This window comes from uncultured Shewanella sp. (assembly GCF_947497935.1).
GTDB lineage: Bacteria > Pseudomonadota > Gammaproteobacteria > Enterobacterales > Shewanellaceae > Shewanella.
Genome location: NZ_CANMIO010000005.1, coordinates 1 through 115,343, shown reverse-complemented (window position 1 = coordinate 115,343; position 115,343 = coordinate 1). Strand labels below are relative to the sequence as shown.

The 115,343-nt window shown below is 42.4% G+C and carries 102 protein-coding genes, 1 tRNA gene and 1 pseudogene (1 of these 104 running past the window's edge); 52 read left to right on the top strand and 52 right to left on the bottom strand.

Annotated features, from left to right (window positions below; genetic code table 11):
* The 6 genes from Q1A86_RS07550 to Q1A86_RS07525 all read left to right on the top strand — a co-directional run.
* Window positions 1-358: the end of a hypothetical protein gene (locus tag Q1A86_RS07550; protein WP_299804936.1), read on the top strand. It extends 485 nt beyond the left edge of the window; 358 of the gene's 843 nt are visible here — the last part of the coding sequence; its start codon lies off the left edge, out of view; the stop codon is at window positions 356-358.
* Between the two features lie 1,088 nt (window positions 359-1,446).
* A complete protein-coding gene (locus Q1A86_RS07545; protein WP_299804933.1) occupies window positions 1,447-1,734 on the top strand; it encodes a hypothetical protein in 288 nt (95 codons plus the stop codon).
* Window positions 1,735-1,855: 121 nt separating this feature from the next.
* Window positions 1,856-3,103, top strand: coding sequence for an AAA family ATPase (locus Q1A86_RS07540; RefSeq protein WP_299804931.1), 1,248 nt, complete (start codon window positions 1,856-1,858; stop codon window positions 3,101-3,103).
* Complete coding sequence (locus Q1A86_RS07535) at window positions 3,100-3,681, top strand: HNH endonuclease (protein ID WP_299804929.1); 582 nt, start codon at window positions 3,100-3,102, stop codon at window positions 3,679-3,681. The genes Q1A86_RS07540 and Q1A86_RS07535 overlap by 4 nt, the downstream gene beginning before the upstream one ends.
* 116 nt (window positions 3,682-3,797) lie before the next feature.
* Window positions 3,798-4,214, top strand: a complete 417-nt coding sequence (locus Q1A86_RS07530; RefSeq protein WP_299804926.1) for a hypothetical protein — start codon at window positions 3,798-3,800, stop codon at window positions 4,212-4,214.
* Window positions 4,215-4,320: 106 nt separating this feature from the next.
* Window positions 4,321-4,773: a hypothetical protein gene (locus Q1A86_RS07525; protein WP_299804923.1), complete on the top strand. Its 453-nt coding sequence runs from the start codon at window positions 4,321-4,323 to the stop codon at window positions 4,771-4,773.
* Window positions 4,774-7,118: 2,345 nt separating this feature from the next.
* Here the strand turns inward: Q1A86_RS07525 and Q1A86_RS07520 are convergent.
* From Q1A86_RS07520 to Q1A86_RS07495, 6 genes are all read right to left on the bottom strand, one after another.
* A complete protein-coding gene (locus tag Q1A86_RS07520; RefSeq protein ID WP_299804920.1) occupies window positions 7,119-7,343 on the bottom strand; it encodes a hypothetical protein in 225 nt (74 codons plus the stop codon).
* 59 nt (window positions 7,344-7,402) lie between these two features.
* On the bottom strand, window positions 7,403-7,951 hold the full coding sequence (locus Q1A86_RS07515; RefSeq protein ID WP_299804918.1) for a GNAT family N-acetyltransferase: 549 nt from the start codon (window positions 7,949-7,951) through the stop codon (window positions 7,403-7,405).
* Window positions 7,952-7,999: 48 nt separating this feature from the next.
* A complete protein-coding gene (locus Q1A86_RS07510) occupies window positions 8,000-8,281 on the bottom strand; it encodes an antibiotic biosynthesis monooxygenase (protein WP_299804915.1) in 282 nt (93 codons plus the stop codon).
* 482 nt (window positions 8,282-8,763) lie between these two features.
* The gene (locus Q1A86_RS07505) at window positions 8,764-10,056 is read right to left on the bottom strand and encodes a site-specific integrase (RefSeq protein WP_299804912.1); all 1,293 of its coding nucleotides are present in this window, start codon (window positions 10,054-10,056) and stop codon (window positions 8,764-8,766) included.
* A 126-nt stretch (window positions 10,057-10,182) separates the two neighbouring features.
* A complete protein-coding gene (locus tag Q1A86_RS07500) occupies window positions 10,183-10,440 on the bottom strand; it encodes a hypothetical protein (RefSeq protein ID WP_299804909.1) in 258 nt (85 codons plus the stop codon).
* Window positions 10,441-10,638: 198 nt separating this feature from the next.
* Complete coding sequence (locus tag Q1A86_RS07495; RefSeq protein ID WP_299804907.1) at window positions 10,639-11,136, bottom strand: hypothetical protein; 498 nt, start codon at window positions 11,134-11,136, stop codon at window positions 10,639-10,641.
* Between the two features lie 225 nt (window positions 11,137-11,361).
* Between Q1A86_RS07495 and ccoN the strand changes: the two genes are divergently transcribed.
* The 11 genes from ccoN (at window position 11,362) to ttcA (ending at window position 21,397) form a co-directional block, all read left to right on the top strand.
* Window positions 11,362-12,798, top strand: coding sequence for a cytochrome-c oxidase, cbb3-type subunit I (ccoN, locus tag Q1A86_RS07490; protein WP_220760600.1), 1,437 nt, complete (start codon window positions 11,362-11,364; stop codon window positions 12,796-12,798).
* Window positions 12,799-12,810: 12 nt separating this feature from the next.
* Entirely contained in the window at window positions 12,811-13,425 is a 615-nt protein-coding gene (gene ccoO / locus Q1A86_RS07485; RefSeq protein WP_299804899.1) for a cytochrome-c oxidase, cbb3-type subunit II, read from the top strand.
* An 11-nt stretch (window positions 13,426-13,436) separates the two neighbouring features.
* Entirely contained in the window at window positions 13,437-13,613 is a 177-nt protein-coding gene (locus Q1A86_RS07480) for a CcoQ/FixQ family Cbb3-type cytochrome c oxidase assembly chaperone (RefSeq protein WP_012155452.1), read from the top strand.
* Window positions 13,613-14,569, top strand: coding sequence for a cytochrome-c oxidase, cbb3-type subunit III (gene ccoP, locus Q1A86_RS07475; RefSeq protein ID WP_299804896.1), 957 nt, complete (start codon window positions 13,613-13,615; stop codon window positions 14,567-14,569). Before Q1A86_RS07480 ends, ccoP begins: the two co-directional genes overlap by 1 nt.
* Before the next feature lie 148 nt (window positions 14,570-14,717).
* Window positions 14,718-15,197, top strand: coding sequence for a FixH family protein (locus Q1A86_RS07470; protein ID WP_299804894.1), 480 nt, complete (start codon window positions 14,718-14,720; stop codon window positions 15,195-15,197).
* A 71-nt stretch (window positions 15,198-15,268) separates the two neighbouring features.
* Entirely contained in the window at window positions 15,269-17,653 is a 2,385-nt protein-coding gene (locus tag Q1A86_RS07465) for a heavy metal translocating P-type ATPase (protein WP_299804891.1), read from the top strand.
* Window positions 17,650-17,859, top strand: coding sequence for a cbb3-type cytochrome oxidase assembly protein CcoS (gene ccoS, locus Q1A86_RS07460; protein ID WP_299804888.1), 210 nt, complete (start codon window positions 17,650-17,652; stop codon window positions 17,857-17,859). The genes Q1A86_RS07465 and ccoS overlap by 4 nt, the downstream gene beginning before the upstream one ends.
* Window positions 17,856-18,548, top strand: a complete 693-nt coding sequence (locus tag Q1A86_RS07455) for a sulfite exporter TauE/SafE family protein (RefSeq protein WP_299804885.1) — start codon at window positions 17,856-17,858, stop codon at window positions 18,546-18,548. Before ccoS ends, Q1A86_RS07455 begins: the two co-directional genes overlap by 4 nt.
* Before the next feature lie 57 nt (window positions 18,549-18,605).
* Window positions 18,606-19,358 (top strand): electron transport transcriptional regulator EtrA, encoded by a 753-nt coding sequence (etrA, locus tag Q1A86_RS07450; protein ID WP_012155458.1) that lies wholly within the window; start codon window positions 18,606-18,608, stop codon window positions 19,356-19,358.
* Between the two features lie 91 nt (window positions 19,359-19,449).
* Window positions 19,450-20,382 carry a universal stress protein UspE gene (gene uspE, locus Q1A86_RS07445; protein WP_299804880.1) on the top strand — a complete coding sequence of 311 codons (933 nt, stop codon included), beginning with the start codon at window positions 19,450-19,452 and terminating at the stop codon, window positions 20,380-20,382.
* Window positions 20,383-20,461: 79 nt separating this feature from the next.
* Window positions 20,462-21,397, top strand: coding sequence for a tRNA 2-thiocytidine(32) synthetase TtcA (gene ttcA / locus Q1A86_RS07440; RefSeq protein WP_299804879.1), 936 nt, complete (start codon window positions 20,462-20,464; stop codon window positions 21,395-21,397).
* Window positions 21,398-21,513: 116 nt separating this feature from the next.
* Here the strand turns inward: ttcA and Q1A86_RS07435 are convergent, their stop codons facing one another.
* Window positions 21,514-22,137 carry a DUF2987 domain-containing protein gene (locus Q1A86_RS07435; protein WP_299804877.1) on the bottom strand — a complete coding sequence of 208 codons (624 nt, stop codon included), beginning with the start codon at window positions 22,135-22,137 and terminating at the stop codon, window positions 21,514-21,516.
* Window positions 22,115-22,942 carry a glucosaminidase domain-containing protein gene (locus Q1A86_RS07430; protein ID WP_299804875.1) on the bottom strand — a complete coding sequence of 276 codons (828 nt, stop codon included), beginning with the start codon at window positions 22,940-22,942 and terminating at the stop codon, window positions 22,115-22,117. The genes Q1A86_RS07435 and Q1A86_RS07430 overlap by 23 nt, the downstream gene beginning before the upstream one ends.
* Window positions 22,943-23,104: 162 nt before the next feature.
* On the opposite strand from Q1A86_RS07430, the gene yvcK reads away from it, so the two are divergent.
* Window positions 23,105-24,016 (top strand): uridine diphosphate-N-acetylglucosamine-binding protein YvcK, encoded by a 912-nt coding sequence (yvcK, locus tag Q1A86_RS07425; protein WP_299804872.1) that lies wholly within the window; start codon window positions 23,105-23,107, stop codon window positions 24,014-24,016.
* A gap of 117 nt (window positions 24,017-24,133) precedes the next feature.
* Here yvcK and Q1A86_RS07420 read toward each other — a convergent pair whose 3' ends face one another.
* From Q1A86_RS07420 to lrp, 7 genes are all read right to left on the bottom strand, one after another.
* Entirely contained in the window at window positions 24,134-25,327 is a 1,194-nt protein-coding gene (locus Q1A86_RS07420) for an amino acid aminotransferase (RefSeq protein WP_299804869.1), read from the bottom strand.
* Window positions 25,328-25,586: 259 nt separating this feature from the next.
* Window positions 25,587-26,873, bottom strand: a complete 1,287-nt coding sequence (gene serS / locus Q1A86_RS07415) for a serine--tRNA ligase (RefSeq protein WP_299804868.1) — start codon at window positions 26,871-26,873, stop codon at window positions 25,587-25,589.
* An 18-nt stretch (window positions 26,874-26,891) separates the two neighbouring features.
* The gene (gene crcB / locus Q1A86_RS07410; protein WP_299804865.1) at window positions 26,892-27,266 is read right to left on the bottom strand and encodes a fluoride efflux transporter CrcB; all 375 of its coding nucleotides are present in this window, start codon (window positions 27,264-27,266) and stop codon (window positions 26,892-26,894) included.
* Window positions 27,259-28,590, bottom strand: coding sequence for a replication-associated recombination protein A (locus Q1A86_RS07405; protein ID WP_299804862.1), 1,332 nt, complete (start codon window positions 28,588-28,590; stop codon window positions 27,259-27,261). The genes crcB and Q1A86_RS07405 overlap by 8 nt, the downstream gene beginning before the upstream one ends.
* Window positions 28,591-28,599: 9 nt before the next feature.
* Complete coding sequence (gene lolA, locus Q1A86_RS07400; protein WP_299804859.1) at window positions 28,600-29,226, bottom strand: outer membrane lipoprotein chaperone LolA; 627 nt, start codon at window positions 29,224-29,226, stop codon at window positions 28,600-28,602.
* Window positions 29,227-29,291: 65 nt separating this feature from the next.
* Entirely contained in the window at window positions 29,292-31,859 is a 2,568-nt protein-coding gene (locus tag Q1A86_RS21200) for a DNA translocase FtsK 4TM domain-containing protein (protein WP_367277893.1), read from the bottom strand.
* A 190-nt stretch (window positions 31,860-32,049) separates the two neighbouring features.
* Entirely contained in the window at window positions 32,050-32,553 is a 504-nt protein-coding gene (lrp, locus tag Q1A86_RS07385; protein WP_012155470.1) for a leucine-responsive transcriptional regulator Lrp, read from the bottom strand.
* 180 nt (window positions 32,554-32,733) lie between these two features.
* Between lrp and ald the strand changes: the two genes are divergently transcribed.
* The gene (gene ald, locus Q1A86_RS07380; protein WP_012155471.1) at window positions 32,734-33,849 is read left to right on the top strand and encodes an alanine dehydrogenase; all 1,116 of its coding nucleotides are present in this window, start codon (window positions 32,734-32,736) and stop codon (window positions 33,847-33,849) included.
* A 73-nt stretch (window positions 33,850-33,922) separates the two neighbouring features.
* Here the strand turns inward: ald and Q1A86_RS07375 are convergent, their stop codons facing one another.
* The 4 genes from Q1A86_RS07375 to Q1A86_RS07360 form a co-directional block, all read right to left on the bottom strand.
* On the bottom strand, window positions 33,923-34,606 hold the full coding sequence (locus Q1A86_RS07375; RefSeq protein ID WP_299804854.1) for a response regulator transcription factor: 684 nt from the start codon (window positions 34,604-34,606) through the stop codon (window positions 33,923-33,925).
* A gap of 164 nt (window positions 34,607-34,770) precedes the next feature.
* Window positions 34,771-36,543: a DUF885 domain-containing protein gene (locus Q1A86_RS07370; RefSeq protein ID WP_299804852.1), complete on the bottom strand. Its 1,773-nt coding sequence runs from the start codon at window positions 36,541-36,543 to the stop codon at window positions 34,771-34,773.
* A gap of 141 nt (window positions 36,544-36,684) precedes the next feature.
* Entirely contained in the window at window positions 36,685-38,613 is a 1,929-nt protein-coding gene (locus Q1A86_RS07365; protein WP_299804850.1) for an ATP-dependent DNA helicase RecQ, read from the bottom strand.
* Window positions 38,614-38,687: 74 nt separating this feature from the next.
* Window positions 38,688-39,551, bottom strand: coding sequence for an endonuclease/exonuclease/phosphatase family protein (locus Q1A86_RS07360; protein ID WP_299804847.1), 864 nt, complete (start codon window positions 39,549-39,551; stop codon window positions 38,688-38,690).
* Between the two features lie 160 nt (window positions 39,552-39,711).
* Here Q1A86_RS07360 and cls point away from each other — a divergent pair, with 160 nt between their 5' ends.
* Window positions 39,712-41,169: a cardiolipin synthase gene (gene cls, locus Q1A86_RS07355; protein WP_299804845.1), complete on the top strand. Its 1,458-nt coding sequence runs from the start codon at window positions 39,712-39,714 to the stop codon at window positions 41,167-41,169.
* A 186-nt stretch (window positions 41,170-41,355) separates the two neighbouring features.
* A complete protein-coding gene (locus Q1A86_RS07350; protein ID WP_299804843.1) occupies window positions 41,356-41,994 on the top strand; it encodes a sulfotransferase in 639 nt (212 codons plus the stop codon).
* Between the two features lie 840 nt (window positions 41,995-42,834).
* Here the strand turns inward: Q1A86_RS07350 and Q1A86_RS07345 are convergent.
* From Q1A86_RS07345 to astE, 7 genes are all read right to left on the bottom strand, one after another.
* A tRNA-Ser gene (locus tag Q1A86_RS07345) sits at window positions 42,835-42,924 on the bottom strand.
* 177 nt (window positions 42,925-43,101) lie between these two features.
* Window positions 43,102-45,096 carry a methyl-accepting chemotaxis protein gene (locus Q1A86_RS07340; protein ID WP_299804840.1) on the bottom strand — a complete coding sequence of 665 codons (1,995 nt, stop codon included), beginning with the start codon at window positions 45,094-45,096 and terminating at the stop codon, window positions 43,102-43,104.
* Between the two features lie 186 nt (window positions 45,097-45,282).
* Window positions 45,283-46,350 (bottom strand): quinolinate synthase NadA, encoded by a 1,068-nt coding sequence (gene nadA, locus Q1A86_RS07335; RefSeq protein ID WP_299804837.1) that lies wholly within the window; start codon window positions 46,348-46,350, stop codon window positions 45,283-45,285.
* A gap of 129 nt (window positions 46,351-46,479) precedes the next feature.
* Window positions 46,480-48,084: a dihydrolipoyllysine-residue acetyltransferase gene (locus tag Q1A86_RS07330; protein ID WP_299804834.1), complete on the bottom strand. Its 1,605-nt coding sequence runs from the start codon at window positions 48,082-48,084 to the stop codon at window positions 46,480-46,482.
* A 9-nt stretch (window positions 48,085-48,093) separates the two neighbouring features.
* Window positions 48,094-49,071 carry a transketolase C-terminal domain-containing protein gene (locus Q1A86_RS07325; RefSeq protein WP_299804831.1) on the bottom strand — a complete coding sequence of 326 codons (978 nt, stop codon included), beginning with the start codon at window positions 49,069-49,071 and terminating at the stop codon, window positions 48,094-48,096.
* 3 nt (window positions 49,072-49,074) lie between these two features.
* On the bottom strand, window positions 49,075-50,253 hold the full coding sequence (locus Q1A86_RS07320; protein ID WP_299804828.1) for a thiamine pyrophosphate-dependent dehydrogenase E1 component subunit alpha: 1,179 nt from the start codon (window positions 50,251-50,253) through the stop codon (window positions 49,075-49,077).
* A 180-nt stretch (window positions 50,254-50,433) separates the two neighbouring features.
* Window positions 50,434-51,471, bottom strand: a complete 1,038-nt coding sequence (gene astE / locus Q1A86_RS07315) for a succinylglutamate desuccinylase (RefSeq protein WP_299804826.1) — start codon at window positions 51,469-51,471, stop codon at window positions 50,434-50,436.
* Window positions 51,472-51,732: 261 nt separating this feature from the next.
* Between astE and msrA the strand changes: the two genes are divergently transcribed.
* Window positions 51,733-52,212 (top strand): peptide-methionine (S)-S-oxide reductase MsrA, encoded by a 480-nt coding sequence (msrA, locus tag Q1A86_RS07310; RefSeq protein ID WP_299804824.1) that lies wholly within the window; start codon window positions 51,733-51,735, stop codon window positions 52,210-52,212.
* A 92-nt stretch (window positions 52,213-52,304) separates the two neighbouring features.
* On the opposite strand, the gene pgm is transcribed toward msrA, so the two are convergent.
* Together pgm and seqA are read right to left on the bottom strand one after the other, a co-directional pair.
* A complete protein-coding gene (gene pgm, locus Q1A86_RS07305; protein WP_299804821.1) occupies window positions 52,305-53,951 on the bottom strand; it encodes a phosphoglucomutase (alpha-D-glucose-1,6-bisphosphate-dependent) in 1,647 nt (548 codons plus the stop codon).
* A gap of 74 nt (window positions 53,952-54,025) precedes the next feature.
* Complete coding sequence (gene seqA, locus Q1A86_RS07300) at window positions 54,026-54,574, bottom strand: replication initiation negative regulator SeqA (RefSeq protein ID WP_299804818.1); 549 nt, start codon at window positions 54,572-54,574, stop codon at window positions 54,026-54,028.
* Window positions 54,575-54,848: 274 nt separating this feature from the next.
* On the opposite strand from seqA, the gene Q1A86_RS07295 reads away from it, so the two are divergent.
* From Q1A86_RS07295 to Q1A86_RS07255, 9 genes are all read left to right on the top strand, one after another.
* Complete coding sequence (locus tag Q1A86_RS07295) at window positions 54,849-55,607, top strand: alpha/beta fold hydrolase (protein WP_299805319.1); 759 nt, start codon at window positions 54,849-54,851, stop codon at window positions 55,605-55,607.
* A gap of 96 nt (window positions 55,608-55,703) precedes the next feature.
* Window positions 55,704-55,925, top strand: coding sequence for a DUF2788 domain-containing protein (locus Q1A86_RS07290; protein WP_012155289.1), 222 nt, complete (start codon window positions 55,704-55,706; stop codon window positions 55,923-55,925).
* 11 nt (window positions 55,926-55,936) lie between these two features.
* Entirely contained in the window at window positions 55,937-56,209 is a 273-nt protein-coding gene (gene ybfE, locus Q1A86_RS07285; RefSeq protein WP_299804800.1) for a LexA regulated protein, read from the top strand.
* Between the two features lie 56 nt (window positions 56,210-56,265).
* Entirely contained in the window at window positions 56,266-56,793 is a 528-nt protein-coding gene (gene fldA, locus Q1A86_RS07280; RefSeq protein WP_299804797.1) for a flavodoxin FldA, read from the top strand.
* Between the two features lie 173 nt (window positions 56,794-56,966).
* Window positions 56,967-58,160 (top strand): elongation factor P maturation arginine rhamnosyltransferase EarP, encoded by a 1,194-nt coding sequence (gene earP / locus Q1A86_RS07275; RefSeq protein ID WP_299804794.1) that lies wholly within the window; start codon window positions 56,967-56,969, stop codon window positions 58,158-58,160.
* A gap of 45 nt (window positions 58,161-58,205) precedes the next feature.
* Window positions 58,206-58,766, top strand: coding sequence for an elongation factor P (efp, locus tag Q1A86_RS07270; RefSeq protein ID WP_299804791.1), 561 nt, complete (start codon window positions 58,206-58,208; stop codon window positions 58,764-58,766).
* A 601-nt stretch (window positions 58,767-59,367) separates the two neighbouring features.
* A complete protein-coding gene (locus Q1A86_RS07265) occupies window positions 59,368-60,582 on the top strand; it encodes a pyridoxal phosphate-dependent aminotransferase (RefSeq protein WP_299804788.1) in 1,215 nt (404 codons plus the stop codon).
* Window positions 60,583-60,705: 123 nt separating this feature from the next.
* Window positions 60,706-61,293, top strand: a complete 588-nt coding sequence (gene yfbR / locus Q1A86_RS07260; RefSeq protein ID WP_299804785.1) for a 5'-deoxynucleotidase — start codon at window positions 60,706-60,708, stop codon at window positions 61,291-61,293.
* A 17-nt stretch (window positions 61,294-61,310) separates the two neighbouring features.
* The gene (locus Q1A86_RS07255; protein ID WP_299804782.1) at window positions 61,311-62,645 is read left to right on the top strand and encodes an anti-phage deoxyguanosine triphosphatase; all 1,335 of its coding nucleotides are present in this window, start codon (window positions 61,311-61,313) and stop codon (window positions 62,643-62,645) included.
* A 79-nt stretch (window positions 62,646-62,724) separates the two neighbouring features.
* On the opposite strand, the gene Q1A86_RS07250 is transcribed toward Q1A86_RS07255, so the two are convergent.
* A complete protein-coding gene (locus tag Q1A86_RS07250; protein WP_299804779.1) occupies window positions 62,725-63,348 on the bottom strand; it encodes a YchE family NAAT transporter in 624 nt (207 codons plus the stop codon).
* Window positions 63,349-63,677: 329 nt separating this feature from the next.
* On the opposite strand from Q1A86_RS07250, the gene adhE reads away from it, so the two are divergent.
* The gene (adhE, locus tag Q1A86_RS07245; protein WP_299804777.1) at window positions 63,678-66,293 is read left to right on the top strand and encodes a bifunctional acetaldehyde-CoA/alcohol dehydrogenase; all 2,616 of its coding nucleotides are present in this window, start codon (window positions 63,678-63,680) and stop codon (window positions 66,291-66,293) included.
* 120 nt (window positions 66,294-66,413) lie between these two features.
* Here adhE and Q1A86_RS07240 read toward each other — a convergent pair whose 3' ends face one another.
* Both Q1A86_RS07240 and Q1A86_RS07235 read right to left on the bottom strand, forming a co-directional pair.
* The gene (locus Q1A86_RS07240; protein ID WP_299804774.1) at window positions 66,414-68,579 is read right to left on the bottom strand and encodes a malate synthase G; all 2,166 of its coding nucleotides are present in this window, start codon (window positions 68,577-68,579) and stop codon (window positions 66,414-66,416) included.
* Window positions 68,580-68,796: 217 nt separating this feature from the next.
* Window positions 68,797-69,741 (bottom strand): LysR family transcriptional regulator, encoded by a 945-nt coding sequence (locus tag Q1A86_RS07235; RefSeq protein ID WP_220760686.1) that lies wholly within the window; start codon window positions 69,739-69,741, stop codon window positions 68,797-68,799.
* Between the two features lie 110 nt (window positions 69,742-69,851).
* Between Q1A86_RS07235 and Q1A86_RS07230 the strand changes: the two genes are divergently transcribed.
* Both Q1A86_RS07230 and Q1A86_RS07225 read left to right on the top strand, forming a co-directional pair.
* On the top strand, window positions 69,852-71,435 hold the full coding sequence (locus Q1A86_RS07230; protein ID WP_299804768.1) for an isocitrate lyase: 1,584 nt from the start codon (window positions 69,852-69,854) through the stop codon (window positions 71,433-71,435).
* Between the two features lie 436 nt (window positions 71,436-71,871).
* Window positions 71,872-72,438 carry a prepilin-type N-terminal cleavage/methylation domain-containing protein gene (locus Q1A86_RS07225; RefSeq protein WP_299804766.1) on the top strand — a complete coding sequence of 189 codons (567 nt, stop codon included), beginning with the start codon at window positions 71,872-71,874 and terminating at the stop codon, window positions 72,436-72,438.
* 332 nt (window positions 72,439-72,770) lie between these two features.
* Here the strand turns inward: Q1A86_RS07225 and Q1A86_RS07220 are convergent, their stop codons facing one another.
* Both Q1A86_RS07220 and Q1A86_RS07215 read right to left on the bottom strand, forming a co-directional pair.
* Window positions 72,771-74,822 (bottom strand): S9 family peptidase, encoded by a 2,052-nt coding sequence (locus Q1A86_RS07220; RefSeq protein WP_299804764.1) that lies wholly within the window; start codon window positions 74,820-74,822, stop codon window positions 72,771-72,773.
* A gap of 265 nt (window positions 74,823-75,087) precedes the next feature.
* Window positions 75,088-76,608 (bottom strand): fumarate hydratase, encoded by a 1,521-nt coding sequence (locus Q1A86_RS07215; protein ID WP_299804762.1) that lies wholly within the window; start codon window positions 76,606-76,608, stop codon window positions 75,088-75,090.
* 192 nt (window positions 76,609-76,800) lie between these two features.
* Between Q1A86_RS07215 and pabB the strand changes: the two genes are divergently transcribed.
* Window positions 76,801-78,273 carry an aminodeoxychorismate synthase component I gene (gene pabB, locus Q1A86_RS07210; RefSeq protein ID WP_299804759.1) on the top strand — a complete coding sequence of 491 codons (1,473 nt, stop codon included), beginning with the start codon at window positions 76,801-76,803 and terminating at the stop codon, window positions 78,271-78,273.
* 44 nt (window positions 78,274-78,317) lie between these two features.
* Complete coding sequence (locus Q1A86_RS07205) at window positions 78,318-78,914, top strand: CoA pyrophosphatase (RefSeq protein ID WP_299804757.1); 597 nt, start codon at window positions 78,318-78,320, stop codon at window positions 78,912-78,914.
* A 68-nt stretch (window positions 78,915-78,982) separates the two neighbouring features.
* On the opposite strand, the gene Q1A86_RS07200 is transcribed toward Q1A86_RS07205, so the two are convergent.
* Window positions 78,983-79,318, bottom strand: coding sequence for a hypothetical protein (locus Q1A86_RS07200; RefSeq protein WP_299804755.1), 336 nt, complete (start codon window positions 79,316-79,318; stop codon window positions 78,983-78,985).
* 151 nt (window positions 79,319-79,469) lie between these two features.
* Here Q1A86_RS07200 and asnS point away from each other — a divergent pair, with 151 nt between their 5' ends.
* From asnS to Q1A86_RS07140, 12 genes are all read left to right on the top strand, one after another.
* On the top strand, window positions 79,470-80,870 hold the full coding sequence (gene asnS / locus Q1A86_RS07195; protein ID WP_299804753.1) for an asparagine--tRNA ligase: 1,401 nt from the start codon (window positions 79,470-79,472) through the stop codon (window positions 80,868-80,870).
* A gap of 669 nt (window positions 80,871-81,539) precedes the next feature.
* A complete protein-coding gene (gene hyaA / locus Q1A86_RS07190; protein ID WP_299804751.1) occupies window positions 81,540-82,676 on the top strand; it encodes a nickel-dependent hydrogenase small subunit in 1,137 nt (378 codons plus the stop codon).
* 2 nt (window positions 82,677-82,678) lie between these two features.
* Complete coding sequence (gene hyaB / locus Q1A86_RS07185) at window positions 82,679-84,382, top strand: nickel-dependent hydrogenase large subunit (protein WP_299804749.1); 1,704 nt, start codon at window positions 82,679-82,681, stop codon at window positions 84,380-84,382.
* Between the two features lie 14 nt (window positions 84,383-84,396).
* Complete coding sequence (gene cybH / locus Q1A86_RS07180) at window positions 84,397-85,065, top strand: Ni/Fe-hydrogenase, b-type cytochrome subunit (protein WP_299804747.1); 669 nt, start codon at window positions 84,397-84,399, stop codon at window positions 85,063-85,065.
* 12 nt (window positions 85,066-85,077) lie between these two features.
* Window positions 85,078-85,635, top strand: coding sequence for a HyaD/HybD family hydrogenase maturation endopeptidase (locus Q1A86_RS07175; protein ID WP_299804744.1), 558 nt, complete (start codon window positions 85,078-85,080; stop codon window positions 85,633-85,635).
* Window positions 85,622-87,385: a NiFe hydrogenase gene (locus tag Q1A86_RS07170; protein WP_299804742.1), complete on the top strand. Its 1,764-nt coding sequence runs from the start codon at window positions 85,622-85,624 to the stop codon at window positions 87,383-87,385. Before Q1A86_RS07175 ends, Q1A86_RS07170 begins: the two co-directional genes overlap by 14 nt.
* Window positions 87,386-87,403: 18 nt before the next feature.
* The gene (locus tag Q1A86_RS07165) at window positions 87,404-89,812 is read left to right on the top strand and encodes a carbamoyltransferase HypF (protein WP_299804739.1); all 2,409 of its coding nucleotides are present in this window, start codon (window positions 87,404-87,406) and stop codon (window positions 89,810-89,812) included.
* A gap of 98 nt (window positions 89,813-89,910) precedes the next feature.
* Window positions 89,911-90,672 (top strand): hydrogenase nickel incorporation protein HypB, encoded by a 762-nt coding sequence (gene hypB, locus Q1A86_RS07160; protein WP_299804737.1) that lies wholly within the window; start codon window positions 89,911-89,913, stop codon window positions 90,670-90,672.
* Window positions 90,672-90,920, top strand: a complete 249-nt coding sequence (locus tag Q1A86_RS07155; protein WP_299804735.1) for a HypC/HybG/HupF family hydrogenase formation chaperone — start codon at window positions 90,672-90,674, stop codon at window positions 90,918-90,920. Before hypB ends, Q1A86_RS07155 begins: the two co-directional genes overlap by 1 nt.
* On the top strand, window positions 90,920-92,035 hold the full coding sequence (gene hypD, locus Q1A86_RS07150) for a hydrogenase formation protein HypD (RefSeq protein ID WP_299804733.1): 1,116 nt from the start codon (window positions 90,920-90,922) through the stop codon (window positions 92,033-92,035). Before Q1A86_RS07155 ends, hypD begins: the two co-directional genes overlap by 1 nt.
* Window positions 92,036-92,037: 2 nt before the next feature.
* Window positions 92,038-93,054 carry a hydrogenase expression/formation protein HypE gene (gene hypE / locus Q1A86_RS07145; protein WP_299804731.1) on the top strand — a complete coding sequence of 339 codons (1,017 nt, stop codon included), beginning with the start codon at window positions 92,038-92,040 and terminating at the stop codon, window positions 93,052-93,054.
* Window positions 93,054-93,401, top strand: a complete 348-nt coding sequence (locus tag Q1A86_RS07140) for a hydrogenase maturation nickel metallochaperone HypA (protein ID WP_299804729.1) — start codon at window positions 93,054-93,056, stop codon at window positions 93,399-93,401. The genes hypE and Q1A86_RS07140 overlap by 1 nt, the downstream gene beginning before the upstream one ends.
* A 75-nt stretch (window positions 93,402-93,476) precedes the next feature.
* Here Q1A86_RS07140 and Q1A86_RS07135 read toward each other — a convergent pair whose 3' ends face one another.
* From Q1A86_RS07135 to Q1A86_RS07060, 16 genes are all read right to left on the bottom strand, one after another.
* Window positions 93,477-94,532, bottom strand: coding sequence for a tetratricopeptide repeat protein (locus Q1A86_RS07135; RefSeq protein WP_299804727.1), 1,056 nt, complete (start codon window positions 94,530-94,532; stop codon window positions 93,477-93,479).
* A 25-nt stretch (window positions 94,533-94,557) separates the two neighbouring features.
* A complete protein-coding gene (locus Q1A86_RS07130) occupies window positions 94,558-95,520 on the bottom strand; it encodes a type II secretion system F family protein (RefSeq protein WP_299804725.1) in 963 nt (320 codons plus the stop codon).
* 1 nt (window position 95,521) lies between these two features.
* Entirely contained in the window at window positions 95,522-96,499 is a 978-nt protein-coding gene (locus Q1A86_RS07125) for a type II secretion system F family protein (RefSeq protein WP_299804722.1), read from the bottom strand.
* An 11-nt stretch (window positions 96,500-96,510) separates the two neighbouring features.
* Window positions 96,511-97,839 carry a CpaF family protein gene (locus tag Q1A86_RS07120; RefSeq protein WP_367277890.1) on the bottom strand — a complete coding sequence of 443 codons (1,329 nt, stop codon included), beginning with the start codon at window positions 97,837-97,839 and terminating at the stop codon, window positions 96,511-96,513.
* 1 nt (window position 97,840) lies between these two features.
* On the bottom strand, window positions 97,841-99,067 hold the full coding sequence (locus tag Q1A86_RS07115; protein WP_299804716.1) for a pilus assembly protein CpaE: 1,227 nt from the start codon (window positions 99,065-99,067) through the stop codon (window positions 97,841-97,843).
* Between the two features lie 93 nt (window positions 99,068-99,160).
* Window positions 99,161-99,616, bottom strand: a complete 456-nt coding sequence (locus tag Q1A86_RS07110) for a TadE/TadG family type IV pilus assembly protein (RefSeq protein WP_299804714.1) — start codon at window positions 99,614-99,616, stop codon at window positions 99,161-99,163.
* Window positions 99,613-100,104, bottom strand: a complete 492-nt coding sequence (locus Q1A86_RS07105) for a TadE family protein (protein WP_299804711.1) — start codon at window positions 100,102-100,104, stop codon at window positions 99,613-99,615. Before Q1A86_RS07105 ends, Q1A86_RS07110 begins: the two co-directional genes overlap by 4 nt.
* Window positions 100,105-100,114: 10 nt before the next feature.
* Window positions 100,115-101,452, bottom strand: coding sequence for a Tad domain-containing protein (locus tag Q1A86_RS07100; protein WP_299804708.1), 1,338 nt, complete (start codon window positions 101,450-101,452; stop codon window positions 100,115-100,117).
* Between the two features lie 41 nt (window positions 101,453-101,493).
* Entirely contained in the window at window positions 101,494-101,811 is a 318-nt protein-coding gene (locus tag Q1A86_RS07095; RefSeq protein ID WP_299804705.1) for a hypothetical protein, read from the bottom strand.
* Window positions 101,812-101,828: 17 nt separating this feature from the next.
* On the bottom strand, window positions 101,829-103,265 hold the full coding sequence (locus tag Q1A86_RS07090) for a type II and III secretion system protein family protein (protein WP_299804702.1): 1,437 nt from the start codon (window positions 103,263-103,265) through the stop codon (window positions 101,829-101,831).
* Between the two features lie 48 nt (window positions 103,266-103,313).
* Window positions 103,314-104,129 carry a Flp pilus assembly protein CpaB gene (cpaB, locus tag Q1A86_RS07085; protein WP_299804699.1) on the bottom strand — a complete coding sequence of 272 codons (816 nt, stop codon included), beginning with the start codon at window positions 104,127-104,129 and terminating at the stop codon, window positions 103,314-103,316.
* A 26-nt stretch (window positions 104,130-104,155) separates the two neighbouring features.
* Window positions 104,156-105,478 carry an AAA family ATPase gene (locus Q1A86_RS07080; RefSeq protein ID WP_299804696.1) on the bottom strand — a complete coding sequence of 441 codons (1,323 nt, stop codon included), beginning with the start codon at window positions 105,476-105,478 and terminating at the stop codon, window positions 104,156-104,158.
* A 10-nt stretch (window positions 105,479-105,488) separates the two neighbouring features.
* On the bottom strand, window positions 105,489-106,055 hold the full coding sequence (locus tag Q1A86_RS07075) for a prepilin peptidase (protein WP_299804693.1): 567 nt from the start codon (window positions 106,053-106,055) through the stop codon (window positions 105,489-105,491).
* 76 nt (window positions 106,056-106,131) lie between these two features.
* On the bottom strand, window positions 106,132-106,338 hold the full coding sequence (locus Q1A86_RS07070; RefSeq protein ID WP_299805316.1) for a Flp family type IVb pilin: 207 nt from the start codon (window positions 106,336-106,338) through the stop codon (window positions 106,132-106,134).
* A 557-nt stretch (window positions 106,339-106,895) separates the two neighbouring features.
* The gene (locus Q1A86_RS07065; protein ID WP_299804691.1) at window positions 106,896-107,297 is read right to left on the bottom strand and encodes a helix-turn-helix domain-containing protein; all 402 of its coding nucleotides are present in this window, start codon (window positions 107,295-107,297) and stop codon (window positions 106,896-106,898) included.
* 9 nt (window positions 107,298-107,306) lie between these two features.
* A complete protein-coding gene (locus tag Q1A86_RS07060) occupies window positions 107,307-108,605 on the bottom strand; it encodes a L,D-transpeptidase family protein (RefSeq protein WP_299804688.1) in 1,299 nt (432 codons plus the stop codon).
* 306 nt (window positions 108,606-108,911) lie between these two features.
* On the opposite strand from Q1A86_RS07060, the gene Q1A86_RS07055 reads away from it, so the two are divergent.
* Window positions 108,912-109,181 carry a hypothetical protein gene (locus Q1A86_RS07055; protein WP_299804685.1) on the top strand — a complete coding sequence of 90 codons (270 nt, stop codon included), beginning with the start codon at window positions 108,912-108,914 and terminating at the stop codon, window positions 109,179-109,181.
* Window positions 109,178-111,253, top strand: a complete 2,076-nt coding sequence (locus tag Q1A86_RS07050; protein ID WP_299804682.1) for a sulfatase-like hydrolase/transferase — start codon at window positions 109,178-109,180, stop codon at window positions 111,251-111,253. The genes Q1A86_RS07055 and Q1A86_RS07050 overlap by 4 nt, the downstream gene beginning before the upstream one ends.
* 169 nt (window positions 111,254-111,422) lie before the next feature.
* On the opposite strand, the gene Q1A86_RS07045 is transcribed toward Q1A86_RS07050, so the two are convergent.
* Together Q1A86_RS07045 and Q1A86_RS07040 are read right to left on the bottom strand one after the other, a co-directional pair.
* Complete coding sequence (locus Q1A86_RS07045; RefSeq protein WP_299804679.1) at window positions 111,423-112,640, bottom strand: RsmB/NOP family class I SAM-dependent RNA methyltransferase; 1,218 nt, start codon at window positions 112,638-112,640, stop codon at window positions 111,423-111,425.
* A gap of 357 nt (window positions 112,641-112,997) precedes the next feature.
* Window positions 112,998-113,516: a malate synthase gene (locus tag Q1A86_RS07040; protein ID WP_299804676.1), complete on the bottom strand. Its 519-nt coding sequence runs from the start codon at window positions 113,514-113,516 to the stop codon at window positions 112,998-113,000.
* 149 nt (window positions 113,517-113,665) lie between these two features.
* On the opposite strand from Q1A86_RS07040, the gene Q1A86_RS07035 reads away from it, so the two are divergent.
* The gene (locus Q1A86_RS07035) at window positions 113,666-115,201 is read left to right on the top strand and encodes a DUF3612 domain-containing protein (protein WP_299804674.1); all 1,536 of its coding nucleotides are present in this window, start codon (window positions 113,666-113,668) and stop codon (window positions 115,199-115,201) included.
* Window positions 115,202-115,252: 51 nt separating this feature from the next.
* Window positions 115,253-115,343: pseudogene (locus Q1A86_RS21195) on the top strand (DUF3612 domain-containing protein); the annotation flags it as partial.

Here is a 115,343-nt window from a genome sequence, read left to right as displayed (position 1 = left end):
AATGTCAGCTTTTCGAATGGAATCAGGTATGCAAAAACTGACCGAAGAAGAGCACAAAGTTTTAAGGGGTAAGCATGCAAATGCTAATATAGTCCTTGAAGATGGCACGGAGTATATGAATCCTGGACTTGGAGTTACCGCTAATGGTTCACCGATCAATGCTGTTTTAAATTCAGATAAAGTCATAGCTATGCTTAATCATCAGTTTGAAACTATCAAAGTGAATATGCCCCAAATACTTGAGGCGGCGAAGTGTCGAGAAACTCTAAATAATGTAACAATAGGCTTGGAAGTCGATAATGAAACTAAACAATTAGTATTCAAAATCAAAGAGATTGAGTTCTACTTCACGATTTAAGCTAACAAGCATTTAAGGTTTCAAGATACTTTTTTTTAATATGGCACATGCCATTTAGAGCTATACATCTAACCAATTCCTGTCCACATTCGAGCTAGCTTCCATGGCTAGCTCAAATTTGACCCAAAGTGTGTTTGCTTTCGAATGAAGGTTCATTACATTTTTTGTTTGTATAGTTGCTATGGGGAGCCCGTTTGAGCTTGTAGCTGAGTCGCTATTAATCGCCTCCAGCGGGGTATGTGCAGACACTGCTGCGAGACGCTGTGAATATGTCCCTATACGCTCTGCGGTTTCATCCCTGAAACCGAAGCCCGCAGCCGTATCTACACGAGGTAATTGGTGCCTTCATTTAGGCGGAGTGGTTTCAGCTCTAACTTGGAAATGCCCCAAAGTTGGTTAGCCTTCGAATGAAGGCAGGTTACATTTTTTCTGAGCTGTGGCTACAGGGAAGTGTGTTCTGTGTTGTAGCTTCATTGTTATTAATCGCCTCCAGCGGGGTATGTGCAGATACTTCCGTAACACGCAGCGAGTCCATCCTTGGAGGCTCGGCCATGACGAATAGCATCCCTGCTAAAAAGCCAGTTCGGCATCCTGCCTCTCGTTCGATAGCTTGATAATTTTGTTATTTCACACCAGAATATGGACGGTCACGGCCGTATCTACACTAGGTTAGACAAGCATTATTCTGGCGATTCGGAGTAATAGCTATAAGGCTAGTTAATTATCTGTTTCTAATTCGCTCCTACCTTTTTATGTAAAAATACCTGTAATCCTGTACAGGTATAATGAGCTTGATGAATCAGACAGATTTATCGATGCTAAAAAGTAAAATAATTGCATCGATAAATTTTTAACATCTGAAATAGCACTTGCTTATCATGCAGTTAGATTTCGGCTTTAATCTTACAAGAGACCCGATAAATGTTCTGCATTACTTTGCGGAGAAGGTAAATTCAAATTTGTTAACACCAGCAAGATTAACTGCTTTACATCAATGAGTTACGTTGCTAACTTTGACGTAAATTAAAAAAGTGCAGGGATTTATCCGAGACGCTGGATAATAAGCTGTTATGTAACTAGGGATAGTGATGCAACCTGAGAGTCAATCATCAGAATTACGTCAGTTAATTAAAGATGCTCGGTGGGCTATTTGGCTTTTTGTTGCCATAAACTTTTTTGTGTTAGTTTTCTTTCTAGCAGACGGTATCTTCAACGAATTTGTATTCGTCCTTTTATTTATTCAAATTGCATTATTAATTTTTTGGTTGCTACCTGTCTTTTGCTATCAGGTGTTTGTCAAAAAGTTAAGAGTAAAATTAGCAGTTTATAAAGCTCTAGCATCATACAAAGAAGCAATAGGTCATGTTTCGTGGTAACGTTACATAACAAGCTAATAAATAAGGACAAAAAATAGTTTGCTGTTTTCGTTCCTCAACATTTTAGCAAACAAATTTTTGCCCATTATTAGGGCGTTATGCTGCATGAAGAGGGAATAGCATGTACTTCAAAAAAATATGCCTGAATGAATGGCAACAATTTCAAACTATAGACATTGACTTCCATGAACGTGTAACTATTTTAACGGGAGGAAATGGTAGTGGTAAAACAACTATTTTAAATATTCTAGCGAGACATAGTGGGTGGAATAGCGTCTCTTTAGCGACTCCTAAAGCTGAGTCTAGCACGGGAATAATCAAATATTTCTCTAGATTCTTCTCTGGTAAAGATAGAGGTAGTAATAACTCGATAGGAAGCCTAAATTATTCGAATAATATAAACTCACCTCTAGTTGCCAACAATGGTAATGGAAATGCTGCTCAATACCAAGTAACTATTCAAAAGCAACAAGGGATTCAATCATTCTACATCCCCTCACACCGTTCTATTTTTAAGTACCAGCAAGTGGGAAGTATTCCTACCGCTAAAAAGAATAAACAAAGTGCTTTTCAAGAGGTATCTCAAAGCAATATTCAAAGGTATAACGGTAACGGTGGTCAATCTAGTAGCTTCTTTATGAAAAACACTTTGATTGGATGGGTGATCCAAGGGTATGGTGTTCATAATGCTGATAAAGCGATTATGCCTTCAGATCAGGAGCAAATTCAAAATTTTGAGGGCTTTCAGCAAGTTTTACGTAAAATTCTTCCTCAAAACATAGGGTTTGAGCAAATAGAAATTAGGAATATGGAGGTCGTTTTTGTCTGTAACGACGGGGATGACGAGTTTGTTCTTGAAACTGCCTCAGGTGGAATAAGTGCATTAATAGATATCGCTTGGCAAATCTATATGTTTTCAACAAATGAAAAATCAGATTTTACAGTCTTGATTGATGAAGTTGAAAATCACTTACATCCAATTATGCAAAGAAGAATATTACCCGACCTTGTAAATGCATTTCCAAAAGCTAGGTTTGTTGTTTCAACTCACAGTCCTTTGGTTGTAGGCTCTGTACAGGAATCTTCTGTTTATGCTCTTAAGAATAATTCAAATGGCAAAGTAGAGTCACATAGACTTGACCTTAAGAATCAAGCTAAGAATGCGATAGAGGTATTAGATGAAATATTAGGTGTCTCATTTACGATGCCTATCTGGGTTGAAGAAAAGCTTAATTTCATTAATGAAAAATATTCTTCAGGTGCAGAAGATCCAAGAGTTTTTTCTCAAATGAGAGAAGATTTAGCAGAGCTTGGTCTTGAAAAATTACTGCCTAAAGCGATTGAAAAGTTGTTGGAGAGCAAACAATGATTAGACTAATAAGACCTGCATGCCCACACCCTGCTGCACTGGCATCCAACAATTATAAACATCCTCTGAATAAGGAAGCGCTTAAAATTGCAAGTCATGATAAGTGTATGTACTGTGAATGTAAGATATCACATATCGACTTTGCACACGTAGAGCATATAAAACCTAAAGCAGAAGGAAAGTACCCTGAGCTGGCGTTTACTTGGAGTAACTTAGGTTATGCCTGCCCAAAGTGTAATAATGCTAAATCTGATAACTATCATGTGGATACGCCATATATCAATCCATATGACGAAGATCCTGAAAATAGTTTGGTTGCATATGGTACATTTTTATTCTCTAAAAATGGGTGCGAAAGAGGTGATTTAACCATTTCTGACTTAAAGCTTAATAGACCTGATTTACTTGAAAAAAGGCAATTGCGAATTCAGGAGTTTAAAAGTTCAATTGACGCTTGCTTCAGAACATCTTCTCGGGTTTTAAGAGAAGCTGCTTTAGCTGAACTGCAAAAAGAAACGGAGACAGATAAAGAGCTGTCATTATTTGTTAAATCTTTTATGGCGTTAAATGCAGCATAACAAGGCACTTAAACGGAAAAATTACAGTTGGCTGCGCTCGTGCCTCACACATTTTAGCCAACTGCATTTTTCCGCTTAGCTTAGCGTTAGGTACTAAATAAACTTAGGGTGAAACTATGACTAGAAATACATGGCCTCGTAATCAAAGTACTGCTTCTGGTGGTGGGTTATCAACGGCCTCTGGCGGCGGTATGTCGACTGCTTCAGGTGGCGGAGCTTCAACAGCTTCTGGTGGTGGCATGTCTACGGCATCCGGCGGTGGAATGTCTACAGCATCAGGTGGTGGATTATCTACAGCTTCTGGTGGAGGGTTATCAACTGCCTCAGGTGGAGGCTTGTCTACTGCCTCAGGTGGCGGACTTTCTACAGCTAGTGGAGGAGGCCTTTCAACAGCTGCTGGTGGTGGTATGTCTACAGTATCTTGTGCAAACCCATACCGTAGTAATATCCCACCATGGCCAGTGTTTATCAAAGAGCTTGAAAAACGTGGTATGACTCAATACGCAGATATGATTCGTCAATATTTAAGATAGGTGTTAACCGTACCTAACAAGCTAATAAATAAGGACAAAAAACAGTTGGCTGTTTTCGTTCCTCAACATTTTAGCCAACAATTTTTTGCCCATTATTAGGGCGTTAATGCGACAAGGAAGTAATGTGGTACTTAAATTTAGGAAGTTTTTATTTAGCTTTGGCGGATATGCATTTTGGTCGCTGTTGGTGTTGTGGTTGGCGTTTGCGCTACTTGCAAAGGGCTGCTCGGCTATGTGTTCTGATGAGGTAGTCGAGGAAATCCCGTCCCCTGATGGTCGATATGTGGTTGAGGTTTCGATAGGGGACTGTGGTGGCGCGACTACTGACTTCTACGGCAAAGTTATCGTTAAGCATATAGAGAAAGGTTTTGATTCTCGCAGAGTATTCGGCTTCGAAGGAAGACCAAGTGCGAGTGGATTAGCTATTGAATGGCAATCTGACGATAAACTGGTACTGAGCTTCGATAACTTACAGAAAGTCAGAAGCATAGATCCGAATGGAAGGAAGACGAGTGATTTTCAGATTGTGTATAAATATCGAGGTCATTCGTTGCATTAACAAGAGTAATCAGAAGGCTCGTTTCACTCGCCGGACCGGGCTGCTGTTACTGGCGTTACTGTAAATCAACTTGCCATACATTCCCTAATGAGACTCATCACTTTAAGAGCTTTGACTCTAACCAATTTCTGTCCAAAAATGGGCTAGGGCGGTACAAAGGTTACCTCCTTAAGCCTATCAATTAAGAGAAAGGAACTTTCAGGGTTGTTGACTAAGGTACACATCACTTGGTTCTAAAGTGCTTTATGACTTTCTTAAGAAGTCTTTAGTGAAATTATTTTGAGATCCTGAAATCTGGAGAAATAAAAAGCTATGTAATTGCCAAATATTTCCTAGTGTGTACTGGCTGTTTGAGTTTGCTGCATAGCGACTTTATAAGCTTGCCTGACTCAGTCCGTTAGACATTGGCTCTAATGAATGAACTCACTTTAAACTGCCAGTAGAGTGTTACAGATCTTAAATCCGTTGCACTAAACATAGTTGTTATAGAGCTACAGTCAGGTAAAAACTCAGAGTATAACTAGTAAACAACCAATCCATTGCAGTAACTGTTTGCTAGTAGAGCTCATAACGAATTGTTAGTTCAATTCACATAACTCAACAGCATACAGTCATGAGAATGGTTGTGACTTCATTAACTTAAACTAACGGCCTTCAAAATAAAAATATCAGGCGAGAAGCCATGAGCAGACAATTACTCATAGTTCATGTGATGCCGAATCCGATGTCATGACTGAGATTCTCATTTTCGATGACAATTCCCAATAATAATCAGGATAGCCATCCCTTTATGGATCCTATTTAACATAATATACATTGTGCGCATATCTATATAAATGTCACTGATGTGGGGTTAGATGGCTACTTTATCTATATGAGCTTTCAACCAGCTTTATAGCCATTGAACCGGATAGCTCAGCTTCTTGTATATAGCTGCTTGCATATAATGGCTTAAGTTTAAAGTTCAGCTTACAGTCATGTGTTAGTGCTTAGCATCTAGCTCGGACTTGATTGACGCCGACATCTGCAAGCGACTTAACTCAGCTCACTATACTCCTTGCTCTATATGCTGCTCGTGCAAAGGTGAAAACGGTTCGACTATCTTGCTACTAACAGCTTCACACGACTGCGAACCTGAGTGTCTTGGGATTGATTCGCTTATTATGTACGTCTAGTTATGGCTGGCCATTTTTAACGGCACGAATCTCACGTTGGATTTAAGCTTGGTCGTAGATTGCAACTTAGCATTTAGCTTAGCTTTGAAATGGTTTAGCTAGAGTGATGAAACTGGACGCTTAAATCAAGCGCTAAAACCAGCACTGAAAACAAGATGTTGAAACAGATAGTTAAAACGAGCCTAAATCAGCCATTTGTAATCGTGCGCTACGTGAAATCTGCTGAGCTGAGCTAGGCAAAACTTTAAAGTAGCCACACAGCGCGCCGTTTGAGTTTAGCCAAACTGACGACAAAGCTTACGATATCAATACCAATTTACATCTTAATCTAGTTTCTGAAGTTAGCTCCTATATTGAAGCTCGATAATTGCTCTTGGCCAAAACTCATTCGCTTCAGTTCAGCATAGCTTTGCCTGATCGTAGCCATAACAGTAACTGTTATAGCAATAAGAATAGTTAGAGTCTGATTGACTCGGCCTTGCAGCAGTTGATCGAATCAATCATCGAATGGCCCCAATGGTCCATGAAGGTTGAGATAGAGCCAGGACTAAACTTAAGATGAACTTAGACTTAAGATGACGGTTTTGCAGAGAATTAGGCTGATGACTGAGCTTACTTTGAACCTAGAATCGAGCAGATAATTGAGCTGAAAGCTTGGCAGAAACTTGCTTGAAGTAAGATAAGACGCAGAATAATTTCAGTAATATTAATGAGTTTAAACGCGTATTCAGCGAAATAGTGGCCAGCGGAATAGTGACTGTCATATCTTGCTAGTTCTAGACTGTTCTGTCTTTTGTATAGACAGGTAGATACAGAGACAAAAACAGAGATAAATACAGCTTAATAGCGGGAAAAGCCCTTTTAAGGCAATTGCCGATAATGTCACTTATCGGCATTAACTGATCTGAGAAATCCCAATTGAAATTACAGTCGAAATCACAGCACAAAGCCAGCTTATATAAAGCTAACTAAGATAAAACCAACTTGAATTTTGTGGTTAACAATTGGATTCGATACAGAATTGGTTATTGGCTAAAACTGAGCAAGTTAGGATGCTCAATTTAAGATGATTGCTGAAGGCTTTACCACTGCGCCAATGCAAACAAATAAATAAATAAATAAATAAATAAATAAATTTATAATCAGCAGCTTACAAACAAGCGTCAAGCGTTAAACACCCTGTTTACGCCCTACTCTTGTCCGGCTAAATAGAAAGTTTAATTGAAGGTTTAATGGTTTGATTTTTAGTAAATAAGCTAAGCTACCAGCAACAACTGTCAATGTCTTTTTTAGACAAAAAACAGTCATCATCGCGCCCTGCTCGGCTAGAAATTCTTGATGCTTGAATTGCGAGATTGTATTGAAAGCTGGTATTGTGAGCTTGGCGTTGCTCATTACTCTTCAATTACACGAGATAACACGAGATATTAGCCTGCTTCCCTACTCCATTTTTACTAGCCATGAGCTATAACAGTTGCTCGGGACATAACAGTATAAGATAACGACTTACCGTCTATTTTAAACATGTCTTTTATCTCGCCACATTTCTCAAACCCAGTGCTGATATACAGTTTTTGTGCGGCTAGATTATTTGAAAGAACCCAAAGATCAATATGTTCAATATCAGTATTGTCAGCAACCCACTCTAGCATTTTATTGATTAGTTGCTTGCCGAGCCCTTGCTTTCGAACTGAACGGTCGACTCCCATACCCAGTAATACTCTATGTTGTGTATGGTTTTCTGCATGCGCTCGAATATCGATGTGCCCTACTATCTTTTTGTTTTCATCGAATGCGAGCCAAAGGCGTCGCCAGCCTGGGTGGTATATTTCCGTTTTAATGCCAGCAGTAAAACGAGACTTCATTGCTTCATTAACAGATGATTCTGCTTTAGACATCGGCTGAAACAGATGAGTATCACCAACACCATTGTCTGACAAATGATCATTTAAGTAATTGAAGAACTTGCCTAAATCATTTTGAGTTGCCTGTCTTATTTCCATATCACTCCATTTTATCGCAGCTTTATCGCGCCCTTTTAAGAGGCGGATTTAGTCAGAGCTTCTTATTTGATAATGCCTTTGTACGTTTTTAGTGACTTTGCCCCATTGAGATGATTTCACTCTAGCTTGATGATTATCAAAAGCAGTTTGATCTACAAATTCCTCATAAACATTAAACTGATTACGATTGGATTCGTCAGGTGTCACACTAAAAGTTAAACAACCAACTTCTTTTAAGGTGAGACTTTTGTGCGTCACCAATTCACGACTGACTAATTCAAGGTCTGAATCAGGTACGACTATAAAACCTTGCAATATAATCTTTGCCAACACTGAACTCCAAGAACGAATAAGGCTGGGCAAAATGCCCATGGCTGTAGCATAAACACGCTAACACAAACAGAACATTAACCTGAACATGAATTACGAGTAAGTATCGCTAACTAGCTTGAAAATGCGCACATCGGCAATTTCACCGTATTCATCGACAGGATCCCAGATAATAAGCCGTTTGGGTTTGAGCTTTTTAAGCTCCCCTTTACTTAACTGGATTTACCCGAACCATAAGTTTGAACAACACTTCAATGGATATGTTTAAATGAGCTTATAAGCCGTGTATCGCAGGGATGCTAAGCTCGCCTCCATGGTCCCTTTCCCTTCAAACTAAAGTTAGCGTGCTTATAAGCAATTAAACATAGCCGACTCCAAAGATTTACATTAGCTTTGCTTAAAACGAAGACTCATTAACTTTAACAGTCGACCAACTTACTAATAGCCACCTGAGGATTTTAGTTTAGGTGGCTACTCAACTCTTACTCAATCCCCTGCAGATAATCCAAGGGTTTATTCTGCGCACTCTCGTGTCTTTCTATCTGAGTGGTGTGCAGATATTGCGAGGTGGTGTCGATACTCTCATGACCGGCATCGGCCTGGACGTGTGATAAGGGCCGGCCGTTAATATTGATGTCGTGAGTAATGCCGGTGTGGCGAATATTGTGGATACTTAATCCGCGCATCTGCTGTGCGTCCTCAATAAAGCCGTCAGTTTCGATGCTAATCGCTGCAAGTTCGATGATCTTATCGACCTCTTCACGAATTTGGCGAATACCTAAGTTGGCATTTAAATTGCCGACTTCGCGCCCTCGCCCTGCGGCTTTTTGGCGCACGATTAATGGATGTTGCTCTGAGGCTGAGGGATAATCTGACAGCTTTAGATAACGTCGATAGTCCACTAACGCCGCTAACAAGGCTTTAGATATTGCCACGCTGCGACTCTTGCCACCTTTACTCTTTGGAATGTGAAAACTCCAGATCCCTGAGTGGCGGTTTTGCTTAAACTGGCTCATTACCGGTGAGAAACCCGCTCTTGCAGAAACCTCCGATACCCGCAGATAGCATGAGTAAATAAGCTTGATTAGAAACAAGCTGCGCTGATGGAGTTCTGGTTGGGCTTTGGCGAGCTTCTCAACCGTCGACATGATGTAGGACCACTGCAACTCCGTAAACGCCAACTGATTATCATCATCTGTGTTGAGTCGGTACTTCTGCCTGGATGAGAATCGACTCTTATTCAGCCACATCTGCGCCGGGTTCTTCTCACAGTAATCCTCCCCCATCAAATAACTGTAGAAGCTCGATAAGATCGCCACTTTGGTTTTAAGCGCGCTGTCACTCAACAGATAAGGCTGAGTTTGGCCATCGACTTTCTTGCCTCTAAAGAGCAACCAAGCGGGATTTGGAATACGCTCTGCAGACGCTTTATCTAATTTGAACTGCGCAACATTAAAATAGCCAATAAGCTCGATTGGTGGATTTTTGCAGTACTCTATGTATAAGCCAACTTCTCGGCGCGCTATGGTACTGACGTTGAGTTTCGCCACGTCGAAACACCAATGTAAGAATGTGGTTAGCTCACTTCGATAGGCTTTATAATTATTCTCATTGTATTTTTGCTCAAATAGCCAGTCGGTCGCGTGCTCAAACACAAGCCCTGCTTCGTCGAGTTCGCCAAGGCTTAACTGGGTGATATGTTGATTGACCAGCGGATTGCCGATTTGAATGTAGTCAATTGAATCAAAAAGCGGGATAACTGGGGGTAATTGCATAGATATAGAAAGTATAAAAGCCGATATCTCTATATTAATCAGTAAGGTTAAAAAGCGATATCCTTAATTAACCTTATATGACTACTAATGACGACTTATACTTCTTATGACTGCTTGTGATGCTTTTCAGCGAGATATTACCTCTATGCTGCCTTTTACTGATGTTTGGCTTTGCTCATAACAGAGACTTTTACATTCTTGCTGGCAATGCTTGTCACAATGAATGCGTTTTTCACAGCTCCAGAGGCACAGTTGCCAGACCGCCTGTTTAGTCTCGCTATCCAAACACTTAAAATCTGCGGCGCAGAGTAGACCTTGCTGGATCAACTGAGCGATTTTATCTTCAGAAATACTGATATTTAACTGCCTAGTTGGACTATCCATCTCTATTCTCCATTAAAACATAACTGACTAAGCTAGATTACATCCTATAACTACAAATGATAATGATTATCAATTGAGTTGTCGAGACGTTTATGTTGTTTAACCAAGAATGCCAACAAAGACGGTTAAAAATCACAGTGCAAAAAACTTAGTGATGAAAACTCGTAGTATAAAATGGCCTTTAGGCTGTACCCGTCCTTAACGTTCGCTATCGGCTAAGAAATCGAAGCTAGTAAACTGCTCTACCCCATCGACTTCGTAGCTGACAATCGCACTCCAAACCATGTAGTCACTGCTACAGGAGCCATATATTAAGTTTCCCTGATACTTATTTTCGTCGATTTGGTTAAGTTTTACAGGAATAACCCCCATAAACATATCTCTACCCTGAACGTTAACCTTTATATTACCCACAGCCTGAGAAGTAGTGATAGAGAGCTGTAATGGCTGTTCACTCGGGGTTTGCCAAGGACTGATAGTTAACTCAAGGTCTACATCGGCTACAGTTTTGGCACAAGGGCCAGATTTAAAATTACATAGGCTTGGATCTACTGCTCTTGAGGCCTGTGGCTCATGCGCTTTTGGTTCACAACCGAGTAGAAACAGACCCAGTAAAAAGCTGATAGAAAAGCTTAATACTGTTGATTTGTGAGTGACTTGCACGTTAATTAACCTTTTAACTAAAAGTTTTAACATTCTATTGAGTACCTTGATCTAGATCAACTTATCCCGCCCCTTAATTCCTATCTTTTTTGATATAGCTCAAGTATCATGGCCTTGCCTTGCGTTACTTCATGAAATGTAAGGTTACACATTGACACAGAAGCCTAGTTTCCGATAGGAGACGTGTTTTTTGTCATATTACGGGTAGAGCTTTACTCTACACAACAATAAGTATAAGTAATAAGCAGTGGAAGCAATATGATGAACCATTCCCAGCCTCAAGGCGCTGATTACAACTACACCATCGTCCGTCAATTCGCTCTAACAACTGTGTTATGGGGAATTGTTGGCATGTCGGTAGGTGTACTAATTGCAGCTCAGTTAATCTGGCCGCAGCTAAACTTTGAAACTTCATGGTTAACGTATAGTCGTCTACGACCACTACATACGAACGCCGTGATTTTCGCGTTTGGTACCTCAGCCCTTTTCGCCACATCCTATTATATCGTTCAACGCACCTGTCAAACTCGACTATTTGCACCTAAGTTAGCCGCATTTACGTTCTGGGGTTGGCAAGCCATCATTCTTTCGGCAGCAATCAGTTTGCCACTTGGTATTACCAGTGGTAAAGAATACGCCGAACTAGAATGGCCAATTGATATCGCAATTACCGTCGTATGGGTCTCCTATGCTGTGGTTTTCTTCGGTACTATCATTAAACGAACTACGTCGCATATTTATGTGGCTAACTGGTTCTTTGGTGCCTTTATTATCACGGTAGCCGTACTTCACATAGTTAACTCTATGGCTGTGCCGTTAACTATGACTAAGTCTTACTCGCTATATAGTGGCGCTGTAGATGCTATGGTCCAGTGGTGGTATGGTCACAATGCGGTAGGCTTCCTGTTAACTGCAGGTTTCTTAGGTATGATGTACTACTTCGTACCTAAGCAAGCTGGTCGTCCAGTTTATTCGTACCGCCTATCTATCGTTCACTTCTGGGCATTAGTTGCTTTGTATATCTGGGCTGGTCCTCACCACCTACACTACACTGCACTTCCAGACTGGACTCAGTCACTTGGTATGGTGATGTCTCTAATCCTATTCGCTCCTTCTTGGGGTGGTATGATTAACGGTATCATGACGCTATCGGGTGCATGGCACAAACTTCGTACAGACCCAATCTTACGTTTCCTTGTTGTTTCATTGTCTTTCTACGGTATGTCTACCTTCGAAGGCCCAATGATGGCAATTAAGACGGTAAACGCACTTTCTCATTACACTGACTGGACTGTTGGACACGTTCACTCTGGTGCATTGGGTTGGGTTGCTATGGTTTCAATCGGTTCTTTGTATCACTTGATCCCAGTTCTGTTTGGCCACGGCCGTATGTACAGCACAAACCTAATTAACGTTCACTTCTGGTTGGCAACAATCGGTACTGTTCTTTATATCGTTTCAATGTGGATCTCTGGTGTGATGCAGGGTCTAATGTGGCGCGCAGTTAACTCTGACGGTACATTGACTTATAGCTTTGTTGAAAGCTTAGAAGCCTCTTACCCGTTCTACTTTGTTCGTTTCCTAGGTGGTGTATTCTTCCTTACAGGTATGTTCTTAATGGCATACAACGTCTACCGTACTGTTAAGGCCCCTAAAGATTCTTTGCCAGCCATTGCTGATGCAAAAGCAGCTTAAGGAGTAGATACGATGAAATTTAATCATGAGATAGTTGAGAAAAACATCGGTCTATTAGGGATCCTCACTGTTGTCGCAATCAGCTTTGGTAGCTTGGTTGAGATTACACCCCTTTTGTTCCAAGAAGACACTACAGAGCCATTAGAAGGTCAAATCCCTTATACGGCAATGCAGATTGAAGGTCGTGATATCTATGTTCGTGAGGGCTGTTATGGCTGTCACAGCCAGATGATCCGTCCACTGCGTGCAGAAACTGAACGTTACGGTCACTACTCTGTAGCTGGCGAGTCAGTTTGGGATCACCCATTCCAGTGGGGCTCTAAGCGTACCGGTCCTGATCTTGCCCGCGTTGGCGGTCGTTACAGTGACAAATGGCATGAGGTTCATTTAATTGACCCTCGCGCCGTGGTTCCGCAGTCAAATATGCCTGCCTACCCTTGGTTAGCTGAGAACACACTAACAGGTGATCTAACTGGCCAGAAGATGCAAATCTTACAAGATCTTCACCCAACTCATCAGATGTACACTGCTGAAGAGATTGATGGCGCTAAAGACGCTGTTAAGGGTAAGACCGAGTTAGACGCATTGATCGCATATCTGCAATCACTAGGCCACGCGCTTAAATAAGGAGGCAAATTATGGATTACGGCACATTACGTGGAATTATAACCATAGTGGTAATGGTGACCTTCATCGGTATATTTGCTTGGGCATATAGCTCTAGTCGAAAGAAACAATTCGACGATGCAGCTAACCTTGTTTTCTCTGACGATGAGAAAATCTCGGTTTCGAAGGACTCAGGAGAACAAAAGTGATGAGTAACTTCTGGAGTATATGGATTATCGTACTCACGGTTGTGGTAATCATTGGTTGTGTTGTTCTACTACGTGCTTGTTCTAGGAACGACACAGGTGTAGAAGAAGGCAAGTCAATGGGCCACAGCTTCGATGGCATTGAGGAACTTAACAACCCACTACCTAAGTGGTGGAGTTACATGTTCTACATTACTATCATTTTCAGTGTTATTTATTTAGCGCTGTACCCAGGTTTAGGTAGCTTCAAAGGCTTTTTAGGCTGGACAAGTTCTAACCAAAGTGTGCGTACTATTGAAGAGTCAAAGCAAGCTGTTATTGACGCTCAAAACGACGGCCGCTGGGTTCAGTATGACCAAGAAGTTAAGCACGCAGACGAAAAGTTTGGTCCTATCTTCAAGGCATACGCTAATACGCCATTGGAAGAGTTAGTTAAGAATGAAGAAGCCCTTAAAGTGGGTGGACGTCTATTCTTGCAAAACTGTGCCATGTGTCATGGTAGTGACGCCCGAGGTAGTAAAGGCTTCCCTAACCTAACCGACAATGCTTGGTTATATGGTGGTGAGCTAGAAACGATTAAGACCTCTATTATGAATGGTCGTCACGGCATGATGCCGCCAAAAGGTGGTTTACCGATTGAAGACAGTGAGATTAAAGGTCTAGCTGAATATGTCGTTAAGCTATCGGGTCGTGATCACGATGAAGCGCTTGCCGCTCAAGGCCAAGGTTCATTCATGAAAGGCTGTTTCGCCTGTCATGGTATGGATGGCACGGGTAACAAGTTCATGGGCGCCCCTAACCTAACCGACAACGCTTGGGTATATGGTGGTAGCCGTGGTGCTATCGAGCAGTCAATCAAGAACGGCCGTACTGGTGTTATGCCTGCATGGAAAGATGTATTAGGTGAAGAAAAAGTTCACGTAATCACAGCTTACGTTTACAGTTTGTCTGCCAAATAATCACATCCGGTTAACACCGAGTGTAATATTAAGGCCTCGTGATAACGAGGCCTTTTTTTTAAGTGATAAATCACACTTTTATGGGTAAAATGTCGGTTGTTTTTTCCCATACTGTTACAACTATTTTAATAACTATAGGTGGTTAATAATGTCTACTTCGCAACCTTGGTATAAGCAATTCTGGCCGTGGTTTCTAATCATATTACCGCTGTGTGCTGTGGTCGCTAGTATCAATTTATTTTGGGTTGCTTTTACCAACCAAGACCCATTAGTGACCGAAGAGTACTATAAAGAAGGTAAAGGCATTAATATTGACCTTCGAAAGATAAAACATGCCAAGCAGCTTGGGATGAACTACATGCTAGAGTTTGATGACAAGTACGTTGAGCTCTCTCAGCAAGGTGGTGAAAAATATCTAGCGGGGTTAAGCATTAGCTTCTATCACCCCACTCTTGAAGAACGAGATTTCTCACAAATTGTCACTGCTGATGCCAATGGCGTATATCGAATCGATTTAACTCAAACGATTGAAGGCCCTTGGGATGTCAGAATTGAAGGCTATGATCAGACTTGGCGTATTCAGCAACGAGTCGTGCTAAAAGACGATCAACAATACTGGTTAAACTAGATTTACGTACGCCCTAACCCGCTAGCCTCTGCTGCGGGTTTATCGAATAATTACAAAAAGAAAAACATTCCATGAGTCAACCAAGCTGCTTCCATTGTAGCGAACCTGTGTTAACAGGTAAGCAATTTACCACCCGTATTAACGATGATGAGCAGCTTATGTGCTGCCCAGGTTGCCAAGCAGTATCTCAGGCGATTATTGACGCCGGACTGACTAACTATTATAAATTTCGAACTGAGCCCGGCAGTAAACAAACGGCATTGGTACCTGAAGAGCTGTCGAACTTTTATGCTTACGATCTGCCTGAAGTACAGCAAGACTTTATCCAGCAAAGGGACTCGCTTAACGAAGTCTCTCTAACGGTAGACGGCATCACCTGCGCTGCCTGCGCCTGGTTGATTGAACATAAAATCAATAAACTCGACGGTGTTGCCAAAATCCAAGTGAACTCCACCACACAACGTGCGTTGATCTCTTGGGATAGCGACAAAATAAAATTAAGCGAAATCCTCAGTCAAATTAGCCAAATTGGCTATCAAGCGGCCCCTTTTCAGGTCGATGAGCAAGAGATAAAGAGTAAGCGAGACAGTCGTAAGTTTCTTCTACGCCTTGGTCTTGCTGGTTTTGCCACCATGCAGGTGATGATGTTCGCCCTCGCCCTTTATTCTGGTTATTTTAGTGATTTAGATACTGAATATCGCGATTACTTCCGTTGGGTCAGTATGTTATTTGCAGCGCCCGTTGTCTTTTATTCGGCGCAGCCATTTTATTTTAGCGCCGTACGCTCGATGTTGATGGGGCGCTTGAATATGGATGTGTCGGTCAGCATTGCGATCTGTGGTGCTTATATCGCGAGTTGCATCGAGACTATTAACGGCACTGGCGAAGTGTATTTTGAATCGGTCTCCATGTTCACCTTCTTCCTATTGCTGGGTCGATTCTTCGAACAAAATGCCCGTCAAAAGGCGTCGGTTAGCTCCAGCAACCTACATAAGCTGGTGCCACTCACCGCCCAACTTAAAACCGATGAGGGTTTCGACGAGGTCCCGGCAAAGCGTCTCGTCATTGGTGATATTATCCTAGTAAAGCCGGGTGATGTCATCGCAGCCGATGGTATCGTGGTCGAAGGTGAGTCAGCTGTAAACGAAGCCATGCTTACCGGTGAGCAGATGCCTCTGCAAAAAATGATCGATGCAGAGGTTTTTGCAGGTACCATTAATATTGAGCAACCTATCTTGGTTAAGGTCACCGCGCTTGGACAAGATCAACTCGTTGCCGAGATTATCCGCCTGCAAGAAATTGCTTCAAACAATAAACCTAAAGTTGCGCTTTATGCCGACAAGTTCTCTAACTACTTTACTGCGGCAATTTTATTGATTGCAGCCTTAACCTATCTATTTTGGTACTTTTACTCTCCAGAAGATGCGTTTTGGGTGACTCTGTCCGTGCTTGTTGCAACCTGCCCCTGTGCGCTCGCGCTTGCTACGCCAACGGCTGTTACCTGCGGCACAGCTATTATGACCCGTTTAGGCATTATCACTCGTCGCTCTGGCGTGTTTGAAAAGTTGCCGAAAATTCAGCACGTCGTATTTGATAAAACCGGGACCCTTACCTTAGGTTCGCTGTCGATTAGTAATGTTGAACTTATGGCCGATTGGTCAGAAACAGAAGTACTTGCCCATATTGCCGCGTTGGAGTCTGGCTCTTTACATCCGATAGCTAAAGCCTTTGCTTCACACTTTAATGGGGCTATCAGTGTCAGCCATAGGCAAAGTGTTGTCGGTAATGGCCTGTCTGGCACTATTGATGGGGTTGATTATAAGGTCGGCAGTCAGCAGTTTGTTAATGGCACAAAGGAGGTAGAAACATCTACTACCGTGTGGTTTAGCCAAGGACAAACCTTGCTGGCTAAAATCACTTTAAATGATGAAGTGCGTCCAGAAACAGCACAAGCCGTTACTCAACTTAAGAAGATGGGCTGTAAAATCAGTATTGCCAGTGGTGATAACTCCACTGAAGTTGCCGCCCTAGCTCAGCGCCTTGGTATTGATGATGTGCATAAAGGGTTGTCGCCTAAGGGTAAGCTGGCGTTAATCGACAAATTCCAGCAGCAGGGGCAAGTCGCTATGTTTGGTGATGGTATCAATGATGCTCCCGTGCTAGCTGGCGCAAACTTATCGATAGCCATGGGAAGCGGCGCCGCTATCTCAAAAAACAGCGCCGATATTATCTTGTTGGGTGATAACCTTTCTCGCTTTGCCGATGCTGTAAAAGTTGCAAAATCAACGGGTAAGATCATCAAGCAGAATTTATTCTGGGCGCTAGGTTATAACCTGTTTATAATTCCATTGGCCGTGAGCGGCCACGTTGCCCCTTACATCGCTGCATTGGGGATGTCTGCAAGCTCACTCATCGTTGTTAGCAATAGCCTAAGACTACTTAAGGTTCGTTTATGAGTATTATCTATGTCCTTATCCCAATCGCTATGCTTTTCGTGCTCGTCGCGGTAGGTGTATTCTTCTGGGCCGTAAAATCCGATCAGTTTGATGATTTAGAAAAACAGAGTGTGTCGATTCTTTTTGAAGAAGACGAATCACCAAAGGAAAAAACACAGGCTAACAAACTAGATGAAGACGACGCTAGTAAGAAGTCAGCCGAGTGAATGATTACAGCCTGATTGGTGCATTTATAGTGGGTGTGATGGGCGCAGGTCACTGTATTGGTATGTGCGGTGGTCTTGTGGGTGCATTATCGGCGAACATGCCTAAAACGCCTGGCGGTAATGCTCTGGTATCACAGTTAGGCTACCTGCTGAGCTACAACACTGGTCGTATCATGAGTTACGCCATTGCTGGTGCGTTAATTGGTGGTAGTGCCAGTGCCCTTGGCGTCTTATTCGATGCCGACTCCTATTTATTGGTGTTGCGTGTTTTTGCTGGCCTTATGATGATCGTCACCGGGCTTTACATTGCACAGATCTGGGCTGGCGTGGTTCAAATTGAACGTATCGGTAAGTGGCTTTGGCAATATATCTCACCTATCGCGAACAAATTCATTCCAATAAAAAACCGCTCCCATGCCTTTATTGCGGGTGCGCTTTGGGGCTGGCTACCTTGTGGACTGGTTTATAGCATGTTGACTTGGGCCGTTGCAGCGGGAAATCCGCTTGAAGGCGCGCTAATTATGCTTTTTTTCGGACTCGGTACATTACCGGCATTATTAAGCGCAGGGATTGCAGCCAGCAGCTTTAGCCGCTGGGTACAGAAAAAAACCGTACGAATCGTAGGCGGCCTGACGTTGATAGCTTTCGGAGGACAAACCTTGTACATAGCGATTAAGCAGCTTAACTAGCTCCGAATATCAAATTAGTTTAACATAGTAAATGAACAGTCAAAATTGAGAGAGACAATGTCAGCAGATAACAACAAGAATCGCCGTCAGATGGCGTCAGGATGTGCGATTCATTGTCATGATTGCAGCATGGGTACACTTTGTATTCCTTTCACACTTAACTCTAACGAATTAGATCAGCTTGATGAGATCATTGAAAGGAAGAAGCCGATACAAAAAGGCGAACCGATTTTTAAATCCGGCGATCCGCTAAAGTCTTTGTTTGCTATCCGTTCTGGCACAATAAAAAGTTATACCATCACGGAACAAGGCGATGAACAAATCACAGGCTTCCACTTAGCCGGTGATGTAATCGGCTTCGATGGTATTCACTCGCAATCTCATCAAAGCTTTGCTCAAGCCCTTGAAACTTCGATGGTTTGTGAAATCCCCTACACCACTCTGGATGAGCTCACAGGTAAGATGCCTAAGCTTAGACAGCAGATCATGCGCTTAATGAGTAATGAAATTCAAAGTGATCAAGAGATGATCCTGTTACTCAGTAAGAAGAATGCGGAAGAAAGACTAGCTGCCTTTATCAGTAACTTAGCTAAGCGCTTCGGTAGTCGAGGGTTTTCTCCAAGAGAGTTTAGATTGACTATGACTCGTGGTGATATTGGTAATTACCTTGGACTGACAGTTGAAACGATCAGCCGCTTACTTGGTCGCTTCCAAAAAGCTGAACTTATTGAGGTTAAAGGGAAATACATTACAATATTAGATATTGACGCATTAAGCGAACTATCTGGTAACAGCAATATTGCGCGATAGGAATTATTCGGCAATCAGCTTGATCTAAAACAATATAAATTCATCGCAATCATGCAAGATGAACTAGACGATATTAGATAAGGAAACGGCTATGATGGACTATCAGAAACTCCTTGTGGTTGTCGACCCAACGACAGATAAACAGGCGGCTCTTGCTAGAGCCGTTGAACTCGCCTCAGAAAGCAAAGCCGAAATAACGGTATTTTTATCCATTTTTGACTTCTCTTACGAGATGACCTCGATTCTTTCGGGTCAAGAAAGAGAAGCGATGCGAGAAGGTGTTATCAACCAGCGCAAAGCTTGGATAGATGACATCATCAAACCTTATTGTAAAGATGGCATAAAAGTCACATCTGAAGTTATCTGGCATAACCGCCCTTTCGAAAGCATTATCAAACACGCAATTGCCGGTAACTATGATCTCATCGTTAAGGGCACTCACGAACACGATAAGCTTAAGTCGGTTATATTCACGCCGACTGACTGGCATCTAATGCGAAAAGCGCCTATCCCAGTACTCTTAGTTAAAGAGCAAGATTGGCCTGTTGCGGGTAAAATTGTTTGCGCCATTAACGTCAGCGCTGAAGATGATGCAAATGAGACACTTAATGGCAAGATCATCACCCACGCTATCAAACTCGCTAAGCAATTTAATGCTCAAGTTCACCTCGTTAATGGTTACCCCGGTACCCCAGTTAACTTAGCCATAGAGCTGCCTGATTTCGATGCCCACACTTATAGTGAAACCATTAGGCTGCAGCACGAAGAACGAATTTGCTATCTAGCAAATGCCTACGGGATATCTCCTGATTTTTGTCATGTAAAAGAAGGCTTACCAGAAGATGTCATCCCAGACTTAGCTGCCGAGTTAGATGCAGAACTCGTTGTTTTAGGCACAGTCGGTAGAACTGGACTTTCTGCGGCATTAATTGGTAATACAGCCGAGCATGTCATCGACAGTATCAACTGTGATTTGCTAGCGATAAAACCTGATGGTTATAAATCACCATTAGAAGAAGACTAACCGCTTTCTAGGCTTTACCCGAAGCCATTAAGCTGGAATAATACGCGCCCTGAACTATTGTGTACTAGGCGCGTTTTTTATGTCCGAAGAATTAACTCCAAAACAAGTCACCCGTATGGCAAAACTGCAGAAGCGATTACGCGCTGAAGTTGGCCGTGCTATTGGTGACTACAACATGATTGAAGAAGGCGACCGAGTCATGTGTTGCCTATCGGGTGGCAAGGACAGTTATGCCATGCTTGATATCTTGTTGAACCTTCAGCAACGCGCTCCTATTAAATTTGAAATCGTTGCTGTTAACTTAGATCAGAAGCAACCTGGTTTTCCTGAAGATATTCTACCAGCATACCTAGATACTTTAGGTGTGGCTTACCATATCCTAGAGAAAGATACTTACTCTATCGTTAAAGACAAGATCCCAGAAGGCAAGACAACATGTTCACTATGTTCTCGCCTGCGCCGCGGTACCCTATATGGTTTTGCGCAGAAGATTGGCGCGACCAAAATTGCCCTTGGTCACCATAGAGATGACATCATTGAGACCATGTTTTTAAATATGTTCTTTGCCGGTAAGATGAAAGCCATGCCACCTAAGTTACTGTCTGACGATGGTGCCAACATGGTTATTCGTCCGTTAGCTTATGCTCGCGAAAAAGATATTGCTGAATATGCAGAGCTTAAAGGCTTCCCTATCATTCCTTGTAACCTTTGTGGTTCGCAAGAAAACCTCAAGCGTGCAGCAGTCAAAGACATGTTAGTACAGTGGGACAAGCAGCACCCTGGTCGTATTGAAACCATCTTCACTGCGATGCAAAATACAGCTCCGTCGCAAGGTGTCGATAGAGAGCAGTTTGACTTCTTATCACTACAGCGTGATCCCGATGCACCAATGAGTGGCCAAGTTGCCGAGTCAGATCTGCCAGCTTTTGATTTTGTCGATGTATCGAATAACGGCCATATTAACCTTGATGCCGCAGCGCGGATCGATGTTGTCAGTACTTATACACCCGAGTAATACCAAATTACTCACTGAGTAAAACGCTACATAGAAAAGCCCTGATTTACAGGGCTTTTTTTTGGCTAATGTTTATGACTCAACAAGTCATGTATCAAATGATTCATCAAGCAAGGCTATTTGACCGTCCAAGGACTGATAACCTTTGGTGCAACAGAAGTCTTTAAACTTTTTAAGCCTGCCAATTGGCTGGTTTCGAGACGATATGTGCCGGTAACAGGAATGGCCTTATCATCGATGTAAACCGTCGCATCACCATCAAACTCTAGATTTAGACCCGCTATATCCGATGCAAAATAGCGCATTGGAAACCCCTGCATTTGACTTAGCAAAGCGTTCATCTCTTGCTCTATCTGCACAAGCTCTGCCTGCTCATATAATTGCTTAGTATTCTTTGCCCTCACCTGCATTGCTATTGCACAAGTTTGCGCATCACCTTCAACATTGAGGTTAATCAAGGCGCGATCAGACTTAAGTTGACCGTCGTAAGGTAAAAATAATCTTTGGTCTTTAGTTATCGTTAACGGAAACTCATCGTTCTCGGTGGTAATGGTACCGTTTTTAACTTTACATCCATTGGCCTTAGACACTGAGAAGGCAATTTCGACTAGCTGGTAATTACCTTTGTTCACTTGTTTAAGGCGCTGATAAAAGCTTTGGTATTCAAGTGAGATAGGCTGAGCCTGACTTAACGTTGACACACCTAATAAGATACAGCTAAGCAGCAGTTGTTTTTTCATTATTACCCACTAAAAATCGTTGGTTTTGACGTAACATTTCAAGTAGCTCATCAATATAAGCTTCTTGGCGTTCTGAATAGTTGATTAATCCGTAAACGAGATCTTGAGCTCTAGGCGTTTTATTCTCTGCGCGTAGGTCTGCTCTGATCGATCTCAGTAAAGAGTATGCGGCATTCGAATTAAGGTTACGCATGTATGAGGCTACTGAATCTTCGACGGTTTTAAATAGTGCAACCTCATGAGACAAGCCATCTGTTCGCGATTGAGGTACTAAGCCGCAACCTTTTCTAAAACACCATTGACCGAAAAAGTTTAAGCCTTCTCGTGCAAAGCGAGACGTGCCCCAACCTGTTTCGTTAGCAGCTTGGATTAACACCATCTCTTCGGGGATCACATCGACTCGTACTAGTAAAGTATCGATGTTTTTAATCGTAAGACTTCTCAGAGTATATTGATACTTTTCAGATATTTGCTGTAATCTAAATTCATCGGCTTCGGTAAGCGATTTGCCATTGATGATCTGATTACGAGTCGCAATCAAGAAGTCTCTTTCACCTTGAATAAGCGCGTTTTGATGTTTAATCGAAGGTCTCAAAAACTCGAAAAACTGGCGTTTCTTTTCACTTACATCTTTAATGGCGGCAAAATCTGGAACGGCACTGGCCACTTCAATATTTTGAATCGCTTTTCCTAATACAGATGCCTGTTCTTCATTTGCTGGAATGAACACCAGTCTTATAAATAGGAGTAGTGCAATGACTAGCCCTAACGCGATAGTAAACAACCCAACTTTACCTGTTTTCACTCATTTTCCTTTCTAGAATCACGTGGAATTCATATTTAGCTAATCTCATGGCTATTATATGCTAGCTTTATCCGATAATACATCGCGAAAAACTTTACTAATCTAGGTATAATTAATAGTTCTTTATACAGGCTTTGGGTATTCAGGAAGGAGACCCCTACAATGAAACACAATGAGCTTAATCAATATAATCATGTGGTAGCCATAGGTGGCGGGCATGGATTGGGTAGAGTGTTATCTGCACTTTCTTTTTTAGGGCCTAAATTGACTGGCATTGTCACGACGACCGACAATGGCGGCTCAACTGGACGCTTAAGAGCCGAACAAGATTGTATCGCCTGGGGAGACTTGCGTAACTGTTTAACTCAGTTAGCTAAACGTCCCTCGGTTGGATCGCTTATGTTCGAATATCGTTTCTCCGGAGAAAACGAATTAAGTGGGCATAACCTTGGCAACTTAATGTTAATGGCGCTAGATGAGCTTTGCGTAAGGCCTCTGGATGCGGTTAATTTAGTGCGTAACTTTTTAAACATCGATACGCGCCTTATTCCAATGTCCGAAGAACCGACTCATTTAGTGGCTTTGCAGGCGAGTGGTGAGAGTGTATTTGGTGAAACCGATGTCGATAAAATGCAAGACACGCCGATCGCTTTATCCCTAGATCCAATCGTCGAGGCAACTTCTGAGGCATGTGAAGCGATACGTGATGCAGATCTTATCATATTGGGGCCAGGAAGCTTCTTAACCAGCATCATGCCGCCGCTACTGCTTCCAAAGATTGCACATGCACTTGCGGAGTCAAAGGCCGAAGTGATCTTAGTGGATAACTTAACTAATGAGCCCTCACCCATTGCTAACTGCAGTTTAAGTAACAAGGTGAACTGGTGTCATCAAGTGTTAGGCTTAACGATCATAGACAAAATTCTTTGCCATGCTGATACCTACTTCGAAAAGGATAATATCTGTTATTACCCACTTAGAAGTTCACATCATATCGGTTTACATGACAAGCAGGCACTAGCCGATGCCTTATCAATCATGGTTAGCCAAAGGCACTGTTTGGAAGAAGCTTAGGCTGCAACTTCTTAATAAAAAAGGACCTATAAGGTCCTTTTTTGATTCGAATGCTTATTTAAAGCATTTTTCATTTAAGCACTTACTCTTAAAGAGTTGGTTCTTAAAGAGTCGGCTCTAAAGTACTTTGGCGATAGCCGCACAGATAACAGGCATGTTTGCCTTTGTCATGCCCGCTACGCTGATCCGGCCTGAGCCGACAATGTAGACAGCAAATTCATCTCTTAAACGGTTCACTTGGTCTTTATTTAGACCAGAGAAACTAAACATGCCATTTTGGCGAGAGATAAAGTCAAAATCTTGATCTACACCCGCAGCTTTTAATGATTCAACAAACAGAGTACGCATCTCGGCGATACGCTCACGCATCTCTTTTAATTCGTCATGCCACAGCTGCTTTAGTGTTTCATCTTCTAAAATGGTGCTTACGATTAATGCACCATGTGCAGGTGGATTAGAATAAGATGCACGAATGGTGCTCTTAATTTGGCTAAATGCATTAATAGCTTCGCCACTGTTTGATGCAACAACCGTGACTGCGCCGATACGTTCATTGTAAAGGCCAAAGTTCTTCGAGAATGAATTAGCAACAATTAGCTCAGGTACAGTATTAGCAACGATACGAAGACCTTGCGCGTCTTCTTCAACACCAGCGCCGAAACCTTGGTAAGCAAAATCGAATAGTGGCACTAATGATTTCGCTAAACATAGATCAGCAACTTGCTGCCATTGTGCGTTATCTAAATCGATACCCGTCGGGTTATGACAACAGCCGTGAAGCAATACCAGATCGCCTGCTTCTGCAGTTTGTAGATCGGCTAGCATTGCATCGAAATCCAGGCCATGAGTTTCTGCTTTATAGTAACGGTACTCAGCAATCTCTAATCCCGCAGTGCTAAAGATATTGTTATGGTTAGCCCAAGTAGGGTTGCTGATCCAAATCTTGTTAGCGCTGGTATGACGAACTAAGAATTCTGCCGCAACACGTAGTGAGCCCGTTCCACCTGGAGCCTGCGCTGTTAAAGCACGGTCTTGAGAAACCACTTCATGCTCAGCGCCAAATAATAGAGTCTGAACAACTCGGTTGTAGGCTTGAACACCCTCCATACCAAGGTAGCTCTTGCTCTTCTCTGTGCCTAATAATTTTTCTTCAGCAAACTTCACAGACTTTAAAATAGGTGTCTGGCCAGACTCATCTTTATAAATGCCAACGCCCAAGTTCACTTTGTTTTCGCGAACATCTGCTTTGAATGCATCTGTTAGGCCTAAAATTGGATCTGCAGGGGCCAGCTCAACCTGGGAAAATATCATTATGGCTTTCCTAAATATTAGAAGTGTAGGGTTTTCGGGTGTATTTATAACATTGAAGCTAATGAGGAGAAAGAGACATTTACGACTATGAGTAAATTTTGGGGCTTAGCGTTCTTTTTATCAGTTTTACGATGAAAAATATGAATTTTCTTAAAAATCTGTAACCCATATTAACGATAATATAATTGCCTCAGTCCCTAACAAAAAGCCTTCACGCAAGTGAAGGCTTTCTATTGAAAACGACTTGAAATAACAGGTATTAACCGATTTTTTCTAGGCCGCCCATGTAACCGCGCAACGCTTCTGGCACTGTGATAGAGCCATCTGCATTCTGGTAGTTTTCAAGTACTGCAACTAGCGTACGTCCAACAGCTAAACCAGAACCATTGAGTGTGTGTAGTAAGCTTGGCTTCTTGTCAGTTTTACCTTTGTAGCGAGCTTGCATACGACGCGCTTGGAAGTCTTGCATGTTACTGCAAGATGAGATCTCACGGTAAGTGTCTTGTGCTGGTAACCAAACTTCGATATCGAATGTCTTAGCTGAACCAAAGCCCATATCACCAGTACATAAAACTACAGTACGGTATGGTAGACCAAGCTTTTGTAGCACGACTTCTGCGTGACCTGTTAATTCTTCTAACGCCTGCATTGAATCTTCAGGCTTAACAAGCTGAACCATTTCGACTTTGTCAAACTGATGCTGGCGGATCAAACCACGAGTATCACGACCATAAGAACCTGCTTCACTTCGGAAACATGGTGTGTGTGCCGTCAGTTTGATTGGTAACTCGTCTTCTTCAACGATAGTGTCACGAACTAGGTTAGTTAGTGGCACTTCAGCCGTTGGAATTAGACTTAGACCTTGGCCTTCTTCAGTGGCAGGCTTAGTATGGAACAAGTCTTCGCCAAACTTAGGAAGCTGACCAGTACCAAGTAAACTATCTTCGTTTACAAGTAATGGTACGTAGGCTTCAGTGTAACCATGTTCAGTTGTGTGAAGATCTAGCATAAACTGTGCAAGTGCACGGTGCATGCGAGCAATTTGTCCCTTCATCACGATAAAGCGTGAGCCGGTGATCTTCACAGCATTTTTAAAGTCTAGACCACCAACGTCTTCACCAAGTTCAACATGATCTTTGACTGGAAAGTCGAACTCTTTTGGTGTTCCCCAACGACGTACCTCAACGTTTTCAGACTCATCTGCACCTGTTGGTACTGACTCATCAGGTAAGTTTGGTACGCTCATTGCGATAGCGTTTAGCTCTTCAAGTAGTGCAGCTAATTCTGTCTTCTTAGCGTCAAGCTCTTCACCTAGGGAACCCACTTGAGCCATGATCGGCGCAACATCTTCGCCTTTAGCTTTAGCTTGACCAATCGATTTAGAGATAGCGTTACGCGACGCTTGTAACTCTTCGGTTGCAACCTGCAAAGACTTGCGAGTTTCTTCAAGCTTGCTTAGACGTTCAACGTCTAAAATAAATCCACGAGTCGCTAGGCGCTCGGCGGTCACTTCTAATTCACTACGTAAAAATTTTGGATCTAACATATTTTATTATCTTAATAGTTAAAAACGAGAAAAAACCAATTGCTGTCCGAGATAAACGACGAAAATACAAACGCCCACATTAACAACAACATTGAATACGGCTTTAACCAAATATCCCTCTTGCATTAGCAGCAGAGTCTCATTGGAAAAAGTAGAAAACGTGGTTAGGGCTCCTAACATGCCAACCCCAATAAACGCCTTAAGTTCCGGGCTAAGTTCGCTCACTTGGCCGAGTGCAAAAATAACACCCATTAAAAACGAACCTAAAATATTAACGACAAGTGTACCAAAAGGAAATCCACTACCAAATACCTGAAGCATCAATAATGAGATAAGATAGCGTAAAACCGCACCAATTGAGCCACCTAAGGCCACAAAAAGCACATTATTCATACCTTTTCACCTCACTGTGTTCGTCAAGCTGCCTTAACTGAGCTAGTTTATCTTTAATTCGCTTTTCAAATCCACGCTCGGTTGGATAGTAAAATTGCTGATCAGTTAACGATGGCGGCAAATATTTCTCGCCACTTGCATAGGCATTAGGTTCGTCATGAGCATAACGATAACCATCACCTTTACCTATCTCTTGCATCAATTGAGTCGGTGCATTACATAGATGCTTAGGTACAGGTTCGTGTCCCGTTTCACGGGCGAGCTGCCTTGCCTTTGCAAAAGCTGTGTATACCGCATTACTCTTAGGAGCACTCGCCAGGTACAACACCGCTTGTGCAATAGCACGCTCACCTTCTGAAGGGCCAACACGATGAAAGCACTCCCATGCATTAACAGCGACAGTCATGGCCATGGGATCGGCATTACCTATATCCTCTGATGCGATAGCTAAAAGGCGTCGTCCTATATAAAGAGGATCACAGCCTCCCTCAAGCATTCGACAATACCAGTAGAGCGCAGCATCAGGTGCAGAACCTCGAATCGACTTATGGACGGCAGAAATCAAGTCGTAATACTGATCGCCATTCTTGTCGAAACCGGCAAGTTGCTGCCCGGCAACCTGCACTATCATCTCTTCGGTAAACGCTTCACCGTCTTTAAGCATGTCGCTCATCAGCTCGATAAGGTTTAATGCTTTACGCGCATCCCCGTCACAAGTTTGAGCAAGTTTTAAGGCTACATCGGGTGGCAGCAGTAGCTTACGTTTACCTAAGCCTCGCTCTTCATCTTCAAGCGCTTGTTGGACTATCTGGCCAATTTCATTTGCTTCAAGCTGGTTAATAACATAAACCCTAGCTCTGGATAATAATGCGTTGTTTATCTCAAATGAGGGGTTTTCTGTCGTTGCACCAATAAAGATAACCGTGCCGTCTTCGATAAAAGGCAAAAACGCATCTTGTTGGCTCTTATTAAAACGATGAACCTCATCAACAAATAGCAAGGTGCGTTGTCCACGAGATTGAGCCACGTTCTTGGCATGCTCAATTGCGCTGCGGATCTCTTTAACACCCGATGTGACCGCGGAGATGCGTTCAACATGGGCATTTGCATAACGCGCGACTAATTCAGCTAAGGTAGTCTTGCCTGTGCCTGGCGGCCCCCAGAACATCATGGAGTGGGCGCGGCCAGCCTCAAGTGCTTGGCGTAGGGGTTTCCCCTCACCTAAAAGATGAGACTGACCTATATATTGCTCTAAGGTTTCTGGCCTCATCCTAGCGGCTAAGGGCCTAAAATCCGGAGCGAAATCAAAACTGAAACTAGACACAGACTTCTCTTAATTTGGCGACTTTAAACGTTGATCATCGATATCGACATCATCAGGTACGGTAAACTTAAACAGATCTTTGTCATTTTCTGCAATAGGCGTTTGATTCGTCAGGGTGAAATCACTGGTATTACCCTGTTGATCTTTTAACACCATTTTGGTCAATTGCTGTTGATTGAAGCAAACCTCAACTTCCGATACGCCGCTATCCTTATCTCTAGGGCTAATATCAAAACAATCGCCATTATTAACCACATCATATTGCGACCATGTCGCTTCATCAGAATGAACTAATAAAGCAATAGGTGAAGCATTGATAGCCTGATTAATGTCCATAACAGAAACTTCCTCTGCAAATGGGTTATAGATCCACACATCCGTACCATCGGCAACGATTAACGACTCATCTGGGGCGGTCAGATGCCAATAAAACTGATTAGGGTGTGAAAGTGCGAACACCCCCTCACCTGTTTGAATCACTTTTTGGTTGATATCGGTTACGGTTTGATTGAAATTAGCTTTTAAGGTATTAATTTCCTTTAACTTAACTTTCAAATCATCCTGCCCGCCAGCCATGGCTGGGAGGTGGCAAAACAATGGCAGGCTCAAGGCTGCTATCGTGAAAATCTTGTTCATTTTACTCTCCGAGAAAAGCCTAATCTGGCTTAACGCTATATCTAATCAGGCGTACTTAAGCTGTACTATGCGTAATCTTTTGGCGGTGGTGGCGCTAACACCTCACGATTGCCGTTATGGCCTTGGGCACTGACGACGCCTTGAAGTTCCATCTGCTCGATAATTCGCGCTGCGCGGTTATAACCAATCTTGAACTTACGCTGGACGCTAGAGATTGAGCCACGACGAGTTTGAGTAACGAAGGCAACGGCTTCATCATACAATGCGTCAACCTCTTCTTCACTGTCACTCGCCTCACCAGGTAATAATACCTGCTCACCTTCTGCTGATCCCTGCAAAATTTCTTCTATATATTGTGGCTTACCACGTGCGTGCCAATCGGCAACGACTTTATGAACTTCATGATCGTCAATAAATGCACCGTGCACACGTACTGGAACACTCGTGCCAGGTGGTAAATAAAGCATGTCACCCATACCAAGCAAGGTTTCAGCACCTTGTTGATCTAAAATGGTTCTCGAATCGATGCGAGAGGATACTTGAAACGCCATACGTGTTGGAATGTTCGCTTTAATCAAACCTGTGATCACATCGACTGACGGTCTCTGGGTGGCCAAAATTAAGTGAATCCCCGCAGCACGAGCCTTTTGGGCAATTCGAGCAATCAATTCTTCAACTTTCTTACCGACAATCATCATCATGTCGGCAAATTCATCGACGACCACAACAATAGAAGGTAATTTATCTAGCTCTGGCGCTTCAGGCTCCATACTATCTGAAGACTTCCAAAGTGGATCGTAGACAGGTTCACCAGATTCTTTCGCTTGTTTAATCTTAGCGTTATAACCTTTAAGGTTTCGCACACCTAAAGCTGACATTAACTTATAACGTCGCTCCATCTCCCCTACACACCAACGCAATGAGTTGGCGGCCTCTTTCATATCAGTCACGACCTCACAAAGAAGGTGTGGGATCCCTTCGTAAACCGATAGCTCAAGCATTTTAGGATCGATCATAATGAAGCGAACATCATCTGGTCCAGACTTATACAGTAAGCTGGTGATCATCACGTTGACACCAACCGACTTACCAGAACCCGTTGTACCAGCAACAAGAAGATGCGGCATCTTACCCAGATCGACGACGACTGGTTTACCACCAATATCGGCACCCAATACCATGCTGAGGTGTGATGGGTTTTCTCTGAACTCTTCACAGTCGAGTACATCGCGCATAAACACAGTTTCACGGAACTTGTTTGGTAGCTCGAGTCCCACATAAGCCTTACCAGGGATCACCTCGACGACTCTCACATTTTCTGCCAGCAAGGAGCGAGCCAGATCCTTAGAAAGATTAGTAATCTTAGATGCCTTCACACCTGGTGCCAACTCTAACTCGAAACGAGTAACAACTGGACCCGGATAAACCCCCACTACATTAGCTGTAATATTGAAGTCGGCAAGCTTTACTTCAACTAGCTTACCAATTTGCTCAAGCTCTTCTTGGCTAATCGGATTTGTTGTACGATTTGGAACATCTAACAAAGAGATGCAAGGCAAAGGTGCCATTGGTGGGCGCTCTTGCTCAGGCTCTTGCTCAGGCTCTTGACCTGGAAGCACTACGATACCATCGACAATCTTGGCTTTCTCTTCTTGCTTACGCTTAACCGCATTGACTGAACCTTCAGAAGTCGTGTTATTAAAGTCGATTGACTCGACTTCATCTGGCGCGTCGCTAACCCAAGGAGCAGCAATTTGTGGCTCTGCAGTCAGTGGCTCAAAGACGTTTGGCTCAGCGGATTGAGTAAAGTCTAATGTAGGCTCAATGATTTGGGGCTCTTTTCTTGGTTGAACGCTATCAACCTTTAGCACTTCTTTCTTAACTGTGACAGTTTGCGCGACTTGGTTATCTTCGAATGCCTCTTCATCTTCTTCGTCTGTGTTTATGGCGGTATTTCGACGTTCCTTAAAACGCTCTACCACTGACAAGAAGCCTCTCGTGTCTTCGGTGTCACCCATTTCTGGCTTAAATTTGTTCGGCAGCTCCTTAAGGTTTCTAAAAAACCAAATGGTAGCGTAACCCGTGAGGTCGACAACAGTTAACCAGCTTATGCCAGTGAGCAATGTAAAACCCGCGCCAACAAAGCATAATAATAATAGTGTCGTACCCAGACTATTAAAGTAAGGCAGCATTGCCTGTCCAATGACGTCACCAGCAACACCACCAGCAGAGAAGCCATAGATACCGTTAGCGTTCATGCTCGCTAACGCGGCAAGACTGAACACGATAAGTAAGAAGCCGATTAGTCGCAGACCCACGGAAAAATAGTCTATTTCAAGCAACTTATGGGTACGCTTAAATAGCAACCAACCCGTTAAAGCGATAATAATAGGAATGATATAGGCGCAATAACCAAAAAAATAAAATAATACATCTGCTAACCAAGCACCTACGGCACCAGTGAGATTATTAATTTCGCCATCAAAATTTGACTGACTCCATCCTGGATCGGAAGAATGGAAACTGCTCAAAGCAATAAGAACGTATGTCGCCATCATGCAACAAAAAATAAGACTACCTTCCAATAATCTTTGAACGCCAGAGAGCGTTTTAACACTATTTCCCTTAGACAATGGAAAACCTACACTTGAAAAACGTTAATTAAAGATAAGATACCAGAATTTAAGACTTTATGCAGCGTTTGCGACTTCTATGCAAGACTGAATATTTATTCACACAAACACTTTGCATCAATTTGTATCTTTTTGGATTTTGTATAAAAAAAGGAGCCATTTTGGCTCCTTTTTATCGTTAGTATGTTAATTACGCATCTGAAACAGTATTGATAGCAACACGATTAGTTTGCTTAACCTCTTCCATAACAACATAAGTACGAGTATCTGAAACTGCAGGCAATTTAAGAAGTGTTTCACCTAGTAAACGACGATATGCAGACATATCTGAAACTCGCGTCTTCAATAAGTAGTCAAAATCACCAGAGACTAAATGACACTCTTGGATGTCATCAAGCAATTGTACGGCTTTATTAAACTTATCAAACACCTCTGCAGTATCACGGTTTAAGGTGATTTCTACAAAAACTAACAATGAAGCACCCAAGTAATGCGGGTTTACTAATGCCGTGTAACCCTTTATATAACCTTGCTTTTCTAGTCTTTTAACCCTTTCAAGGCAAGGTGTTGGGCTCAAGCCTACACGCTTAGATAACTCGACATTTGAAATTCGGCCATCAATTTGTAATTCATTAAGTATATTTCTATCGATACGATCTAAGTCTTTTATAGGACTCTTTTTATTATTAACCATATATATAACCCTGGTTGCCGTCTAAGACAATATTATCATCTACTTTTAAAAAATCTTCAGCAGCATAAACTGCGTAATGAATACTATACTAGATTTCCCTGAAACATTCACGTTCAGGCTATATAAAATAACAATTACACCCATAGAGAATGGGTTTTTATGCGAATTTGAGGCTCGAAGATGATTATAGGTGTTCCAAAAGAAATCAAAAATCACGAATATCGTGTTGGCATGGTTCCATCAAGTGTTCGTGAATTGACGTCACGTGGTCATGAGGTTTTTATTGAAACAAATGCTGGTTCAGGCATTGGTTTTGTCGATCAAGATTATATTGAAGTGGGTGCAAAAATACTTGATACAGCTGCAGAGGTATTTGCTAAATCAGAAATGATTGTAAAAGTAAAAGAACCTCAAGCAGTTGAACGTGCAATGTTACGTGAAGACCAGTTGCTATTTACCTACCTTCATCTAGCGCCGGATCTTCCTCAGACAGAAGATCTCGTTAAAAGTGGCTCAGTATGTATAGCATACGAAACCGTTACAGATGATCGCGGTACCCTACCACTACTCGCTCCTATGTCAGAAGTTGCAGGACGCATGTCAATTCAAGCCGGTGCAATGGCATTAGAAAAGTCTATGGGTGGACGCGGCATGTTACTAGGTGGTGTACCTGGTGTAGAGCCAGCTAAAGTCGTTATTATTGGTGGCGGCATGGTTGGTACTAACGCTGCACAGATGGCTGTTGGCCTAGGTGCTGACGTTGTTATCTTAGACAGAAGCATCGATGCGCTTCGCCGTCTCAACGCACAATTTGATAATAAAGTTAAAGCCATTTATTCAACGGCTGACGCTATTGAAAAACACGTACTAGAAGCTGATCTTGTTATCGGTGGTGTACTTGTCCCTGGCGCCGCAGCACCAAAGCTTGTGACTAAAGAACACATCAAGCGTATGAAGCCAGGTTCTGCAATTGTTGACGTTGCAATTGACCAAGGTGGTTGTATTGAAACTTCTCACGCAACAACACACCAAGATCCAACTTATATCGTAGATGATGTTGTGCATTACTGTGTAGCAAACATGCCTGGTGCTGTAGCCCGCACTTCAACGTTCGCTCTAAACAATGCTACTTTACCGTATATTATTAAACTTGCTCAGTTAGGTTATAGAGAAGCGCTTTTACAAGACAAGCACTTACTTAATGGTCTTAATGTTATGCACGGTAAGATCACTTGTGCAGAAGTTGCTGAAGCATTAAACCTTGAGTTTGTTGATCCAACTATCTTACTCAAGTAAATCGTACTTAAGTAAAACGACTTATATTTAAAAGGGAGCCTATGGCTCCCTTTTTTGTTCTAATGCTAATAACTCAAGCTATCGAGGTAAAACTGTAGCCCTTCCCCCTAACGGTATTAATTAGCGTTTTAGGTAATTGCTTTTCAAACAGTTTACGCCGGGTGTTACTGATATGCATATCAAGATTGCGATCGAATTTTCCAAGCTCTTTCTCCAATATACGAAGTTGTAACTCCTGTTTTGTTACCACTTGACCTTTTCTCTCGAACAGATATTTGAACAACCTAAATTCAGTTTGAGTGAAAACAACCGCTTTCTTAGAAATTGATATGGTGAATAGTCTTTCATCGAAACCAATATCTTCAGTCTTAACATTATCTAGCTCAGGCTGGTTTTTCTTGCTTTGCATTCTACGGCCCATGGCGTTGATCCGAACCAATAGCTCACGTTCACTACAAGGCTGTATTAAATAGTCATCGGCACCAAACTCATAGGCCTGGATCCTGTCTTCTTCAGAATTTGAATCCGATAATATGATGACCGGCGTCCTTGTCTGCTTTAATAAAGCACGCTCGATATCCGATATAACTGACATATTAAGGAATAATAAAGTTAGATCTGCATAGATAGACGCCTCTTTAAGGCTTTGTTCATCAAAGTTGTTTGCGAGGGTTACAGTGAAATCTTGTCCTGCAAGAAGCTGGGCCAATTTCCCTATAATAGTAGAACCGTTATCCACCAGCAAAATGTGTTTCATTACCTAACAACTCAAATACGAATAATTCGCATTAAGATTACATTAAATAAAACAATTAAGCTAGTCACTTATAACAATCGACTTATCAAAAAGACTCTAATCGAAAGAAGGCAAAAAAGGCCAGCTGCGATAACAAACTGGCCCTCTATCAATTGAACAGATGATTACTTGCTTAGCATTAGCTCGCGGATATATTTAACAGGAGCACTGCCGTAACTTAAAAACTCTTCATGGAAGGCCTTCAAATTGAAATCATCACCCTTCAGTGTCTTATACTCTTCTCTAAAGTCATAGATCTCACGATAGCCTGAATAATAGCTGGTTAATTGAACCTGGCTCAAGGTTGCTCTACGCCATTTACCTTCGGCTTCGGCTCGCTGCTGAAAAGCTTCATTCATCATCAAGTCTAATGCCTGTGGTTCAGTCATACCATTAACTTGTATGCTGTAATCAAGAATAGTGTTACAGATAACGCGTAAATTCCACTTGTAGTACATGAGCCACATTTCCGGCTCGAAATCCCCATAACCTTCTTCAAGCATCATACGCTCGGTGTAAACTGCCCAACCTTCAACCATGGCGCCATTACCAAATAAACTCTTGATAAGGCTTGGAGACTCATTTGAATAAACAAGCTGAGTGTAATGACCTGGAATGGCTTCATGGATATTAAGTACTTGTAGGATCCAATGATTGTATTCACGCAAGTAACTCTCTGCAGAATCACGACTCATGTTATCGAGTGGAGTGACGTTATAGTAAGTGTTTCCTGATTTTTCATATGGTCCAGGTGCGCTGATCGATGCCCCGGCGTAACCTCGCATATAAGCTGGCGTCTCACGCACAACCAAAGGCTTATTGGGATCCAGGGTCACTAGGTTTTTCTCATTAACGAATGCCACGAGTTCAGGGATCTGCGCTCGAACCTCATCAACAAAATCTTCCCGTTCAACATGCTTAGCTGATAGCTTATCGATAAGCGCTTTTATTGCGACCTTGTCATCTTTAGGCTGTGGCGTATCAAAATACTTATCCCAGATTTTTGCGGTTATCTTTGCCATTTCGGCTTGGACTCGGTTTTTATCATTTACCGCTTTTTCGTAAAGGGCTTTGCCTGACATACCCGCCTGAATATCATAGGCGAATTTTTGCTCATAAAGCTCAGCTCCTATACGGAAACTTCGCGACCCTTGCTTGGCTAGTTTTGACTCTAAAGACCTTAACCAGTCGAGATGCTCGTTGATCGCAATTGTCGCCTTATTAAAACGATTGGCAAATAGCGCTTTTTCTTGATTGGTTAAACCCGATTTAATCGCCTGATCGAGTAATTCATTAGAGAACACTGAGAACGCGCCCTCATTTTGCATTATGGCAAGTTGTGTGTGCTCTAGGGTGGGATCCTGAATGTTGTCACGAGCTGCTGCATAATAAGCGGGCACATTTTCCATTCTCGATATCACTGAACGAAGACGTTCGTCCAAGGGAGCAAAGTCTTCATTAATTATCTGAGCAAAGCCACCGGAAACATTGTACCGAGATGGATCCCATTGCCATGATTTGAAGGTCTCTATGTTCCACTTCATCTCGGCCAATAGATTTTCTATCAATCGATAGTCGGTCAACATAGCAGGGGTCATTGACTTAGGATCGAACTTTGCTAATTGTTGCTCTTGAGTTTGTACAAAAGCGAGCGTCGCCTGCCGCGTTTCAGCGTTAGGTACTTTTAAGACACCATCATACTTGTGAAAACCACTGTATAGAGCCCAAGTTGGTGATTCAATCCACAAGGCATCGATAAAATTAGTGCTAAATTGGCCAAAAGCTAGATTTTGATCTGTAATTTCGACCGCTACGGGTTCTGCTGTTTGCTGACTTTGGCAAGCTGTAAGGCCTACCAGAGAAAGCGCTATCGCCAATGGCAACGCGGCTCTTTTCATATTGTGATCCCTTAATTTGTTAGTTCGTGGTCTTTGCCACTTTTAAAGCCCTCCCAGTAAATCATGTTCTGGTTACTTTTTCAGTAACTATGCTTAAATCGACAAGCTTTGTTACATTAAGGAGGGCTGAATTATTCTCTATTATTTCAAGTGGCTTTGAGTCCACGACAAGATATCCGCAAAGCGATAATGCTCAAATTTCCCAAAAGCTTTAAGTTGTCGCATTTTTAACTTGGTAAACATGGGAGTAGTTAATCCACACAGAAATCTCGTCAGTAAAACCGGGCTCACATGTACCCCAAGCTTATTTATCGCATCATGGCAGTTCCCATCAAAGTCGAACTCACTCAAAGGTTTTAACGCTGCGGCGACGGGTAATTTGGCACTCAAACCATTGCATACACTGCAGTGTCCGCATGGTTCGCTTAAGCGAGGATCAGCAAAGTATTGAGCTAATTGCAAACTTAAGCAGGTCTCACTATCAAAAAAATCCACCAGCTGATTAATACGGGTAATTTCGCTTTGCTCTTTGAGACTAAAACGATTAAAAAGTCTGGAAGATAAAGAGTCATCTATATTGGCGCTCAAGATTTCATAAACTTGGGTTAACTGTTTACTTTGTAATTCGATAAGCTGTTTTTGATGCAGGTAATCTAACGCTTTTATCGCTCTGTCTCGGCTACTAGGGATTTTTTGCTCCAATGCCTCAAAGTTGGCGCTATACCAAAGTTTAGCTTTTTGAGAGCTATCAAGCACCGCATTGATAAAGACCTGTCTATCGGGATCGAACTTTTCTAAAATTTGCTCTATTGGACACAAGAGCTTAAAACGATATTCGGCGAAATAACTGTATTTTGGCTTGATGACCCGTAACATCTCTAAGTACACAAGTAGCGTCTTTAAGCTCAAAATGCGAATATTGGATGCACTAGACAAAGGGTTAAGCATCACTTCCCATACTGTACTGGTTTGAGCTTCGCGCTTTATTTCATCGATAACATGTTCAATCGCGCTTAACTCTGGTGTGTCACCATATACAAAGTTTTCCAACACATTCAGGTTATCTCTATTAGCTAATACTAGGCAGTCAGAACTAAAACCATCTCGTCCAGCACGACCAATCTCTTGAGCGTAGTTCTCTATGGACTTAGGGAGATCGTAATGCGCGACAAAGCGAATATCACTCTTATCAATTCCCATTCCAAACGCGATGGTGGCAACGATGATTGGAACGTCGCCAGCCATGAACTGTGATTGAATCGATTTTCTCTTATCACTGTCCATCCCAGCATGATATGCAAGAGCAGAGAAGCCCTTCTTAACCAATGCATCTGCGATAAACTCAGCCGTTTGCTGTAATGTCACGTAAACAATGCCGCTTTGTTCTTTTCTTGCGGAAAGCCAATCGTTGAGGTAATTGAGCTTATCTGAAGATGGGATCCCTAATGCTTGAAGATTTAAATTCGGTCGATAAAAACCCGTTAAGGTAACGCATTGCTCTGCGATGCCGAACTTCTTCCCCATATCCTCTATCACCTTAGGGGTTGCTGTTGCTGTTAGTAGCAGAACTTGGGGGATCTGCAGTTGTCTCTGATAAGCTGGGAGTTTGAGATAGTCGGGTCTGAAGTTATGCCCCCACTCAGAAATACAGTGGGCCTCATCGATGACAAGCATCGAAATAGGTACTGATGAGATAAACCGTCTAAAGCGTTCATTATTTAGACGCTCTACAGAGATCATTAAAATCTTAATATGCCCAGAGGTCACTCCTTCAATTACCGCACTCGCCTGTTCATTGGTCTGAGTAGAATCGATAGATGCGGCTTCAATCCCTTTTTTATTTAAAAACTGCAACTGATCATCCATCAAGGCGAGCAGTGGCGAGACGACTAAGGTTAAGTGAGGCAAGGCTAAGGCCGGTAACTGGTAACAAAGGGACTTACCTGAGCCCGTTGGGAAAATAGCCGCAGCGCTGTGACCATTTAAAATGTTTTGGACGACTTCTTCCTGCCCTTCACGAAACTGCTGAAAACCAAAATATTGGCTAAGCAACGCATGCGCGTTATCCATATAAATTCCTGTGTAATCTGGCGTGCTAAAATGGTGTGCTAAAAATTGAGAACGGCATGAATTTACCGAACTAATTATGTTAACGGGCGGTTCTTTTCTAAACGAAAATAGGCTTTGACCGGGTTGTGATCTGAACTCGATGTGATAATAGATTCAGCCTTAACTAATTCTAAATCCCTGTAAAAGATATGATCAAGATTATGGCCTAGGACACGAGTTCTAGAGTCTACATTTGGTATGGCCTCAATTAGACCTGAGCGCTTAGCGAGTTGCTTAACAGAGTTAAAGCGTTCATCGCTCCAAGTATTCATGTCGCCAGCGAAAATAACTGGCCCTTGATGACCCTTGATGGCTTCTTCCACAATACGTAACTGAGCCAGATAATCCTCTAAGCCGAAAGTAAAGTTGATACTATGAATGTTAGCGACCAACAATTGGCTGTTATCGGATAAAGAGTAATAAGAGATCAACATCGACTTGGGGTAATTAATGTAAGGCTCAGCTTTTCTAAAAACACAGCTACTCGTCGCAGACTCTCGTGTTAGATTCATCACTCCAATGGGCTCATTATCAAAACTGAATGCTTTAGCAAGCAACATGGATAACTCTTGAGATTCAACGAATGATTTTAGCTCTGGAGTTAACTGAGCCTCTTGCAGTAAAAGTAAATCAGAACGCTCAGCAAGCTGCTTTAACGTTTCATCCCATCCGTCATTTTTTTGCTTATAAAGATTCCAAGTTGTTACATCGAGTTTCCCATACCTATCGAGGGCACCTTTTGCGGGTTGGCTAATACACTGAACAGCCGGGCTCGGACCAATCTTGTTTGTCACCAGTATATCTTCGGTAGGGATAACCGAAGCGTCATACACGTAAATAACAACCGCTAGGCCTGCAATAAGCGTCAAAAATATAAGCTTTCGGATAATTTTTGCCATAATGGACTTATTCAACTCTGTACTTAGATTTAAAGTAATCTTTTCATTATAATAGCTTCTTAGTGTTAGTCACATAATCATTCAATTAAGAGGTTAGTTAGCTTAAATCATCGCTTAGCGCCTGATTTATGCGACTAAAGGTAAGACTATCAAACACAATATGTATGAATTTTATCAGCTACTAACCATAGCTGGCGTGTTTTTCTACTGGCTTATTATTGCAGGTATTAGTATTCGCGTAGTAGCAAAGCGGCGTTCTATTGGCGTGTCTTTAGCCTGGCTAATGATTATTTATATCGTGCCATTAGGTGGTGCGTTCGCCTACCTGCTGTTTGGTGAGTTAAATTTAGGTAAGAAAAGAGCGGTTCGTGCAGAGCTGATGTTTAAACCCTACGGTGAGTGGTTTAAAAAACTCTATGAATACCGACAATATCGCCCACATGTCGCCAGTCTATATGGGCAGTCGATAAGTGCCATTTGTGAGAAACAAGTAGGGATCCCCGCACTCGCCGATAACCACCTCACGCTATGCAGTGAAACTTATGAAATCTTAGATAAGCTAATTGAAGATATCAACCAGGCGAGTGAAACGATTCTACTCGAATTCTATATCTGGCATCCTGGCGGGCGTGCCGATGATGTGGCTAACGCTCTAATTAATAGTGCCGCTAGAGGGGTAAAAGTTCGGTTATTGCTGGATGCTGCGGGTAGCAGACATTTCTTCAAGAGCCATTGGCCAAAATTAATGAAAAAAAGCGGCATTCAAGTGATTAGCGCCCTCGAAGTGTCTCCTATTCGTATGTTCTTTAGAAGATTAGATCTTAGGCTTCATAGAAAAATCGTCGTCATCGATAATCAAATTGGCTATACCGGATCAATGAACCTAGTCGACCCTAAGTATTTTAATCAAGACGCTGGCGTCGGAGAATGGATTGATGTGATGGTTCGGATCACAGGTACTTCTGTCCCTGTGCTGAATAGCATCCATGCCTGGGACTGGGAAGTCGAAACCAATGAGCGTTTTCTACCCGAACAACCTAAATGCTTATCTCATGAGGACTCAGAGATCACTGACTTGGTTCAGGTCATTCCTTCAGGACCGGGTATGCGCGAAGAGGTGATCCATCGAGTCCTATTGCAAAGTATTTACCAAGCGTCAAAAAGTATCGTCATCACGACCCCCTACTTTGTGCCAAGTGACAACCTGCATATGGCGCTGATCATTGCTGCGCAACGCAACGTCAAAGTCGATATCATCGTGCCAGATAAGAATGATTCATTAATGGTTGAATGGGCAAGTCGAGCGTTTTTTAGTGAACTTTTAGAAGCTGGCGTTAATATTCATCGCTTTAAAGGCGGTCTGCTGCATACCAAATCCGTTGTCATCGACAGTAATCATTGCTTAATTGGCACCGTTAACTGGGACATGCGCAGCTTATGGCTCAACTTCGAAGTAACCCTTGCGGTCGATAATCTTGGTTTTACCGAAAAGCTTGAGCAGGTACAGCAAGAATACCTTAAAAACGCGGATAAGATCTGCTCCGAGCAGTGGCGGAAACGCTCAATAGCCAGTCGTGGGGCCGAACGCATTTTCTATTTATTCAGCCCTTTACTCTAGCTTTTATATGCCTATTTATCTTTAATTTTTTACATCAGCTCTCTTGTCCACCAAGTTTATCGAAGCGTTTAGCGCAATGAGTTAGACAAAATGAGTTTGGTGGTTAAACCAGAGCCGATAACCTCTAGCACAACTGAGCAGTTTCAGTCCTGTTAGCTAGAAATGCATTACTATAATTGGATTGTTATGAATAAAGTTTTTATCATTGGGCTACCACGAACTGGCACCACCAGTATTAGCGTAGCGATGTTAGATTATGGTTTTAAGGTTGCCCATACAGCCTACACTCAACAGGCATTCCACCTAGCCGATATTGTCTCTGATGCTCCCTGCTTTAACGATTATAAGCAATTAGACAAGCTGTTCCCCAATGCTAAATTCGTTTATCTAGAGCGAGAGCTAGCTCTATGGATCCCCTCAATGCAGATGCTAATCAACAAGATGAAAGCAGATCTAGATCCTAAGACTGGAATATTTAACCCGGTTCTTAAACGCAGTTTTAACGAGACTTTTAAATTAACTAGTACAGCGATCCCCGATGACGCTGCACACCTTGAAAGCTGTTACTTACAGCACAAAGAACAAGTACTCGATTATTTTGCAGGTCGAGATGATTTAATCTGTATCGACATCAGTCATGAAGACAGTTTAGCCGAGCTACTTGGTTTTTTAGGTGTGGCATTCGAGGGAGCCCCTCGGTTTCCACATCTAAACATTGGCAGAAGGGTCGCTTGCTGGAAGGAACATAAGCATCTCAACAAGGTAAATGCCAATAGCGCCGGCCCCATGCATAGAAAATTTTTCGATTATGCAGCTAAGCGCTAAAACGAAGCACTAGACGCTACTAGGCACTAGAAGTTAAGATCTCACACTTAAGCTTAATACCTTAGCTCAGACAACTAAATCTACAGTTCACCGGTACGCCAACTTGTACTGTAGATTTACTTTCCCCCTAACTATCGTTTTTAATGCCTTCTCACTTGAATCCAGCTCCACTCTAATCGTGCCACTTGCAATGTAGTAGCGACTAATACCAATCAGTATAAACATATAGTCGCTCAGCGAGAGTTTAGCGGTTCTAAGGCAAGGAAATTAAGTGCCCCTCGGTAACTGCTCCTGTGTTACTCTCGATAATAACTCCTGCATTATTCTACCTTCGACCATCCTTAGTCTCGTACCTCCTATATCCATATAGTCGTGCATAAATGGCATTCACCACATCTGACCTCCAAGGCCTTAAGCGTTCCATACGCTTTGAAGGCATTTCCCATATCCCTATGGGTCAGTGGAGGAAATGTCTTATATATGTCAGGAACATACAAGACCATGTGGTTTGGAACGAGTGAAGAGCATCGTTGAACTAGGGTTTAGCTCCCTCTTGTTCATTAAGAGTCACTGCATCAGAACCGCTAAAACTCGCCATTCTGGCGGGTTTTTGGCTGCCTACTTCTGCGTTGAATAGCTTTATAAGGGAGTAACCACTATTGCAGCTATTCGCCTTGAATTAGTTTGCCAAAAATCGCTCTGAGTAGATCAAATTCTTATACTGATTGGTAATAACAGCTGTTATACAAACTGCACTATCGTTTTAGTAAACTAATGTAAAAATTAAAATTGCAGACAGCAAAAAGCCCGTTATCTTGCGATAACGGGCTTTTCAGAATTTGGCGGTGAGCGAGAGATTCGAACTCTCGTTAGGGATTAACCTAAACACACTTTCCAGGCGTGCGCCTTCAGCCACTCAGCCAGCTCACCAAACTAATTAGTTTTGCGTGGATAATCACCACGGTTGCCGAAGAAATAAATTAAAAAATATTTGCCGGACAACGGAGCGCTACTTTACTGAAAAGGCACAATTGCGTCAAGCCAAATAGCCTTAATCTCAAACGTTTGCGTAATTGCTAGCCAGTTTCAGCCAAAATGGCTAAAGGATTAACTTAACTTGAACTTTTTCACCTCTTTCGACATCTCAGTCGTGTCCTCGACCAGTTTATCTGTTAGAGAGCTTAGCTGATCTGCTACGCTATGAGTTTGTAGATAGATTTCGCTAATTTTAAGCGCATTACGATTTACTTCTTCAGCAACCGCCGTCTGCTCATGCGTCGATGCCGCGATCTGCTCGTTCATGCACTCAATAACACCAATATGCTCGACAATTTTATTGAGCTCGCAATTGGCGCGGTTTGCTTCTATCACACTCTCATTAGTCTGCTTAGTCCCTCTATCCATCGCAGATACTGCGGTATTGGCACCACTACGTAAACGCTCAGTCATGGACTTAATATCCCCCGTCGCAGTTTGTGCCCGTTGAGCAAGGCCACGTACTTCATCGGCGACTACGGCAAAACCTCTCCCCGATTCCCCGGCTCTTGCCGCTTCGATTGCAGCATTGAGAGCCAGTAAATTAGTCTGCTCAGCAATGCCACTGATCACATCTGACACGGTGACAATGTTTTGGATATCTTGTTCAAGTTGTTGCAATGCCTGTGCTGAATCACGAATGTCGTCAGCGAGTACAGCAATAGCATTACTGGTACGACCGACCTCAGCATTTCCCTCTTTCGCCTCACTGTTCGCTTGGGTCGAGGCTTCAGATGCACGCTCGGCATTGATGGCGATCTCGGCAACCGTAGCGCTCATCTCAGTCATTGCAGAAGCGACCTGTTCTGCTTCGCCATGGCCCTGCTCTACATCTTGACGTAGTTGTGTAGAGTACTGCTCCATCTGAGAAACGGCAGACAATAAAGAGGTCGAGTTTTTGCGTACATGTTCAATCACCCGTTCAAAATCAGACATCATGTCATTAAAGGCTAGAGCCAACTCACCGAATTCATCGTTGCTTTGTTGATTGATACGAATACTAAGGTCAAAGTTTGCCCTAGCTCGAGTGACACAGTTATGCAAATTGGCAACACTGCCATGAATGTAGCGCAGTACCGAGATAGAAAGCGTCAGTACAATGCCTGCAGCCAACAGTAGCCCTAATAATGCGGTGTAAAAACTTTGTGTGGCCGAAGCTAAACGCTGATTGGTCACGGAAATAAGCTCGTTTGACAGTGCATGTTCAAATTTTCTCAATAGCTCAATACGTTGGGTTGACGTTTGAAACCAAGATTCAGCTTGCTGTAATGAAATTTCAGAAGCTACCTGTTGAAAAGCGATATTTCTATACTGGCTAACATCTTTAACTGCATTTGAATCTAACAATGTTTGGTAGTTTATCTTGCTTTGCTCATCAGCTAGAGCCAAGAAACGCTCTTGATAGCTTGCCTGCTCTGCAACTAATGTCACGAAGCGGCGATAAACACCTTCTTTGAAACCCATATTGCCAAAGGTTGAGCTGAGAACAGCCCGTTCAATGCCAGCTCTTTCCTTCATTTGTAAATATGCGGAAAAGGCCGCGGCTCTTATTGCTATTTCTTGGTTAGCAGCATTATTTGCCGTCAAATCCACAATACTGAGCAATAACGAATTAAGCTGGGTGTAGAACTTAACTTCATCGGCGACAGTAATAGATAAGCCTTCAACACGAGCTCGTATATCAGGGATCTGTCTAAGCAGGTTTTCTACTCGCGCGATTTGTGATGTAAATGTATTAGGGAGCTCATGGCTATTGAGAAATTTCTGGTAGCTTTTTATTAAAATGTCTGTTTCATTTTGCTGCAGTGGCAGTTTCTGAGAAAACGACTGACCTTGGGAGCCGATGAATCCAGCACTCATGCCTCGCTCTTTTTGGATTTCATGAACCAAGTTGCTGTTGGCCTGAGCCAATTCACTTAACACCAGCACATCAGTAAGCTCGCTCTTTAATTGGTATTGAGTCTTAGCGTAGAGACCGCCGAAAACGACAGATGCAATGAGTGGCGGCAAGATAAGGACAAAAAACTTCTGCTTTAAGCTTAGATTAGCAATGATGGTCCGCTTCATATGTTAAACAACCCTGTTTAAATATTATTATTTGTTGCACTAGCATAGTCGAAAGTGACTCTAGGTAAACAACTTTATTAAATTCTGGGCAAAAAAAAAGCCCGTCTTAACGGGCTTTGTTTCCTATATACAAATAGTCGGTTAATGCACTAACTACAAGGATGTGGAAATTGGCACAGAAATGATTTACGCATTACCTTTTACTTTCATATTCAGTGTCTGTGCAAAATTCAGCATTCTGTCTAATGGCTTTAACGCATCTAAGCGTAAGCTATCATCGACAAAAATTTCATGCTGATCAGCGTCCACATTTTCTAAAGCACTTTCGATAGCTTTTAAGCCATTCATCGCCATCCATGGGCAATGAGCACAACTCTTACAAGTTGCCCCATTACCGCCAGTAGGGGCTGCAATCAAGTTCTTCTCGGGTGCAGCTTGCTGCATCTTATAGAAGATCCCTTTATCGGTAGCCACGATAAAAGTATCATTTTCCATGGTTTGCGCCGCTTTGATCAGTTGGCTAGTCGAGCCCACTGCATCAGCTAGCTCTACCACACTTGCAGGAGACTCTGGATGCACTAATACAGCTGCATTTGGGTGGATCTTTTTAAGCTCACGTAACGCTTTAGCTTGGAACTCATCATGAACAATACATTCGCCTTGCCACATCAACATTTCGGCACCGGTTTGCTTAGCGATGTAGCTACCTAAGTGGCGATCTGGGCCCCAAATAATCTTTTTATCTTCACTGTCTAGGTGCTCAACGATTTCAAGCGCAATGCTCGATGTCACTACCCAGTCTGCTCTGGCTTTTACCGCAGCTGAAGTATTGGCGTATACGACGACAGTGTGATCAGGATGCGCATCGCAAAACTCACTGAATGTCTCAATTGGACAACCTATGTCTAAAGAACAGGTCGCTTCCAGTGTTGGCATCAAGATAGTCTTTTCTGGACTTAAAATCTTTGCCGTTTCGCCCATAAACTTCACGCCAGCAACGATTAAGGTTTTTGCAGGGTGATCACGACCAAAACGCGCCATCTCTAAAGAATCAGAAACACAACCACCGGTTTCTTCAGCTAAAGCTTGGATCTCAGGATCGGTATAATAATGCGCTACAAGCACAGCATCTTTATCTTTTAAAAGCTGTTTAATTTTTGCTTTTGATTCGGCTTTTTCTAGATCAGATAAAGGAACAGGCTTTGGCGGGAAAGGATATTCAATATTCTCGATACTTGGGACAAACGCGCTCATAGTACAACCAACGGGCAATAACAGATTAGCGGAATTATACGGAATAGTTTACAAATTTAAAACTCCTATAGCGGTGCAGTGAAGAAAAAAGGCGCTATTACTAGCGCCTTTTAAAGAGTCTTACATCTTTTACTGCATCGCTAACAGCATCTCTTGCGGTTGCTCAAGGTAAAGCTTCCACAGATTACAGAAGCGTGCAATGGTACCGCCATCAATAACACGATGATCCCCAGACCAGCTCACCTGCATCATCTTGCGCGCTTCAACTTCACCTTTGTCATTAAAACGAGGTAAAACTTGCAGTTTACCCAGTGCGACGATTGCGACTTCAGGTTTGTTGATAATAGGCGTTGCTACCGTACCACCTAAGGCACCGATATTTGAAATGGAGATACTGCCACCTTTCAGATCGTTTGGTGATACACGCCCACTTCTCGCAGCGGTTGTCAGGCGAGTGATCTCCGCAGCGATTTGCAAGATAGTTTTGTCTTGCACATCTTTAACGTTAGGCACTAACAAGCCGACCTTAGAGTCTACAGCCATACCAATATTATGGCTCGCCAAATAGGTCTGCTCGGTACAATCTTCATTCACTTGGCTGTTCATATCTGGGAACTGTAATAGCGCCAGTGACATCGACTTCATGAAGAAAGGCATCATGGTAAGTTTCAGCTCATCGGTCGAATACTTTTTCTTCATACTCTCACGAAGTGCGACCAATTCAGTTAAATCAAACTCTTCACAGTAGGTAAAGTGCGGAATAGTCGATACCGATTCAGTCATCATCTTCGCCATGACCGCACGAACCCCTTTTATCGGCTCGATTCTATCGGCTTGGCGATGGCTTGACTGCTGAATATCCTCTGCTTGCTTTGAAACTGATGCAGCTACTGGCTGTTGTGCAACTGAGACATTCGACTTGCCAGCATTGGCATAATGACGTTCAACGTCTTCTTTATAGACGCGGCCATTCTTACCAGAACCGTGCACAGTTGAGATATCGAGATCCAATGAGCGTGCTAAGCGGCGAACCGCTGGGCTTGCTAAGGCCTTGCCTTGCGGCACAGGCTCTAAAGCTTGAGTCGGTGCATCAGGCTCTGCGATTTCAGGTGAGCAGGCTTGCGACTGCCCAACCTCGGCCTCAACTTCAATGGCAAACAGTGGCGCATGGACTTTTGCTAGCTGCCCTTTACGAACATGCAACTTTACAATTTTGCCGTTTTTAATCGCCGGTATTTGTACCAAAGCCTTATCAGTCATGACATCGGCTATCGGTTGATCTTCAACGACCATATCACCTTCGTTGACTAGCCACTCGACTAGCTCACACTCAACGATTCCTTCACCAATATCGGGTAGTAAAAACTCTTCGATCGTTACACCTGACGTTAACGCATTTGACTTTGTATTCGTTACTTCTACATTGGCATTCGTTGTTTCTACTTTGACGCTATGCGTCTCATCACTTGAAACATTCGCTGTAACTTGTCCCTCTTCAGCAACATCTACCGAATAAAGCGGTGCATGTACTTTAGCGATTTCGCCTTTAGCATAATGAAGCTTGGTAATGACACCAGAGTTAGGAGCAGGAATTTGCACTAATGCTTTATCGGTCATGACATCGGCGATAGGTTGATCTTCGACAACACTATCACCCTCTTGTACTAACCATTCAACCAGCTCACATTCGACAACGCCCTCGCCGATATCCGGAAGGATAAAATCTTTAATCATGGCTGGCTCCTAAAATTTAACTGAAGCTTTAATCGCTTCAAACGTCTTTAACGCATCTGGCATATATTCTTTTTCGTGGATCAAAGGATACGGCGTATCTAGGCCACACACTCGTGCTATCGGCGACTCAAGATACAAGAAACACTCTTCTTGAATCGTTGCTGCAATTTCGCCTGCAAAGCCTCCGGTAAGCGGTGCCTCGTGGTTGATCAATAGACGTCCCGTTTTTTTAACCGATGCAGCTACCGTGTCAACGTCCCATGGTGAAAGCGTTCTTAAATCGATAATTTCACATGAGATCCCTTTCTTAGCAGCCATCTCGGCGGCGTTCTCTAGGATTTCCATCTGGGCGCCCCAGCCAAGTAAGGTGATGTCTGTGCCTTGCTTAACGACTTCGGCTTTACCAAGTTCGATAATATGATCGCCCTCAGGCACTTCACCTACCGATGCGCGATATAAACGCTTTGGCTCAAAAAAGATCACCGGGTTTTTATCGCGGATTGAGGCGATCAACAGGCCTTTTGCCTGTTCTGGGTTGCGTGGCACGACAACCTTAAGACCTGGAGTCTGGGTAAAATAAGCTTCTGGTGATTGCGAGTGATAATGACCGCCTGCAATTCCACCGCCATATGGCGTTCTAAATGTAAGGCCGCCAACATCAAACTCATTTCCACTGCGGTAACGGAACTTAGCGCTCTCATTAACGATTTGGTCAATAGCTGGGAAGATGTAATCGGCAAACTGAATTTCAGCAACCGCCGTCATACCATTTGATGCTAATCCATTGGCAAAACCGGCAATACCCTGCTCGGTTAACGGTGTATTGAAGCAACGCTCACGTCCAAATTTTTCCTGTAGACCCGAAGTTGCTCTAAACACTCCACCAAAGTGGCCGACATCTTCGCCGAACACCATCATTTTTTTATCCGCTTCCATTTCCGAGCTTAGGGCTTGGTTAATGGCTTGCAACATATTCATCTGAGCCACGGCTTATACTCTCCCTGCGCTTTTTGGATAAGATTCTGGATACTTCTTTACATGGTTTTTTAAGTCAGCTAGCTGCTTCTTCAGAATGGGGGTTGGTGTGTCATATACATCCTCGATAATGCTATCGATATGAGGAGTTGGGACTTTTTCAGCGACCTTAAGTTCAGACAGCACCTCTTCTCGGTACTTAACATAGAGATCGGCATCACTCTGCTCATCCATCCAGCCTTTATTAATCATCCAGAGCTTAAAACGCTTCACTGGATCGTGCTGTTGCCATTTAGCTTCTTCATCTTTCGAGCGATACCCAGATGGATCGTCAGAAGATGAGTGAGCACCTAATCGATAGGTCATGGCTTCTATTAGCACAGGGGCATTATGTTCTAACGCATAGGCACGGGCTTGTTGAGTTGCAGCGAGTACTGCCAGCATATCGTTACCATCGACACGAATCGTATGCATACCATAACCTACACCGCGACTTGCAATACCGTTACCTTTAAACTGCTCATCTGTAGGTGTTGAGATGGCATAGCCATTATTACGACAGAAGAAAATTACTGGCGAATTAAGCACAGCAGCCATATTTAAACCGGCGTGGAAGTCACCTTCTGAGGCAGCTCCTTCACCAAAATAACAGATTGCTACATTTCGCTTCCCTTGCATTTTAAGACTATATGCAACGCCCGTAGCTTGGGGGATCTGTGTTGCAAGTGGAGAGGAAATGGTTTGATAATTAAGGGCTTCACTGCCGTAATGGATTGGCATCTGGCGGCCCTTGCCAAAATCTTTTTCATTACTGAACATCTGATTCATAAACTGCTCAGTGGTAAAACCGCGGTAACGAAGCGCGGCATGTTCACGGTACTGGGCCAAGATCACATCACCCTGATCGAGTGCTGCGGTGCTGCCAATTATCGATGCCTCTTCCCCGGTACAGGTCATGTAAAAGCTAATTCGACCTTGACGCTGCGCCCCCAACATACGCTCGTCCAATACGCGAGTAAAAACACAGGTATCATGGATTTTACCCGCTAAGGTTTCATCGATAACCGGTAATACGGCCTCTTCATAAGCGGTACCGTCCGCTTGGAGAATCTTTAAAATGGGGATCGCCAGTGAATCTTTATCTAAAAAGCTCACGCGATGTACTGTTTCAGCATTCGTTGTTGCGTTGCTCATAATGTGCTCTTGTTATTGAGGGTGCCGTTAGACGAAAAACAGCACCTTTCTATTTTAATACGCGGGAAGAACATTACGTTAACGTAAACTAACTCTCAATACTTCCCATCATTGAAACGACAACTAAGCATCTCTGTGCATGTATATATTGGTTTACATGCACAGTTATTCAGTTTGAACCTAGTCTAAACAACTTTCATCTGCGGACTTCAAGCACAAGACTGTCCGCTGCCCTACTGGTACCTTAGCATTAGGGAATACTATGGATTCAAACTCATGCTCAACCTTCACCTCAATCCCGCCCTCTTTCGCCAAAGTGTAGCCTCTAGGGAAAGCGGTAAAGTTTTCGACATCGTTGGTGAAGGTAAATTCAAAATCATCGTATCGCTTATTTACCGAACGACAAACTTGATAAAGGTTCAAACGCTTCATATCGAAGCTAGGTAACTTAAGATCTTCACCACACATCAATAGGGTTAGCATCTCTTTCATCGCGATGAAGCGAGTCATATCATTTTGCCCCATGGGGAACACTTTACCTAGCTCAATAGTAAAGGCATCAGCATGATAATTTTCAGAAGAGAAATAACTAAAGGTGGTAGTGGGTTCATGGTGGAATAGAATGGTATTTACGCCGCAGGATTCGAGAAACATGATCTGCTCTTTACTGTACTTTCTATCTCCACGATAAGGATAAATAGCAAACTTCTCGTGCTTAGAGCCGCGAATTGCCGTATGTAAATCATAATGCATTCGTTGACGCTCACCCGAGTGGCCGCTGAAAAACTTGTCCACATATTGCTCAAGCTTTTGTGCCCTTACACGCTCAGGGTTACAAAGCCCTTCACCAAGTGAATGGGCACCATTAAATAATCGATTAAGGTTTTCATCGACAAAACGGGTGCCATTATGGATAGCGGGAGGATTACCAATAAGGAACAATACTCGCTGCTTAAGGATAAGTTGCTCATCAAGCAATTGCGTCATTAGGTCGTTACACAACTCAATAGGTGCAGTCTCATTACCGTGAACGGCACAAGATAAGACGAGATCCTTAGTATGCTTAACCCCTTTAGGTTCAAACATGATAACGCCGGTATCCCAAACCTCTACATGGACTTGGTTAGCCAGATCAAATTCAAAGCTTTCTGTTAAGTATTGTGGGTGCGCGAGGGTTAACGCTAAAAAGTCCTTAGACTGTTTCAATTCTTGAAACACAAACTACTCCTTATTATTCATGTCAGCTTTATTTGGCAGAAATTTCAAATACCGCGGGTATTTGTAACACCTAGCTTCGCTAATTCTGCCACCGATAGTAGCATAATTGCCTGCTGTATCCCGTACCCTTTTTAGCCTCTGTCGTACAACAAATCATCAGCCATGCATGTTTTTACTTGCTTAAAGGCAAAAAATAAAACAAGATAAAGCCATCTAGCCATCCAAACGGCTATTTAAGATGTATTTAATAAGGAGACAGTAATGGCATTGGCAACATTCGGCGCAGGGTGTTTTTGGGGAGTTGAATACTTTTTCAGAGAAGTTGAAGGTGTCGTGGGCTGTACATGCGGTTATATGGGCGGCAAGGACAGTTTCACCCGCTACACAGAGGTTAAAACGGGTACCACAGGTCACGCAGAAGTTGTACAAGTGGAGTACGACCCTAGTATTGTCAGTTATCAGAGCTTACTCGAGGTGTTTTGGCAAAACCATAATCCCACCACATTGAATCAACAAGGTGGCGATATCGGTAGCCAATATAGAAGCGCAATTTTTTTCCATGATAAAAATCAAAAACAGCTAGCTGAAACCAGTAAACTGGCATTGATTAAAAGTGGGAAATGGGGCTCTCGTCAAATAGTGACGGAAGTTGTTCCCTGTCAGCAGTTCCATCAGGCTGAGGAGTATCATCAAGATTACTTGGCTAAAAACCAGTTACCGAGTTGCCACATAAGCTATTAATTTTATAAAAAACTTAGATAACAGTTTTCAATAAAAAAGGCACCGAACGGTGCCTTTACATTTAAACGCTTTTACAAACATTTTTATTTAGTTTATTGCAGCGCTTCAGCCACAATCTGCTGAGCTTCTTTTAGTAAGCAAGTAAGATGCTCTTGGCTAACAAAACTTTCACCATAAAGCTTAAATAGCGCCTCTGTACCAGATGGTCGAGCAGCAAACCAGCCATTTTCAGTCACCGCTTTAATGCCACCTATGGCTGCATTGTTACCAGGAGCGTGAGTTAATTTCTGTAAGATCTCATCACCAGCAAGTGTCTCTGTTCTGACCGAGTCGGCATTAATTCTCGAAAACTTAGCTTTATCCTCTAGACTCACCGGACTATCGATACGCTGATAAAAACTCTGGCCAAATTTGGCTTCGAGTTCATCGTATCTTTGTTGAGGTGATTTTCCGGTAACAGCCAAAATTTCAGCCGCAAGTAGACACAGAATAAAGCCATCTTTATCGGTACACCAAGTGCTACCATCTATTTTTAAAAAGGCTGCTCCGGCACTTTCTTCACCGCCGAAGGCAAACTCGCTATTGGCAAGCCCATCTACAAACCATTTAAAGCCGACTGGCACCTCTGACATCTGCTTGTTGTGCATCTGACAGACTTTATCAATCATGGCACTCGATACCAGTGTCTTTCCTATCACCATCTGCTCTGTCCATTCTGGACGATGTGTCACCAAATAGTCTATTGCAACCGCAAGGAAGTGATTTGGATTCATCAAACCGCTGCCTGGACACACAATACCATGGCGGTCAAAGTCAGGGTCATTGCCCAAGCAAAGATCAAAACTGTCTTTATGCTCTAGTAGGCCTGCCATTGCATAGGGTGACGAGCAATCCATACGGATCTTACCGTCCTTATCTAGCGGCATAAAACTGAATCTAGGATCGACCTGAGTATTGAGTACTGTGATATCGATACCGTAATGCTTAGCTATCGGTGCCCAGTAGTGAACACCTGAACCTCCAAGAGGATCAACACCCAAACGAACCTTAGCGTCTGCAATCGCTTGCATATTGATAACACTATTTAAGTCGGTGACATAGGGCGTGATGAAGTCTTCTTCGATAAGGTAGTCACTGTTAAGCGCTTCAACATAGCTGATACGCTTAACACCGACTAAATTATTAGCCAAATATGCATTGGCTTTATCTTCGATCCAAGTCGTGATCTCGCCTTCTGCAGGGCCGCCATGTGGTGGGTTATATTTAATGCCACCATCTTGTGGTGGATTGTGCGACGGGGTAACAATGAGGCCATCCACTAAATCGTCGTTATCGCTCTTATTCAAATTAGCATTAATAATAGCGTGAGAAACTACGGGGGTCGGTGTAAAACCATCATTTTGATGTATAACAACGCTTACCTGGTTAGCAACTAATACTTCTATAACCGACATTGCTGCAGGTTGTGACAATGCGTGTGTATCTATGCCCAATATCAAGTGACCCTTGATATTAGCTTGCAGACGATAGTCAGCAACTGCTTGTGCGATAGCAAGAATATGCGTTTCATTAAAGCTACTTTTGGCAGCACTACCGCGATGGCCCGAGGTACCAAACGTGACTTTTTGACTCACATTGTCCACATCGGGCGATAAGCAATAATACAGGCTAACGAGTTTTGGGATATTGACCAAATCCTTTTGCTCAGCAATCAATCCAGCTCTCTTATGTATAGCCAAGTCCCTCTCCTTCTATTACCGTAATCAGTTCATATACGGTAAGTCTATATGTTTTACGTTAACGCTTTATGTCGTTAAATTTTTTCTATGATATCGGCAACTTGCGATTCGTCTGTACCAAACTGTAGCAAGACTTCTGAAAGTATAGTGCGCTTCTTGGCGGTATTATTATTGGTCGTTACCCAGAAACCACTGTGTCCAATCTCTTTTGGATTAGCAGACTTACTGGCTTTTAACAGTGCGTCTTTCGACGTTGCAAAATACAAACGATCACGGCCTTGAATTTGTAATACCTGTTCAAACTGTTTAGTCGACGCTCTATAAACTGTATCCAGAATAAATAGAAAACGCCCCACTGCACCTTTTTGCGCAGCTAATGCTTCGGCGTCAATCAGGTTGGTAAAATCAGAAACAGGCTTAGTTGCCGCTTTCGCCACTTTTACGGGTTTAGGTGAAGATTGTTCAAGGCTAGGATGACTGATCTCTTCAGGCGCAGCTTGAACCACTGACTCAACTTCTAATCCCAATATACGGCGCAAAATATCCGAAGCGCTCTCGCCAATATGTTCTGTCTTGCTGGCGATGTGTCGATAAAGCTCTTCATCAACTTCGATATACTTCATAACGGTTATCTTCCTTAAGTAGAAAAGCGGATCGGTGTTCTTAAATGCAAAAAATCGCATAACTGTCCCGAATTATCAGCTCAGTGTAGCGAGGTTTAGGGCCTTGATAAAGCGTCATTAAATGAAAACTGCGATCCAGAGAAGAAAGATCCTATTTACTAAGCAAAGTATGTTTACTTTTTCAGCAATGAATGACCATTTACCCGGCCTCTGTTGGAATTTAACTGAATACGAGGCACAATCTGCGCCAATCGACTCAGTAATCGGAAAGACAATGCATTATGTGATCAGTGGTCAAGGCCCAGTAGTTATCCTCATTCATGGTTTGTTTGGGGACCTTGATAACCTCAAGGCTTTAGGTAAAGAACTCGAAGAGCAATTTACTGTTGTTCGCATTGATGTACTCAACCACGGTAATAGTCCGCAGGTTGCTAACATGTGCTATCAAACGTTGGCTGATAGTATGGCTCAATTGATTGAGGAGCTCGACTGTAAAGAGGCGATTCTCATAGGTCACTCCATGGGCGGTAAGATAGCTATGGCTACAGCACTCAATTATCCGCACTTGGTCAAAAAGCTGGTCGTTGCCGATATTGCACCCGTTGCCTACCAAAGCCGTCATGACAAGGTTTTTGCCGCTTTAGAGTCTATGCCATTGACGGAGTTAAAAGATCGCCGTCAAGCACTTGTTCATATGCAAACTTGTGGTGTGGATGATGGTACAGCACAGTTTTTATTAAAGTCTCTGACCCGAGCAGAACAAGGTTTTGGCTGGAAAATGAACCTCTCTGGATTAAAGGCAAGCTATACCAATATTATTGATTGGCCACATTTTTCCAGTCATTACCAAGGCCCCTGCCTTTTTGTTCGGGGTGGAGATTCTGATTACGTTACCACAGAGCACAGACAAGCTATCATGACCCAGTTTCCAACGGTTAAAGCAAAAACTATCGAGGGAACAGGTCATTGGTTACATGCGCAAAAACCAGCCATATTCAATCGAATAGTTAAAGATTTTATAACCGCCGATTGAACCACATTTCGCGCTAGAAAGGCATAAAGCATATAGCCGCTCGAAAACTTATATGGTATATTCGCGCAACTTTTTTGGCCTAGGAAGGAATGGCAAATGCTAATGCAATATATGGAACAGATTGAGTCCCTTGGCTTAAACCTGTTTTTTGCAGCCATTTTCTTTTTTATTGGTATGGCCATCCGAGATGTACTCAAACAGGGCAATGTACCTAAGTTTGGACGTAACATCGTTTGGCTCGTTTTATTTCTCGGCTGTGCCGGGTTTATTGCAAAAGGGATTATACAGATGACCTGGGAAGGCTCAGGTATCGGTTAAATACGAACTCAATGGCAAAAGAAACATCAGATAGAACCACCATTGATCTGTTCGCAACAGAAAAGCGACGTGGTCGGCCCCGCAGCAATCCTTTGCCACGGGACCAACAGCTCAAAATTAATAAAAGAAATCAAATTCAGCGTGATCGAGCGAACGGATTAAAACGAATAGAGTTAAAGGTGTCACAAGATTTGTATGACGCCTTGAATGAACAAGCTTTGGCCAGTAATATCAGCCGCAGCCAACTAATCGAATCTATACTGCAAAAGCTGGTTAATAACTAACCCAGTTTAAATGCACGCATACCATTAATAGTTAACTAGATATTAAAGGAACAACAATGGCAACTGTAGGTCTTTTTTTCGGGTCTGATACAGGCAACACCGAAGCCGTCGCCAAAATGATCCAGAAGAAACTGGGCAAAAAAATGGTTGAGGTGAAAGATATTGCCAAAAGTACCAAGGAACAAATCGCAGATTATGATCTGCTGATTTTCGGCATTCCAACTTGGTACTATGGTGAAGCACAATGTGACTGGGATGATTTCTTCCCTGACCTTGAGCAGATCAACTTCGAAGACAAGTTAGTCGCAATCTTTGGTTGTGGCGATCAAGAGGATTACGCTGAGTACTTCCTTGATGCGATGGGCATGGTCAACGAAATCGTTGTAGCCCGTGGCGCTATCGTAATCGGTCACTGGCCAACTGAAGGTTATGATTTCGAAGAATCGAAAGGTTTAGCAGACGACAAGCATTTTGTGGGTCTAGGTATCGACGAAGATCGTCAACCTGAACTAACAGAAGAGCGTGTTGACGCATGGGTTAAGCAGATCTATGACGAGATGTGTTTAGCTGAGCTTGAAGACTAAACTTCAAGTTTCAGAATTAAGCTCAATGTTAAGAGTGAGCTTATAGATTAGATACAGATATGTGTTTGATTGACCCTAGTAAAGCGGCATATTTCTATGCCGCTTTTTTGTCTTGTAAAGATTTAGCTTGTTAGGCTTTGTTAAGTTAAGCCGATGATAAAGAGTTTTTAAATATGGCGAGTCATAATGCCAGTGGGCGTTGGGATATTTTCTGTGCTGTAGTTGATAATTACGGTGACATTGGTGTCACCTGGCGTCTCGCCAAGCAATTAGCAGAAGAGTATCAACTAGCGATCACTCTTTGGGTTGATGATTTAAAAAGCTTCTCTCATATATTGCCACAGCTAGATCCCGAGTTAGTCACTCAGGTTCATTCAACAGTCACGATCAATCAATGGACTTCGCCTTTAGCCCTCGATTATCAAATTGGTGATGTACTCATTGAAGCTTTTGCTTGTGAATTACCCGAGCAAGTTAAACGCACCCTCGATGAATTACAATTCACGCATAAACAAAATCCTAAAGCAGCTAACCCTCCGCTTTGGTTAAATCTCGAGTATCTAAGTGCTGAGTCATGGGTCGAAGGATGCCATGGATTGCCCTCAATGCAGGCCAGCGGAATTAAGAAATATTTTTATTTCCCAGGATTTAGCGATAAAACTGGCGGGCTTATCTGTGAAAAATCGCTATTTAAAGATAGAGCACGTTGGCAACTTGATAATCAAAACCGTCAAAACTTGTTTAAATCATTAGGATTATCAGGTATTGCACAGAACGACACGGTTATTAGTGTGTTTAGCTATGAATCCAGTGCGCTATTAGCCCTTTGTAAACATTGGCAAACAAACGACACTAAGACTCATGCGTTGATCCCTAAAGGCAGAAGCCTCAATAGTTTACAAACGTTACTGCCCTGCTCTATTGATGAATTGACACCAGGAATGCAAATTCCTTTAGATAATTTAGTTATTCATATCTTGCCTATGACAGATCAAGAGGGTTATGACAAGCTACTCTGGAGCTGTGATTTTAATATTGTTCGGGGCGAAGATTCGTTCTTGAGGGCTCAATGGGCTGCAAAACCGTTCATTTGGCACATATATGAGCAAGAAGATGACTATCATCTAATAAAATTAGATGCCTTTATGCAGCTTTACTGTAATAATCTGCCGCCGGAATTAGCTGAAACATGGAAATCGCTTAATCGTGCTTTTAACTCAGGGCACCAAGATGAAGCGCTCCACAGCTGGCAACAATTTAATTTAATCGATTTGCTACTCGTTAAACACACAAAACAATGGCCAATCGATGCAATAAATGATGTAGATCTTGCTTCTCGACTAGTTCAATTCGTCAAAAATAGCTAAGATACTACGTTTAAATAGAAAAAACCTAAAATAGGAAATAGTGTAATGAAAACTGCTCATGAACTCCGCCCAGGTAACGTGATCATGTTAGATGGCAGCCCATGGGTTGTTCAAAAGACTGAAACAACTCGTTCAGGCCGTAATGCTGCAATCGTTAAATTGAAACTAAAGCACGTTCTACAAGATTCTACTACTGAAAGCACCTTTAAAGGTGAAGACAAGATGGAAGATATCATTCTAGAGCGTCTAGATTGTACTTATTCTTACTTCGCAGATCCTATGTATGTATTTATGGATTCTGAGTACAACCAGTACGACGTTGAAGCAGAGAACTTAGGCGATGCAGCAGCGTATATCGTTGATGGTATGGAAGAGAATTGCCAAGTAACTTTCTATGAAGGTAAAGCAATTTCAGTTGAACTACCAACTTCAGTTGTCCGTGAAGTGACTTACACAGAGCCTTCTGCTCGCGGTGATACTTCTGGTAAAGTAATGAAGCCTGCTACTATCACTGGTGGCGGTACGCTAAGTGTTGCTGATTTCGTTAAAACTGGCGACATGATCGAAATCGATACTCGTACCAACGAATTCAAGAAACGCGTTTAATTTTTTAAAACCGTTTTATCAAGCCAGCGTCTACGCTGGCTTTTTTATTACGCATTAGTAATACCAATTGTATTAAGGATTGAATCAATTCAGAAGCACTCAAGCTTTTCAATTCAAGGTGCATGAACGACAGAATGGTTGTTCCCTTGTGAGTCAATGCAAAGCAGAAGTGGAATGATTGAGCACTTCCCTCAGGGTGGGCTTCAAAGCACTGCATGCTTCGCCAGAAACTCTCGATATAGAATAACTATTAGCTTCAAGTTCCCCGCTTGCCTTCAGCGCTTTGAATTCCCACTGAATGAACAGACTCTTAATACAATTAGTATAATGTCTAAATAACTCGATCCAGCTAACAAATAAATGATTTAGTCTTAAAATAGTGAGAATGTACAAACAGCCATACTAACGACTACACCATCGCGCCACCGCAGTATAAAAACCTAAAACACTCATAACCAACCGCCCTCAACAGATTGTTACTCTGTTTAAGTCTAGCAAATCAGTGAATTAATCCTTTATTTGTCTTACAAATTTAGCTATTGTGCCTGCAACAATGAAAAAGTCCTTTTTGACTCAAGTTTTATGCATTTTCGAGGTGTAGATGCGCCCTATTATCAAGTCCAATAAATTAGATTCTGTTTGCTATGACATCCGTGGTCCCGTGCATAAAGAAGCACGTAGACTCGAAGACGAAGGTCACCGGATCCTAAAGCTAAATATCGGCAACCCAGCACCATTTGGATTTGAAGCCCCTGAAGAGATCGTACGCGACGTTATTCTTAACTTACCAAGTGCTCAGGGCTATTGCGAATCTAAGGGATTATTTTCTGCACGTAAGGCAATCGTACAACATTATCAGTCTCAGGGGATTTTCGGTGTAGATATCGAAGATATCTATATCGGTAATGGCGTTTCAGAGCTAATCGTCATGGCTATGCAAGGCCTGTTAAACAGTGGTGACGAAATACTGGTTCCGTCACCTGACTACCCGCTTTGGACCGCTTCAGTTCACTTATCTGGCGGTAAAGCACAGCATTACCGTTGTGATGAGGAGTCGGATTGGTTCCCAGATCTTGAAGATATCAAGAGCAAGATCACCCCAAGAACTCGCGGTATTGTGCTAATTAACCCGAATAACCCAACAGGTGCAGTCTACTCAAAGGAACTCATCCTTGAAGTTATCGAGCTTTGTCGCCAGAACGATATGATTCTGTTTGCCGACGAAATCTACGATCGAATTTTGTATGATGATGCAGTACATATTCCAGCTGCCAGTCTATCTGACGATATCTTAACTGTTACCTTTAACGGCCTTTCAAAAGTTTACCGTGCTGCAGGCTTCCGTATGGGCTGGATGATGCTGACTGGTAACTTAAAGTCTGCTAAAAGCTATGTTGAAGGCCTAGATATGTTGGCTTCTATGCGCTTGTGTGCCAACGTGCCAAGCCAACACGCAATCCAAACTGCATTGGGTGGTTATCAGAGCATTCAAGAGTTAGTACAGCCAGGAGGACGATTACGAGTACAACGTGACGCTTGCGTAGAAATGCTTAACTCTATTCCTGGTGTCAGCGTAAAGACACCTAAAGGTGCTATGTACGCCTTTGCTAAATTAGATCAGAAGAAATTCAACCTACGCGATGATGAGCGATTAGTATTAGATTTATTAAAAGACCGTAAAATCTTACTAGTACAGGGCTCTGCATTTAACTATCCAGAACCGGATCATGTTCGTGTAGTATTTTTGCCATACAAAGAAGAACTAAATAAAGCCCTGTCAGAGTTTGGTGATTTCTTAGCTGACTATAGACAGTAACTACTAATAAAAAATAGTAAGCTACTAATAAAACACAGTAAAATAAAACGACCTTAGGGTCGTTTTTTGTTTTCTAACTATGCTAATCTGAAATGGTTCAACTCCTAACTTCAAAGGGATCCGATGAGCCACCTATTTGCCCACCTAGCAAGAATGAAATTAATTCAACGCTGGCCTCTGATGTACAACGTTAGAACTGAAAATGTTCAAGAGCATTCGCTCCAAGTCGCTATGGTAGCGCACTCTCTCGCCTTAATTAGCAACAAAAAATTTGAAGGCAACTACGACCCTTATCAAGTTGCGACCATCGCAATCTTTCATGATGCCAGTGAGATCCTCACCGGTGATCTGCCGACTCCGGTTAAGTATTTCAATAAAGAGATAGAAGCGGAGTACAAAAAAATTGAAGCCATCGCCGAGCAACGCTTGCTTGAGATGGTGCCCGATGAGTTTAAAGCAGATTATCAAGCTCTGCTGACCAGTGAACATGCCGATCAAGAATATAAAGCATTAGTTAAGTCTGCCGATACCCTATGTGCCTACCTCAAATGTCTTGAAGAAAAGCGTGCCGGCAATACTGAGTTTAATACCGCGCAAAAACGACTAGAGCAAAGCCTAAAAAATGACCCTAACCCAGCAGTCAATTATTTTATTGAGTGCTTTATCCCAAGCTTCACCCTAGATCTCGATGACATAAATAAGCTTCTGTAGCTGCTTGAGGAATAGATATGACACAATTGGTATGGAATGAAAGACGCCTAGGGGAAGATAAACAAAGACGTAATGACCATAGAAGCCCGTACCAGCGTGATCGCGCGCGCATACTTCACTCCGCAGCCTTTAGGCGCCTTCAGGCAAAAACACAAGTATTAGGCGTAGGTATGAATGATTTTTATCGTACACGCCTCACCCACTCTCTTGAAGTATCGCAAATAGGCACCGGCATAAGAGCTCAATTAAAACAGAAACAGCCGCAACATAACCCATTATTAAACTCAATGAGCTTGATAGAATCTCTATGCTTAGCCCATGATATAGGTCACCCCCCTTTTGGTCATGGAGGCGAAGTCGCACTTAACTATATGATGCGTAAGCACGGTGGTTTCGAAGGTAATGGACAGACATTTCGTATATTAACTCGACTTGAACCCTATACCGAGCATTACGGCATGAATCTTTGCCGTCGTACACTGTTGGGAATTTTAAAATACCCGGGATTATACTCTCAGCTCTGCGATGACACTCCTGAGACGATCGTTGAAGATTTCAGACAGCTAAAGCCCTCTAAGTGGCCACCAGTAAAAGGGATTTTCGACGATGACAAAGAGATCTTAGATTGGGTATTAGCCCCACTGTCCCAGCAAGATAGAATGCTACTCCTATCGAGTCATCTTGTAAAAGACGTCAAACACAAACGAACTCGCTATAAGTCTCTGGACTGCTCCATAATGGAACTGGCCGATGATATTGCCTATGCTGTCCATGATTTAGAAGATGCTATTGTGATGGGGATTGTGAGTGAACAGCAATGGCAGACAGATGTTTCACAGCCACTTTCACAAAGTCATGATCCATGGTTAAAAAATGAATTTGCAACCATCAGCCAGCGACTATTTTCCGCCAAACACCATCTGCGTAAAGACGCGATTGGGACCTTAGTCAATGGCTTTGTCACTGCAATCTCGATTATTGAAGTCGATGGCTTCGAAGACCCGTTATTGAGATATAACGCTGCACTTGAGCCAGACTTTCATCAGGCTTTGAAGGTCTTGAAGAAGTTTGTCTATAAATATGTAATCCGTAAGCCAGAAATTCAGATGCTTGAATATAAAGGCCAACAGATAGTCATGGAGCTATTTGAGGCATTTATCTCAGATCCTGAGCGACTACTGCCACTAAATACTCAGGAGCGTTGGCTTGTAAGTCAAGAGCTAGGTGAAAACAGCCATAGAGTGATTGCCGATTATATATCAGGTATGACAGACGGCTTTGCAGCAAGGCTACACCAACACCTGTTTAGCGCAAAAACACACTCTATGATGGATTTTAACAGCGATTTTTAAGCTTTTCCAAATCCTTGCTAGGCTCTCAAGTAAAAAGGCACGCTAGGTGCCTTTTTACTAACTATAGATCCAAGGTCGATTAACCTGGGAAAAAGCCTTTCACACCCGCAGCAATCACCTCGATACCGATAGATAACATCAATAGACCCATTAAACGAGTAATGACGTTAATCCCTGTTTTACCCAATATTTTAAAAATTATCGGTGCCATTCTAAACAGAGAAAAACTAAGTAAACCAAAGAGGATCACTGTGATAGACATGCCAATCAAGTTTTCTAGGCTATTGTGCTCGGCTGCTGACACGATCACCGAACTAATGGCACCAGGTCCGGCCATCAGAGGCAAGGCTAAAGGCACAACCGCAACGGACTCCATACCTGAAGCCTCTCGATCTTCCTCTTTGTTACGCTTGACTTCCCCGAGTTTACCTTGAAGCATCGACATCGCGATAATGGCGATCAGCGTTCCGCCGGCAATTCTAAAGGCTGACAGGGAAATGCTAAACAGGTTTAGAATATGTTGACCCGCAAAAATGGTTACCAGCAAAATAACCACTACGGCAAAGTTGGCCACTTTAGCCGTCTGATTGCGCTCAGCTTCAGTCTGGTGGCTGGTTAAGCTCACAAAAACTGGTAATAAACCAAAAGGATTAATTATCGCAATTAAGCCGAGAAAAAATTTAACATAGAGTGTTAAATCCACCGTCGTTTCCTCAACGCGCCCGAGGCGTTATTTGTTCAATAAAAATGTGGCGCTACTCTAACTCATGACCCTGAAAACAAAAAATTAGATTTTCTATCCTAAATCACAACTTTGAATAATTTTTTTAAATACCAATGAGAATCACTAACGATGAATGCTGCAGAATGTCACTAATATGGTTATAAAATTACATAAGACCACTTGTTTGCGTCATAGGTCACAGTACACAGTTGCTTTTGAGTGTAATTTTTCATCATCAAAAGGATTTTAGAGCACTAGAGAATGTTTAGCCAAATACGGTTTGGCTAAATTTTTTCAGGATTGCGACTATGACAGTAACAAATGAGCAAGAACTCAATCTCCTAGTTGATAAGGTACGAACGGCTCAGCAGACGTTCGCTAACTATTCTCAGGAGCAAGTCGATAAAATTTTCAGAGCCGCTGCACTCGCGGCTGCAGACGCTCGGATCTCACTCGCTAAGATGGCCGCTGCGGAAACCCAAATGGGTGTTATTGAAGATAAAGTGATCAAAAACCACTTTGCATCTGAATACATCTACAACAAATATAAAGATGAAAAAACCTGTGGGATCTTATCTGAAGATCCAACTTTCGGTACTATCACGATCGCAGAGCCCGTCGGTATCATCTGCGGTATCGTTCCCACAACCAATCCCACTTCAACCGCTATCTTCAAGGCATTAATTAGCCTTAAAACGCGTAATGGTATTATTTTCTCACCCCATCCTCGTGCTAAAAACTCGACTACCACAGCCGCTCGCCTTGTATTAGAGGCCGCCGTTGCAGCTGGAGCACCGAGAGATATCATTGGCTGGATTGACGAGCCATCAGTTGCTTTATCGAATCAGCTAATGACCCATAAAGATATTAATCTCATTTTGGCTACTGGCGGTCCAGGAATGGTTAAAGCAGCCTACTCTTCAGGAAAACCTGCCATTGGTGTGGGTGCGGGTAATACACCAATAGTTATTGATGAAACTGCTGATATAAAACGAGCCGTTAGCTCAATATTAATGTCAAAAACCTTTGATAACGGGGTGGTGTGCGCCTCAGAGCAAGCCGTAGTGATTGTTGATGAAGTATACGAGGCGGTAAAAGAGCGATTCGCAAGCCATGGGGGCTATGTATTGTCGGCTACAGAAACCGCTGCTATGCAGAGCGTTATTCTCAAAGATGGTGGACTCAATGCTGATATAGTCGGCCAAAGTGCGGCTAATATTGCAAAGATGGCTGGAATAGAGCTTCACCCGACGACTAAAGTGCTCATAGGCGAAGTCACTGACATTGATGAAGCCGAAGCGTTTGCCCATGAAAAACTCTCCCCTCTGCTCGCAATGTATCGCGCCAATAACTTTGAAGACGCCGTCGATAAAGCCGAAGCGCTTGTGACCTTAGGCGGTATCGGCCACACTTCTGGCCTGTATACCGACCAAGACACTCAAACAGAGCGAGTCAAAACATTTGGCTTTAGAATGAAGACCGCCAGAATTCTAATTAACACACCTGCATCACAAGGCGGTATCGGCGATCTGTACAACTTTAAGCTGGCTCCCTCATTAACCTTAGGTTGCGGTTCTTGGGGTGGAAACTCAATCTCAGAAAATGTTGGCCCGAGTCACTTAATCAATAAGAAAATGGTCGCTAAGAGAGCAGAAAATATGTTGTGGCACAAACTCCCCTCATCTATCTATTTCCGCCGCGGTAGCTTACCTATTGCGCTTGAAGAATTAAGTGATAAAAAGCGTGCACTCATCGTCACTGACAAGTATCTGTTTAATAATGGCTACTGCGATGAAACCATTAAGATCTTAAAAGCTCAAGGTATAGAAACCGAAGTCTTCTATGAGGTTGAAGCCGATCCAACCATGCATATCGTTAAGCAAGGCGCTAAAGTCGCCCAAAGCTTTCAGCCTGATGTGATTATCGCCCTCGGTGGTGGATCGCCAATGGACGCCGCTAAAATAATCTGGGTGATGTATGAGCATCCTAATGTCGATTTCGCTGACTTAGCGCTACGCTTTATGGATATAACCAAACGTATTTATAAGTTTCCAAAGCTTGGACGTAAAGCCAAGATGGTCGCCATTCCGACCACATCTGGTACTGGCTCTGAAGTGACGCCTTTTGCCGTGGTCACCGATGAACAAACAGGTATGAAGTACCCGATTGCCGATTACCAGTTAACACCAAACATGGCAATTGTCGATCCTAACCTCGTCATGGACATGCCAAAGTCACTTACAGCCTTTGGTGGCATCGACGCGGTAACCCATGCATTGGAAGCTTACGTGAGTGTCATGGCCAACGAATATTCAGATGGTCAGGCACTGCAAGCGCTAGACCTACTGTTTAAGCATCTACCCGATGCCTATGAATATGGCGCAAATTCACCTGTCGCGAGGGAAAAGGTGCATAACGGCGCTACCATCGCAGGCATCGCTTTTGCTAATGCTTTTTTAGGGATTTGTCACTCTATGGCCCACAAGCTGGGGGCTGAGTTTCATTTAGCCCATGGTCTCGCCAATGCATTACTGATCAGTAACGTTATCCGCTTTAACGCGACAGATCTGCCAACTAAGCAAGCCGCATTTAGCCAGTACGATAGACCTAAAGCATTATGTCGTTACGCGAAAATAGCAGAATATTTGAAACTCGAAGGTACATTAGGTGAAGGTGTTAGTGATGAAGAAAAAGTCGAAGCGCTCATTAAAAAAATTGATGAGCTCAAGGAGACGATTGGCATTCCATGCTCAATCCAAGCAGCAGGCGTCAACGAAGCCGACTTCCTCGCCAAACTAGACGAATTAGCCGAAGATGCCTTTGATGATCAATGTACAGGCGCCAACCCTCGCTACCCGCTGATTGCCGAGCTTAAGCAAGTTTTACTAGCGAGTTACTACGGTAATGTTTACCGCGATGAATAATTACCTTTAAGAATGTAAAAGCCCTAACTGATTGGTTAGGGCTTTTTTGTTATGTTTGTCTTGGCCTGTGATAAGTTGACACTTTCAATTATCTAGCTTCTACAACATGAATTACGACTGCTATTTTGCCTGTTTACGGTAGGCATGCAATAAAGGCTCAGTGTAGCCTGATGGCTGTTCTTCCCCTTTAAATATCAAGTCACATGCAGCTTTAAAGGCAATGCCATCAAAGCTTGGAGCCATATTAATATATTCACTATCGGCTTGATTTTGCTTATCAACAACTTGCGCCATCTTTTTCAGCGATGCCATCACCTCATCTTTGGTGCACACCCCATGGTGTAGCCAGTTAGCGAGGTATTGTGATGAGATCCGCAGTGTGGCCCGGTCTTCCATTAATCCCACATTATTGATATCTGGCACTTTAGAGCAGCCAACACCTTGATCAATCCAGCGCACCACATAGCCTAATATACCTTGAGCGTTATTATCTAGCTCAAACTGTTTTTGCTCGGCAGTGAGTCGCTCTCCCTCAGGCATTAGTGGAATAGTCAGTAGATCGTCTAAACTTGCACGTTTGCGCTGTTTAAGCTCATCTTGAACCAGTCTAACATTAACCTGATGATAGTGAGTCGCATGCAAAACAGCACCGTTAGGCGATGGCACCCAGGCGGTATTAGCTCCAGCTTTAGGATGACCTATTTTTTGTACTAACATTTCAGCCATCTCATCGGGCATTGGCCACATGCCTTTACCTATTTGTGAACGGCCTTGTAAACCACACTCTAGGCCAATATCTACGTTCCAATCTTCATAGGCCTTGATCCACGCCTGTTGTTTCATCACTGATTTTGCGACGAATGGGCCTGCTAACATAGAGGTGTGAATTTCATCGCCAGTTCTGTCTAAGAAACCAGTGTTGATAAAGACTACGCGTTCCTGAGCGGCTCGAATGCACTCTTTAAGGTTGACGGTAGTACGTCGCTCTTCATCCATGATCCCGACTTTAATGGTGTTTCGAGACAGCTTTAACGCATCTTCTATGCGTGTAAACAACTCACAGGTGAATTGAACTTCTTCAGGACCATGCATTTTCGGTTTAACGATATTGACCGAACCTTTACGGCTATTGCTACGCTGATTATTATTGCCTTTAAGATCGTGCAGTGCTGCCAGTACGGTGACCATGCCATCGAGGATCCCCTCAGGCACTTCGTTACCATGTTTATCAAGTACGGCATCGTTTGTCATCAAGTGACCCACATTACGAACAAACAGCAAACTACGACCTGGAAGCGTCACAAGCTGACCATTGGCGCCAGTGTATACTCTGTCATCGTTTAGCTCACGTACGATCTCTTTACCATTCTTATTCAAAGAAGCAGTCAAGTTGCCTTGCATTAACCCAAGCCAATTACGGTAAACTTCGACTTTATCTTCGGCGTCAACAGCGGCGACAGAATCCTCACAATCCATAATGGTAGTGACAGCCGCTTCTACAAGTAAATCTTTAACTCCAGCTAAATCTGACTGCCCAATAAGATGATGACAATCAACTTGGATCTCGATATGTAGACCGTTGTTAACTAGTAGCACGGCTGAAGGTGACTGAGCTTCACCTCTATAGCCTACGAATTTATTGAGCTCTGCTAATTCGGTTTCGTCACCGCTTTCTAAAGTCGCACGTAAGCTACCTTCTTTTACAAAATACTGTGTAACCTGACTATGTTTACCGACTGCGAGCGGCGCAGCCATATCTAATAGCTCTTTAGCAAAAGCGATCACCTTTGCGCCACGCACTGGATTATATGCTTTAGTTATCTCAGCCCCATTGGTTTCAGGAATCGCATCGGTACCGTACAGCGCATCGTAGAGGCTGCCCCAACGAGCGTTAGCCGCATTTAATGCGAAGCGTGCATTTTTTACAGGCACAACCAACTGAGGTCCAGCTTGAGTGGTGATCTCCGAATCTACATTTTCGGTAGAGATACTAAAAGGATCACCCTCTTTAACTAGATAACCAATATCGGTGAGAAACTGTTTATATTTAATCGAGTCAGAGGTTTGCTGCGCATTACCTTTGTGCCACTCATCAATTTGAGCTTGTAATTGGTCACGTTTATCCAGTAACTTTTTATTGACTGGGCCAAGCTCGTTGACAATCTCTTCAAATTTTGTCCAGAAAATTTGCGAACTGATCCCAGTTCCAGGACTGATCTCGCTATCAACTAATTCCCAAAGTGATTTAGCAATTTGTAAACCACCGACTCGGATCCTTGCAGTCATAATATGCCCTTATCTATCCATTTAGTGATGTAGAGTAATGGTATTCCATTTGCCCGTAATCTAATTAAGTCATACTCAACTAGCCTATACCAAGCCTGCCTTATTTATGAAATTTATACCCTGTATTACCAGTATTCACCAAACTAATTACATTGCCATTCTTTGGATTAAAACGCCATTAAATGTAAATTTACGCCTAGCACTAGCATCAACAAGCTTAATTACGGCCAAAACTATCTGCAGTTTGAGTGATCAGTTGCCGCATCCATTTATGAGCAGGATTGTGTTGTAGAAGTGGACTCCATGCCATTGTCAGTGCAATAGGCTGAATGATAAACGGTGGCGGCACGATACAGACTCGTTCATTATTTTCATGCTGCTTTGCCATCTTACTTGGTATGGTAGCAATCAAATCTTGTTGCTCGGCCAACAAACAAGCCGCTTGATAATGACGAGTGAACACTGTGATCCGTCTTTGTACACCAATTCGGGTGAGCGCTTCATCAACCCAGCCTAGTCTTTGTACATCGCCGGGATCCATGCCAACGCCAACTCCCATTCCCGTTTTACTTACCCAGACATGGTTAGCTTTTAAATAACTGTCCAAACAGAAGTTATCCAGTACAGGGTTAGTCTTACTAATCAAGCAGCTAAAGTCATCACTCCACAAGACTTTCTGATGAAATGATTGCGGGATACTGTCGAAACGATTAATAACCATATCGACACGTCCTTGCTCTACATCGGGAAAGCTCACGTCACTGGGTGTCATAATATCAAGAATGACATTGGGTGCCTCGGTGCGCAGTCTGGCGATCAGTGGCGGGATAAGTGTTGCTTCGGCGTAATCGCTGGCCATCACTCGAAACACTTGTTCACTCTCAGCTGCATTAAACTCGGCTCTAGGTTGCACCGCTTTCTCAAGGCCAATAATGAGCTCACTGATAGTTGGCTGCAGCTCTTGTGCACGCTCTGTCGGTGTCATCCCCTGACTGGTACGGATCAGTAGTGGATCATCAAATAAAACCCTTAATCGCTTTAAGCCATTACTCATGGCTGGTTGGCTGATCCCTAGCTGATCCGCTGCCTTTGTAACATTTTTTTCACGTAGCAGCACATCAAGATAAACCAATAAATTCAGATCGATACGAGATATATTCATGAGATTAATACCGGTTATAGAAACTATAAATTAGACTTATTTAAACAAATCTTACTAATATTTTCAACGTAATCAATCGCCGCTAATCATATTGTTAAAGGAATAGACACATGACAAATTACAGAGCAAACATCGATGAAGCTGCTACCTTGATTAATGCTGAAGGTAGTGCATGGAACGCAATTAACCCTGAATCTGTAGCACGCATGCGTCTGCAAAATAAATTCAAAACTGGGCTAGATATTGCCAAGTACACTGCAAAAATTATGCGCGAAGATATGGACAACTACGATAAGGATTCGTCGCAGTACACGCAATCTTTGGGCTGTTGGCATGGTTTCATCGGCCAGCAAAAAATGATTTCCATCAAAAAGCATTTGCTTACCACTAAGCGTCGCTACCTTTACCTATCAGGCTGGATGGTTGCAGCGCTAAGAAGCGAATTTGGTCCCCTTCCTGACCAATCAATGCACGAGAAAACTTCTGTCGCTTCGCTTATTAAGGAGCTATACACCTTTCTACGCCAAGCAGATGCCCGTGAATTAGGTGGTTTATTTCGTCAGTTAGATGCTGCAACTGAATCTGAAAAGCCAGCGATCCAAGCGAAGATTGATAATTTTGAAACTCACGTTGTACCAATTATCGCCGATATCGATGCAGGATTTGGTAACGAAGAAGCGACATATCTAATGGCTAAGCAGATGATTGAAGCTGGAGCATGTTGTATTCAGCTTGAAAACCAAGTCTCTGATGTTAAGCAATGTGGTCACCAAGACGGTAAAGTTACCGTGCCCCATGTTGAGTTCCTAGCCAAGATCAACGCCGTTCGTTACGCATTCCTAGAACTTGGTATCGATGATGGTGTTATTGTGGCGCGTACTGACTCGTTAGGCGCAGGTCTTACACAAAAGATTGCCGTAACCAATGAAGCTGGTGACTTAGGCGACCAATACAACTCATTTTTACAAGTAGAGCCAGTAGATGCTGCTAACCTTGCTAATGGCGATGTTGTATTCCAGCAAAATGGTCAACTTGTAAAGCCATCTCGTCTACCAAATGGTCTATTCCAGTTCCGTAAAGGTACAGGTGAAGAGCGCTGTGTGCTCGATTGTATTACTTCGCTACAAAACGGTGCAGATCTACTTTGGATTGAAACAGAGAAGCCTCATGTCGCTCAGATTGGCGCTATGGTGAATAAGATCCGTGAAACAGTGCCGAATGCGAAGCTTGTTTATAACAACTCGCCTTCGTTTAACTGGACGCTTAACTTCCGTCAGCAAGTATTCGATGCAATGAACGATGCTGGACAAGATGTATCTGCCTATGACCGTGACAAGCTTATGAGCATCGATTACGACAACACAGAACTAGCGGTTCAGGCTGATGAGAAAATCCGTACCTTCCAGGCAGATGCTGCACGTGAAGCGGGGATTTTCCACCACTTAATTACATTGCCGACTTACCATACGGCAGCGTTATCTACCGATAACTTAGCGAAAGAGTACTTCGGTGACCAAGGTATGCTGGGTTATGTAGCAAATGTTCAGCGTAAAGAGATCCGTCAAGGTATCGCCTGTGTTAAACACCAAAACATGGCAGGTTCTGATATGGGTGATGATCACAAAGAGTATTTCTCTGGTGACCAAGCACTGAAGGCATCTGGTAAAGACAATACCATGAATCAATTTAGCTAAGCAGTCGTTATTGCTGTTAGTTTTTGAAGTGGACTAACGAGGCATAAACGAGCTAATGACCTAAGGCCTGCTGAGTGTAGGCCTTTTTATTTCGCGCACCACAATTACCGTTAATAATTTCGAAAGCCTATAACTACTACAAACCTTAAGCTTTACTATCTAAAACACCATTTAAACTCACTCAAGCCTTGTACCAATCAAAAATACTCACAACTGAAACGCAATTTAAATATACGATAGTTGTTGAGAATGACGATTTTTAACGCCTACCCCTTAGACAAACTATATAGCAGCCGATCTAGATCACACCAGGCAATCTACAATTAAAACCTTCACCACAGTTTTACCAATATGTATCAAGCTGTATCCACAGAACCTTGTTATAGGTGAAAATGATCGATATTCTGCGGCCTTTTGTAAAATAAGACCCCGAAATATGTTATTTAATCGCCAACATGCTCATGGTTTTACACTGTTAGAGTTGATCTCAGTCATCATTATTTTGGGAATTATTGCCGTTACCGCTGCTCCAAAATTCTTAAGTATCAGTCGTGATGCCCACATAGCTCAATTAAAGGGAGTTGCAGCTAAGCTCACGGCTGGAAACAAACTTATCTACAGTAAGAGTGCGATTGACGATATACAGCAACTCGTAGGTTGCAGCTATCAGTGTGCAGAACATCCTAACTGGGATGCTAAAGTTGGTCAGTACTTTGTCAATGTTTCTGGTACTCGTGTCTACGTCAGTTTGGGCTACCCCTTATCTCCGCTTACTTCCGGAGCTGCAGTGGGCGAAAACTATCGAATCGCTTTCGGTTTACCTAAAACTGACTTTCAATTCACCAGTGTCCCCATGCATCTTGGAGCCGTAGCCATTGTGCCTTCACAGTGGCACAATAAATTGACTGATATAAGAAATGGCAAATTTCAGTGCCATGTCGAATATAGCTCCCCAAACCCTTATCGACACTACAGCGTAAATGTGTTTTCTAGAGACTGTTAGCTTTAAATCTGAATCTTTTAACTGAAGCCTTTAACTAATCATTTTAATTTTGAATTTTTAGCTTAAGGGGCTTAAGTTCCATTCTGTAAAGAACAAGGCAGTAATAAATGGCTCTGGATTGGTGTGATTTCCAGTCTGGTATTTGGAGTCTGAAGTCTGGTGTTTGAAGTCTGAAGTTTGGAGTTTGGAGTTTGGAGTTACATTTAGACTTACTATTGGTCTCTTTATTGGTCTTTTAATTGAATTAGCTAACGTAGCTGAATTTTGCTAATAAAAAGCCAGAACGTGAGTTCTGGCTTTTTATTGTTCTGGCTAATCACTAGCAGGTTAAGTTATTTCTCTGTCCAGCGATCCATCCAACCTAGTACGTTAGCATACCACTGTTCTAAGTTTTCAGGGGTTAAGATCCAGTGGTTTTCATCTGGATAAATGAGTAACTCAGATGGGATCCCATTGCGCTGCATATAGGTAAATGCCGCAAGGCCTTGACCATATGGGACGCGGAAATCTTTTTCACCATGGATAACTAGCATAGGTGTTTTCCAGTTCTCTACATAATTAACTGGGTTAAACTTCTCGTACAGCTCTTTGTTCTTCTCGTATGTACCGCCGAACTCAAACTCTGGGAACCAAAGCTCTTCGGTAACATAGTACATAGAGCGCATATCGAACAGACCAGCATGGTTGACTAGACACTTAAATCCATCATTCCAGTTACCCTGGATCCAGTTCATCATGTAGCCGCCGTATGAACCACCAAGTGCACATGCATTATCGCCATCTAGCCACTTCTGCTGCTTAGTTACAGCCGCTAAACCTTTTTGAAGATCTTCAAGTGGCTTTCCACCCCAGTCTTGAGTGATTGAGTCAGTGAAGGCTTGACCATAACCCGTTGAGCCGTGGAAATCGATCATCACCACGCCATAGCCTGCCCCAGCCCATAACTGAGGGTTCCATCGACTACTGAATGAGTTACCAAATGAGCCTTGTGGACCGCCGTGCACTAAGAATGCGATAGGGTACTTTTCACCAGCCTTGTAGTTTGACGGCTTAATCCAGTAGCCATACACCTCTTCGTTATTCCAGCCTTTAAAGCTAAATTGTTGGTACTCACCAAACTTCACTTTAGCCAGCTTTTCTTTGTTAACTTCAGTTAAGCGATTTAGATTTTGTCCATCTAAATTAATAGAATAGAGATCACCAGGTTCAACAAGTGACTTGTTGCTGAAGATAATCTTATCGCTATTAACACCAACTATGCTGTTACTTCCTTCGTTATAGATAGTCTTAACATCACCAAATTGCGTATTAACTTCAAAGATTGACACCTGACCAACATCTTGCGCGGTCACGTACAAGGTTTTGTTATCTTTACCAAAAGCCAAAGAACTCGGGCTGCGATCCCATAGCGGGGCAACTTCTTTCTCTTGACCCGTTACTGTATCACGTAAAATAATGCGGTAACGATCGGCTTCAAAGCCTGGCTTTGTCATTGCAAAGTAAGCTAAGTAACGGCCATCGGCTGAATACGTTGGATGCGCATCCCAAGCTTTATTCGACTCGGTTAAGTTTTCAGCCTTACCACCAGCCACGCTAACTTTCCATAAATCATAGTTAGTGATCCAAGCTTGATCTTTACCCGGTGCTTTAGCGGTGTAAACCACATGCTTACCATCTGGTGTGAAGGTCACTTCTTCCATACCTGAGAATGGTTTTGGCGGTGTTTCGGTATCGAGACCCGCTGTGACATCGACGGCATTAGTTATTTTGTCACCATTAAGCTGCGCCACAAACAGGTGGCTTCTTGAATGGTCACTCCAAGTATCCCAGTGACGAACCATCAATTGCTTATACTCACGGCCCGTTGTTTCACGATTCGCTTCTTGTTCAAACTTCTCCTTCGAGCAGGTTAAATCTTTGCAGTCAGGGAAAACACGCATGTTAACCACAACTTGCTTGCCATCTTGAGATAGCTTATAGCCTTCTACATCTAACGGAAAATCGGTTACCTGAATTGCTTCGCCGCCATCGAGCGCTAGTTCGTACACTTGGCTTGAACCATTACGCGCCGCAAGAAAATAGATGCTCTTGTCATTAGGAGCAAAGGCGACGCTATGTTCTGTACCCGCGGCACTGGTGATCTGTTTTGCTTTTGATGAGCTAGAAGTCAAGTCTTGAATATAAAGGTCAGTACTCGCCTCCCCTTCAGCATCAATATTTTTCACGGCATAAACGATTTTAGTGCCATCATTTGACAATGCTGCCGAATGAAGCTTATTCATCTTAACTAAGTCTTGCACAGTGAAAGGTGATGTTGATGCGGCCTGGGCGCTAAATACGGCTCCTGCAGATGCAAGTGCCATTATGATTGCAGTTTTTTTCATCGTGATTATCTTATTCTTATAGTTAAAAGGGATCCGTTAAGCCAATAGTGCGATCAATGTGTAATTGATACCCGCCTACCAAACTACTTGTAGTTTATATGGTTTGCTCAGCACATTAGCCAAAATAAATGGCTTAAGCAATACGCCTAAGCCATTCTTAACGCTATTTGGCAAACAAAATACTAACTCAACGTTTACAAGCAGAGTTCTATTATTGGTCTCATAACTTTGCTAATTATGTCGAGCCGTTAAGTTAGCCTCTATATTAGCCTTCTAGCTTAACTTTCCAGATTGCAGGACCTGTTTCATGGGCATTGACGCCTTCAGAGTCTACCGCGACAGTAACGGGCATATCCTTAACGTCAAACTCATAAATAGCTTCCATACCAAGCTCTTCAAAAGCAACTACACGTGAGTGTTTAATCGCCTTAGATACTAAGTACGCTGCGCCGCCAACGGCCATCAAGTAGCAAGATTTATGTTTCTTAATCGATTCCACGGTCGCTGGACCACGTTCGGCTTTACCAATCATGCCCATTAACCCCGTCTTATCTAACATAAGATCGGTAAACTTATCCATCCGAGTTGCTGTTGTAGGGCCTGCTGGGCCCACCACTTCGTCACCTACAGGATCGACTGGGCCAACGTAGTAGATAAACTTGCCTTTAAAGTCGACACCTTCAGGTAAGCCTTCTCCGCTTTCAATTAAGCTTTGAATACGCTTATGCGCCGCGTCACGACCGGTAAGCATCTTGCCATTAAGCAGCAAGGTGTCACCACTCTTCCACTGCTCCATCTCGGCTTGGGTCACAGTGTTTAAATCAACACGGCGCACGCTCTCACCGACTTCCCAAGTAATTTCAGGCCAATCTTCTAGTGATGGAGGCGTCAGTTCGGCAGGACCTGTGCCGTCTAGGTGAAAATGTACATGACGAGTCGCGGCGCAGTTAGGGATCATCACAACAGGCTTAGACGCTGCATGTGTTGGGGCTGACTTAATTTTAATATCCAGTACAGTGGTAACACCACCTAGGCCTTGAGCACCAATGCCTAGCTTATTTGCACGGTCAAAAATGTCTAAACGTAACTTCTCATCGGTCGTTTGGGCGCCGCGAGCCTGAAGCTCATGAATATCAACTGGATCCATTAGCGACTCTTTTGCCATGACCGCTGCTTTTTCGGCCGTGCCGCCAATACCTATACCTAGCATTCCTGGTGGGCACCAACCCGCTCCCATAGTTGGAAGTGTTTTCTCGACCCATGCGGCGATATCGTCAGATGGGTTAAGCATCACCATCTTAGACTTGTTTTCAGATCCACCGCCTTTAGCTGCAATCGCCACATCAACATGGTTTCCAGGAACCATTTCAACATGTACAACAGACGGTGTGTTGTCTTTAGTGTTCTTACGACCACCAGCGGGATCGGCAACAATGGATGCACGTAGCGGGTTATCAGGATTGGTGTAGGCGCGGCGTACACCTTCATCAACCATCTCTTGAACGGTTAAGTCTGTCTTATCCCATTGCACTGCCATACCTATCTTGACGAAGCAGGTCACGATACCAGTATCTTGGCAAAGTGGACGTTTACCTTCGGCAGACATACGAGAATTGATCAGAATTTGTGCAATCGCGTCCTTGGCTGCAGCACTTTGCTCACGTTCGTAAGCTTCAGCCATCGCATCGACAAAGTCTTTTGGGTGATAATAAGAGATATATTGTAGGGCATCAGCAACGCTTTCAATGAGATCGGCTTGCTTGATTACAGGGACTTCTTTGCTCACAGACACTTCCTTTTTAGCAGACACTTATAAATTAGCTGAAATCACACGCAATATTTAGTTGTACAATTGCTTAGTGTTAATGACTTCAGTCGCCATTAAAGCTCACGTATTTTGTTTTTATAACTTGTGTAAGCAATATGATACTCTTTCGCGAGTTTGAGTTAAACATCACATTTTAGATAGGGTTAATAGATGAACAAATTGACGCAAAAAGCGGTTTTTACAAAGCGTCTTGATTGGAATTTAAGCACAACTCAAGTTTTTGACTGTTTTTCAGATTTACCTTGGTCAATTTTACTCGACTCGGCAGACGCCGATCACATGGACGCAAAATTTGATGTGATCTGTGCTGAACCTATCGCCACCCTTGTGACTCAGGCTAAAACGACAATTGTGACTCGCTCTAAAGATAGAGCGCCACTATATATGCTTGGCGGGCAGGTTTCCCCCCATGAAGTGAGTGTTACTGAAGTTTGTGACAAACCGTTTGATGTCGTCAAGCAGCTGATTAATGAATATTATCCAGCGAAAAAACAGAGCCCGCTTTTGTTTTCCGGCGGCGTCATGGGTAGCTTTAGCTATGACCTCGCCCGCGGCATAGAAAAACTTCCTGTCATCGCAAACAATGATATTTCGCTCCCAGAAATGAATCTTGGCTGCTACGACTGGGCTCTCGTGTTTGATTATGAGCTAAAATGCTGGCATTTAGTTCATTATCTTTCTCAGCACTCACTAGATGAACTAGAACAGAGACTAAATCAACTCTTACTTGATGTAAAACCATCACAAATTAGATCAACTGAAGACTTTACACTCGACGGGCAATGGCACAACCAACTGTCAGAGCTGGAATATAGACAGCGTTTTGCTAAGGTTCAGGAATATCTTCATAGCGGCGATTGCTATCAAATTAACTTAACCCAGCGCTTTAGTGCCGATTACAAAGGTGATGAATGGCAAGCATATAAGACGCTACGTCAAACTAATGGTGCTCCCTTTTCAGCGTTTATCCGTCTAAAACAGCATGCCTTGTTATCAATATCTCCAGAGCGCTTTATTCAGCATCAACAGGGCAAAGTACAAACTAAACCCATCAAGGGCACCATGCCAAGAGATAAAGACTTTCACCGAGACGTTCAACTTGCTCAGCAGTTAAAGGCCTCAGAGAAAGATCGCGCTGAAAACTTAATGATTGTCGATCTTCTGCGTAACGATATCGGTAAAGTCGCCGCGCCGGGAAGTGTCAATGTGCCTCATCTATTCGAAGTTGAAAGCTTTCCCGCTGTGCATCACCTTGTAAGTACAGTGACCGCAACTCTTCAGCCTGGCCTTTGTCCAACCGATCTATTACAGGCCTGCTTCCCAGGAGGCTCTATTACTGGGGCACCAAAGATCCGTGCAATGGAGATCATCGAAGAGCTTGAACCGTCTAGAAGAAGTATCTATTGTGGTTCTATCGGATACATTAGCCAAGATGGCAATATGGACACCAGCATTACTATTCGTACCTTGATTGGACAGAGAAATATTGATGAGCCACATGCTGGTGGAACCCTTTATTGTTGGGCTGGTGGTGGGATCGTTGCAGACTCTAAAGTTGACGCCGAATACCAGGAAAGCTTCGATAAAGTCAGCCGGATCTTACCCGTATTGGCACAAATGTAGTCTAAGCCTAGAAGTCGCCCACTGATAACTGGAAAGGATGTTGAATGAAGCTGGCAGAGTTTAGACTCAGGTATAATCTTAACACTTTGCCAGAGTTGGACTTAATTCACTTGAGTCAAGAACTGAGTGCAGAGCTGCGTAAAGCCGCCGTATTAATCGCACTCCATGAAGTCGATAACGAATTAGAATTGATATTGACTCGTAGACCAACTCATCTTCGCGCCCATCCAGGGCAAATTAGTTTCCCAGGGGGCAAAGTGGAGACGTCTGACTCAAGCCATCGAGTTACCGCATTACGGGAAGCTGAAGAGGAAATTGGCTTACAACGCTCAAATGTCGAGGTTATCGGCTCCCTTCCCGCCCATAAAACCTTCACAGGTTTTGAGATAACCCCCTTCATCGGCATCGTTAAACAAGCTTTTCATCCCGTTTTAGACCCTGGTGAAGTCGATGAGTACTTTACTGTACCTCTGTCATATTTACTTAACCACTATAATCGCCATACTCAGCGATTTAGCCGAATGGGAATTGAGTATCCTGTGCACTTTATCCCCTATCAAAAATATTTTATATGGGGTGCAACTGCGGCAATGATTGATTTACTTTGTAGGCAGGTCAGCGCTAATCCAGTTAGAAGTTAACCCAGTTTAACCTAGCTATTTATACTATCTATTTCTTATACAATCTCTGCTTTAATACTGACTCAGTTTTATACTACGAAGCGAATATACAAGCCCGCTGCTAAAGAGCAGGTAAACAAGAGTGGGATGTTGACCCACCAGCCAAGACGACTGTGATGAGCGACATAAAAATTGAACGCTAAATTTACAAAGCTTAAGCCTGCACATACCCAAATGATATGTTCGAGTAAGACTGTTTGGCTCGGATCCCACTCTAACCTTACTGATGCCCCCTTACTCTGATAATAACCGATGGCGGTATCTGGACGCGCCTTATCAAAAATCAGCAACGCATAAATAGCCAAAGACCAACCCACTATAGATAGGGTCGACAACAGAAATTGGAAGAATTTTGTTCTATTCATGCAAGCAGTCCATCATTTTTGTCATGATTGTCGTCAGAATAACAATTTAGGTACTAAGATACCCTACTTTCCACTTGAGAAAAGCGTTTATACAGGTAATATAAACGTCCAAATTATTTACAAAAACGTTTCGTTGGAGAACTAAGCAACAATGAGCATTACATCTGTCGCTTCTGTGTTTAAAGGTGACTTTGCGATTGGTTCGCAAATCACGGTACGTGGCTGGGTAAGATCCCGCCGCGATTCTAAGGCTGGAATTTCATTCCTAGCTGTTTATGACGGTTCATGTTTCGATCCTATCCAGGGTGTTGTGCCAAATAATTTAGAAAATTATACCAACGAAGTGTTAAAGCTTACTGCTGGCTGTTCAGTCGTTATGACTGGTGAGGTTGTAGAATCTCCTGGCCAAGGTCAAGCGTTTGAAATGCAAGTGACTAACATCGAGGTTGCTGGTTGGGTTGAAGATCCAGACACTTACCCTATGGCCGCTAAGCGTCACTCAATCGAACACCTACGTGAACTAGCTCACCTTCGTCCTCGTACCAATATTATTGGTGCAGTAGCACGTGTTCGTAACTGTTTATCTCAAGCGATTCATCGCTTTTACAATGAGCAAGGTTACATTTGGGTTTCAACTCCACTTATCACGGCTTCCGACACTGAAGGCGCAGGTGAGATGTTCCGTGTATCGACTTTGGATCTTGAGAACCTACCGCGTACAGATAAAGGCACTGTAGATTACGGTGAAGATTTCTTTGGTAAAGAATCTTTCCTAACAGTATCGGGTCAGCTAAATGCTGAAACTTATGCATGTGCATTGTCGAAGGTTTATACCTTTGGTCCAACGTTCCGTGCAGAGAACTCGAACACTAGCCGTCACTTGGCTGAGTTTTGGATGGTTGAGCCTGAAGTTGCTTTCGCCGATCTAAACGATGCGGCTAAGCTTGCTGAAGATATGCTTAAGTATTGCTTTAAAGCCGTACTTGAAGAACGTCGTGACGATTTAGAGTTTTTCGCACAGCGTGTGGAAAAGACTGCAATTGAACGTTTAGAAAATTTCGTGACTAGTGACTTCGCACAAATCGATTACACTGATGCTATCGAAATCCTTAAAGCTTGCGATAAAGACTTTGAGTTCGACGTTGAATGGGGTATCGACTTACATTCTGAGCATGAACGTTACCTTGCAGAAGAACACTTCAAGGCACCAGTCGTTGTTAAGAACTATCCAAAAGACATTAAAGCCTTCTATATGCGCTTAAATGACGATGGAAAGACTGTTGCTGCTATGGACGTTCTTGCTCCAGGTATTGGTGAAATCATCGGTGGTGCTCAGCGTGAAGAGCGTCTAGATGTACTTGACGCCCGTCTTGCAGAAATGGAACTAAGTAAGGAAGATTACTGGTGGTATCGCGATCTTCGTCGCTATGGCACAGTCCCACACGCTGGTTTCGGATTAGGTTTTGAGCGTTTAGTTTCTTATGTAACTGGTGTTTCAAACATCCGTGACGTGATCCCATTCCCGCGTTCACCAAATTCTGCAAACTTCTAATCGAATAATCACTTAATTAAACGATTAAACGAAAAGCCTCTCGCATTTATGTAAGAGGCTTTTTTATTAAGCATCACCCAATCTGATTTAACTTAGATGATTTTGCCAAAAACACTCAGAGTAGATCACCTTCATATATTGAAAAGTGTAATGCCTTTCACTCAAGTGCAGCTCTTCTCTCACCACAACGATCAAAATACAGCTATAAGCATTCAGCTTTAAATATAATGATTAAAAGCGTAACGACAAAAGTTAAGGTCTAGACGCAGATCTACCCTGCCTATTTTAAATTCAGCTCTAGCAAAGCGGCATAATTCGGCTTTAAACTCAAGTTCAGCCACGTAACCGACAACAAATTTACAACCTTGAAATTAACAAAATGACTACCGCCTCCTTTAAATCAATCATTTATAAGCAACCCCTTAGTTAAGCCTTTGTTAAATATCAACACCTCCAATTTACGTGATCAAGATCACCTTATGAGAAAAACAGGGTCATAATGTCCCGCTTAAACCCCATTTAATGATCTAGCTCAACTGAGTTACAACTGGTCTGTGTAGTATCTTTCAAAGAACTCAAAAGCTTGACTCATATCAATAATACCCAGCTTTTTGAGGCCTAGACTGTTTTCGTTGAACACATTCCTTATAAACAAAAAAAGGTTTAACCATGGAAACACATGAAGCCCTTTACCAACAAGGTGTGGCGCGAATGGAACAACTTCGCAAGCTACAACCTCGTACAGGTGAAACGCTACAGCAAAAAATGGAACAAAATGGTATTTCTCGTCGTGACTTTATGAAATGGAGTGCGGCAGTTACGGCAATGTTAGCCTTACCGCTTCCATTTAGTACCTTAGTCGCAGAAGCCGCTGAACTTGCAGACAGAGTGCCGTTAGTTTGGCTGCACATGGCAGAATGTACTGGCTGTAGCGAATCTCTTATCCGTACCGATACGCCTAATCTAGATACCCTCATCTTTAATCATGTCTCTCTTGAGTACCATGAAACCTTAATGGCCGCAGCTGGATGGCAAGCAGAAGAAAACCTCGAACATGCATTATCTGCATACAAGGGTAACTATTTACTGGCTGTTGAGGGCGCTGTCCCTACTGCAAACAATGGCGCTTATTTAACGGTGGGCTGTAAAGGGCACACTGGGCTTCATATCGTTAAAGAAGCTGCCGAAGGCGCCGCTGCGATTATTTCTGTCGGTACCTGCGCAGCCTTTGGTGGTATTCAAGCAGCAGCACCTAACCCTACTGGGGCAAAAGGTGTTTACGAAGTTGTTGATAGGACGGTTATAAATTTAGGTGGTTGCCCACCAAGTGAAAAGAACATTGTCGGCACGCTGATGTATTTCATTATGTTTGGCAAGTTACCAGCTCTTGATATGTTTAACAGACCTAAGTGGGCATATGGCGCGCGCGTTCATGATAACTGTGAACGTCGTGGTCGCTTCGATGCAGGCGAGTTTGTTGAAGAGTTCGGCGATCAAGGCGCAAAGGATGGATACTGCCTTTATAAGGTAGGTTGTAAAGGTCCTTATACCTATAACAACTGTCCAACCGAAAGATTCAACCACCATACCAGTTGGCCAGTGCTTGCTGGTCATGGCTGTATTGGCTGCTCAGAACCAAACTTCTGGGACGATATGGCTGATTTTGAAAAACCTTTAGGAAGGCAATTACTGCATGGTCTAGATGCGACAAGCGACACTGTTGGCGCGGTCATTCTAGGTGCAACTGCAGTCGGAATTGGCGCCCATGCTGTCGCCAGTATTTTTGCCAAATCTGAAGAGGAATAATCATGAGCAAACGTGTAGTCATAGATCCAATCACTCGTATTGAAGGACATCTACGAGTTGAAGTCGAAGTCGACGAAAATAATGTTATTAAGAAAGCCTGGTCATCATCAACTTTATGGCGTGGTATTGAAGTTATTCTTAAGGGCCGTACACCGATGGACGTTGGCTTAATCGTTCAACGTATTTGTGGTGTGTGTACCTATTCACACTATCGCTGTGGCACCGAAGCAGTAGAAAATGCATTAGGGGTCAAGATCCCGCTTAATGCCAAATACCTTCGAAGCTTGATGCAAACATCGCTCTACATGCATGACCATATTGTGCACTTCTATCACCTACATGGTTTAGATTGGGTTGATGTTGTATCAGCTTTGAGCGCCGATCCTGCGCTAGCCGCTCAGGAAGCGTTAAATTATACCGAGAATCCTATTGCTGCTGGTGAAGGCGATCTGCGAGCAGTACAAGAGCGCGTAGCGGGTCTTGTCGCGACGGGTAAATTAGGGCCATTCGCTAACGCATACTGGGGCAATGGCACCTATAAGTTCACTCCTGAGCAAAACCTAATCGCTTTATCACATTACTTAAAAGCACTAGAAGTTCAGCGTATCGCTGCAGAAATGCTTGCGATCTTCGGTGGTAAGTCGCCTCACCCTCAATCAATCGTTGTCGGTGGCGTCACTTCAGTTCGCGACATGCTAAGCCCTGCTCGTTTGCAAGAGTGGAAGCAAAAGCATCAAATCGTTCAAGACTTTATTATCCGCGCTTATAAGGCTGACATCGTGATGGCTGCAGCGGCATTTGGCGCTGAGCCGAGTGTACTCGGTGGTGTAAACGTTAAGAACTTCCTTGCAACTGAAGACTTCCTGTTAAGTGATGGTCAGTACATGTTTAACCAAGGCGTTATCATGAACGGCGATCTTGGCAACGTGAGTGACTTAGATCCAGACATGATTGCAGAAGATGCGACTCACGCTTGGTATAAAGCTGACGGTCCACAGCATCCATATGATGGTACGACTGTACCGGATTACACAGGTTTTGTAGAAAGAGATACGGTCTACGGTAAGTTACCGACTGTCGATGGTGATGGCAAATACACTTGGGTTAAGTCGCCACGTTACAACGGTGAACCTGTCGAAGTAGGCCCTCTGGCCAGCTTACTTGTGAGCTATGCACGTGGTAACCAAGTGGTAGTCGATTCTGTAAATGGTTTACTGGAAGCAACTGGCCTCCCCGTTGAAGCACTATTCACCACATTAGGTCGTACCGCTGCACGTATGTTGCAAACTGTTATCGTAGCCGAAGAAGGTCTTAAGACTTTCGACGCCATGCTAACCAACATGCAATCGGACGAAGCAACTTACGTGAAGCCCGAGATAGATTCTAGTAAAGAGTATATCGGCCACGCCATGATTGAGGCACCGCGAGGCATGCTTAGTCACTGGATCCGCATCAAAGGCGGCCTCGTTGAGAACTATCAAGCAGTCGTACCGACAACCTGGAATGCAGGACCTGTGGATGCACAGGGCAAAATGGGACCTTATGAAGCCTCTCTTATTGGCTTAAAGCTTGAAGATCCTACTAAGCCTTTAGAAGTTATCCGAATTATTCACTCTTTTGACCCTTGTATGGCGTGTGCAGTACACGTGATGGATTACAAAGGACAAAACTTAGGTGAATTTAAAATTGATCCCAACGGATTTTAATCAAGGGGGATAGCATGGCAACTCAATCTGCGCCCTACCAAAGGGAACTGATCTTTGGTGCTGCAATAAGGATATTTCACTGGCTAAGAGCCTTAGCCATACTTGTATTGATCATTACAGGGTTTTACATCTCGTGGCCATTTTTGGTGGCACCTGATAACTCAGATGTTCTAGTACAAGGCTATATTCGCGCGGCTCATCAGATCTTCGGGTTTGTGTTAGTCGCAATAACCATAGTCCGCGCTTACCTGTTCTTTTTCGGTAAGAGTGATATCGAGCGACGTTCATTTAAAGATGTGATGAGCGTTAAGAGTTGGATCACTCAGCTTAAGTCCTATCTTTGGATGGGACATTTAGACAAAGCTGGCGTCTATGGTCCATTACAGTTCGTGACTTACTTAGCAATCTCTGTGGTTGCGTTATTAATCTGCATTACAGGACTAGTCTTGTATGCCAATGTATATCACGAAGGTCTTGGTGGCTTACTTGCGCCAATGGCTAACTGGATCACTGCGTTGATGGGTGGATTAGCACCAGTACGGATCTGGCATCACTACTTGACCTGGGTATTTATCATCTTTGTGGTAATACACGTATATATGGCGGTTTGGTCAGGTATTCGCTTTAAGCATAACTCAGTGGACTCTATCGTCTCTGGTTATGATTACCATAAGAAAAAATAGAAAAAGGAAAACATGAAGATATTGCTACTTGGTATTGGCAATGTCCTGTACGCCGATGAGGGCATCGGCGTACATTTCGTCAATTACATCCAAGAAAACTACTGCTTCCACCATCAAATAGATCAGCTTGATATGCTTGATGGTGGAACACTAGCCCAAGGTCTTATTCCCACACTTTGCCAATACGACTACCTTATCGTTATTGACACAGTAAATGCTAATGGTGTCGCTCCAGGTGAAGTGTATTTCTTTGACTTCGACAAGGCCCCTGCCGAAATAGATTGGCAAGGTAGTGCCCATGAAGTAGAGATGCTACAAACCTTGATTATGATGGAGATGGTCGGTGATAGACCAAAAACCTTCGTTTTAGGTGTTACTCCTACAGTCCTTGAACCTATGACTCTCGGGTTAACCGAGCAGATCCAAGCAGCTGTACCTTTGATGGAAAAAACGCTACTGAGTCACATGGACTCCTTAGGTTTTACTCACCAACGTATTGCAAACATTGATATTAACAGTCTCATTCCCGACTCTTATAAACGGGGCTTATCTTTAGATGAAGAATATTAGATTTGAGTTTAATTGTACCCGCGAAGTCCCTTTTTACGCGCATCTTTGCAATCAATATCTGCAAAATGAACAATATGATGTAACGATTGGAAAAACCGATAACCTTTACTATATCGAAGCTAAAGGTGAACAAACTCAATTAGAAGCACTCGCAGACGCGATTGCTAATGACTTCTTGATATCAACCTGGCTTGTAAAGCCACAGATAACCGCTATTGACACACCTCTTGGTACAAAAAAACTTCTGAAAACAACAGAGCTTGACCTTGAATATTGTCAGCATTGCCAACCTCAACTTGGTGATAACCAAGCAGCGCATTTTGGAGACATAGGATTTAACTGCCCTTGTTGCATGGCTCACACCCGGATCTCTCTTGACGAACAGGCGGTCTCCTTAGCCGATGCCAAGGCGCTAGTTAAAAAGCTCGATAAATTAGGTACAATAGAACTGCTGCAAGGTAGCAATAGTGCCGGCGCCATTATCAGCTTCAAACCCATAGAGAATCAATCTCCTGAAGCGCGTCAGCAATTGGTGATCTGTAATCCAAATAATTTACACGCTCACTTCAGTGTCAACGACAGCCAAATATTGGCACTTTCGAGTATTGAAAAACCTTTTATTAAAGCGCGACCAATCAGTAGTCATACTCGACTCAAGCAGCCCATCTACGAGATCTGTTTCGCTAAGTCACGATTATTACTAGTTATCTGTGAGATTTTGCGTCAACAAGGTATTGATTACGTTTATATTGCTAATAGTCAAAACCCTAAGGTTACTATGATTGATGCTAAATGGTCATTGATTGAAACCCCGCCATCCGCGCAGAAACTCATTATCAATGCGATTCGTCAACCATTACATGATGATGCTCAAGCAGGAAATTACCAAGCACTGTGGGCTGCAAAAAATATTGAGATCACTACCGATGAGCACGGTATCAATCAAGGCCATGCAGTCATGCCCATCAATAACGCCGCGAGTTGTGCACTTCACGCTGCAACTATTGGAGATAATAAACCGAAGCACATAGCCACCTTGTACTTCAGTAATACAAGTAAGACCCAGATAGTCACTTTAGATGGCAAACAGCAACTCGAGCTATTCTTTGAATTTCCAACTTTGCCCGATAATGGCTACGACATAGTGCACCATTTAGAACTCTCACCACAAAAAGCACTTTTAGATAAATTTAAAGCACGTTATCCCGATGATTACTTGAAGCTTCTCTCTTTAAAGCTTAAACAGCCTACCGATAATATTGAGACTTTGTGGGCCATAGCAGCAATATTTCTTGGCGCCACAAACCAGACACACCAAGCTAGTCCATCGAGCAAAATGGAACTTTGTGATTTCGTGGTCGCCCGCGCCATGTGTCACAAAGGCGCCAATGCGCCACGAGTCGACTTCCCGTTAACTCGAGGCGAGGCGTTTAGAAGCCTTAACTGGTGCAAGACCTTGGGCAGTATTATCAGCTTTAGACTCGCTGAAGAGGAAAACATCGACAAACTCGCTTTTGGTATGCATGACTCTTTTGCTGATTATATCTGTAATTGGATCGAGCATCTGGATCAAAATATCAGCATTAAGACAGTGGTTATCGCAGGTAATAGTTTTGCTAATGAGGTGCTAGCGCAAAGAGTCGCCCTTCGTCTTGGGAAAAACTTTAGCCTCAACACTAATCCGCAGATGGATCTTGATGGACTTAATATCGCTGCCGGTGCTTTGTATCTTAAGCAACGTAGACACTAAGTAGCTGTGACGGTATCCATGACCAAAAATCTAATAAAAAGTCGTTTATGTGTAAAGATCACCGGCATCGTTCAAGGTGTCGGTTTTCGCCCCTATGTGTACCGTTTAGCTCATGAGCTAAACCTAACGGGTAACGTACTTAATAATAGTAAAGGAGTCACCATTGAGATTCAGGGGCATACAGTTGACCTCGCTAAGTTTGAAAATGCCCTTAGAGATCAGCCGCCTCCCCTCGCTCGTATTGATAGCGTTAATGTCACTTCGGTGCAGGTAATTGACGACTGTAATGTATTTGGCATTATACATAGCGAAAATGAGAGCCAAGCCGTTGTTGCGGTATCATCCGACAAATGTACCTGTAGCGACTGCTTTGGTGAAATAAACGATCCAAAAAACCGCCACTTTAGATACCCGTTCACCAATTGTACCAATTGTGGCCCAAGGTATTCGCTGATCAATGCTCTCCCTTACGATAGACCCAATACAGCAATGGCTCATTTTTCCATGTGCCCCGACTGTGAACGTGCGTATTTAGACCCAATGGATAGGCGATATCACGCCCAACCTGTGAGCTGCCCTAAATGTGGTCCTCAATTAAGTTTCAAACAAGCCAACTTAAGTTTGCTCAGCAGTAAAGAACGTGCACTTGAAGATGCAATTCATGCACTCATAGAGGGCAAGATCCTCGCCATTAAAGGAATTGGTGGTTTTCATTTAGTCTGTGATGCCACTAACGATTCGAGTGTCGAACGCTTAAGACAACGAAAGAACCGCCCTGCAAAGCCTTTTGCTGTGATGGTCGAAAGTGTCGAAGATGCGGCGAAATTAGTCACTGGCAGCCAAGCCGAGTGGTTAACTTTAAGTAGTGCTGAGCGCCCTATTACACTCATGCGTAAAGTGACGACACAGGATACTAAAACAAAATCTGATCCCAATTCTGATTTAAATATTAATACTCTGCACGAATCCGTTGTCCAAACAAGCACAACATTAGAGCTGAGTGACTTAGTTGCTCCAGAGATAGACAGGCTCGGTATATTTCTGCCCTATACGCCTTTGCATCAACTGTTGCTCGGCGGCGTTAAGCGACCTTTAGTCATGACTAGTGCAAACTTGGCTGGCGAGCCCATCATTACAGATAGCCTAGCCATCAATAATAAACTGGCTCATGTCATCGACAATATTCTCGATCACGACCGACCTATTATAAATGGCTGCGATGACAGCGTTGTTCAGCTGATCAACGATAAATTGCAGGTTCTACGCTTAGCCAGAGGTTACGCACCACTTTCTTTATATAGTGAAGTCCCGCTAACGGAAAGCATTCTTGCACTCGGCGCCCAGCAGAAAAACAGCGTTTGCTTTGGCTTTGAACATAACCTATTTCTCAGTCCGCATATTGGAGATCTAGTTTCAATTGAAGCTGAAGAATTTTTTCATCACACACTAAATACATTCTCAAGATTATATGGGTTTACTGCCAGCCGACTGGTGCATGATTGTCACCCAGATTACCCGACTAGTCGCTGGGCTTTATCGCAAGCCGTGACTAATACAAACTCGGTTCAACATCACTACGCTCATGTATTAAGTGTCATGGCCGTGAATAAGGTGATAACTCCCGTGCTTGGCTTTAGCTTCGATGGCACAGGTTTAGGTGATGATTATACACTGTGGGGGGGAGAAGCACTTTACTGCGATGTTAACCAATATCAGCGTTTAGCTCACCTTAAACCCTTTGCACTTCTTGGCGGTGAACAAGCGATCAAGCAACCCGTTAGACTCTTGATCGCCATCTTGCTTGAAATATATTCACCACATGAAATTGAAGCACTTAACCTCCCAGCGATTAATGCACTTTCACCTATGATGTTTAACAACCTTGTTAAACTTTGGCAGGCAGGCAACGGTATCATTACCTCCTCAGTCGGCAGACTGTTTGACGCCGTGGCTGTAGCACTAGGGCTGGTCAATGAAACGCTTTATGAAGGTCAAGCAGGGATCTTGATTGAAACTGCAGCTAATAGTCTTAAAACACAGTTTAAGGTGAATAATATTGATGACGACAACACCATCCATTTTCACATAGAACTAATAGATTCACAGTGGGACGCCTCTGAGCTATTACGCCAGATTATAGAGAGGGTAACAGAAGCCCCACTTAGCCAATATCGTACAGCCCTGATCGCAAAAGCATTTATGGATGCGCTGAGTAATATGCTATGTGAATATGCAAAAGACTACCTCAATACGCCCATCGTACTTTGCGGGGGAGTATTTCAAAATCGATATCTACTCGAGCGAAGTCAAAAGCAATTAATAGCTCAAGGTAACCAACTGCTTTCAAGTGACAAAGTACCAATCAATGATGCTGGTATTGCCCTAGGTCAACTTTGGCATGCAATGCATAACAATTATCATGCGTGACACCCGTCACAACGGAATAGACAAAAATCTGATTTGCATCAAGGTCGCAGCGTTCGACCTGCGTGACAATTAATTATAACCAAATAACGGAGTTACCTATGTGCCAAGATTGTGGTTGTTCGATCACTCGTCATGATCATCTTTTAAGTTCGGGCCATTCGCATTCTAAAACTGACGATAATATCGCAACGAACCCTCAGCTCAACGATAAAAAGACCCTATCTGTCATTCATAAAATTTTAGATAAAAACGATATCGAAGCGCAGCATAACCGAGCACATTTCGAAGCTAAAGGGATCACGGCCTTTAACTTAATGAGTAGTCCAGGTAGTGGTAAAACAACACTGCTAGAATATCTTCATGAATACACTGACCTTAAGTATGCCGTTATTGAGGGCGATCTTGAAACCTCCAGAGACGCAGACAGACTCAAGGCCAAAGGCATAGATGCCTATCAGATCCAAACGGGAGCAGCTTGTCATCTCGATGCATTTATGGTGCACAGCGCCTTGCATCATATCGACTTAGACCCTCTAGATATATGCTTTGTTGAAAACGTCGGCAACTTAGTCTGCCCCGCCAGTTACGATGTCGGTACTCATAAAAATATCGTTCTCTTATCTGTGCCAGAAGGTGATGACAAAATTGAGAAGTACCCCGTCATGTTCCGACGTGCTGATTTAGTGCTCATCACCAAATCTGATCTTATGCCCTACTTTGACTTTAGTATGGAGGAGTCACGTGCCCAGCTCAAAAAACTGAACCCAAATGTTGAGTTAATGGAGATATCGGTCAAAGAGCCACAATCCCTCCTTCAAGTCGCACAGTGGCTTGCAAGACATAAGGGAGTAACTGCCTAATGTGCCTTTCAATTCCCTCTAAAGTTGTCACTGTTCATCAAGACGAACAAGCAGTTACTGTCGATACTATGGGCGTTAAACGTAAAGTCAGTAGCCACCTTATCACTGAGCCTCTAGAGATTGGCGACTATGTACTTATCCATATCGGTTTTGTCATGAACAAGATAGACAAAGCCGATGCAATGGAGAGTCTAGCGCTATACAGAGAGATAGTTGAAAAACTCGAACAAGAACAGAAGGATTCTTAATGATAGCCTTAACTGAGCTCTATAAGGGATTCAGGGATCCCGAAGTCATTCGTTCTTTAGCTAAAGAGATCGCCACTCACGCAAAGTTAATAGACGGTACGATTAATATAATGGAAGTCTGCGGCGGTCATACACACACCATAATGAAGTATGGTTTAAACCAGCTTTTGCCAGACAATATCGATTTTATCCATGGGCCGGGCTGTCCAGTTTGTATCATGCCAAAAGAGCGAATTGATCATGCTGCCGCACTAGCGAGCTTGCCAGATACCATTTTAGTTACCCTTGGAGACATGATCCGTGTACCAGGTTCGAACGGTAGCTTGGCACAACACCGCGCAAATGGCTGTGATATCAGACCAATTTATGATCCTCTCGATACCTTGCAGATTGCCATCGACAATCCCGATAAAACAGTCATTTTCTTCGCGATTGGTTTCGAAACGTCGACACCTATGACTGCGGTACTGATCGAGCAAGCCGAAAAGCGTGCCATAAACAATCTAGTTTTCCACATTAACCACGTCCTTGTTCCACCAGCTATTGATGCGGTAATGGCCGATCCTAACGTCAAAGTGAATGCCTTTATCGGTCCGGCCCATGTCAGCGTAATTAGTGGTGCGAAAGTATACCGACCTGCAGTAACCAACTATAACACTCCAGTGGTTGTCTCAGGCTTTGAGCCTGTCGATGTCATGGAGTCCATTTTGATGATTGTAAAGCAAAAAGTGGCATCAAAGGCGGAGTTAGAAAATCAGTATAGCCGCTCGGTCTCTGAAGATGGCAACCTCGCAGCCCAAGAGATGGTAAATCGCTACTTTAAAGTGAGAGAACATTTCCGTTGGCGTGGTTTGGGGCCAATCCCCTCTTCAGCACTAATGTTAAGAGATGAATATCGCGATAGAGACGCTGAACGCGTTTTTGCTGAGCACCTTCCAACCAATGAAATTGATGACCATAAAGCCTGCCAGTGCGGTGATATTCTTCGTGGTTTATGCAAACCCAAAGACTGTAAGGTATTTGGACGCGGCTGCACGCCAGAAACACCATTAGGTAGTTGTATGGTAAGCTCTGAGGGCGCTTGCAACGCTTACTATCGTTATAACGGAGTATAAGTATGAGCCTGAATAACTCACGAAAAATAGTACAACTTAGTCACGGCGGCGGTGGTAAGGAGATGAACCACTTAATTAAAGATCTCTTCTTTAAAGCCTTCGATAATCCTATTTTACGTAGCGAAGAAGATGCAGCGGTTTTACATTTCGACGGTAACCTTGCCTTTACGACAGATTCCTTTACTGTCTCACCTCTTTTTTTCGCTGGTGGAGATATTGGAAAACTTTCCATTGCAGGAACCGTTAACGACTTAGCGATGATGGGGGCTGAACCACAATATCTTAGCTGTAGCTTCATTATCGAAGAAGGTTTTGAAATTGCTCACTTAAAGACCATAGTCGAGAGCATGGCCAGTGAATTAAAACAATCTGGAGCACGTATTGTTTGCGGAGATACTAAGGTCGTTCCTCGTGGTTGTGCCGACGGGATCTTCATTAATACTTCTGGAGTCGGCCGTATCCTGCGAAATGGAATATCGGTAAAAAACCTAACTAGCGATGATGTCATTATTGTATCACGTGATGTTGGGCGTCACGGAGCGGCGATCTTAATGGCGAGAGAGGGATTAACACTCGAGTCAGAGCTAACCAGTGATTGCGCGACATTATGGCCAATAGTCGAACAACTGATAGCTGCCAATATCGAAGTTCATGCAATGCGAGATGCGACCCGCGGTGGCTTATCAGCGGTACTAAATGAATGGGCCAGTGCATCCGATGTCGAGATCAATGTAAACGAAGATACGATTCCAGTCTGCGATGAAGTGAGAGGACTTTGCGAGTTATTCGGCTTTGAGCCACTCGATCTCGCCAATGAAGGCACCTTTATTCTTGCAGTACCAAAAGCGAGTGCCGATGCGACATTAGAAATAATGAAACGCTTCTGTCATTGCGAACAAGCAGCCGTAATTGGTGAGGTAAACGAAAACCGAAAAGGAAAGGTTGTACTCAATACGCCTTGGGGCAGCTCTCGTTATCTAGACTTACCGCAAGGTGAGCTGTTACCGAGGATTTGCTAGTGCACGAGTATTCAATTGTTACCGCGCTAATTAAAGAGTGTGAACGCCATGCAGAGGCCAATAACGCAAATGAAATTAGCCGAGTTGAAATCAAACTTGGAATTCTAAGCGGAGTAGAGCCAGAACTTCTTAGGACTGCATTCGAGACTTTTAAATTAGAGGGGATCTGTAGTAAAGCCGAACTCGTAATGAATATCCAACCCTTGGTCCTTTCATGTTTAACTTGTGGTGAAACTACCGAGCATTCCGACCGAAGTGTGATCTGCGGCCATTGCCAAAGCAGTCAGACTAAAGTCCTCGATGGAGAGGATATGTTACTCATGCAGCTAGAGCTAGTTCAGCCATAGTCGGCTCAAAAAGATAAGCCTTACTCTTATCGGTAAGGCTTATTAATATCTCAACTCATTAATTAAGCTTATCACTCAAAAGCCTGCATGCTGAAACTCATCAGATATCTCCGCATTAGCTCTTCTTAAGTTTTTCTGAGCTTGTTCAAAGTAACTAGGAGACATGTCAATTGCACGCTCAAATAACGCTATCGCTTTTTCATATTTCCCCTCAAGCATCAAAAAGTATCCTAGATCATTTAACGCATCAGCTGGCGACATAGTCTGTTCAAAGGCGGAAAGCGCCCGCTTATAAAAGCCTTTACGAACATAGACAAGGCCTAAATTTGTCCAGGCTCTGTCAAAGCGAGAGTCTTCTCTAAGAGCCTGCCTTAAATATTTCTCCGCCATGGTTAGCTCACCCGTTAAATAATAAGAGTAACCAAGATTAGTAATCAATACCGCGGAGTGAGGCTGCAGTTCAAGAATCAATCTAAAATATTCTCTAGCCCGTTGATGGTTGTTTTCTACATCTTCCAAAATCGCAATGGCGTTATACACTCTTGCCGGCGACTCTCTATTCGGTACTATGAATCGCCCCATTATTTGTTGCATTTCAAGTTCAGCTAACCTTAATTGATCCAGCTCAATCGCCTTTTCTAAGTGTAAACGTGCGTCTCTATACTGGCGTTTATCCATGCTGATAACCCCAAGATCTGCATGAACCATCATAAAATCGGGATCAATTGCGAGTGCCTCATTATAGGCTTTAAAAGCAATATCAGGATTGCCTCTCATGGTATGAATGCGGCCTATTTGATAGAAAGTTTCTGCATTTTTAGCGTTAAAATCTAGTGCTTGTATATAGGCATACAAGGCTTTTTCAAGATTACCAGACTGCTCTTCGTTATGTGCTTTCTGTAACGCTTCTTCCTCAGTCGCTGGTGCCGAAAAATCTGCACTAATTGACGATAAGGCCCCAACATCGAGTAAATCTTGTCGCTCAGGGGCTTTAACTGGTGCCAATGTCTCTTCTGGTGTAGAACTGCAAGCAGAAAGTACTGACAACAGACTACACATCATCCATGCTCTTACTAATACTATTAAGGATGCTTTAAGGCCCACATTACTCAGTATCCACTTATTTGCCATAATCGTCCCCTATTATAATTTTTGACTAAAATGCCTGCCCCCATACTTTCATCACTTTTAGTACAGCAGGTCCAACTGCAACGATAAAAAACGATGGCCAAATACAGCACATCATCGGAAATATCATCTTGACGGCAAGTTTAGCCGCTTGCTCTTCAGCAGCTTGAAGTCTTTTATTGCGGTATTCATCGGAAAAAACACGCAATGTTTCAGCAATCCCGGTACCTAAGCGCATACTTTGCGAAATTGCCGAATTAAGCCCCTTAATATCTTCTAATCCAGTTCTTTCAGTAAACTCCTGTAGGGCGACTTTAATGGTAAGTCCAGCTCTAACCTTACTGCAGACCAACTCTAATTCACTGGCTAGATTTGGGTGACTAAATGCCAACTCCCTAGCAACCCTCTGCATGGCGGCCATTAATCCCAAACCCGCTTCACAACAAACAACTAGTAAATCTAATGCATCGGGAAATCCAACTCTAAGCCGACGCATTCGACGATTAGCAAGTGATTGCAAAATCATTGAGGGAGCAATAAACGCACCACCAATAAAAAGGCAAAAGATATAAAAAGTCCAAAAACCCGAGATATTCGGGAACAGATTTAAGATAAGTAAAGAGATTACGAAACCGAACAAAATGAGCAATAAGCGAGAAGCATTAAAAACGGCTAAAGCATTTTCGGAATGAAATCCAGCATGTATAAGCAACCTTCTTGTTTCATGATTAGAAAAATTCAGAAATGGTTTCTTAGCCATCTCGCCGATACCATGTTCGAGCGTACCAGTAACATCGTGACTAGTTTTAGTAACCTGCCCTCCATTAAGGGTTTTTAATCTTGCTCTGATAGGTGAATAAATACCACTTAACAGATAAGAAATCGAAATGGCTAAAGTGACCCCAGCAATAGCAGAAACCGAATATATAGCCCATTCAACATGCTGAGGATCATCGAAGAACTGACCGAATAAACCAATTAGGAAGTCCATATTACATATCTATCCTTATTAACTTACTAATCCACATACCACCGACAAACATACCGATGGCGCCCCAGATGAGCAATTGATGCCCCTCCTCGGTACCAGTGAGTTCACCAACGTATCCAGGCGTTTGGATATAGATAACGGCAAATAATACAAATGGTAGTAGAATAAGGATCCAAGCAGAAAGTCTGCCCTCAGCAGAAAGAGTTCTCACTCTTCGTCTGAACGTAAAGCGTAAACGAATGACCCTAGCCAAGTTATTAATATTTTCCGCTAAATTACCACCAGTCTCTTTTTGCACCATAACGGCACTGGCGAATGCCATAGCTGATACACTCGGAACGCGCTCGATGAATCCCAAGAGTGCTCTTTTGGTATCTTTACTGTAATTGATATTGGCGAACATAAGGCTAAATTCCTTAGCCAATGGACCTTCCATCTCTTCAGTCACTAACTTAATTGCATCTGAGAACGAATAACCGGCTTGCAATGCCCGTCTTAATACATCTAAAGCGTCAGGAAAGCTTTCTTCTATCTTATCCATGCGCTTAGAAGTATCCCTATTTAACTTAAAATTAAATAAAAATAACATCACGAAAAACAAAAACGCGGCCGCAACCTGCTCCCCTAAATAAATCCACCCCACTACAGCGACTATCGATGCTGATAAGAGAGCAAACATAATATATTGATGACCCATGAGTTTATAATCAGCTAGTTCAAGACGATAACTTAAATTTTCTATAAACTGAAAACGCTCCAACCATCGTCCAATTCGGCCTAGCTTTCCTAAGCGACTCTTGCGAAGTAATGACGTCTCGTAAGTTATATCTCCAGACTCTTCTGAAAGCTTCTTAAGGCGTTTACGTACCAACGCACTATTTGCCCTTTGTGGACTATAAACAGGTAAAAATAGAGCCTGAGATAAGAAAAGTACGGCGATAAAAACGAGTCCGAGGAAAATAACTTGATTAGAAAACATATATTAGCTCCCTAAAATTCGGCAAATGGATCGCCACAATTGAATAGATGGTATGGAAGCTCGATACCATGTTGTTTTAGCTTTGCATGGAAACTTGGAATGACTCCCGTTGCCTCAAATTCTCCAATAATCATTCCTTCTTCATCTATCCCCTTTCTCGTAAAGCGGAAGATTTCAGACATGGTTATTATATCGCCTTCCATGCCATTGATTTCTTGGATACTCGTGAGTCTTCTTCGTCCGTCTTCCTGCCGTTCCAACTGAACAACCATGTCGATAGCGGAAGCAATCTGAGTTCGAATATTACTTACTGGCATATCAAAACCTGCCATACAGACCATATATTCGAGTCGACCAAGGGCATCTCTAGGGCTGTTAGCATGTAAAGTTGTTAAAGACCCTTCATGACCAGTGTTCATTGCCGTTAGCATATCTAACGCTTCACCACCACGTACCTCACCAATCACTATTCGATCGGGTCTCATTCTTAAGCAGTTCTTTACGAGATCTCGTTGAGAGACTTCCCCTTTACCTTCAATATTCTGTGGACGAGTTTCTAGCCTAACTGTATGCGGTTGTTGCAGTTGTAGTTCCGCGGAATCCTCAATAGTAACGATACGTTCATCACTTGGAATAAACCCTGAGAGCATATTCAGTAGAGTCGTTTTACCACTACCCGTACCGCCCGAGACTAAAATATTTAACTTCCCCTTTACTCCCCCTTTAAGCAGCTCAATCATCGCCTCGGTTACCGAACCTATTTCAATAAGCTGTGCAGCATTTAGCTTATCTACCGCGAACCGACGAATAGAAAGAGAAGGACCATCTAAAGCGAGAGGAGGGATAATTGCATTAACACGCGAACCATCAGCAAGCCTTGCGTCAACCATAGGCGACGATTCATCTATTCGTCGGCCTACACTAGAAACGATTCTATCAATGATATTCAAAAGGTGAGCATTACTGTGGAACTTGATATTAACAGCTTCGAGTTTGCCCCTTCGCTCGACGTAAACTCTGTCATAGGAGTTTACGAGAATATCTGATATTGACGGGTCGGCTAACAGGGTTTCTAGAGGGCCAAGCCCTAACACTTCATCAATAATCAGCCCTACAAGACGTTTTCTTGTAGAGAGATTTATTGGCAGATTCAATCCATTTAAAATTTGTTCACAAATTTCACTAATCTGAATTTGTGCTTGATCTTTCGATACAGTCTCAATAAGAGAAAGATCCATCATACTCAAAAGTTTATCGTATAGGGTAACCTTAATATCCTGCTCATCCTGAGTTAATGGCTGGAAATCTTGAATTCGATTACTTTCTTGTCTAATTTCCATATTAGTTTCCTAAAAGTCGCTTCCAAAAACTTTTGCTTTCTGTATTTTGTTGATCATTAATTGGCAAAAATCGTTCCGCTAAAGACCGTACATCGGTAACTAACCGGTGTTTTTTTGCGACTTGAGTGATAGGCTTACCCAGATCAACACTCTCGTTTGATAACTTATAATCATTAACGACTGTGCTAATACTAGATATTCCAATTGCTTCTTCAATATCTGATAACTTTATATTTGAATTTTTGTTATACCTATTTACGATCAAACTTATCTGGCTCTTATTAACCCCCATCCTTTTGGTTAATTGATTTATCAAGTCCTTGGTTTGACGTAAGTGCATTATATTTTGTTGAGTAACAACTAAAATTGTCGCATTCAATAGCAATTCACAATTCCAATCTTCAGGTCCTCTAGAAAAGTCTAATATGACCTGCTTATAATACTGGCGATATTTCCAAATCAGCTCTTTAACCCTACTAAAGTCAACACTTCGTTCTAGAGTCAGAAGTTCAAAAGGCTTAGCAGCAAGTAGGCTTAAGTTGCCCTTCTTAGTCATGGTGCTTTTTAACGCAATCTCATCTAGATCTTCCATAGTTTCAATGACATCGCAAATTGAATATTTTGCGTCATAGCCAAGTATGTGCGATAAAGTGCCATGATGAAGGTCCATATCTAGGAGTGCAATATCGCTCCCTTCTCTTTGCGAAACAACATCAGCTAAACTGGCAGATATAAAGCTTGCTCCTGAACCTGCCTTACCATTTATCACTGCTACCACAGGAGCTAAATCAGCATTCTTTACGAGTCGGTCAGACACTTTCTCTAAAGATGTAAAAAGTTCATGTATAGGTGATGATGAAGGTATAAAATCACTTACATCATATTGAAAGGCCAATCGCAAAATATTCTGTGGCGTATTAAAGCCGATTAAAATAATGTCGCAATCAAAATTTGCCGCAAAAGCTAACGCATTTTTAGCCTCCATTTCATCTGAGGGCAAAACCAATAAAACAAGATTAAACTTATTTTTATCATTAGTTAATTGCCGATCCTCAAAAGATGACAATTGCCAATTTAGATTGTCAAACTGGTTCAAACTTTCTGTAAGCCAAGCAAGAGCCTGACTACCATTGCTTGCCACTACTGCTTGCACAGGAAAAGGTAAACAATAAGAAACAGGTAATTCTTGGTTAATATTCGAGACACATAGCTCTAGCGGTTTATCCATTACGCACCTTACTTCCTTTTCCAATGCAGCTATATTTACTATAGACAACAATCCATAAGGTAGTTGATTATTTACCTATTGATTGAAAAAGAATCAGCTACAATCGGATGTTCCGCCCTTGAAAACCCCCAAGCTCTCTCTAGGTAAAGTTGCAGAAAAGGTGGGAGAATTAAGGGTCTGTGTAAGCCCTGGAACTAAAAATTGATGTTGATAATTGATGATTTCAGCTCTAATTAAGCGAATATCACTGCCATAAACTAAATCTGTAGCATTACTTCCATCTAATTGTAGGTAAGTTATAGACAAGTTATTATTAGTTAGGTTAGGGACTAAATTAGCCCCGTTAAAGAGTGCTTTTGCGCGAATATCCGTGCTAACTTGGCAGACCACAGCAATTCTAGCCGCACGGCGGGCAGCTTCATGTAAAACATTGTAGGTATACAACAGCCTGCCAACTTCTATAGAAGAAAATAAGAAAAGGAAGAACACACTCGCTACAATCGAAAACTCGACAGCATAGACTCCTCTTGTCCTGCTAATGTTCTTCATATTGCCCTCACAGCGTAAGTCGAATTCAAGTTAAAACTTAGGTCAATACCATCCCCTAGTCCGAAGCCTGATAACTGGTCAAAGAAAATCGGGCTCCAGTCGTAGTCGACAGAAATCACCATTATTCCGCTTCCGAGCGGAGATTCTTCGATTGTTATTACTGCAGTGTCAATCTCATTTAGTAATAATGGTGATACGGAGTTAGCACCATGCTTTAAAATCATTTTCGTCTCAGTAATGCAATTATTGCAATTCGCATCCAATACCTTACCAGTTGAATCTGCAGGTACTCCATTTCCTGTCGTTATAACGCTCTGAGATAGATGCCTCGCTGCGTCTCTTATCATTCTAGTCAATTGGCTATATTGATACAGCCCTCGCCCGAACTCAGCTGTTGCGAAGATAATTAGCAAAAAAAAGGGCACAAGCAAGGTAAACTCAATAGTTGCAAGACCTTTTTGTTTTTGAAAACCAGATAATCTAAACATTATTCTCTCCTCACGAATCTGGACTATCAGGATCCCAGTAAAGAACAATCGTAGAACTATCCCCTACATAATTAGGATCGAGTGAAGATTGACCTGAATTAGAACAGTTTTTTAAAAACTCACCCACAATATAAGAGTCCTGACCACTGGTACCCATTTTTTGTGTCAAAAAGAAACATCCAGTACCTAAAATGTCAACAGGGTAAGTACCATTGGCATTAGGATCACAAACTCCGATAACTACCGACATCTCTCGACGTAAAGGCTTTGCATAAGGATCTGAAGTGGTCACGCAACTTGGAGGGATAGCTGCACGATTATCAGTATCATAATCTGACCACCGATAAGCAGTTGCTTTAGAGTCAGGATCGATCGCTGTTTCCATTAGCGCGCTACCATCATCATTGTATAAGAGATTACCATCACTATCCTGAGCATGGACCTCAATGACAGAGACTGGAGTCGCTTCACATATGTTGATATCTCTAGGATTATCTACATTGTTAGTCCCCATCCCCCCCCAATCACCAAACATAGTATTGAACCCATGTTTTATACCAACTGAATTACCCGGTTTAGTGTCAATTTCATCCCCTGGACCTATACACTGATCAGGAGAGAAGTTTCCTGATAATGCATCAGCGATTGCCTTAGAGCCATTATCGCCATCTAAATTAATCAATTGAAAATTACCTGTACCATTTGCGCTAGGCTGGTTTGCACCTATTTTCATCAGATATAAATCTTGAGTTAATCCGAAGTTTTCATCTGCAGATGAATTTTCGTCTCCACAAACTAATAAAGGCGCGATTCTATTCACACATAATAAGTCCTGACTTCGGCCTGCAACTGCCGAAGCTCTAATATTTTTATCAAAATTGAGGATATCCGCTAGGAAATTTGACAGGTTTACATTCTCAACCCTGACTCGAACATACTCACTGCCCTCAGCAAGTATGGGATTGAAGGGATCAGGTAATTCGGAAAACTCCACATGCAATCGACTTGTTACTTGTGTGCTATTAAAGTCAGGACTAGATAATGAAACTGAATTATCTAGTTCACCATTTTCTGAAAATCCCAGATTTTGAAGTAATATCGTGTAGGCGGCTTCCCTAGCTTCAAACAATGTCGCTCCTTGTTGTAGCTCTTTTGCCGCATTTAATGCTGCTGCATCGACTGCATTTTGTAATCGTCCCTTACTTAGCAACATATGGCCACCGTCTAACGCTAAAGCAGCGAAAGCGAGTATTGAAAATAGTCCTATTGTAAACATGACTAATATAGCACCAGATTGATATTGCCTTGCTACAAGCTTTTGATTTCCACATTTAATTACTTTGGACATCATAACCTCTATTTCTGATTACTATGCACTATGCACAAGTGTTAATTACTACTACCTGAGCTGCTTCCAGAGCTGCTTCCAGAACTATTCGCTCTAATAGAACCCATAGTTTTTGAAACTTCGGGTTTAACACTACTCTCACGATAAGACTTCATTACAGCTTCGCCGTAAGTACCATCAAGACTCAGAATAATACCGTCATTACGTTCTGCAGCTTCAGGATCTAATATTTGAACCTGTTTAATTTGATAATGACTTTCTCCCATAGGAAAGTCGTTAACTGTTGTACATCCACTTAAACAAACAATAAAAAATGCAGTAAAACAATTAGTAATTGAAACGTTGGTGTCATTTCTCATAAGTCTTACTCCTAAGTTTAAAGTGAATGACCGTATTTTTGTTGGGTTCCCGTATCATCTAATTGCGAATCTGATTCTGCGGGCTCATAAGGAGTGTCACTAGAATCATCAGATGCTTCTTTGTGAGACAGCTTGCCTAACAAGTAAAACTCAACATCCGACGGCAGAACAAAACCATCTGTAGGCAAGGAGATATCTTTTCGATTGAAAGCTCTGACGAGTCTTGGGGTGACTAAGATAACCAGCTCACTTTGGCCACTTTGAAAGCTTTTACTGGTAAATAGCTGTCCTAGTACTGGTACATCTCCAAGACCGGGTAACTTATCGATATTTTCTCTTAAGGTGTCACTTATCAAACCACTGATAGCGATCGTTTGCCCATCAGCCAGTTCAACTGTTGTTGCAGTGCTTCTTTTTACCAGCGACGGTACGACTAATGAAGTCGACGTATTACCTGATATTGAAAAACCATTTGCGGTACTAATTTCGCTAACGACAACATTGAGATTAAGATTTATTTGTCCTGAATCTAGGACAGTCGGTACAAACTTCACACCAACACCATAATCTCTGTATTCAATGGTTGTATTGCCATTTTCTCCGGGCACTGGAATTGGAAATTCTCCACCTGATAGAAACTCTGCTGACTGTCCACTCATAGCGGTCACATTTGGCTCAGCTAATACTTTTGCTAATCCATTTTGTTTCGCGATATCGAGTGCAAAGTTCATCATTAAATCACCGTTAATATACTGTGCAAATAGTCCTTTTCCGTCTATGCCACCGATACTTCCAGGATCAAAGCCCCCGCCTCCTCCAACAAGACCACCAGATAAATTTGAACCTTGATTAAAGATAAAAAACTTAGAGTCAAATTGCCTTGCGACATTTCTTTGTACCTCAGCAACCACGACTTCTAACATGACTTGATGATCACCACCAATTGTCATCATATTAAGCACTTTACTGGGTGCTTGGCCTCCAGCAGCAGCCTCGGCATAGCCTTGTGCTAACTCAACAGCTGTGTTCATTTTTTGTAAGTTTGAAGCTTGGCCGCTTAATAACAACTGGCCTTGAGAGGTCTGCACACCTAACTTCTCGGAAGGAAGGAACTGAAATAGTCTCGTTTTTAATCCATTTAAATCATGAGTAACTTCAATATCCATGATTCTTGCAAGTTGCTCATTCTTATCCCAGATCATCACATTCGTACTGCCTAATTGTTTTCCTAAAATATATAGTTCGTCATTAGGCAGTAATTTTATATCTGCGATACTAGGATTCCCCACAGACACTCTATGGACAGGTCCCTTTAGCATCAAAACTCTGGATTTAAAAATGGGGATCAATTGGACATTATTTCTAGCTCCTGCAGTTGGTCCCCCAGCATAAGCTGTTGATAGCTGTAATATTGCCAATAAACAAATAATTGAACAGTTGCGAAGGAATGACATGTTATTCTCCTTAAAACATGAATCTATTTGGTCGAAACCAATAAATGATTAGTTGTCGACTTTTATCTCTTGCTCACTCATGCCTTTAAGCAAAAAAACCTTATGTTTTTTAGTTTCTGATACTCTGGCAAACTGTCCGGCTTCAACGGGTTGAGAAGGTACTTCATTATCAATTTTTTCTGTTTTATTCGCTTTTTCAATATCAGCTAATTCTATAATCGCCGTGTCATTGGGGTTTCTTAAAGCTAGTTGCAAAGAGCCTCTACTTTTAGCAATCATCAATGTCTCTGCCTGCTCTAAACTTAACTCTAATGTTACCGCTCGTACTAAGACTGGTTTATTTTCATCATTCGATGCTTTTTGGTCGATAGCTAAAATTTTCACATTTGAAAGAACAATGTCCGTTTTTAAACCACTACTGGTAAATATATTAATAATATCCACCCTGTTTCCGGGTAGAAGAAAACCAGCCACACCAACGACATCGTTAACTCTAATCGTGACTGCACGCATTGTCGGAGTAATTAAACTTGCTAGTGTGCTGCCCTCTCCTTTAGGAGTTAACCGCTCTTTGCGTAATACCTCCCCCTGATAAAGTCGATGCTTTACAACTTTGCCTTCAGCCTCGGTAATATCAGTAATTGCCCCTTCCGGAATTAAATTGTCAGCCACTGGGGTTAAGGCTAGATGCTTTCTCTCTATTATCGTTCCCAAAGGCACCTCTGTTACCATAGTAATGACATTGGAAGTCATTCCTACTGTTTCTGTTTTAGTATTTGTTTTCAGCCAATTCTGCGCAAGATAAACGGCAGTAACTCCAAATACTAATGACAAAATGACAAATAAGACGGTTTTATTATTCATCTGTCGCTCCTAAAAATGTAAACAATTTATACAAAATATATCGACCAGGAAGAATCAACCAAGGACGGCGTAACAACTGGTTCAAACTCCATAAAGCTAATTTGGTCTGACATAATCCCTAATAAATCCCTTGGGTAACATGGTATTAACGGTTTGTTATATCTCTTGTGATACTCAACTAATAAATACTGAAATACTTCTTCAGTACAACTTAAGCCTAAATCTTCGCAAACTTGAAACCATATTTTTCTATATAGTTCTTCATCTAAAGCATCGAAATGAATTTTGTACCCTAGACGCCTTAAAAAGGCTTCATCTACAAGTTCCTTTGGATCAAGGTTAGTAGAAAATAATAGGATCAGCTCAAAAGGGATCTCAAAATGTTCACCAGACTGCAGACTTAAAAAGTCTCTTCGCTCTTCCATAGGAATAATCCAGCGATTGAAAAGTTGTTTAGCACTAATCTTTTGTCTACCTAAATCATCTAATAATAAAATCCCGTTATTCGCTTTTAACTGCAGCGGTGCCATATAAGTACGACTGTGGCTGTCGAACTGAACCTCTAGCATTTCAGCCGTCAATTCACCGCCTGTTATACGTAGTGGTCTTTCACATTTAAGCCACCTGGGATCATGTCCTTCAGACAGATTAAGGCTATTGCCTTTATCTTGCTCCTCAACTTTATGATGTAATTCGGGGTCGTAAACTTGAATGACTTCATTGCCTATCGCTAGGGCATAAGGAATTAATACGCTATCACCTAACGTCAGGTTCAAATGACGGCATAAGTAACTTTTTCCAGTACCAGGAGGACCATAAATAAGTACTGGCCGACTAGAGTTCATTGCAGGGCCGATTTTAAAGAGTAAATCTTTTGGTAAAACAAGCGCTGACAACCCTTTTTCTAACATTTCAAAAGTTATTGCCTTTGACCTACTAGATTGTTTTTTACAAATATCTGAATACTGCTTCAATGGAACTGGCGCCAGACCAAGATACCCATTTCTGGACAAGGCCTGCTTTGCATGAATTTCACCTCCTGCACTCAAAGCATAGCGCATTTGGCCATCAGAAGTGGTCTGCCTGTTTTCAACCCAAGCTAAGGATTTTGCAGTATCCAACAATTGCTGAATGATACCACCTGTTACACCAATTAAATTTACAAGCTGCTCTCTAGTTAGCACACCCGCCGACAAAAGGTGCTTGGTAACGAGATCAAGCAGTAAAGATTCAGATACCCCAGTTTCTTTAATTGTTTTGGGACGTGGAGCTAACTGAGGGTCCATTTGCAGAGCAGAAGAATTTGAAATAGTAGATTCAGTAACCAGCTCTTCTCTAGGTATATTCATGGCACGTGTCCTACGATAATAAAGAGTGACTAATTGAGGTATACAAGTGTGTAACATCTTGATTTAGAGAACATGCCCATAACCAACCTATTGCTAAGGCTGGAGCATAGGGCACTCTTTGGCCAGCAGCCTCTCCTTCTTCGGGCTTAAAATACGTTCTTAAATAAAAGCAATCCCAATATCTCTTTAATGTCTTAAAACACCCAGAAAACCCAGACCGCCATATGATAAGTAGTGCACTGGTTATTGCGCCAGCGACAATGCCGTAGAGAATGCTCCAAATAAGTAAATTGGGTCCCATTAAAGCGCCTATCCCCATCATAAGCTTTATGTCTCCAGCGCCCAGTATTTTGAATATAAAAGTTGGAAATAAGATAATAAATGCGAGGCTAAAACCGATAAAAGAGAGCATTAATCCATTTAATTGAGCAAAATAACTATTTATTAGGAATCCGCAGAAAATAGCGATTAAACACAGCCAGTTTGGTATTTTTTCCTTTGTTAAATCAATGGCAATCGCTATAGTAAAAAAAGTCCCAGCGGTGATGACTTGAAATAACAATTGATTGTCGGCCATATTAGTCCCTTAGTTTTAAAACATAAGATTACCCACAATAGAGTGAGTAATCTTTAATCCCTTATCTGTTATGGCTTTAAGGGGTAGTAGTTGTCGTACAATCAGCTGAGTTACCATTAACAGCCGAAGCCAAACAGTCAATTTTATCCGTTGCGTTTGTACCTAAGGTATTAAATGCTGCAATCATGCCCCCAACAACTAAACCTCCCGCGATCGCATACTCAACAGCTGTTAAGCCACTTTCGTCCTCAACAAACTCTTTTAATAAAACTTTGATATCCATAAATTTATCCACCTTTTCGTCCTATATAAAAATGAGCTACAACTAGTTCGGCTAAAGAATGAGCTACAACTAGTTAGGCTACAAACGCAAAATTTAGTTTATTGCTTAAGTAACGCTGTTATTAAAAGTAGCAAACGCCTATTTAACTCTCCATGTGGAATAATTCATTGGTCTACTTTGTAGTTATCGAGCCTTTTTCAATTAGACTCTAAACTGTAAGTATGACTCTTGCTAAAATCCAATTAATATCGTTTAAGGCCCAATAGCTAGCCTAATCATGAAACTTTTAAGCTGGAGTTATTCTTTGGGGTTAGACAATTCTAGATTGCTAGTATACGAATCTTTAAAATTGCTATTTAAGCAGGAGTAAAAACATTACAAAATCAGACCACATTATTATTCGATAAAAATTCAGCATAAAAACGTTACAATAGAAAAACCAACGAGTTTACTAGGTTAATAGTCAAAAACTCAGACTATTTAATGATTAAAGACCGCTCTAGCATCAAAGCATGATTCATGTGTCAACTTTACGTAGTAAGACAGTTAGAACAGTATTAAAATCGATCTATTAATTTATACACGCTGGATATCTCATATTTAACGCCAAACTGTTTCTCTATGTACAGTTGAACATCTCCACCAGTCAACTTGACTTTTTCTCCGTGATGACGCTTATTTTTAATATAGTTCTTTAGCTGTACAAGCTGATCTTGATTAAGTGTACTGGGCCTTCCACGATGGGGCTTATCTTTTAACCCCTCTAAGCCACTTGATAGATAGAGGCTTATCCATCTATTTACGCTGGTACGACTAACTTTGAGAAAGTCTGCAATTTGGTAACGAGACTTCCCATCTTGAAAGTGCAATACAGCTAACAACTTAAGTTTCATTCTCGCATTTTTCTCTTTACGAATAAGTTTAGCTAACATGATGTTATCGTGGCAAAAACTGTCCATTGTATACTCCTAACTATCTCTTATCTGTAAGCGACCATTTTTATCGATCCAAACGCTTTGATATACGATGTTGATTGGAAGCCGACTCGTCAATCTAAAATGAATTGTTTTGCTATTTTTAAGTGCTTTTTGAAACAGAAGCTGAGTTTCTAAAGACTCTTTGCTTATTAAGTATTTAGCGAAGAGTTCTGGTTCAGAGAGTCTAATACAGCCGTGACTAAGGGCTCTATTAACACGTTTAAACAAATTCTTGTTTGGAGTGTCATGAAGAAAAATTGCACCTGTGTTGGGAATTGTAAACCGAAACTTTCCTAAGGCATTTTTATCCCCTGGTCGCTGAACTAGCACACTATTCTTTAGCTTGGTCTTTAAACGGTCCGCATCCATACCTGCAAGATTAGGATCCTCGAGCCCACTTTCGTAACTCTTTAATACAAAGTCATTATTTTTAAGATAGTTAGGCTGTTTCTCAACCTGTTGGAGTATATCCTGATAAATGATACTTGCCGGTGGTGTCCAAGTTGGATTAATTGTAATGCTACTTACAACCGTGCTTAATTCTGGCGTTTTGCTTGTAGGTTTTCCCACAATGACTGGCATATTCAACTGCTCTACACCGTTTTTACTAATCCGTAATGTATAATCGATAAGGTTAACCGAAACATATTCTGTCGCTTCATCAAACCTTTTTAAGCTTGATTTTAAAGCCTTCTGTAGTTGCGTTACTCTGACCTTAGGTTCAGTATTAATGGATGACAGCGTCAGAGTTCCTAGTTTACCGTTTACAGAGAGCCCATGTCTTTTTTGAAAACGTTTTAGACCAGCTTCAACACTAGGATCATAAATACTCTCTCGGTAGGCAGAAAGAGTATGAGGCTCCATATCTCCTAGTTTGACTAAGATCCACCTGAGCTTGGCAACCTCTTTAACTCTTAATCCTAACCTTAGTTTAATCGGCGTAATCATAGGCCACTGATAACGCTCTAACGACTTGTAGTACTTAATTTCTTTTCTATAAATTTCTATATCCTTTCGCTCAGCTAACTTAAGATACTGTTCAGCAGATAATGAATAACTATTTTTTTTTATTGAAAAAATGTTTTTGTTTAATAACTTAACTAAATTCGTATCATTAATTAGTTCACTAGAATTCTCTATTGCACCTAGGTCAACAGCAAATGTCTTCAATAGTAGATTTGGGTTATCAGCAAACTGGTGCTGTTCGTCACCCCCGTATGCAACAGCGGAAAACCAAATGATTAGAATACTAATAAAGAGGCGGTACAAAAAATTCTTTTCTTTTTTCACCAATTCAGTTCCTATCTAACACAATGTATACATCATCAATAAAACGAAAATTGAATAAAGATTAAGACTAACTAAAACCCAATAATAGGCTTCGTAAAAATCATCATTTCATAGGTTTAGTACAAAAAACGTCTATTTGGCAAGGTCTTAAACTAATTTTTTTGTCAATGCTTTAGTGAGTAATGCATGCATTTACTTGGAAAAAACATTTATTTTATATTCAGCTTTTTCCTAAAGCTCTTCTATAATCAATGTGATCATTTCTTAATTCTACCTCTAAATGTTTTAAAACATTAGGAAACACCTATGAAAAGAGTTTGGCTAGAGCTGAATGCAACAACTGCACTATTAATGACTGGTGTGACTCTTTTACTCTTGTTAAACGCTAATGCCATGCATACCGATTACCTGATGACGAAAGAGTTAAGAACGACTAATCCATCAGGTTCGAGCTTAGCTGAGCGTTACTTGATTCTTGGGAGTTGGCCTGCATCGAAAGATCATGACTTTGTATCTTCAGATTTTTATTATCCAATCAATAACAATAAAGCTGCGTCACAACAGGAGCAAAGATGATTGAAAGTACAGAGTCACATAAAGCTAGTATAAGTTTGGTCAGAGTATATTTCAGAACCCTTGGTATTTTGTTTTTATTTACTCTCTTGTTAATTAACTTTAAATCTTCGCTTCAAGCTTATTCAGTAATGTCTCTAGCCACAACAATGAATAGCTTAGACAGTAATTTTTTGTCTGCACATGGGCTAATCTACGACGTTTTATTTTTTTTCGGTTTCCTGTTGCTGATACATATTATTTGGTCAGGAGTTATTACGATTTCGACTGTAGAGCCTTGGTTCAAACTTAGGGATAAAACGCAGGAAGATCTTTATTGGTTATTGCTTATCGGTCTCAATATTACTTGTTTAATTGCTATAAATTCCTATTTTTACCCAACTTCTTTAGTTTCATATTTCAGACACACACCGCTTACTGAACCACAAATTTGGGGAGGGTTATCATTTTTTTTGATCTTAACCTTTTATCGTGGCTTATTGACTTTAGCTTCGAAAACAATAGTAAGTACGATCTCGCTGTTAGCAATGGTTTTACTCATCTCCCCTTTCGTCTCAACCAATCTGACATTCAGTCAAAGCTCTAAAGTACCAAATATCATTATTTTAGGAATAGACGGTCTTAGACCTGATCATTTAGAGTACTTAGGAGCAGACCCACAAATTGCTCCAAATTTGAATCGCTTACTCAACAAGATGGCAATATACAAAAATGCTTATACTCCTCAGGGCAGAACTTACGTTGCGTGGATGAGCCTTCTCACAGGTCAGTACCCTGTTAATAATGGAGTTAGGTTTAATTTAGCTCCTCCAGAAATGGTTAATAAAACACTACCAGCGATTGAGATATTAAAAACGAGAGGGTATCACACTACTTATGCTATAGATGAGCGTCGTTTTAACCAAATAGACTCGAGTTATGGTTTTGATAACACTGTCGGGCCAAAAGCTGGTGCAGCTGATGCTTTCATTTCAGGCTTAGGCGATCTACCTTACTTAAACATTATGCTAATGCACCCCTACTCAAGCAAAGTCCTCCCGTATTTATATAATAATAGAGCCTACGGAAAAGCATATTCGCCAAAAACGTTTAATAAAACAATCATTGACAGTTTACCGTCTAAAACACCTCACTTTCTTGCAGTGCACTATTGTCAGTTACATTGGCCATATACGTCTAAAGACTTCATACCAAAGCCATTAGACAGCTGGGACGGAAATTATAATCACTACATGTATAAACAAATGCTTCTCAGTGTAGATAACCAAGTTGAAGATCTATTTATTCGCTTAAAACTAAGAGGTATGCTCAATAATGCAATTGTGTATATCATTTCTGATCACGGAGAAAGTTTTAAGTTAAGTAGTCACCAAGCCATTAGCACTGAGACCTCTAATCCAATACCCAAAACTAAATCATGGGGGCACGGCACTAATATTTTGGATCAACAACAAACTCAGATCGTGTTGGCTCGAGCTGAATTCAAAAATGGTGAAATCATTACACCAGAAAATGTCATACATGGACTTTATTCCCTTGTCGATATAGTTCCAACAATATTAAGCTCGTTAAACATTTCAACCGAATCCGTTCTAGACCTTAAAGACACAAAATTTGATGGCGAGGTTCTTCCTCGCTCTGCAGATGGAGTGACTCTCAAGAGGTATGTTTTCGTTGAGTCTTCCGTCCCTGTAAAATCCATAAATAAAAGCTTTATCGATAAAAAAGATGTTATGTCAGAGACCGCTTCAAACTACGAAGTAAGAGATGATGGAAAAGCCTACATGCGGGTGCAAAACTACATTGAGCTCATAGCTAAGAAACAGCGAGCAATCTACTTTCAAAAGTGGCAATTGAGCTTACTACCTGATTACGACTCTCCTGTGCTTTTAAATACTGAAACAAAGAAAATTTATGCCGTAGATGACTATGATGGTGATTTTGATTGGCGGGCGATGCTTAATGAATTATGTATTCAATACAAGGGGGATCCAGGGTTTGATCCAAGCTCTTTTTGTAAGGGGATAGATTTAAGTTTTAACTCATTAGATAAGCTTGCAGGCAGTAAACACTAAAAAATCAGCTTAATTTTTAGTAGCAATTAATGACAATACACTGTTTACAAAACATATTCCGATTACAAGCAAGACAAATAACGCCAGTAAAAGCCTATTTGATGTCTGAATAATGATGACAAAAAGAGCACCTTAAGTGCTCTTTTATACAATCAGTTCTAGCAACTGATTAAGCTTCTGATACACGCTCAAGCTTTGCCAGATAGAAACCGTCAAAACCTGTTTCTGCTGGACTTATTGTTTCATCTTCGATGAACCTGAAGTGCTTGTTTTCAGATAAGAATGCGTCGACTTGATCGCGGTTTTCTTCCGGCATAATCGAGCATGTAGCGTAAACCAATATGCCACCCACTTTCACCATGCGGCTATAACTTTGCAAAATATGCTTTTGAAGCTCCACCAGTACTGGTAATCGCTCAGGGGTATCACGCCATTTTGCATCAGGATTACGTTTAAGTACGCCTAAACCTGAGCATGGGACGTCTAATAGCACTCTGTCAGCGGTCAACTTCAAACGTTTAATGGTTTTACTACTGGCGATAATTCGAGTTTCAACGTTGTGAGCACCTGCACGGCGTGCACGCTGTTTTAGGTTATCCAGTTTCCACTGCTCAACATCCATCGCAAGTAAGCGGCCTTTGCCCTGCATTTGCGCTGAAATAGATAAGGTTTTACCTCCAGCACCGGCGCACGCGTCTACCACTCTCATTCCAGGTTTAGCATCTAGCGCCAATGCAACCAGTTGTGAACCCGCATCCTGTTGCTCAAACCAACCTTTCTTGAACGCTTCAGTTCTAAATAAGGCAGAATCAGATACCACCTCTAAGGCTGTATCAACACCTTCAACTGTAACGGTTTGTACACCCTCTTTACGAAGTGCATTTGCAAGTTCTTCTCGGGTACACTTGAGGATGTTAGTACGCAAAAAACGTTTAGCAGGCTTATTAAGTGCGGCTCTTTCTGCAGGCCACTTGTCTCCCATCTGCTTCTGGCCCATCTCATTTAACCAGTCTGGGCAACCATCCCAAAGTACAGGTTGAGCTTTTGCAGACTCGATACGAGTTGCTAACACTTTAGGGTCGATTTGCAACGAGTACTGCATTTTCGGCAAAGGGAGTTCATTAAATAGGTGCCACGCATTTAGTAAACGTGTGCCTAAGCGGGCCATCTCATCTGGTTTCACATCTGATAAGTAACAGTAAAGGTTCAATCTTCTAAGTATATCGCCTACAACAAAGGTAATACGCCCCTGCTCAGTCGGCTCTAGCTTTAAGCCGGAAAAATGCTGCGAATAAGCACGGTCAAGTGGCTTACCCTCTGATAAAACAAGGTCGAGAATACTGATCACAAGTTCATTTGAGCTGGGAGATAGCGAAGATTTTAACATTAAAAGTTACCGTAAATAGAAAACGCTGCGATCATAGGAGCAAAGCTTGCAATACGCAAGCTAACTGCTCCAAATCCGATAATAAAAGCGGTAACTTAAGTGGCAAATACACTCGCTGTAGCGTATCCGTTAAGATAAGGTCTCTTTCTCCACAATATGGAAAACTAAAATCTTAAAGGGAGTTAAACTTGCTTAGCATGTTAGCCAGATTGAAAGCTTACTCTTAAACAGGTACTGATGAATTTACGAGATAGAGAATGTCTGAAATATTAATCCCTAAGCAGTTTCAGTTAATTCTTCAAATAACTGGCAATCTAACGAAAAGATACCGCTATTATCTAGCGGCATCTCTATGATTTAACTTTTTAGTTGATAGTCACTGCCATCTTTTGCTGTAAATACTTGATCTTGCATAGAGGATGCTACCACCGTATTTTCTATGTTAATCAAACTGATCCAATACTCATGCCCTTCCAACTGAATATCCTGTATGTTGGCAAGATCTCGGCTGGTATTAGCCTTACTCCTATCGAAGGTTAACTCCACATGAGTGCCTCTGTCCTTCAACAGAATCGCTGTTGGTTCACTTTTATGACCGTTTAATGCAACAAACTGCTTAGGCTGGCGTAAACCTGTTTGGGTACCGTCTGCCATAAATACCAAAAGTTGCTGATAGTAGATCACATAGCTACAGGCATTTTTATGAGAACCTTTAGCGAGTGGAAACTTAGCATCTAGAAAATCTTTCGCACTTAAGGCCGCTATGTCATTACTTGCCACTTCGACAAGTTTCACATCAACAAGCTCTGCACCAATATAATGACTGTTATTACTATTTACTTGAGTACTATCATTAGTCGTTGTTGATATATCCATGGCCTTACCCTCATACTTTTGAAACTTAGCTCGTTATCAGTTTGAATCACAATCAGTGCGTAATCCGTTTTCTGATTGCTTGATTTGTAGTCTAGTGTAATTTTCATTACAATTTCACAATAAAAATTTTACATTGTGAATTTTACAGAATGAAAAACAATCAGAGCTTGATCAGAAAGTCACATTTTCTAGGCACAAAGATCCGAAACTTGCGCAAGAGAAACCACCTAACAATGGAAGATCTCTCAGCTAGGTGCGTACGCGTAGATCCTGAGTCTGCTCCCTCGGTGTCCTATTTATCGATGATTGAACGGGGTAAAAGAGTACCAAGTTCTGGAATGTTGGCAGTCATTGCCGCCGTATTTCAAAAAGAGATGGACTGGTTCCTAGATGATGTGCCAGAAGATGATGCTATTACGCCAAATAAGGGACGCCGTGGTGGGATAAGTGGTATGGCCTTAGAGCCAAGTTTTCTGTTTTCTAACGATATTTTACAAATTGCGATTCCAGAAATGTTGTCGCAAACAGGTACTACAGGCAGAGAATTTGCCCACTTATTAATTCGTGCTCATCAGGAACATCATCAGAACCACTTTCCAGATCTTGAACGTGCCGCCGAGGAAGTGGGTCAAAAACGATTACCGCTAGGGATTAACGATCTCAAAGATATCGCTAAGTCATTAGGGTTAAAACTAAAATGGGTCGATAGAACGCCCCAAGAAGTCGTCGATGAAATGGGAGTCAGTACCACTCATGTAGTGACATCATTTTTCGAACCGGCTTCAACCATCTATTTAAACAAGATGCTTAAATCTTATCCAACTAGGCTTAAGTACGACTTAGCTGTGCATATTGGCCATTGTGTCCTACACAATAAAGACGGTCTAAAATGCGTCTTGACTGCCGGAAGAAGACATACTGCTGCCGATGATGAGATCAGCGCTCCTGTTTCATCGACACTGAATTCACAAGATATTTTACATGCTTGGCGAGATTTTGAATCCAGCTTTTTTGCCGGTGCTCTGCTCTGCCCTAAGGTGCCCTTCAGGCAACTTCTAGACCGTCACGGATATGAAATCAATGTAAATGAAACTCTGGGGATCTCCGCATCGGTAGCAATGCGTCGCATGACGGTAGTTTCACCTTACCCGCACTGGCATTACTTCGATGCCTATGCACCTGGTAAGCTTAAGGCAGTTTACCGAGGAAACGGTATTCCACTACCGTGGGGAAATATGCGAGTTGTTGAAGATCCTTGCCAACATTGGGCCGTATTTCGAATGATTAACGAGCCAAAGGTAGGCACTTCTGCGCAAATCTCAATTTTAGATGTCGCTGAAAAGCCGAGGATTTATTGCTGTGAATCGATAAAAGTTGAGGATATGGCGGGTAATAACCACGTACTATGTGCTGGAATCGATCTTAACCCGGCTATTGATGCCCAAGGTGGCGATGCTGCAGCCATTGCTGCAGAGTTAAAGCAATCTTGCGCAACTAACAGTGGCTCTGTTGAGATGTCGAATAGTATTAAGAAAGATTTAATGAGTGTAGCTAAAATCCTCAATATCAACTGGATTGAAAGAGGAATTGAAAATGAAGCTCGCCTAATTTGTGCTCGAGGTGCAGTTTGCCCAAGGCAACCTAGTTGTTATCAAGCGGGAAAATCTCAGTGTAGTGGGAGCTAGAGACGATTGCAGCGGCGTTAAAGCAATCTTTCGCAACTAAATAATAGCTCGGTAGAGATGCCAAGTAGTATTAAGAAAGATTTAATGAGTGTAGCTAAAATCCTCAATATCAACTGGATTGAAAGAGGAATTGAAAATGAAG

Coding starts and splice junctions, on each gene's coding strand:
- Q1A86_RS07545 (WP_299804933.1), top strand. CDS start 1,447: ATGCAACCTGAGAGTCAATCATCAGAATTACGTCAGTTAATTAAAGAT.
- Q1A86_RS07540 (WP_299804931.1), top strand. CDS start 1,856: ATGTACTTCAAAAAAATATGCCTGAATGAATGGCAACAATTTCAAACT.
- Q1A86_RS07535 (WP_299804929.1), top strand. CDS start 3,100: ATGATTAGACTAATAAGACCTGCATGCCCACACCCTGCTGCACTGGCA.
- Q1A86_RS07530 (WP_299804926.1), top strand. CDS start 3,798: ATGACTAGAAATACATGGCCTCGTAATCAAAGTACTGCTTCTGGTGGT.
- Q1A86_RS07525 (WP_299804923.1), top strand. CDS start 4,321: ATGCGACAAGGAAGTAATGTGGTACTTAAATTTAGGAAGTTTTTATTT.
- Q1A86_RS07520 (WP_299804920.1), bottom strand. CDS start 7,343: ATGAGCAACGCCAAGCTCACAATACCAGCTTTCAATACAATCTCGCAA.
- Q1A86_RS07515 (WP_299804918.1), bottom strand. CDS start 7,951: ATGGAAATAAGACAGGCAACTCAAAATGATTTAGGCAAGTTCTTCAAT.
- Q1A86_RS07505 (WP_299804912.1), bottom strand. CDS start 10,056: ATGCAATTACCCCCAGTTATCCCGCTTTTTGATTCAATTGACTACATT.
- Q1A86_RS07500 (WP_299804909.1), bottom strand. CDS start 10,440: ATGGATAGTCCAACTAGGCAGTTAAATATCAGTATTTCTGAAGATAAA.
- Q1A86_RS07495 (WP_299804907.1), bottom strand. CDS start 11,136: ATGTTAAAACTTTTAGTTAAAAGGTTAATTAACGTGCAAGTCACTCAC.
- ccoN (WP_220760600.1), top strand. CDS start 11,362: ATGATGAACCATTCCCAGCCTCAAGGCGCTGATTACAACTACACCATC.
- ccoO (WP_299804899.1), top strand. CDS start 12,811: ATGAAATTTAATCATGAGATAGTTGAGAAAAACATCGGTCTATTAGGG.
- Q1A86_RS07480 (WP_012155452.1), top strand. CDS start 13,437: ATGGATTACGGCACATTACGTGGAATTATAACCATAGTGGTAATGGTG.
- ccoP (WP_299804896.1), top strand. CDS start 13,613: ATGAGTAACTTCTGGAGTATATGGATTATCGTACTCACGGTTGTGGTA.
- Q1A86_RS07470 (WP_299804894.1), top strand. CDS start 14,718: ATGTCTACTTCGCAACCTTGGTATAAGCAATTCTGGCCGTGGTTTCTA.
- Q1A86_RS07465 (WP_299804891.1), top strand. CDS start 15,269: ATGAGTCAACCAAGCTGCTTCCATTGTAGCGAACCTGTGTTAACAGGT.
- ccoS (WP_299804888.1), top strand. CDS start 17,650: ATGAGTATTATCTATGTCCTTATCCCAATCGCTATGCTTTTCGTGCTC.
- etrA (WP_012155458.1), top strand. CDS start 18,606: ATGTCAGCAGATAACAACAAGAATCGCCGTCAGATGGCGTCAGGATGT.
- uspE (WP_299804880.1), top strand. CDS start 19,450: ATGATGGACTATCAGAAACTCCTTGTGGTTGTCGACCCAACGACAGAT.
- ttcA (WP_299804879.1), top strand. CDS start 20,462: ATGTCCGAAGAATTAACTCCAAAACAAGTCACCCGTATGGCAAAACTG.
- Q1A86_RS07435 (WP_299804877.1), bottom strand. CDS start 22,137: ATGAAAAAACAACTGCTGCTTAGCTGTATCTTATTAGGTGTGTCAACG.
- yvcK (WP_299804872.1), top strand. CDS start 23,105: ATGAAACACAATGAGCTTAATCAATATAATCATGTGGTAGCCATAGGT.
- Q1A86_RS07420 (WP_299804869.1), bottom strand. CDS start 25,327: ATGATATTTTCCCAGGTTGAGCTGGCCCCTGCAGATCCAATTTTAGGC.
- serS (WP_299804868.1), bottom strand. CDS start 26,873: ATGTTAGATCCAAAATTTTTACGTAGTGAATTAGAAGTGACCGCCGAG.
- crcB (WP_299804865.1), bottom strand. CDS start 27,266: ATGAATAATGTGCTTTTTGTGGCCTTAGGTGGCTCAATTGGTGCGGTT.
- lolA (WP_299804859.1), bottom strand. CDS start 29,226: ATGAACAAGATTTTCACGATAGCAGCCTTGAGCCTGCCATTGTTTTGC.
- lrp (WP_012155470.1), bottom strand. CDS start 32,553: ATGGTTAATAATAAAAAGAGTCCTATAAAAGACTTAGATCGTATCGAT.
- ald (WP_012155471.1), top strand. CDS start 32,734: ATGATTATAGGTGTTCCAAAAGAAATCAAAAATCACGAATATCGTGTT.
- Q1A86_RS07375 (WP_299804854.1), bottom strand. CDS start 34,606: ATGAAACACATTTTGCTGGTGGATAACGGTTCTACTATTATAGGGAAA.
- Q1A86_RS07370 (WP_299804852.1), bottom strand. CDS start 36,543: ATGAAAAGAGCCGCGTTGCCATTGGCGATAGCGCTTTCTCTGGTAGGC.
- Q1A86_RS07365 (WP_299804850.1), bottom strand. CDS start 38,613: ATGGATAACGCGCATGCGTTGCTTAGCCAATATTTTGGTTTTCAGCAG.
- Q1A86_RS07360 (WP_299804847.1), bottom strand. CDS start 39,551: ATGGCAAAAATTATCCGAAAGCTTATATTTTTGACGCTTATTGCAGGC.
- cls (WP_299804845.1), top strand. CDS start 39,712: ATGTATGAATTTTATCAGCTACTAACCATAGCTGGCGTGTTTTTCTAC.
- Q1A86_RS07350 (WP_299804843.1), top strand. CDS start 41,356: ATGAATAAAGTTTTTATCATTGGGCTACCACGAACTGGCACCACCAGT.
- Q1A86_RS07340 (WP_299804840.1), bottom strand. CDS start 45,096: ATGAAGCGGACCATCATTGCTAATCTAAGCTTAAAGCAGAAGTTTTTT.
- nadA (WP_299804837.1), bottom strand. CDS start 46,350: ATGAGCGCGTTTGTCCCAAGTATCGAGAATATTGAATATCCTTTCCCG.
- Q1A86_RS07330 (WP_299804834.1), bottom strand. CDS start 48,084: ATGATTAAAGATTTTATCCTTCCGGATATCGGCGAGGGCGTTGTCGAA.
- Q1A86_RS07320 (WP_299804828.1), bottom strand. CDS start 50,253: ATGAGCAACGCAACAACGAATGCTGAAACAGTACATCGCGTGAGCTTT.
- msrA (WP_299804824.1), top strand. CDS start 51,733: ATGGCATTGGCAACATTCGGCGCAGGGTGTTTTTGGGGAGTTGAATAC.
- seqA (WP_299804818.1), bottom strand. CDS start 54,574: ATGAAGTATATCGAAGTTGATGAAGAGCTTTATCGACACATCGCCAGC.
- Q1A86_RS07295 (WP_299805319.1), top strand. CDS start 54,849: ATGCATTATGTGATCAGTGGTCAAGGCCCAGTAGTTATCCTCATTCAT.
- Q1A86_RS07290 (WP_012155289.1), top strand. CDS start 55,704: ATGCTAATGCAATATATGGAACAGATTGAGTCCCTTGGCTTAAACCTG.
- ybfE (WP_299804800.1), top strand. CDS start 55,937: ATGGCAAAAGAAACATCAGATAGAACCACCATTGATCTGTTCGCAACA.
- fldA (WP_299804797.1), top strand. CDS start 56,266: ATGGCAACTGTAGGTCTTTTTTTCGGGTCTGATACAGGCAACACCGAA.
- earP (WP_299804794.1), top strand. CDS start 56,967: ATGGCGAGTCATAATGCCAGTGGGCGTTGGGATATTTTCTGTGCTGTA.
- efp (WP_299804791.1), top strand. CDS start 58,206: ATGAAAACTGCTCATGAACTCCGCCCAGGTAACGTGATCATGTTAGAT.
- Q1A86_RS07265 (WP_299804788.1), top strand. CDS start 59,368: ATGCGCCCTATTATCAAGTCCAATAAATTAGATTCTGTTTGCTATGAC.
- yfbR (WP_299804785.1), top strand. CDS start 60,706: ATGAGCCACCTATTTGCCCACCTAGCAAGAATGAAATTAATTCAACGC.
- Q1A86_RS07255 (WP_299804782.1), top strand. CDS start 61,311: ATGACACAATTGGTATGGAATGAAAGACGCCTAGGGGAAGATAAACAA.
- adhE (WP_299804777.1), top strand. CDS start 63,678: ATGACAGTAACAAATGAGCAAGAACTCAATCTCCTAGTTGATAAGGTA.
- Q1A86_RS07240 (WP_299804774.1), bottom strand. CDS start 68,579: ATGACTGCAAGGATCCGAGTCGGTGGTTTACAAATTGCTAAATCACTT.
- Q1A86_RS07235 (WP_220760686.1), bottom strand. CDS start 69,741: ATGAATATATCTCGTATCGATCTGAATTTATTGGTTTATCTTGATGTG.
- Q1A86_RS07230 (WP_299804768.1), top strand. CDS start 69,852: ATGACAAATTACAGAGCAAACATCGATGAAGCTGCTACCTTGATTAAT.
- Q1A86_RS07225 (WP_299804766.1), top strand. CDS start 71,872: ATGTTATTTAATCGCCAACATGCTCATGGTTTTACACTGTTAGAGTTG.
- Q1A86_RS07220 (WP_299804764.1), bottom strand. CDS start 74,822: ATGAAAAAAACTGCAATCATAATGGCACTTGCATCTGCAGGAGCCGTA.
- pabB (WP_299804759.1), top strand. CDS start 76,801: ATGAACAAATTGACGCAAAAAGCGGTTTTTACAAAGCGTCTTGATTGG.
- Q1A86_RS07205 (WP_299804757.1), top strand. CDS start 78,318: ATGAAGCTGGCAGAGTTTAGACTCAGGTATAATCTTAACACTTTGCCA.
- Q1A86_RS07200 (WP_299804755.1), bottom strand. CDS start 79,318: ATGAATAGAACAAAATTCTTCCAATTTCTGTTGTCGACCCTATCTATA.
- asnS (WP_299804753.1), top strand. CDS start 79,470: ATGAGCATTACATCTGTCGCTTCTGTGTTTAAAGGTGACTTTGCGATT.
- hyaA (WP_299804751.1), top strand. CDS start 81,540: ATGGAAACACATGAAGCCCTTTACCAACAAGGTGTGGCGCGAATGGAA.
- hyaB (WP_299804749.1), top strand. CDS start 82,679: ATGAGCAAACGTGTAGTCATAGATCCAATCACTCGTATTGAAGGACAT.
- cybH (WP_299804747.1), top strand. CDS start 84,397: ATGGCAACTCAATCTGCGCCCTACCAAAGGGAACTGATCTTTGGTGCT.
- Q1A86_RS07175 (WP_299804744.1), top strand. CDS start 85,078: ATGAAGATATTGCTACTTGGTATTGGCAATGTCCTGTACGCCGATGAG.
- Q1A86_RS07170 (WP_299804742.1), top strand. CDS start 85,622: ATGAAGAATATTAGATTTGAGTTTAATTGTACCCGCGAAGTCCCTTTT.
- Q1A86_RS07165 (WP_299804739.1), top strand. CDS start 87,404: ATGACCAAAAATCTAATAAAAAGTCGTTTATGTGTAAAGATCACCGGC.
- hypB (WP_299804737.1), top strand. CDS start 89,911: ATGTGCCAAGATTGTGGTTGTTCGATCACTCGTCATGATCATCTTTTA.
- Q1A86_RS07155 (WP_299804735.1), top strand. CDS start 90,672: ATGTGCCTTTCAATTCCCTCTAAAGTTGTCACTGTTCATCAAGACGAA.
- hypD (WP_299804733.1), top strand. CDS start 90,920: ATGATAGCCTTAACTGAGCTCTATAAGGGATTCAGGGATCCCGAAGTC.
- hypE (WP_299804731.1), top strand. CDS start 92,038: ATGAGCCTGAATAACTCACGAAAAATAGTACAACTTAGTCACGGCGGC.
- Q1A86_RS07135 (WP_299804727.1), bottom strand. CDS start 94,532: ATGGCAAATAAGTGGATACTGAGTAATGTGGGCCTTAAAGCATCCTTA.
- Q1A86_RS07130 (WP_299804725.1), bottom strand. CDS start 95,520: ATGGACTTCCTAATTGGTTTATTCGGTCAGTTCTTCGATGATCCTCAG.
- Q1A86_RS07125 (WP_299804722.1), bottom strand. CDS start 96,499: ATGTTTTCTAATCAAGTTATTTTCCTCGGACTCGTTTTTATCGCCGTA.
- Q1A86_RS07120 (WP_367277890.1), bottom strand. CDS start 97,839: ATGGAAATTAGACAAGAAAGTAATCGAATTCAAGATTTCCAGCCATTA.
- Q1A86_RS07115 (WP_299804716.1), bottom strand. CDS start 99,067: ATGGATAAACCGCTAGAGCTATGTGTCTCGAATATTAACCAAGAATTA.
- Q1A86_RS07110 (WP_299804714.1), bottom strand. CDS start 99,616: ATGAAGAACATTAGCAGGACAAGAGGAGTCTATGCTGTCGAGTTTTCG.
- Q1A86_RS07105 (WP_299804711.1), bottom strand. CDS start 100,104: ATGTTTAGATTATCTGGTTTTCAAAAACAAAAAGGTCTTGCAACTATT.
- Q1A86_RS07100 (WP_299804708.1), bottom strand. CDS start 101,452: ATGTCCAAAGTAATTAAATGTGGAAATCAAAAGCTTGTAGCAAGGCAA.
- Q1A86_RS07095 (WP_299804705.1), bottom strand. CDS start 101,811: ATGAGAAATGACACCAACGTTTCAATTACTAATTGTTTTACTGCATTT.
- Q1A86_RS07090 (WP_299804702.1), bottom strand. CDS start 103,265: ATGTCATTCCTTCGCAACTGTTCAATTATTTGTTTATTGGCAATATTA.
- cpaB (WP_299804699.1), bottom strand. CDS start 104,129: ATGAATAATAAAACCGTCTTATTTGTCATTTTGTCATTAGTATTTGGA.
- Q1A86_RS07080 (WP_299804696.1), bottom strand. CDS start 105,478: ATGAATATACCTAGAGAAGAGCTGGTTACTGAATCTACTATTTCAAAT.
- Q1A86_RS07075 (WP_299804693.1), bottom strand. CDS start 106,055: ATGGCCGACAATCAATTGTTATTTCAAGTCATCACCGCTGGGACTTTT.
- Q1A86_RS07070 (WP_299805316.1), bottom strand. CDS start 106,338: ATGGATATCAAAGTTTTATTAAAAGAGTTTGTTGAGGACGAAAGTGGC.
- Q1A86_RS07065 (WP_299804691.1), bottom strand. CDS start 107,297: ATGGACAGTTTTTGCCACGATAACATCATGTTAGCTAAACTTATTCGT.
- Q1A86_RS07055 (WP_299804685.1), top strand. CDS start 108,912: ATGAAAAGAGTTTGGCTAGAGCTGAATGCAACAACTGCACTATTAATG.
- Q1A86_RS07050 (WP_299804682.1), top strand. CDS start 109,178: ATGATTGAAAGTACAGAGTCACATAAAGCTAGTATAAGTTTGGTCAGA.
- Q1A86_RS07045 (WP_299804679.1), bottom strand. CDS start 112,640: ATGTTAAAATCTTCGCTATCTCCCAGCTCAAATGAACTTGTGATCAGT.
- Q1A86_RS07040 (WP_299804676.1), bottom strand. CDS start 113,516: ATGGATATATCAACAACGACTAATGATAGTACTCAAGTAAATAGTAAT.
- Q1A86_RS07035 (WP_299804674.1), top strand. CDS start 113,666: ATGAAAAACAATCAGAGCTTGATCAGAAAGTCACATTTTCTAGGCACA.